This is a genomic window from Prauserella halophila (assembly GCF_024171895.1).
Taxonomy (GTDB): Bacteria; Actinomycetota; Actinomycetes; order Mycobacteriales; family Pseudonocardiaceae; genus Prauserella; species Prauserella halophila.
In genome coordinates this window covers 57,672-168,964 of sequence record NZ_JAMTCQ010000013.1, presented here as the reverse complement: position 1 = coordinate 168,964, position 111,293 = coordinate 57,672, and the positions used below count along the sequence as shown (strand labels likewise).

Sequence of the window (111,293 nt, the reverse complement as noted above, 5' to 3'; positions counted from 1 at the left end):
CGTCCGATCTGCGGGCACAGGCGTGACGGCCGTGTTGCGGGCCGCGCAGGACGCCGGTCGATGCTCTGGGTGCGGCCTCGACGGTCATCGCGTAGGAAGCCGGGCCGCCCTCGTCGCGGACACCACGTCGCCCCCGCCGGGCCGGTAGCGCACTCGACGAGTCATCCGACGCGCAGTTCGGTGTCGTCCACGGTGACGACGTCGCCGCGCACGAGCTGCCGTCCGCGCCGGTCCTCGGTCTCGCCGTTGACCCCGACGCGGTCGTCCTCCAACAGGGAGCGCACCTCGGAACCGGCGTCGACCACGCCGGCAAGCTTCAGGAACTGGCCGAGTCGGATGGAGTCGGTACTGACGGCAACGTCTTGCATCCCGTTATCGTCTCGCGAGCCCAGGACCGGCCGTAACCAGGGCCGGTCCTGGGCTCGCCCAGTGCCCGCCTCGTGCGGAGCACGACGACGGGCACTGGGCGGAACACGGTGCGCAGCAGCTCGGCCGCACGACGGGGATCACCGGGTCGGGACCGGGCCAGCGGAGGTCAGGCCGCCGTGGCTTCCCTCACCGCCGGTGCGGACTCCGGGTCGTGGCGGCGCAGTCCGAGCAGGACGATCGCGCAGATCGCCACTACTACGGCGGCACCGACGTAGAGCTGGGTTGCCGAGGCGCCCGCATCCTTGAGCATCCCCGCGACGGTCGGCGACAGGATGGCGCCGATCCGGCCCATGCCGAGCGCCCAGCCCATGCCGACGCTGCGGAGGTGCGCCGGATACAGCGGCGGTCCGACGGTGTAGGCACCGGCGATGCAGCCGTTGATCAGCGCACCGACGAGCACGCCGATCCCGAATCCGAGCCACAGGACCGAGGTGCTCACGATGAACACGACCATCATCGCGGCGGCGAGCAGCGAGAACCCGATCAGCACTACTCGCGGCGTACGAACCCGCGCGGCGACGCCGTAGAGCACCGAGCCGACGGTGCCGCCGATCGAGATCGCCATTCCGGCGGTGACCGCGGCGCTTTCCGAAAGTCCTTCCTCGACCAGCAGGGTGGGAGTCCAGCTGTTGACGAAGTAGAAGCCGAACATGATGGTGATGAAGGTGACCCAGAGCAGGACCGTGGGAGTCAACAGCTGCCGGAGCCACCCCGAGCGGGTCTGCCCGGCCGTGTCCCGGGCGGCGGCCTCGTCGAGGTCGGCCCAGCTGACGGGATCCATTCCGATCCGTGCCAGCGTCCGGTTGATGCGCTCCAGGGCGCCCTGTGGGCGGCGCTGCTCGAGGTAGGCGACCGATTCGGGCAGCAGCAGTGCGATGACGATCAGGGCGAGCAGAGTTGCGAACCCGCCTGCGTAGAAGACGATCCGCCAGTCGCCACCTACCGCGACCCTCGCGACCACGCTCGCCACGGTGGCGCCGATGCCGTAACCGGCGGTGAAGACGCCGATGGCGAGCCCGCGATTCTTCGCGTTCGAGAACTCGCTGGCGATCACGTTGGTGCTGGCCAGAATGCCACCCACGCCGATGCCGGTGAGCAGGCGGAACACGCCCATCACCGCCATCGACGGGGCCAGGGCGGCACCGAACATGCCGATCGTGCCGAGGGAGAGACTGATCAGGATGAGCGGGCGGCGTCCGATCAGGTCGGCGAACGGCGCGAGCAGCATGGAACCCAGGGCCATGCCGATCAGGCCGACCGAGACCAGCAGCCCGAACTCGGAACCGCTCAGGCCGAACTCATCGGTGACCGAGGGGCCGGTGAAGGCGACCGCCATGACGTCGAAGCCGTCGAGGCAGTTCATGAAGGTGCAGAGCGCGACGATCAGCCATTGGTAGCCGGACATCGGCGCCGCGCCGATACGTTCAGTGAGGTTCATACTGGGGTCCAGAGGTGAGGGGCCGGTGGGCCGGTCAGGGGAGCTGGAGGGTGACGGTGGCGCGGTCGCCCGTGCCGCCGGCCACCGCGCGGGAGACGCAGAGGCACAGCTCGGCGGAACGTTCTTTCTGCGTCTCGCTGAGGAAGACGTCGCGGTGGTCGATGGTGCCGTCCACGTCGACGACCTTGGCCAGGCAGAGCCCGCATTCGCCCTTGCGGCAGTCCGAGAGCGTGTCGATCCCGGCCGAGTTCAGGGCGTCCAGGATCGAGGTGCCGGGCGCGACGGCGACGTCGCGGTCGAACTGGGGAAGATGCACCCGGAATTCCTCGGCGCCGAAACGGCCGCTGGAGCCGAAGGTCTCGAACCGCAGGTTGGTCTCCGGCAGCGCGTGCTCGGTCCAGCTCGACCTGATCGCGTCCATCAGGCCGATCGGGCCGCACATGTAGAGCTCGGACGTGGTCGGTGCCGCAGCGATGTCGCCGACCAGATCGGGAACCGACAACGGCGTGCCTTCGTCGCTGACGTGCACGCGGACCCGATCACCGTGCTCGGCGCACAGCTCGTCCAGGTAGGCCATGTATCGGCGGCTGCGGCCGACGAGCACGAGCTCGTAGTCGGCGCCGCGGCGGCGCAGCGCGGTGGCCATGGCGACCAGTGCGGTGACACCGATGCCGCCCGCGACCAGGACGTAACGACCGGCGCCGACCGCGAGCGGGAAGTTCTGCAGCGGGCCGGTGACGGTGAGGTCGTCACCGACGGTCAGCGCGTGCATCGCCTGCGAACCACCACGAGAGGCGGGGGAGAGCTGCACGCTGAGAGTGAGCAGGCGGCCGCCGTCCCCGGAACGGACGATGGAGTAGGAACGGGTCAGTCGCCCGTCGGCGGTGGGAAGATCGATATCGAGGTGCGTGCCGGGGGCCGCAGGCTCGGGGTGTTCGACCTCCAGCACGAGCCGGCGGACGCCGTCGGCGACGTCGTCGGCCTCGACGAGGCGCGCCTGCTGCCAGCGGGCCTGGGTGTGGACCGCCATCAGGCACCCTGCCCCGCCGCGGGAGCCGCCGACGGCCGCCCCTCGGCTGCCAGCATCCGCTCGAGGATCTGGCGTACCCACATCCCGCCGGCGTCGATGTTGAGGCTGTAGAACTCGTGCTCGGGGTTGGCGTCGATCGCGCGCTGCTGGGCGCGCAGCATGTCCTCGTCCTCGCCGAAGACGCCGTGCACACCCTGGCGCAGCTGGGTGGTGATGGTCTGGCTGTCCAGGCAGTAGTTGCGCATGAACGCCCAGAAGTAGTGGCAGGTGCGGTCGGTCTCGGGGGTGATCGTGTTCATCACGTACCCGTTGACGCCCTGGCTGCGGTCGCCCTCTGGTGCGCCGGTGCCGGCCTTGGCGACACCCACGTCGATGCGGATCGTGCCCGGCGCCTGGAACCTGATGATCTGCCAGCGGTCGACCTTGCCCTCGAAGCCGGGGAATTTGTCGCGCATGTTCTTCAGCCAGAACGGCGGGGCATCGATGTCGCGCATCCAGCGGGTGACGGTGACCGTGTCGCCGTCGTGTGTCACGTCGAACTCGGCCCCGGAGAGCTCGTCCTGGCCGATGCTCGAGGAGTGCACGAACTCCTCGTGGGTGAGGTCCATCAGATTGTCGAGGACGAGCTGATAGTTGCAGTCGGCGTGGATCGTCTCGCCGTCGCCGGCCCACGACGGGTCGTCCATCTGGTGCATATCGGGCACGGTCGTCGGATCGGCCAGGTCGGGATCGCCCACCCATACCCAGACGTAGCGGTAGCGCTCGACGACGGGGTACGAGGGTACGACCGCGCTCGGATTGAGGGTCTCCTGCGCGGGCATGGCGGTGCAGCGACCGGTCGAGTTGTAGCGCAGGCCGTGGTACGGGCACTGGAGTTCGTCGCCGAGGATCTTGCCCTGGGACAACGGTGCGAGCCGGTGCCAGCAGGCGTCGGCGAGTGCGACGGCGCGGCCGTCGCTGCCCCGCCACAGTGCCAGCGGAACGCCGGCGACGGTACGTGCCAGCGGCTGCTTACCGGTGACCTCGTGGTCCCAGGCCGCGACGTACCAGGCGTTGCGGGGGTGGTTGAAGATCTTGGCTGCGGTCGTGGCGGGCGCTGCGGCCGCCGTTGACGGAGGAGAGGTGAGCGTCATCGGCCAACTCCCTATCGAGATAGGTATGTATTGGAGAGCCATAAACTATCTATCTATATAGTGAGTTGGCAAGAGTGGATAGCGTGACCGGAGTGGAGAGGAAGGGATCTTGTCGCTGCGATGGGCGCTGATCGCGCTGCTGACGGGTCGTCCGATGACCGGTTACGATATTTCGAAGAGCTTCAGTACGTCGGTCGCGCACGTCTGGCACGCGCCGGATTCGCAGATCTATCCCGAGCTCAACCGGATGGAGCGAGACGGACTGCTCAACTCCGTGGAGGTTCCCTGGGGAAAGAAGGGGACCAAGAAGGAGTACCACGTCACCGACGAGGGGCTCGCCGAGTTCCGGGAGTGGATGGAATCACCCCTGGTACCGCAGCGGCAGCGAGACCCGGCTTACCTGAAGGCCGCGTATTTCGACTTCGCCGACCCGGCAGCGGTGCGTGAGCAACTGCGGCAGCAGCAGGTGTACTGGGAAGAACACCTGGCGATGCTCGAACGCACTCGGGCGAGTCTCGTCGACCGCAGCCACCCCACGCTGGCGGCGAGACTCGAGAAGCTGGACGAGCGCGAGGCCGAGCTCGCAGTCCGCTGCAAGGTCTACGCCTACGACGGGCTGATTTCTCGCGCGCGCACCGAGCTGGCGTGGATCGAGGACGGCTTCACGCTGGTCGACGAGCTGCACAGCTGCTGAGCGCGCCCACGGGTCCGCTCTCCCTCGACGTTGTCGAGCACGAGCGACACCTGCCCCACGTCAAGCACGTGGGCGAGGTTTCCAAGACCGTCCTGCTCCGGCGTGCGAATGCGCGCGGTTTCGACGAGGCCGCGTTTACCGACCGGTCGGGGCGACTCAGTGAAGCGACGATATGGAACCTGGCCTTCTGGGACGGGACGTCCGTCATCTGGCCCCGCGCCGACGCCCTCGCCGGCGTCACGATGCAGATCCTGACCCGTCGCCTCCGTACACGCGGCATCCCGCCGCAGACTCGCGATGTGAGCCCCGACGAGCTCGGACAGCATCTCTCTGCCGTGGTGATGAACTCGTGGACCCCGGGCGTCCCGGTCGCACGGATCGGCGACACGCCTGTTGGTCAGGACGCCGAGTTCGCCCGCCTTCTGCACGCGGCTCACGCCGACGAGCCGCTGGAGTCGGTGTGATCGGCCCGTCTGTGAGGCGAGAGGGGAGAGGTGCGGAAGAACCCTGTGACCACGAGGGGCAGTGGTGGGTCACAGAGTCCTGTGCTGTCATCCGACCGGCGTGGGGGACCCTCCTCGTTACGTCGTTGGCGGCGTCAGCAGGAGCAGGGTTGGGCCGGCTCCTTGTGCGACCCCGATGCCGTACCGACTGTCTGGAGGGCCGATCGTTCCGTGGCGGCGATCCAGGCGGTGAGTGTCAGCGCGAGCACGGCCGGGATGAGTGCCCAGGCGGCGAGGTTGCCGGGGCTGGTTCCCGCGTTGAGCAGTCCGCCGCCGAGTGCGGCCCCGGCGGCGGAGCCGAGGTACATGGCCGCCATTTGGAACGCGATGATCGGCATCGCCTGTGCGGGCCGGTCGGCGGTGAGAGCCTGTTGCAGGGTCGGCACGCTGGCCCAGCCGGCCGCGCCCCAGACCGCTGCAGCGACCAGCCATGCTGCCGGAGTGGATGTGAGCCATGCCGCGGCGAAGCTCAGGCCCAGCAGGGCGGGCAACGCGATCAGCAGTGGTTTCGGCCCGTAGCGGTCGAGTGGCTTGCCGATCAGTGCGGAGCCGGTGACGCCGCCGATGCCCCAGGCCCAGACCAGGGCGAAGCCCCAGGTGCCGAGTCCGCGGTCCTCGGCCATGGGCAGCAGGTAGGTGTAAAGGCCCAGACTCGCGACTCCGAGCAGGAAGGCGGCTACCACGCCGACGCTGGTCCGGCTCGATCGAAGCACGGTGAACGCGGACTCGCCCGCGGTCGTGTCGAGTCGTGGGAGCGTCGTTGCGCGGAAGGCGAGGGCGGCCATGCTGACCAGGCCGATGAGTACGACCAGGGCCATGGTCCAGCGCCATCCGGCGCTCTGTCCGATGAGCATCCCGACCGGTACGCCCGCGACCGTGCCGGTCGAGAGTCCGAAAGTGACCATCGCCATGGCGCGGCCGCGTTCGTTCTCGGCGACCATGGCCGCGGCGGTCGCCGTCGCCACGGCGGTGAGGATTCCGGCACCGGCACCCGCGACGACGCGAGAGGCCAGGAACACCTCGATCCCCGGCGCGACCGTGGTGATGAGGTTTCCGAGGTTGAACACCCCGAGTGCGATCAGCAGTGCGCGTGCGGTGTTGCCGCGGGTGAGTCGTCCCGACAGCAGTGGCCCGGCCACCGCGTAGGCGGCCGTGAAGGCTGTTACGCCGAGGCCGATCATCGCCACGGTGGTCACCAGGGAGTCGGCGATCGATGGAAGCACCCCGGCCAGGACGTAGGCGTCGATGCCGAGCGCGACCGCGGCGACGACGAGTGGCCATACCCTGCCGATCATGCGTCGGCCTCGCTGTGGTCGTCGTCGGCGCTTTCGTAGCCGGTGAGCACCGTGTCGAGTAGTCCCGGGAAGCGCTGCTCCAGATCCTCGTCGCGGAGTTGGATCATGCACTTGCGGCCCTCGGCGCGCACGAAGACCACGCCCGACTCACGCAACAGGCTCGTGTGGTGAGTCAAAGTCGAGCGCGGCAGATCGGGGCCGAGGTCGATGCTGTCGGTCTCGCCCTGCTCGGCGAGCATGCGCACCATGTTCAGCCGCAGCGGCTCGCTCAGCGCGAAGAGCACTCGTGCGATCGCGATCTCGTCGGTGTCCGGGTGGTGATAGGTGCGTGGGGGCAAGGACTCGTCTCCATACTGTTCGAAAATAGTCGCACGATTAATGTGCGAAGATTCTCGCACGATTGGAGGCTGAGGTGTCGAACCAGGTGGAGTCGGACCTGGAGCCGACCCCCGTCACTGGACCACCGTCGTGCGTGTCGCCACGGTTGACGGGTGGCACGGCACCGGCGATCTTGGGGGCATCGCACGGCCAGCACGGCTGTGCGCACGACGGTTCGTTCGCCCGCACGCGTGGGCGGTGTGCTCGGGAGGTCGGGGTATGTCTCCGCGTTACGGCGACTATCAGCTGGAGATCTACCTGAACGGAATGCGGGGTGAGCAGCCCCGGTTCCCGACCGACGCGGCGACGATGGAACGGCGCGCGGCCGAGGCACTGCCGCCGTGGGTGCTGTCGTACGTGACGTCGGGTGCCGGGGACGAGGGCACCCAGCGCGCCAATGTCGAGGCGTTCGCCAAGTGGGGACTCGTTCCGCGGATGATGGCGGGCGCCTACGAGCGGGACCTGTCGACGACCCTGTTCGGCATCGAGCTGGAGCACCCGTTGTTCCTGTGCCCGATCGGCGTGCTGGGGATCTGCTCGCAGGACTTCCATGGTGACCTGGCCACCGCCCGTGCCGCCGCGCGCACCGGGGTTCCCATGGTCGCCTCGACGTTGTCGCAGGACCCGATGGAGGACGTCGCGGCCGAACTCGGTGACACGCCCGGCTTTTTCCAGCTGTACCCGCCGAACGACCGGGACCTGGCGCTCAGTCTGATCCGGCGGGCCGAGCGCGCGGGGTTCTCAGCCCTGGTGGTCACGCTGGACACGTGGGTCACCGGTTGGCGCCCGCGCGACCTGAACACGGCGAACTTTCCGCAGTTGCGCGGATATTGCCTGGCCAACTACGTGACCGACGAACACTTCCGTGCCCGCCTCGGTGGCGACCCCGAGGCCGATCCGCCGGCCACGGCGGCGGCGTGGGCCGGCGTGTTCGGCTACGCGACGTCCTGGTCGGACCTCGACTGGATCCGGGAGGCCACGTCGCTGCCGATCGTGCTCAAGGGCATCAGCCATCCCGACGACGTGCGTAAGGCCAAGGATCTGGGCGTCGACGGTGTCTACTGTTCCAATCACGGCGGTCGGCAGGCCAACGGCGGGCTTCCCGCGCTGCAGACCCTGCCCAGGGTGGTCGAGGCCGCCGACGACGAGATCCCGGTGCTGTTCGACTCGGGCGTGCGGAGTGGTTCGGACATGGTGAAGGCATTGGCGATGGGGGCGACCGCGGTCGGCACCGGACGGCCGTACGTGCACGCGCTCGCCGTCGGCGGAGAGGACGGGGTGGTGCACCATCTGCGTTCCTTCCTGGCCGAGGCCGACCTGCTGATGGCCATCGACGGCTACCCGACCCTGGACGGGCTCCGCGCGGCCGGGCTCGAGCGCGTGCTCTGACGGCCACGCGCTCGAGCCCACCACCTCACGTCGTGCCGGCCCCGGTGCCCACGGGCGACTTGCGCCGGCCGTGGGCGCCGACGTCGTCGTCGTTCAGGTCGGTGGCGCGGGTCTCGGGAAGGGTGAACAGCACCAGGATGCTGATCACCATCAGCCCCATCGCGTAGAACAGGAAGAGCGACGGGTTCCCGAGGTCGGCGAACAGTGTCTGCAGGTACGGCGCGGTGCCGCCGAAGGCCGCCACCGCGATCGCGTAGGGGAGCCCCAGGCCGACCGCCCGGATCCTGGTCGGGAAGATCTCGGCGTAGACCGCAGGCGCGATCGACGAGAACCCGCCCATCAGCAGCAGTGCGATCGACATGGCCAGGAACAGTTGCCAGGCCTGGTCGCCGAGCAGCGCGTCGAGCGGAACCGAGGTGACCAGCAGCCCGCCGGAAGCGATGAACAGCACCGGCTTGCGGCCGATACGGTCGGAGAGCATGCCCCACAACGGCAGGGAGATCAGGAAGAGGATCTGGGCACCCACTCCGGCCCACAGTGCGCTGGTCGGATCGACGCCGTGTACCGAGATGGCGTAGGACGGCGCGGAGATCGCCCACACGTAATAGAGCACCGTGGCACCGACGGTCAACCCGATCACCTGCAGCAGCAGTTTCGGGTGCTGCTTGATGGTGGCCCACATCCGGCCCTTGTCCTTCGCTGCACCTTCCTCGGTGTTCTCGGTGCTCTCGGCGAGGAAGACCTCGGTCTCCCGCATCCGCAGTCGCACGTAGAGCGAGTAGAGCCCGAAGACACCGCCGAGGAGGAACGGCACCCGCCAGCCGTAGCTGTACATCTGCTCCTGCGTGAGCACCCCGGAGAGCAGGGCGCCGAGCAGGGTTCCGGCGAGCACACCGCAGGTGCCGGAGAAATAGATCAGGCTCGACCAAAGGCCGCGGCGCTTCCGGGGCGCCACCTCGGAGATGTAGGTCTGCGCCGCGGGCAGTTCACCGCCGTGGGCGAGGCCCTGGCCCAGCCGCGCGAGCAGCAGCAGTGCCGAGGCGCCGAGTCCGATCTGCTCGTACGTCGGCGACAGCCCGATCACCAGGCTGCCGCCTGCCGCCAACGCCAGGCACAGCGCCATCGAGACCTGGCGGCCCTTGCGGTCGGCGATCCAGCCGAACACGAAGCCACCGAGGGGACGCGCTGCGAAACCGACCGCGAAGACGGCCAGCGTGCTCAGCAGTGCCGAGACCGAGTCCTCGTTGTCGAAGAACTGCCCGGCGAAGAAGGAGGCGAAGGTGGCGTAGACGGTCCAGTCGAACCATTCCATGGCGTTGCCGGCGCCGAGACCGAACAGGGTGCGGCCGCGATCGGGCACGGTCTCGTCGTCGGGGCCGGTGGCGTGCCCGCCGGCGGGGGAGACGGGAGGGCCGGTCATCGCGGTGCTCCTCGGGTGAAGCGGTCCAGCCGGCGCATCGCGAGCTCGGCGTACACGGTCGCTGCGCGGGAGAGCGTGGCCGGGTCGAACGTGGCGTACGGGCTGTGGTTGTTCGGGGCGTCGGCCGGGTCGAGGCCGGGCATGGTGGCGCCGAGGCCGAGGAAGGCGCCGGGGACCTCGTCGAGCACCCGGGAGAAGTCCTCGGACCCGGCGACCGGCGTCGGCAGGTCGGTGTAGTGCTCCTCGCCGATCGCCTCGCGGATCACGCCGGCGGCGAATCCGGCCTCGTCGGCGTCGTTGACGGTCACCGGGTACTCGGCGTCGAACCGGACGTCGGCGGTGACGCCGTGGGTGCGGGCGACGCCGTCGAGGGTCTCGTTGATCACCTCGTCGAGCCGGGAGATCGTCTCGGGGGAGAAGCACCGCACCGTCGCTTCGAACTCGGCGTGGTCGGGGATGACGTTGCGGGCGGTGCCGGCGCGGAGCATCCCGACGGAGATGACGACCGGATCGAAGATGTCGAAGCGCCGGGTGACCATGGTCTGCAGGGCACCGACCATGTCGGCGGCGGCCGTCACCGGGTCCTGGGCGCGGTGCGGCATCGAACCGTGGCCGCCCGCGCCGTGGACCACGACGCGCAGCCGGTTCGACGCCGACAGGATCGGACCGGGGCGGCCGGCCAGCCGGCCGCTCGGCAGCGTCGAGGAGAAGACGTGCAGGGCGTACGCCGCGTCGGCCCGGCGGCCTGCGGAGTCGAGGACGCCCTCGTCGATCATCACCGCGGCGCCGTCGTAGCCCTCCTCGCCGGGCTGGAACATCAGCACCACGTCGCCGTCGAGCCGGTCGCGGTGGCTGTGGAGCAGTCGCGCGGCACCGACCAGCGAGGTGGTGTGCAGATCGTGGCCGCAGGCGTGCATCGCGCCGTTGCGGGAGGCGAACTCCAGGTCGGTGGCTTCGGCCACGGGCAGGGCGTCCATGTCGGCGCGCAGCAGCACCGTCTTCGGGTCGGCCGCGTCCCGGCGCGGGCCGGTGCCGCGCAGCACCGCGGTGACCGAGGTGGTCTTCTCGCCGGTGGTGACCTCGAGGCCGAGCCCGTCCAACTCGCTCAGCACCTTCTCCTGCGTGCGGGGCAGGTCGAGCCCGACCTCGGGCTCGCGGTGCAGGTCACGGCGAAGGCGTTCGAGCTCGCGGTGCTGGCCTCGTGCGTCGTCGTGGAGATCCACGTGTCGCGCTCCTCGTACGTCGGTGAACGGGTGCCTTCGAGTATGAGAGCCACGCCGGCAGAGGCGTAAAATCGAAGGATTCGCTCATCGAAGGGCGGTACTGGGAGAAATGATGATGACTGACCTCGATGAAGAGGACTTTTCGCTCATTCACGCCCTGCAGGTGCGGCCGCGGGCCAGCTGGACCCAGCTCGGCTCCGTTCTGGGCGTCGCGCCGGTGACGCTGGCCCGCCGGTGGGATCGGCTGCGGGCCGACGGCAGCGCGTGGGTGACCGCCTATCCGCGGGTGAGCGTGCACTACGAGCTCCGCGTCGCGTACGTGGAGCTGCGGTGCGCCAGCGGGCAGGTGCGGCAGCTGGTCGAGGAACTCGCCCAGTGGCCCGCGGTGATGACGATCGAGGAGTCCTCCCGGGAGTACAGCCTCGTGCTCACCGTCTTCGGGCGCGGAATGGCCGAGCTCTCCGCACTGCTGCTCGATCAACTCCCCGGTCTGCCCGGGGTCCTCAACACCCGCTCCCACCTGGCCGCGCGGATGCACCTGGAGGGGAGCAGCTGGCGGGTGGGCGCCCTGGACAGGGCGCGCACTCAGGCGCTGACGGCGCTTCCGCCCGCCGGTGGCGGACAGGGTGGAGCCGATCGACCGGCGAGCGTGACGCCCTGGGAGTCGCCGTACGTGGACCTCGTCCAGGCCCTGGGAACGGACGGGCGCCGGAACGCGGCCCAGTTGGCTCGACTGGTCCGGCGGCCGGTGGCGACCGTGCGCCGCCACCTCGGTCGGCTTCTCGCCGGCGACGCGATCACGTTCCGATGCGAGATCGCCCAGGGGCACACCCCCTCGCCGATCGTGCACAACTGGTGGTGCCGGGTGCCGGTCGGGCACGTTCCCGACTGCGTCAACCAGCTGCGGGGGCGCTCGACGGTGCGGCAGATCGTCAGCCTGCCCGGTCCGGCCAACCTGTTGGTGACCACCTGGATGCGCTCGATCGAGGAGTCGATGCAGATGCAGGAGTACCTGGAACACGACCTGGCGCCGTTGACCGTGGTGGAGTCGGCGCTCGTCCTGCGTACGCCGAAGCGACTCGGCTGGGTGCTGGACGAGCACGGCCGCGCGGTGTCGTACGTCGCTCCGCTCGTCGGGCCGGAGTCCGGCGGCTGATGCGACCGGACGTCCGTGACGCTCCTCGGATGTGCAGACCCGTGGTGAGCAGTGGGGTCCGAAGCGGTGGCGGCGATCGAAGTCGATGTCGGCCGTTGCTCGCGCTCACCCGCTCCCATAGTGTTGCGCGGGAAACGCCGGTGCTGCGCGGGAACCGCCGGGGCGGCGACGACGAGGGGGCGACTCGACGTGGTGAGGCGACCGATGCCCGCGGACGAGACGGACAGCGGCCGGGGGAATCCGGGTGAGGGGACACTCGTCGTGGTGGAGAAGAGCGGCCACGCCGTCGCCTTCCACGACGTGGCCGACGGTGCTCTGCTCGACCGGATCGAGCTCGGCGAGTATCCGCACGAGATGGTCCTCGACGGTGCGCGGCGGTTCGCCTACATCGGGCATTACGGCGTGCGGATGTCCGGCGACGTGGGCACCGGCGGGTCGAGCGTGTTCGTCGTCGACCTCGCCGCGCGTGAGCTCGTCCGGACCATCGACCTCAGCCCGTTCAACCGGCTGCACGGCATCGCGATCGACGAACGGGACCGGCTCTACGTGCTGAGCGAGGAGAAGGCCGTTCTCCTGCGCATCGATGAGCCCGCGACCGCCGGGGCCCCGTCCGCGGCGGTGCACACCGGCGGGATCAAGACGCACATGGTGGTGACGAACCGCGAGGGGTCCCTGGCGTACGTCACCGGCCTGCTGTCGCACACCGTGAGCAGGATCGACCCGCACGACGCCACCGAATCGCCGGTGACGGCCTCGCCGGGGCGGTTGCCGGAGAGCTGCGCGCTCAGCGAGGACGAGCGGTGGCTGTACGTCGGCGCCCGCCAGGACAAGGCGCTCGTCGCGCTGGATGCGCGGACGCTGAAGGAGAAGAAGCGGGCGGCCGTGCCGGGAGATCCGCTGCGGGTCTACGTCATCCCCGGGCAGGACACGCTGCTGACCACCGACATCGAGAACCGCACCGTCACCCGGTACGACTCCGAGCTGCGGGAGGAACGGTCCATCGCGTTCGAGGGAATCCCGGCGGGAATCTCGTTCCATCCGTCGGCCCCGGCCGCGTTCGTCACGCTGTTGGACATCGACACGGTGGCGATCCTCGATCTCGAGACGTTCGAGACGACCGGCACCGTCTCGACCGGCCCGGAACCCGATGTCACGGCGTTGATCTGACGGCGTGCGGCGCGGCGCTGCTGCCCGGTGCGAGTGGTGCTTGTCGGTGCGACGATGACGGGCGGTTCCGGCGATGCGGCAGGGGCCGCCGGAAAGGCATGCGGCGGGGGTCGCGGAAAGGTGGTCGTGATGAAGGCGCTGCAGTACGTGAAGGTCGGAGCTCCACCGGAGGTGCGTGAGGTTCCGCTGCCCGAACCGGGTCCCGGCCAGGTGCGGCTCAGGGTCACGGCTGCCGGCGCGTGCCACTCGGATTCGTTCGTCATGAGTCTGCCGGAGGAGCAGTACCGGGCCGGTTATCCGCTACCGATGACGCTCGGGCACGAAGGCGCCGGGATCGTCGACAAGCTCGGCGAGGGCGCGACCGGCGTCGAGGTCGGCGATTCCGTTGCCGTCTACGGGCCGTGGGGGTGCGGCCGCTGTATCCAGTGCGCGCAGGGCAAGGAGAACTACTGCGAGCGTGCCGCCGAGCTGGGGATCACTCCGCCCGGTCTCGGGCACGACGGCTCGATGGCCGAGTACATGGTCGTGGACGATCCTCGCTTCCTCGTCCCACTGGGGGATCTCGACCCGGCCGGCAACGTCGCACTCACCGACGCCGGGCTCACGCCGTATCACGCCATCAAGGGATCACTCGGCAAGCTCGGGCCCGGCAGCACGGCCGTCGTCATCGGCGCGGGAGGTCTGGGACACGTGGCGATCCAGCTGCTGCGCACACTCACCACGGCCACGGTCATCGCACTCGACGTCAGTGACGACAAGCTCGAGCTGGCGAAGGAGGTCGGTGCGCACTTCGCCTTCCCGTCGACGCCCGAGGCGAAGGACCGCATCGCCGAGGCGATCGGCACCCCGTCCGTCACGGCGATCTTCGACTTCGTCGCCGCCGAGCCGACACTCGAACTCGGTTCGGCGCTGCGGGGAACCGAGAGCGACCTGGTCGTCGTCGGCGTAGGGGGTGGCCAGGTCGGCGCCGGCATCCTCGCGGCGCCGTACGACGCCACCGTGCGTGCCCCGTACTGGGGCTCTCGGCCGGAACTGATGGAGGTGTTCGCGCTCGCCCGCAGCGGCCACATCCGGGTCGAGACCGAGACGTTCCACCTCAACGATGCGGCGGAGGCCTACCACCGCCTGCACGAAGGCACCCTGCGCGGCCGCGCCGTCGTCACCCCGTAGCCGCGACGGGTCGTGCACCGCCGGGTCTACGGTGCACGACCCCGCCCTTCATCACGAAGTCCACTCGCCCGGTCACGTCGATGTCGGTCAACGGGTCGCCCGGCATGGCGATCACGTCGGCGATCTTGCCCTCGGCGATGACTCCGAGCTCGTCGAGGCCGAGGAGTTCGGCTGCGATGCTGGTGGCGGCTTTGAGCGCGCGCAGTTCGCCGATTCCGTTGGCGACCATCGTCGGGAACTCGCGCCAGTTGTCGGCATGCGGGAACATGCCGGCATCGGTGCCGAACGCGATCTTGACCTTGCTCTCGGCGAGGTGTTCCGCGCTGGCGAACAGCGCCTTGCGGTGCTTCTGGAACTTCTCCTGTTTGAATTTCGGCAGGTTCTTCCAGTAGGCCTCGTCGAAGGCGTGCTCGGCGTTGTCGAGCATCGTGTACTGAGTGGGCACCAGGAACACGCCCGCGTCCTCGACCATCCGCAACGCATCCGGTGAGGCGAGATTGCCGTGGTCGATGCTGCGCACCCCGGCCCTGACGGCGCGACGTACGCCCTCGTCGCCGTAGCAGTGCGGCGTCGCCGGGCGGCCCAGGTCTCGTGCAGTCTCGACCAGCGCCGTCATCTCCTGCTGACTGTAGGTCGTCTGCTCGGGGTCGTCGGACGGGCTGGAGAAGCCGCCGGTCGCACCGAACTTGATCCAGTCGGCGCCCGCCCGGATCTCCTGCCGGACCCGGGTCCGGATCTCGTCGCATCCGTCGGCGGCGGCCATTTCCAGCGGCCGGTGGGTGGTCTGGAGATCATCGGCCAGGGCGCCGGAGAAATCGCCGTGACCACCGCGGGCGGAGATCAGATGCGGGGCGACCAGCATCCGGGGCCCGTCGATCAGGCCGGCGGCCACAGCGTCGCGCAGGTCGATGGTCGCGTAGTACGGGTCGCCGGTCATCAGGTCCCGGACGGTGGTGAATCCGTTGTCCAGCAGGGCCCGGAGAGTCGGAATGGCGCGGAGCGCGGCTGCGGTGCCCGACGCGGTCAGGGCGTGGGTGATGTCGGGGAACACGGTGACGTGCGTGTGGCAGTCCATGAACCCGGGCGTGAGGGTGTGACCGCTGAGGTCGATCACGGTCGCGCCGGGCCCCGGATCGAGGTCCGGACCCACCCGGGTGATCCGGTCGTCGTCGATCCGCACGTCACACGGTCCCATGGCCGAGTCGGCCGTGCCGTCCCAGACGTGTGCGCCCGTCAGTACTGTCGTGGTCATCGCCGGGTCCTCCTTGTCGGGCTGCCTCCGGCGCCGGTAGCTGCTCGGATGTCACCGTCGCACGGTCGACCGGATCGTGCAGGTCGTTCGGGGCAGGCGCACGGTCCCCAGCCCCGTCGATAGATGATTCCCTCGACCTTCAGCCTGACGTCCGAGAACGGCCTGCCCTTGCGCCTCGTCGGGCGCGGCAGAATCTCCTCAATCAACGAGCTCTGAGCATCCGAAAAGCGGCTGACACCGAGACACAACCACAGAACCTCAGCACACCGGTGAACGAGACGATCGAGTCGCTGTCGGCTCAGATTGATCAACAGCAGTTTGCCCGGCACCTGGTGGCGTCAGTCCGTAGCGAGGGGGCGAGCTGGTCGGTCCGGATGGGGTGTTGACCGGGTTTACCAAGCAGGTGCTCGAGACCGCGTCGGAAGCGGAGATGACCGAGCCTTTCGGGTATGAGCCCCATGATCCGGCGGGGCACCATAGTGGGAACTCGCGCAACGACACCCGGGCGAAGACGGTGCAGACCGAGATCGGGCCGGTCGAGATCGGGCCGGTCGAGGTCGGGCCGGTCGAGATCGAGGTGCCGCGCGATCGCGAGGGCAGTTTCGAGCCGCAGCTGGTCACCAAGCGCCAGCGGCGGCTGTCGGGGATCGATGAGATCGTGCTGTCGCTGACCGCCCGCGGACTGACCACCGGGTGAGATCGCCGCGCACGTCGAGGACGTTCACGGTGCGACGGTGTCCAAGGACACGATCTCGCGCAGTACCGGCAAGGTGTTCGAGGAGATGAGCGAGTGGTGCAACCGCCCACTCGATCACGTGTATCCGGTGATCTTCATGGACGCCCTCGTTCGACCCCACCGGACGGGGCCGAACGAGGTGGGCGATGCGTCGGAGGCCGGAGTTGAACGCCTTCGCCATCAGCTTCCCGGGACGCATCGTCCCCTCAACAACCAACTGAACCACAACGACCAGTTACACCAGCCATCGGACAGTCCCTAGAAGGGTGGGCTGTCGTTGTCGTGGTGTTCCGGGGTGGTGGTTTCTCGTTCCGGTTCGGCACGGGTGGTGTGGCGGTGTGCGGGGGCGCGGCGTGTCGGCGCCTGTCGTCCCGAGGTGGTGCGTCCCAGGTCCTGACGTCCCGGGTCCTAACGTTCCAGGGCTGTGCGGCTCGGGGTGTCGCGTGTCGGAGTGTCGCGTGTCGGGGTGAGGACGGGTTCGCGGTGGGCGGTGTAGGTCGCTCCGTGCGGTGTCGTCACGCGGGTGACGCCGTGGACGGGGTCGTAGCGGGCGCTCCAGCCTGGGTGGTCTTTGAGTCGGTGGTGTCGTCGGCAGCGGGGTCCGCCGTTGGCGACCGACGTCGACCCACCACCGTCACTGTCACTGTCACCACTGCTGCTGGTGGCCCAGGGGTGTTCGTGGTCGTGGTCGCAGTGCCGGGCGGGCCGGTGGCACCAGGGCATGACGCATTCCCGGTCCCGCACCCGCACCAACTCCCGGATCACCGCACTCGGCCGCCGCCGGGTGCGCCCCAGATCCACCGGCTCACCCGTGCCCGGATTGTCCCGCGTCAAGAAAGTGGCTCAGTTTGACGCGGTTGATGCTTGTGTTTGTTGATCTTCGTGGTGGACTTCGGCTGGCCTGCGAAGCCCGAGGGCCTCGTGCGGGCGTGTGTGGTTGAACACCTGTCTATATTGCTCGGCTTCGGTGGCCAGGCTCTGGCCGTCGTCGATCTCGAGGCGGTAGAGGTGTTCGTACTTCAGCGAGCCGAACGCCCGCTCGCGTACCCCGTTTTGTCCAGGGGTGTTCGCTCGCGTGCGGACATGGGATAGCTCCGGACGCGTGCGCAGGAAGCGTTCAAACCGAACGGATGTGAACGCGGAACCATTGTCGGTGACCAGCATGACTGGCCGAATCTCGCCGGTGTCCGGATCGGTCTGCTGCTCCAGTAACGGTCGCTGGACCAGCCGTTCGGCCTCGGCGATGGCCAGCTCGACCGCCGCGATGGCATCGGCGGCCGTGCTCGTGGTCGCCACATGCCAGCCGAACTCGTACTTCGAGTAATAGTCGGCGCATCCGGCCAGTCGCCACACGCCACCCGTGATGGTCTCGTACTCGGAGAAATCCAACTGCCACACCTGATACGGCCGACTGGGCTGGTCGGCGAAGGCCGCCTTGCGTGCAGCAGCCAGCTGGCGACGTTCCCGCTGATACGTCACTGGTTGCAGCAGGTTCCGTCGCCGCATCGCCCGCTCAACTGTGGACGCTGAGAAGTCATATCCATCGGCGACCAAGAGCCCGTAGATCTTGCGGTGACCCCACGCCGGCCAGACTTGGGCGTACTTCTCCACGATCGGCTCGGCGGCCTCCACCGCCGGTGCCGGCCACGGGCCCTTGCCCGGCCCGCCACCGGCCCGTTCCCGAGCGAGCCAGCGCGTGTAAGACCGACGCGGAATGCCCACCAACTCCACGAACCTCGAGACCGGCATTCCTGCAGCTTGACGAATCATCTCAAGGTCCTCGAAGGGCCCAGCTGGCCCTCGGCAGACTTCTTCCACACCCGCAGCTGCACATGGGCCTCACCCAACGCGGTGGTCAGCTCGTCGACCTCGGCCTGCAGCTGCTGCTCCCGCGACGACGGGCCCGACTTGCCACCCTCGGCCAACCCGGCCCGGCCCGCCTCCAGAAACTGGCTCTTCCACCGCGACACCGACTGCTCGGAAACCTTGTTCCGCCGCGCCGCCTCCGCGAGCGTCATCTCCCCGGCCAGCACACTCAGCACGATCCGCTGCTTGTCCTCGACCGGCACCACCGGTGGACGTGACATCGTCAATACCTCCTGCTCAGGAACCTACAAAACCCCTGAGCCACAAAGTCTGACGCGGAGCACGGATCACACAACACCGCACGCCAAATACTCCGCTCGTTCGTCATGATCTCCCGCGCGATCGGCGCGGGGATCGGCCCGTACCCGTCCAGTTCGCACCCGTTGTTGGACAGTGACAGGGCCGCGTCGACGGGTATGTGGAGGTAGACCATGGCTGCCGCCTCCGGCGGAGAAACACCGGGGTCACGCCCCAGTAGCAGGTCGGCGGCTACATCGGCCCGTAGCTGATCCAGCGTGCGGAGGTCACCACCGTGCCGCAGCGACCGGGCCATCGCATCCACCCGCGAATAACACGCACCCGCCCGTTCGGCCGGCAGGCTCACTTCCAGAGACGACATCGCGTGCTCGCCCGGCGTGAGTTCGACTTTCCGTTCCGCCCGCGCCTGACGGGCCCGTTCGGTTTGCCCGTCGGGGTCGGCCTTCTCCACGAGCCGGCGCACCCGCTGCGCGAGGTTGCCCGGCTGCCACGCCGTCTCCGGCGCATCCACCAGCCTCTCCGCCAGGAGACCGTCGACCTGGCGGGCGGTGTCGTCGTCGAGCGGATCAACCACGGCCAATACCCGCCGCGCGCCGTAGGACTCCACCGCACCGTTCTGCATCGCCGCGTGCAGCCGCGGCATCCGCCGCACCACCGACCGCCCATCCTCGATCCGCCGCTCCACCTCGCGCGTCGACACCCGCAACACCGGCGTCAACTCCTCGACCACACCACGGTCCTCGCCCGCATCCGCCGCGATCGCCGCCAACAGTTCGAGTCCTTCGGCATCGAGCCGCGCCCGCCGAGCCCGGACAACACCGACTCGCTCGATCTTCTCCCTCACACCATCCACAACAACGATGGTATCGAACTAACGATCGAGACAGATATTACACAATAGGGTTATACAATTCTGGCGGAGTGCGTCCGAACCTCAACGGTGAGACCGTGGAGACGTCTCTACGGCCGGGCCGGTGAGCGAGGCTGCCGGTTTCTCAGCGTGGTTGCGGCCGATCGTTGTCCTGCCGCCCTGCACGCGCGTTATCGGGAGAACATGCGCGTCGCCGGGCCGCCCGAATCCCTCTGCCGGTGTCCTACATGATCGGGAACCTCGGCCACGTCGCCGTTGAGATCGGCGACCCGCACCAGGGCGTACAATTACTCGACATCGTGACGGCAGCAGAAGTCCGCGATCTGCCGATCACCGTGAACCGGCCGGAGGGTGGCCCCGCGATCGATGGCGCGCACGGTCCAGCGCGGGGGACTTGTGGGTAACAGCTCGTCGAGTCGACCCCGGCGCCACGTCCGCAGCAGCCGGGCCGGTGAGCGCGGCCTGCTAAGTTCTCGCGCCGTGAGCACTCCCGACCGGCACGGTTCTCCCGACCAGCGCGCCGCCGCCGACCAGCCCGGAACCTCCGACGAGCCCGGAACCTCCGACGAGCCCGGAACCTCCGACGAGCCCGGCATCGTGGCTCAGCCAGATACGTCCGACCAGCGCAGCATCGTGGTGGTGGCGCACAACCTGCGTTCGGCACACAACGTCGGTTCGCTGCTGCGCACCGGAGAAGTCTTCGCAGTGGACACGGTCCACGTCACCGGATTCACCCCGTACCCGCAGCACCCCGGTGACGAGCGGGACCCCACGCTGGCGGCCCGGCAGACCCGCAGGCTGGCGAAGGCAGCGGCGGGGGCCGAACGGACCATGCCGTTCCGGCGGCACGAGGACGTCCACGCGCTGCTGGACTCGCTGCGTGACGAGGGCTACACGGTCGCCGGGCTGGAGATCGATCCGGATGCGGCCATCCTGGGTGACTACTCGCCCGATCCGCGGGTTGCGCTGGTGCTGGGCGACGAGGTGCACGGTATCGACCCGGACCTGAGGTCCCGATGTGATCTGCTGCTGCAGATCCCGCTGTACGGGCAGAAGAGCTCGTTGAACGTGAGCGTCGCGGCCGGGATCGCGCTGTACGCGCTGCGGGCGACGTGACCGTGCGAGCGAGCGTCCCCTGCCCGGCCGCTCGCACGGTCACGTCAGATCCAGCCGCGCTCGCGGGCCAGGCGCGCCGCGGCGTAGCGGTTCTCCACCTCGGTCTTGCCGATGGCCGACGAGAGGTGGTTCCGCACGGTTCCGGGGGACAGGTGCAGCTGCGTGGCGACGGTGCGCACCGAGGCACCGTCGGCGGCGGCGCGCAGCACCTCCCGCTCGCGGTCGGTCAGCGGGTCGACGCCACCTGCCAGCGAGTCCGCCGCCAGCGTGGGATCGACCACGCGCTCCCCGCCGGCCACCCGGCGCACCACCTGGGCGAGCCGGTCGGCCGGGGTGTCCTTGACGACGAATCCGGCCGCCCCGGCCTCCATGGCCCGGCGCAGGTATCCCGGTCTGCCGAAGGTGGTCACGATCAGGCACCGGCAGTGCGCCCCGGAGGCGGTCACCGCCGCCGTGGCCTCGATGCCGTCACCACCAGCCATCTCGATGTCGATCAGCGCGACATCGGGGTCGTGCGCGGTGATCGCGTGCGGCACCTCGTCGCCACGTCCGACCTCCGCGACGACGTCGAGATCGGACTCCAACGACAGCAGCGCGGCCAGACCGCCGCGGACCAGATCCTGGTCGTCGGCGAGCAGTAGTCGAATCACGCGTGCCCCACCTCCAACACCGTTCCGGGGCGGTCGTCGTCTTCACAGCGCGGGGACAGGGACAGCCATGCCCCGGACGTCGACGCCCGCTCCCGTAGTCCGCGCAGCCCGGACCCGGCGCCGTGGGCCTCGTCGGCTGCGCCCACGCCGTCGTCCTCGACGCGCAGCCGTCCCGGCCGGACACTGACCCGGCAGATCGAGGCCTGCGAATGGCGCACCACATTGGTGACCGCCTCCCGCAGGGCCCAGGCGAAGAGCTCGGCCTCGGAGTCCTCGACGGTGTGTACGTCCACGTCGGCCGTGATCCCGGCGGCCGCCAGCACTTCCTGGGCGGTCTCCACTTCCGAGGCCAGCAGCGGTGTGCGCAGCCGTGCCACGGTCGAGCGCACCTGCCCGAGCGATTCACGTGCCAGCGAGTCGATGCGGTCGATCTCCTCCCGTGCCCGCTCCGGATCGATGTCGATCATCCGCCTGGCCAGCTGCGAGCGGATGGACAGCACGGTCAGCGAGTGCCCGAGCACGTCGTGGACGTCGCGGGCGATGGCATCGCGTTCGGCGGCGTGCCGCAACTCCTCCTGGGCGTCGAGCTGCCGGTGCTCGAAGTGATCAGCCAGCCGGATCACCACGATGAACAGGACGCCCAAGCCGGTGCCGAAGAACGGCCACGGCGTCTCGGCGAACGGCAGCGCCAGCAGGCAGGCCGCCACCCACACCGTGACGCCGCCGACCAGCCCGGACCGCAGCGGCAGGGTGAACACCAGCGCCGCGGTGAGGAAACAGGCGAAGGTGACCGCCGTGTAGCCGGTGGCCGGCACGGCCGCGCCGGCCAACAACGCCAGCACGACGATGCGGCCCGCGAGCCGGCGTCGCGCCGGGGTCGCATCGTCGCTCTCGGGCTTGTGCCAGAACAGCTCGAGGTAGACCACCGCGAAGCACGCCGTGGCGGCGACGGCGAGCACCCGCAGGCCGCCTGCGACCTCCGCGCTCACGGCGGAAGTCACGGGGACGGCGAGGAACACCAGCCATACCCCTGCGTAGAGCAGCCGATAGAAGCGTATCCCCATGACCCCGATCCTGCCCGATTCCTGCCGTGCTCGATATTACCGCCGGGTGGTGCGCCTGCGCTGCAACAGCAGGCAGGCCACGGCGAACACGGCAGTCCAGGCGACGACGTTCGCCAGAACTATCCACAGTGGATCTGCGCTGGTCGCCCCTCCTCCCATGGCGATGAGGTCGCCCCCGGTGAGCGGATAACGGGCCAGCGCGACGATGCCGTACATCGGCGTGAACCGGCCGATGTCGAGCAGAACCCCGTCCAGTGGCATGAACGCGTTGCCCAGGAAACTGAGAATCACCAGCAGTCCGGTCGCCGCCCCCACGGCGGCGTCGGACCGGAAGCTCAGGCCGACGGCCAGGCCGTAGAAGGCGAACGGGAGTGATCCGGCGATCGTCAGTGCGACGGTGGCCAGCCAGGTGCCGGGTGGCATGTCGGCGACGGTGAGGATGCCGGCGAGATTGAGTACCAGCACCGGCAGCGCCGCCATCGCCACGGCCACCGTGGCTTTGGCGACGATGAACGCCCCGTGCGGCATGGCCGTCAGCGCGAGCTGCCTGCCCCAGCCCTGGTGGATCTCCAGTGCGGCGGAACCGGCCATGGACGTCGTGGCCATGGCGGCGCCGTACGAGGCGATGGCGATCATGGTCCAGGCGCTGACGTTGCCCACGCCGACCGGCGCGCCGGACCAGTCCATCGAGGCGCCGAAGAACAGGAACAGGGCGGTGGGCAGCACGATCACGAAGAAACTGTTACCGACATTGCGCAGGTTCCGCCGGAAGTCCATGACGATGTACCTGATCAGGTCATAACTGCCGCGGGCGCGGGTTTGCGGGGTCGTCGTGACGGTCATGCCGAAACCTCCTCGGGGCCGACGGTGGCCGCCGGGCGCGCGGTGTCACCGGCGTGTCCGGAGTCCTCCGTCAGCAGGCGGAACGCCTCTTCCAGACTGGCGGGCCGCACGGTGAGAGCGCGTGCGTTCGTGGTCGTGAGCAGATACCGGGCGAGCTCGTCGGAGCGCTCGGTGCGGAAGGCGACGCGGGCACCCTCCCGGTCGGCCCGAACCACATGCGGTACACGCTCCAGTTCGGCGACCGTCGGGTCCCAGGTGGCCGTCACGTAGGCCGCGCCGGCTCGGGCACGCACCTCGTCGGTCGGCCCGTCGGCGAGCACGCGGCCGCTGTCCATCAGGACCGTCCGGCGTGCGAACTGCTCGGCCTCCTCCAGATAGTGGGTGGCGAAGATGACCGTGACGCCCTCGTCGGCCTGGGTGCGCATCCGGTCCCAGAACTCGTGCCGCGCGGAGACGTCCATCCCGGCCGTGGGCTCGTCGAGGACGATGATCTCCGGCCGGGGGAGCAGGGCGAGCGCGAAGCGCAGCCGCTGCTGCTGGCCGCCGGAGCACTTGCCCACCGGACGCGAGGCGAACGGCCGCACCCCCGCGGTGTCGATGACCTCGTCGGCGTCGGCCGGGTCGGCGTGCAGCGCGGCGATCATGCGCACCGTCTCGGCGGCCGTCAGATCCGGTAGCAGGCCCCCGGTCTGGAGCAGCGCCGAGAGCGTGCCCGACTGCACCGCGACCCGCGGGCTCCGACCGCCGACGGTGACATCGCCGGTCTGCGGTGTGGTGAGTCCCAGCAGGATGTCCAGCAGGGTGGTCTTGCCTGCTCCGTTGGGCCCCAACAGGGCGAGGACCTCTCCTCGGGCGACCTCGAGGTCGACCCCGTCGACGGCGTGGACGCGGCCGCCCGCGCCGTCGGGGAACGACATCCGCACGTTCCGGGCGGAGATGACGGGTTCCTGATCCATGCCCACAGTCTTGTCGGCGTCGCGGCGGTGTTCCTAGGGACGGCGTCATCGATACCCCGTGACAGATGTCAGGGGTGCCGTCGCCGAGGATGCACCTACCGGCTCCCCGGCGTTCCGGTCGTTTCGGAGGGCTGCTCGTCCGCGGGGCCGGGATTCCGGCCCGCTTCGTCGGCCGTGGTCGTTGCGTCCTGTTCGGTGCGGGCCTGCTCCGGGACGTCGGCGGCGTAGCGCCGGTCACCCGACGACCGGTCGAGGAACTGGAGCAGCTCGACGGGGAAGGGCAGCACGAGCGTGGAATTCTTCTCCGCGGCGACCTCCACCACGGTTTCCAGCAGCCGCAGTTGCAGGGCTGCGGGCGTGTCGGCCATGCGCTCCGCTGCCTGGGACAGCTTTTCCGATGCCTGCAGCTCGCCTTCGGCGGCGATGACCCGTCCGCGGCGTTCGCGTTCGGCCTCCGCCTGCCGTGACATCGCACGTTTCATCGCCTTGGGCAGCGCGACGTCCTTGATCTCCACGCGGTCGATGTGGATGCCCCAGCCGAGCGCGGGGCTGTCGATCATGAGCTCGAGGCCCTCGTTGAGCCGTTGCCGGTTGGACAGCAGATCGTCGAGGCTGCTCTCACCGATGATCCGGCGCAGGCTGGCCTGTGCGACCTGCAGCATCGCGAACCGGTAGTTCTCGACCCCGACGATCGCCTGCACCGGGTCGATGACCTTGAAGTAGACGACGGCGTCGACGCGCACGGTCACGTTGTCGCGGGTGATGCCGTCCTGACCGGGGACGGGCAGGGTCACGATCTGCATGTTGACCTTGGTCATGCGGTCGACGGCGGGCACGAGCAGCGTGATTCCGGGTTCGCTGGGTGCCCGGTGCACTCTGCCGAAGCGGAAGACGAGCCCACGCTCGTACTGCCGCACGATCCGCACGCTCGCCGCGATTCCGACGGCGCAGACGATTCCTATGGCACTCAGGATCTCGACCAACATGGCGGCTCCCTGACGGCGAACCCCTGTCGGTCGATGATACGCCTGCTGCACAACACGAACACCGCACAACCCGACCACCGCACGACCCGAACACCGCCGACGCGACGCGCCGACGCCGGCGGTCACGGCGTACCGCCGGAACCCGCGGGCCGGGCACGGGTCGCAGGCCGCGCGTCACCGGTTCCGAGTGGCGACGACCTCGCGCATCGTGGCCGTGTGCACTCCGTGCTGTTCGAACCGCGCACGGATCGCCCTGGCGATGTCCGGGGAGTTCGGGCGGTCGCCGTGCAGGCAGATCGTGTCGGCGTCGACGTCGATCGCCGTGCCGTTGACGGACGTCACTCCGCCGCGCAGGACGTCGATGGCCTGCTGCGCACATGCGTCGGGATCCTTGGCCCCGGGAACGGGTTCGATGATGATGTGCCCGTTGTCGTCGTAGTCGAGGTCGGCGAAGGCCTCGCGCACGACCCGGTGGCCACTGTCGAGCACGCGCTGTGCCGTCGGCCCGGCCAGCAGGACGAGCATCACGTCCGGGTCGGCCTTCGTGACGGATTCGGCGACGGCGGCGGCCACGTCCGGGTCACGCAGTGTCAGTCCGTAGAGCGCGCCGTGCGGTTTGACGTGAGCGATGCGCGCGCCGGCTTCCGCGGCGAACGCGCGTAGGGCTCCGTACTGGTAGAGGCAGGCGTCGGCGGCTTCGGCGGGGCTCAGCGCCATGGCGCGGCGGCCGAAGCCGGCGAGGTCGGGAAACCCGGGGTGCGCACCCAGTGCGACACCGTTGGCCACGGCCAGTTCCACCGATCGGCGCATGGTGCCCGGATCACCCGCATGCCAGCCGCACGCGACGTTGACGGAGCTGACCTGGGGCAGCAGTGCAGCGTCGTCCCCGAGCTGCCAGCGGCCGAAGCTCTCGCCCGCGTCGGCATTGAGGTCGATGAGTGTCTTCATGGCCCGTCCTTTCGCATCGGGAACCGGCAACGGTAAGCCCTCCGCAGTGCGCGCGGGAATCGACGTTCTGGCCAATTCTGGCGGCGGAAACCCGACAATGCGCGGTGTGCGTCGCTACGACACCAGCCGGAGCGCCAACCAGAGCTGCGCGCGAACATCGGGTGAGTCCAGGTTGCAGTCGAGGAGCGCGGCGACCTTGCTCATCCGGTGCCGGAGCGTGTGCCGGTGCACCCCGAGTTCCGCCGCGGCGGGGTCCCAGTGCCCGTGGTGGGCGATCCAGGCGCGCAATGACCGCACCAGTTCACCGCGCTGCTGGGCGTCGTGTGCGGACAACGGGCGCAGCATCGCTTCGGCGCGGCTGCCGATGCCCTGGTCGGTGACGTCGTGCAGCAGTCCGACGCCGAGATCGTCGAACCGGATGACCGCCGCGCCGTGCCGGGTGGCCTCCGTCAGCGCCTGCCTGGCCTGCCGGTAGGCACCGGGCAGTCCGTCCAACTCGGTCGGTGGGGATACGCCCAGGTGGCGGGCGGAGGGAAGCTGTTGCGCGGCGGAGGCCACCGCGACCAGTTCGCCGTCGAGATCGGCGGCCAGCAGGTCCGACGTGGCGGAGCTGTCCACCAGCGTGGGCGAATGGCCGGATCCGGCCAGCACGACGACGGGTTCGCCGGGAAGCTTCATCCCGAGCGGGTCGGCGAGCTCGTCGAACGCCGTGCGATGTCCCGTGAGCAGCAGCTTCAGTGCGATGGCCCGCAGGCGTGGATCGGCTGCGGACCGGGCCCGCGTCAGGGCGATCGAGAGCAACGAGGACGCCGCGTGCGTGATGTGGTGATCGGTCGAGGTGAAGGTGTGGTCCCGGCCGACGACGAGGAATCCCGCCAGCCTGTGCCCGCCGCCCAGTGAATGCGCCGCGACGTACTCGCCGTCGGCCGACGAACCGATGCTGGAGGGCGGGCGTACGGCGCGGAGCCGGTCGAGGTCGGGGGCCAGGGCGTACGTGTGCTCGGCCGCCCGTGTCGGCTCGGCGTGCACCACGGTGCCGTCGGGATTCAGGAGCACCGCCCAGCAGGTGAGTTCGGTGGCGAGCCTGCCGATCAGCCCGCCGAGGTCTTCACCGCGCATGGCGGCGGTGGTGAGTGCGGTGCGGGCCGTCTCGAACCGGTGTGCTTCGGCGCTGCGGGTGTCGGCCAGTGCTTGCGAGACGGTTTTGCTGATCTCGATGAACGGGGTGCGGTGCGGTACCTCGAGTACCGGAAGGTATGACGCCTCGGCAGCCGCCAGCAGCGGCTCGGGGATCTCGTCGTGCCCCAGTTGGACACCGAAACCGAGCCCGGACAGGCCGGCCGCGGCGAGTCTGCCGATGTAGGCGGCCTGCCCGTCCCGCGTCTCCGGCAGCGCGAATCCGGTGGTCAGCAGCAGCTCGCCGCCGGAAAGGAACTGCGTGGGATCGGTGAGTTCGCTGGCGTGCACCCAGGAGATCGGGCGATCGGCACCGGCATGTCCCGCGCGCAGTGTCAGCCCGAGCTGCGCGTGTCCGGTCAGATCGCTCGCAGTCGGCATACCCAGTAGTTTTCCACAATCTGTCCACTCTCGCGGAGTGGTGTTGTGCAGAGTTTCACTGGCGGAGCGCGGGGACACCGGGCAGAGTGTTGTGATCGCCGACACATTGGGAGGCGTGGTGATGACCGAGAAGATCCAACTGCCACCCGCGCGCTACGAGTACGGCGGGGACGAATTCGTCTTCGTCGAGCTGGACCAGGCCATGAGCCTGGAGGCGAACTTCGCGGGGATGGCCGTGACCAATGCCCTGCGGGAGGAGGCGATCGACGGGGTCGTCGACATCTGCCCGTCCAACGCGTCCTACATGGTTCAGGTCGACCCCGACCGGCTCGACCCGCGAGAACTGGTCGAGGAGCTGCGCAGGCTCGAGTCCACGGTCGGCACGCTGCCCGAGGACTACGTACTCAAGACCCGGGTGGTGGACGTCCCCGTTCTGTTCAACGACCCGTGGACCCACGAGACGCTCATGCGGTTCCGGGACCGGCACCAGGACCCCGAGGCCACCGACCTCGAGTACGCGGCGCGCATCAACGGTTTCGACAGCGTGCAGGGCGTGGTGGACGCGATGACCAGCGCGCCGTGGATCGTCACGATGCTGGGCTTCGTTCCCGGGCTGCCGTTCTGTTACCAGCTGGTGCCGCGGGAGCGTCAGATCCAGGTACCGAAGTACGTGCGCCCGCGCACCGACACCCCCGAGCGCACGTTCGGTTTCGGCGGTGCGTTCGCGGTGGTCTACCCGGTGCGAGGCGCGGGCGGATACCAGATGTTCGGCATGGCGCCTGCCCCGGTGTTCGACCTGTCGCAGAGCCTGCCCGACTTCGCCGACGACATCAGCTTCCCCAACGCCAACGACGTGCTGCGCTATCGGGCGATCGACATGGCCGAGTTCGAGGCGACCCGATCGCGGGTGGAGGACGGCACGTTCCGTTACCGCATCCGTGAGGCCGAGTTCGAGCCGGCCGCACTGCTGGCCGACCCCGATGCGGTCAACCGTGAGCTGCTGGAGGTGCTGTACCGATGAACGAGCTGCTGGTGCGATCCGGTGGCCTGTACACGACGGTGCAGGACACGGGCAGGTTCGGTTACTACCACATGGGGATGCCGCCGTCCGGCGCGATGGACGTCTATTCGGCGGTCGTGGCCAACATGCTGGTGGGCAACCCGGACGACGCCGGGGTGCTGGAAGGCACCTACGTGGGCCCGAGACTGGAGTTCACCGACGACCGGATGGTGGCCGTGACCGGTGCGGATGTACCCGTGACGGTCAACGGCGAGTCCGTCGAGCCCTGGACCGCGATGCGCGTCGGGGCCGGCGACGTGCTGGAGTTCGCCATGATCCGCTCGGGCTGCCGGGTCTACGTCGCCGTGAGCGGCGGCATCGACGTACCGGTGTACCTGGGTTCGCGGTCGACGTACACGCTGACCGGGATCGGCGGACACCAGGGGCGCAAGCTCGTCGACGACGAAACGCTCCCGCTGGGAGCCGCCGGCGGTCGGGCGCGTGGGGGAGCGGCGGTGCCGGAGGCGCTCCGTCCCGCGCTGGACGTTCCTGCGGAACTGCGCACGGTCGTCGGTCTGTGCTCCTACCGCCTCACCGAGGGAGCGCTGGCTTCGTTCCTGGGCACCGATTGGAAGGTCACCAAGGACGCCGACCGGGTCGGGTACCGGCTGCGGGGCGGCAGTCTCGACTTCACCGAACGCGAGCAACCGTTCGGAGCGGGCAGTGACCCGGCCAACGTCGTCGACCTGGGGTATCCGGTCGGCTCGATCCAGGTGCCCGGCGGGGACGAGCCGATCGTCCTGCTCAACGACGCCGTCACCGGCGGCGGCTACGCGACGATCGGCACCGTGATCTCCGTCGACCGGGACCGTATCGCGCAGACCAAGACCGGTGACGCGGTCCGGTTCACCTCGGTGGATCTGGACACGGCGCTGGCGGCTCGACGGGACCGTCGCGAGCGGATCGAACGGGTCCGCCGCGAGATTGCACGGTAGGGAGGCAGAGCGAACCATGGCAACGATCAAGGCTCAGATGCCGGGTGTGTTCTACCGGCGGCCTGCGCCGGAGAAGCCCGTCTACGTCGACGACGGTGAGGAGATCAGCGCGGGTCAGACCATCGCCCTGATCGAGGTGATGAAAACGTTCAACGAGCTCAAGGCCGACGCAGCGGGGACGGTCGCCGAATTCCTCGTGGCCGACGGGGACGAGGTCGACGTGGGCCAGGACATCGTGCGGCTGGGTGAGGCATGAGACGGGTCCTGGTGGCCAACCGGGGCGAGATCGCGGTTCGTATCATCCGGGCCGCGCACGCCGCGGGACTGGAGACCGTCGCCGTCTACTCCGATGCGGACGAGCACAGCCGGTGGGTGCAGTTGGCCGGTACCGCTGTGCACATCGGCAAGTCGGCGGCGGCGAAGTCGTATCTGAACTCGGCTGCCTTGGTCGAGGCGGCCGAAACGACCGGTGCGGACGCCGTGCATCCGGGGTACGGGTTCCTGTCCGAGCGCCCCGGCGCCGCCAAGGAGTTCGCCGATGCGGGCCTGACGTTCGTGGGACCCTCGGTGTCGACGATCGAGACGATGGGTGACAAGGCGGCCGCACGCGACGCGGCGAAGCGGGCCGACGTGCCGATCGTGCCCGGCAGCGGCCCGGTCGGTGACGTCGACGAGGCGCTCGCGGCCGCCGAGCACGTCGGCTACCCGGTGCTGGTCAAGGCGGCAGCCGGCGGTGGAGGCCGGGGCATCCGGCCCGTGGCGTCGCGCGAGGAGCTCGCCGAGGTGCTGCCCGCCGCTCAGGCCGAGGCCCGGTCGGCCTTCAGTGATGACACGGTCTACCTGGAACGGGCGATCGACGGCGCCCGCCACATCGAGGTGCAGATCCTGGGCGACCACGCCGGCAACGTGGTGCACACGTTCGAACGGGACTGTTCGGTGCAGCGGCGCAGGCAGAAGCTCATCGAGGAGGCACCGGCCCCCGGGCTGGCTGCCGAGACGCGCGCGAGCATCAACGAGGCGGCCGTGCGGCTGGCGCGCCAGGTCGGCTACGTGGGTGCGGGAACCGTCGAGTTCCTGCTGACGCCGTCGGGGGAGTTCTTCTTCATCGAGATGAACACCCGGATCCAGGTCGAACACCCCATCAGCGAGGCCGTCACCGGAGTGGACCTGGTGGGCGAGCAGTTGCGTATCGCGGCGGGCGAACCGGTCTCCTTCTCCCAGGACGACGTGCGGATCCGCGGCGCGGCGGTGGAACTGCGGATCAACGCCGAGGATCCGGACAACGGGTTCCGGCCCACTCCGGGCGATCTGTCCAGACTGGACCTTCCGGGAGGGCCCGGGGTCCGGGTCGACACGGGTTTCGTCGCCGGGGACCGGATCGGCCCGTTCTACGACTCGATGATCGCCAAACTGATCTGCTCCGGACCGGACCGCGACGCCGCCTTCGCCCGCGGCAGGCAGGCGCTCGCCGAGCTGCGGGTGGAGGGTGTCCCCACGACGGTGTCGATGCACCGGCGGCTGCTCGACGAGCCCGACCTGCGCACGGGGGCCGTGCACACGAAGTGGCTGGAGGAACTGTTGCCGGACTCGACGTAGGAACCCGGTTCCGGTAGGTCCACTGTGGACGACCGTTGCCTCGTCGGTTTCCCGGTCCCCGTCCGAATCGATCGTCGCTGTAGCAGGAGGGTGCCATCATGACCGAGACGCTCCGCCCGAGTGTGGGGACCGCCGTCCCTCGCAAGGAGGATCCCCAGCTGTTGACGGGGAAGGGGAGATGGACCGGCAACATCGCGCCGCCCGGTACGGTGCACGTCGCGGTGCTGCGCAGCCCCTTCGCGCGTGCCCGCATCGAGTCGATCGACGTCTCGGAGGCGACCCGGCGCCCGGGAGTGGTCGGCGTGTTCACCGGCGCCGATCTCGCCGACGAGTGGTCCGGCATCCCGTGCGCCTGGCCGGTGACCGAGGACATCAGGATCCCCGATCACCTGCCCGTCGCCGTCGATCAGGTGCGGTTCGCGGGCGAGGCGGTCGCGGTGGTCGCCGCGACCGACGTCTCCTCGGCGCAGGACGCGCTCGAGTACATCGACGTCGACTACGAGCCTGCCGATCCCGCCCTTGACGTGGAGGACAGCCTCGCGGGCGGTCCACCGGTGCACGACCGGTTCGACAGCAACGAGAGCTACACCTGGTCGCTGGCGACCGGCGACGTGGAGCAGGCGTTCGCCGCGGCCGATGTCACCGTGTCGGAGCGCTACGTACAGCAGCGCCTGCAGCCCACTCCGGTCGAAGAGCGTGCCGTCGTGGTCACCCCGGAACCCACGGGCCGGGGCTTCACGCTGTACTCCTCGACCCAGATCCCGCACATCCTGCGCAGCGTCCTGGCAGGGGTGTGTTCGGTGCCGGAGCAGGACCTCCGCGTGATCGCTCCCGATGTCGGCGGGGGATTCGGCGGTAAGCTCAACGTCTATCCCGAGGAGTGCATCGGCATCGCCCTGGCTCGCCGGCTGTCCGTCCCGGTCAAGTGGGTTGCGACGCGTTCCGAGGACAGCCAGACGATGACCCACGGCCGGGGGCAGGTGCAGTACGTCGAACTCGCCGCCCGTGCCGACGGCACGGTGCTCGGCATGCGCGTGCGCATCCTCGCCGACATGGGTGCCTACCTGCAGCTCCTCACCCCCGGAATCCCAGTGTTGAGCGCGTTCATCTTTCCCGGCGTGTACTCGTTCGGCTCGTTCTCGATCGAGTGCAAGGGCGTCTTCACGAACAAGACGCCCACGGATTCCTACCGCGGCGCCGGCAGGACCGAAGGCATCTACGGCGTCGAACGTGCCATGGATGCCCTCTCGCGCAGGCTCGGGATGGATCCGGCCGAGGTGCGCCGACGCAACTACCACCCTGCTTTCGACAACGGGGCCACCACGCCGGCAGGACTGGAGATGGACTCCGGCAACTACGAACTCGCGCTCGACAAGGCTCTCGAACTGTCCGGTTACGAGGGGTTGCGCGCCGAGCAGCGCCGTCGGCGCGATGCGGGCGATCGGGTACAGCTCGGGATCGGGCTGTGCAGCTACACCGAGAACGGCGGCCTGTCCCCGTCGAAGATGACCGCCGCGCTACGGCTCGGCGCCCCCGGGTGGGAGATGGCCAGCGTGCGCATGCTGTCCACCGGGGCAGTTCAGGTGGTGACCGGCACCTCGCCCCACGGGCAGGGCCACGAGACCACGTGGGCGCAGATCGTGGCCGACGGCCTCGGCGTGCCCATGGACAGCGTCGAGGTCGTGCACGGCGACACGCAGGCGGCCCCGTACGGTCTCGACACCTACGGCTCGCGCAGCGCCGCCGTCGGCGGTACCGCGGTACACCTGGCCTGCGAGAAGGTGCTGGCCAAGGCGCGCACACTCGCCGCCCACCTGCTGGAGGCCGCCGAGCAGGACCTCGAGTTCTCCGGGGGCGCGTTCTCGGTCGCGGGCGTCTCCGGCAGCAGCGTGACGATCCAGGAGGTCGCCGGAGCCGCCTATCTGGCCGCGGATCTGCCGGAAGGGATGGAACCGGGACTGTCGGAGGAGCAGTTCTTCGACCCGCCGAACTTCACCTACCCGTTCGGCACCCACGTGTGTGTCGTCGAGGTGGACACCGAGACGGGAAAGGTCACCATTCCCGACTACTTCGCCGTCGACGACTGCGGGACCGTGATCAATCCGGCCATTGTGGACGGGCAGATGCACGGTGGTATCGCGCAGGGTATCGGCCAGGCCCTGTACGAGGACGCCGTCTACGACGACGACGGCAACCTCATGAGTGCCTCGCTCGCCGACTACCTCGTCGCCGGCGCCCCGGAACTGCCCGACTACACGCTCGATCACACGGTGACGCCGTCGCCGACGAACGCGCTCGGTGCCAAGGGCGCAGGGGAATCCGGTTCGATCGCCTCGACCCCCGCTGTCGTCAACGCTGTCATCGACGCGCTGCAACCGTTTGGTGTCGACCACATCGACATGCCCGCAACCCCGTTCCGCGTGTGGGAGGCGATCAACCGGGCCGGGCGCTCGCCGTCCTGATGCGGGCGCGGTTTCCGGAGAGCGGTCACGACGATGAGGACGCCGCTGGTGGGCCACCGGCACCGGTGACCCACCAGCGGCCCGTCCGCTGGGCTGTGGCAGCGCCAGAACGTGCGGGCGGACCGGGCCTCAGAACAGGTCCGGCACCGTCCACCCGTCGAGGTTGTACTCGTCGAGGAATTCCTCGGCGAGCCCTCGCATCTGGTTGACGCCGCCGCGGTTCTGGGCGGCGAACAGCAGCTCGGCCTTCACGTTCTCGTGATTGCCGGAGTAGTTGCGCTCGTACAGTTCGTGCCTGCCGCCGAACTCACTGCCGATGGAATCCCAGAGCGCCTTCATCACCTTGACCCGGTCGACGGCGGTGATGCCGTTGGAACCGCGGACGTACTTGTCCAGGTAGGGCCGCACCGCATCGCTCTTGAAGTCGGCCGATCCGGACGGGAGGTAGATCAGCCCGGATGCGACGTCCTGCTCGATGATCTCCTTGACCCGCGGGTAGCCCTGCATCATGAACATGCGGTAGGTGAGGCCGTACTCGAGTTTCGGGATGACGGCGTCGCCGATCCACGGTTCGGGATCACGGGCCATCGATTCGCTCAGCGACCAGAAGAGGTTGCGCCAGCCGATCACCTCACCGACCCGGGTCTGCACACCGCGGAAACCGCCGGATCCGGTGGCGTCGAGGGCTTTGAGTAGCAGGCCGGCGAGGAAGTCGAGCTTGACCGCCAGCCGCGTCGCGCCCTGGAAGGTGAAGCGTGGCAGGAATCCGGACTGGGGGAAGAACGCGTTGATGCGGTCGACGTCGCCGTACATGAACACGTTCTCCCACGGCACGAGCACCTGGTCGAACACGAAGATGGTGTCGTTCTCGTCCATCCGGCTCGACAGCGGATAGTCGAACGGAGTGCCGTTCCTCGCGGCCTGTTCCGTGTACGACGGGCGGCAGATGAGCTTGATGCCGGGGGCGTCCATCGGAACGGTGCAGATCAGCGCGAACTGCTTCTTCTTGATCGGCAGGCCGTAGTGGGCGATGAAGTTGTAGTTGGTGATGGCCGAGCCGGTGGCGACGACCTTGGCACCGGAGACGACCAGGCCCGCGTCGGTCTCCTTCTCCACCTTCATGTAGACGTCGCCGACCTCGTCCGGCGGCAGGTCGCGGTCGACCGGCGGGTTGATGATCGCGTGGTTCCAGTAGAGGACCTTCTCCTGCGATTCGCGGTACCAGCGTTCGGCGTTGGCCTGGAACGGTGCGTAGAGCTCCTGGTTCGCGTGCAGGGTGCCGAGGAAGCTCGCCTTGTAATCGGGGGAGCGGCCCATCCACCCGTAGCTCAGCCGGGCCCAGCGGGCGATCGCGTCACGTTCCTTGAGCAGGTCGGCCGACGACGTCGGGGTCTTGAAGAACGGCATGGTCACGCCGCCGTTTCCGGTGTCGGTCGGCACGGTCAACTCGTCGACGTGCGGGCCGGTGTGGAGCGCGTCGTAGAGCCGCGCCGTCATCCGTACCGGGTTGCGGAAGGCGGGGTGCGTGGTGACGTCGTCGACCCGCTCGCCGTGGAGGTAGATCTCCCGGCCGTCGCGGAGGCTCTCGATGTAGTCGTCGCCGGTCATGGGATTGGCAGCGAAGTTGGCGCGGTTGTTGGCCTCCGATCCGGCGGCCGGGTTGACCGTGGGCGGGTCGGAATCGAGGGACTGTTGCGAGGTGGTGGTGTCGGTCATGGCTCTCTCCTTTGAGACTCGGGCGGACGAGGTCGGTTACGGGCGCCCGCGTGGGGCGGTTCCGGCGACGGTCGGCGCCGGACGGGTGGAAATCGGGGTGAAGTCGCAGGTGGCGTCGAACCAGCCGGAATGCGGGTCGTCGAACGAACCCGCCCAGACGGACTCGGTCGCGGGGCGGCCGACCTCGACGAACGTGCTGTCGGAGAACAGCAGGGGCGGACGGGTGGTGGTCTCCACGGCGGCGACCTCGCCCAGGAACAGGAGGTGATCGCCACCGTCGTCGGTTCGATACGGGCCGCAGGAGACCGTGGCGGCCGTGCCCGCCAGTACCGGTGCGGTGGGACCGGGTTCCCACCGGACGGGATCGGCCGCAGGCCGGCCCGCGAAGTTCATCGCGACCTCGGCCTGATCGGCGGCGAGTACGTTGACCGCGAACGGCGCACCGTCGAGGTAGGCGCAGGCTCGGGAGGTGCGGGTCAGGGCGACCGTGATGAGCGGCGGGTCGAGCGAGACCGGCATGAACGCCGTCACCGTCGCCCCGTGCGGCTCGCCGTCGCTCGACCGGCAGGTGATCACGGTGACGCCGGTGGCGAAGCGGCCAAAGGCCGTCCGCAGCGTCTTCGAGTCCATGGTTTCCTCCAGCGGTGGGTGGGGCACGTCGCGCCCCTCGGGTGACGGGTGGCGCTGACCGTAGGCGCGGGCGTGCGCTGCTGCGATCCGCTCGGCGCAGTGGCTGTCCGCTCCACGAAGTGCGATGTATCGTGTCGTGAATCACGAGGTTTCCGGGAGGTGTCATGGAAACGGGTCTGGTTGCGACGTCGGCGGACGAACTGCCGGATTTCTCCGCTGCCGTGGCCGACGCCTACTTTCCCCACGAGCTCACCGTGCTCCGCGACGGCACGAGCGCCGCGGAACTGCGCATGGTGGACCTGGGGCCTGTGCGGCTGACCCGCATCGGCTGGGGTGCCGAGGTGAGCGTGTGCTCGGACCACCCCGGTGGCTGGGCCGTGAACGTGCCGCGCAGCGGATTACTCGATGCCCGGGTGAGCGGCCGTTCGGTGCTGTCGCTCGAAGGGCAGGCCACCGTGTGCCCGCCCGACACTCGGACGTTGATGAACCGGTGGTCGGCCGACTGTTCCATCCTGGGCATGCGGATCGACGCCGACTACCTCGCCGACGAGGTCGCCGCGCTCGTCGGCCTCGGCGCTCACGACATGCCCGCTCAGTTGGACCTGCATACCGAGGGCGCCCAGGCGTGGCTGGCGCTGCTGACCTCGATCGGAACGCAGAGTCTGCGATCGCCGGAGCTGGTGATGCGCCGCGCGGTGCGGGAGCGCCTGGGAACCACGCTCACGGCGGCGTTCGTGACCGCCTGTTTCCCGGCCGAACCGGAGACCGGGGACATCTGTCCGCGGATCGTTTCGCGCGTGGTCGATGCGATGGAGGCGGACCCGGCTCGGGAGTGGGGCTCGGCCGACATCGCGCGCTGCGCCGGAGTGGGCATCCGGCGGGTCCAGCAGAATTTCCAACGCTACCGGGGCGAAACTCCCACCGAGACGCTCCGCCGGATCCGGCTGCGGCGGGTGCACGAGGACCTGCTGCACGACCGGATCGAGACCGTGGCCGATGCGGCGACCCGGTGGGGGTTCATGCACCTGGGCCGCTTCGCGGCGGCCTACCGCCGGGAGTTCGGCGTCAGCCCGTCGGCGACCCTGCGCCGTTGAGGAGCGAGGGGACGGGACGTCGGGGTGCATCCGAACCTTCTCGCGACTCCACCGTGGCGGAAGCAGTGTCGGTGCGTGCGCATGGCGGGCGTCCACTTCCGGCTGCAGGCTCCGTCCCCACCGGGCATTCGGGACGACGGCACGTGACGGCCGGGTGCCCGGGGCGTGGTCGCCTACACTCACCGGCGTGGGTGTGGTTGCTTCCGGCGGTGAGCACGAGGTCGAGATTCAGCGTTCCCGGTTCCGCTGTGTCGTGGCGCGGGTCGACGAGGTCGACGCGGCATCGGAGCTGATCGCCCGCATCCGCAAGGAGGGTCCGGACGCGAACCACCACTGCACGGCGATGCGGATCGGCGATCCGGAGTCCGGCGCGCTGGTCGCGCGAAGCAACGACGACGGCGAACCCGGAGGCACCGCGGGTGCGCCCATGCTGGAGGTGCTGACCCGCCGCGACCTGACCGACGTCGTTGCCGTCGTGTCCCGCTGGTTCGGCGGCACGAAACTCGGTTCGGGCGGACTTATCCGCGCGTATTCGGGCGTGCTGGCCGAAACGCTGGACCTGGTCGGCCGGCTGCGACGGGTCCGGCACCGCGAACTGATGCTGTGCGTGCCTCACGACCGTGCAGGGCGGATCGAGAACGCCCTGCGCAACTCGCCGTACCTGCTCCGCGACATCGACTACGGTGCGGACGTCACGTTCACCGTCGCCGTCACCGAGGTCACGACGTTCGAGGACTGGCTCGCGGAACACACCGGCGGCGGGATCGACGCCGTCGACGCGGGACCGTGCGATCTCTTCCTGCCCTGACCGGCTCCGGGTTCGAGGACGTCACCGGCGCCCTCGAACCCGGAGCCGCATCGTTGCTGCGTCTCACACCCCGAGGTACGCCTCGCGCACCTCGGGGTCTTCGAGCAGGTCGGCGGCCGTGCCGGACAGCACCACCCGCCCCTCGGCGAGGACGAACCCGTGGTGCGCGATACGCAGCGCGGCCTGGGCGTTCTGCTCGGCCAGCAGCACGCCGATGCCGTTGCGGTTGATCTGCGCGACGGCGTCGAGTACCTGCGTGGTGACCAGCGGTGCCAGGCCCATCGACGGTTCGTCGAGGATCAGCAGGCTCGGGTCCGACATCAACGCCCTGCCGATGGCCACCATCTGTTGCTGGCCGCCGGAGAGCGTGCCCGCGGGCTGATGCCGTTTGTCGTACAGGACCGGGAACAGTTCGTAGGCGTACTCGAGCAGTTCGCGCACCCGGCTGCGGTTGCGCCTGCGGACGTATCCGCCGAGCATCAGGTTCTTTTCCACCGGCATCTTGGCGAACAGGTGGCGACCTTCGGGACAGTGAGCCAGGCCCGCCTTGACGATGCCGTCGGCGGACCGGCCGGGAAGCGGTGTGCCGTCGAACTCGATGCTGCCGGCACTGGGCCGCACGATCCCGCTGATGGTGCGGAACATCGTCGTCTTGCCCGAACCGTTGGCGCCGAGAACGACGGTGAGCTCACCGGCTCGTGCAGTGATGTCGACCGAGTGCAGCACGTCGACGGCGTCGTATCCGGCGGACAACCCGCTCACGGTCAGCATCAGCCAGTACCTTCCTGTTCGTGGTGGCCGGCACCGAGATACGCCTCGATCACCTGCGGATCGGTCCGGACCGTCTCCGGTGTGCCGGAGGCGATCTCCTTGCCGTGGTCGAGCACCAGGATGTGATCGGCCAGGCTCATCACCATCGACATCCGGTGCTCGACGAGCCCCACGGTGACTCCGCTGGCGACGATGCTGCGGATCAGCTGTGCGAACCCGCCGGTCTCCTCTTCGGTGAGGCCGGCCGCCGGTTCGTCCAGCAGCAGCAGCTCCGGGTCCGTGGCCAACGCCAACGCGATGGACACGCGCTTCTGCACCTCCTGCGGCACTCTCGAGGCGATCTCGTCGCGGTAGTCGGCGATCGCGGTGAACTCGAGGGCGTCCATGGCACGGTCCAGGTTCCGGCGCTCCTCCCGGCGATGCCGAGGACTCCGGAGGACGGCGTCGAAAACGGTCGAGTGTGAGCGCACGATCCTGCCCGACAGGACGTTTTCCAGGACCGTCGCATCCTCGAACAGGTTCGTGGTCTGGAAGGTGCGTGCGATGCCGTGTGCCACCGTGCGGTGCGGGCTCATCCCGGTGACGTCACGATCCTTGAACCGCACCGTGCCCGACGTCGGCCGGTAGAACCCGGCGAGCAGATTGAACAATGTGGACTTACCGGCGCCGTTCGGTCCGATGATGGCCGTGATCTCACCGGCGCTGATGTCGAGATCGACGTCGTCGACCGCATGCAGACCGGCGAAGTGTTTGCCGAGACCGCGCACTTCGAGCAGCGTCACAGTGTCTCCTTCGCCTCGGTCGTGGTATCGGGTACCCGGTTCTCGGATCGGTTGCCGGTCTCGTTCCCGCCGGCGGGTCCGCGGGAACGGCGGTGTCCGGCGAACGCGTTCAGATAGCCCACGATGCCGCGCGGGGCGAAGATGACCAGCGCGACGATGATCGGTCCGACTACGATGAAGCGATACGCCTCGAAGTCCTGGAAGAACTCGAACAGGAACAGCACGAGGAACGTGCCGACCACGGGACCCATGACCGTGCCCATGCCACCGACGAGGATGAACATGAGCATCTCGAAGGTGAGGTCGACGCTGGCCGCGCTCGGGCCGACGAAACCCTGTACCGCGGCGAACAGACCGCCGCCCAGCCCGGCGAAGGTGCTCGAGGCCGCGAAGGCGAGCTGCTTGTTCAGGCCGACGTTGACGCCGACCGAACGCGCCAGATCCTCCGACGTGCGGATCGCGATCAGCGTGCGGCCCACCCCCGACCGGCGCACCGCGTAGGTGACGTAGCCGGCACCGAGGAGGAACAGCAGCACCAGGTAGTACATCAGCATCGGGTCGGAGAAATCGAGCAGGCCGAGGCTTTCCGGATACTTCACGCCGCTGACCCCGGAATGAGCGTGCGTGACCGATTCCCAGCGGCTGATCACGAGGAAGATGATGAAACCCATCGCCATGGTGAAGATGGCGAAGTACTCCTCGCGGGTGCGCAGCGCCACGACACCGGCCACATAGCCGACGACGGTCGTGCCGACGACCGCGACGAGCAGCGCGGGCCAGAAGGCCCAGTCGTAGTCGGTGGTCAACAGCCCGACGAGGTACACACCGATGCCGAAGAAGCCGCCGTGTGCCAGGGACAGCTGCCCGGTCAGGCCGAGGATCATGTTCATGCCGTAGACGGCGATGGCGTAGGTCGCGCCGACGGTCAGCACCCGCAGTACGTAGTCCTGGCCTGTGAGTGCCAGCGGCGCCAGCAGCAGCGCCAGCGCCACGAGGAGGGTGCCGAGTCGTTGAGGGGAGACGTTGGTGGTCATCGCTGCACCGCCTTTGCGAAGAGCCCGGTCGGCCGGATTGCCAGCACGATGACGATCACCACGAACGCGATCCCCTCACCGGCGGCCGCCGAGACGTAGGTCGAGGTCATGACCTCGGCGAGCGCCAGGGTGAACCCGCCGACGATGGCCCCCGGCAGCGAACCGAGGCCGCCCAGGATGATGATGGCGAACACCTTGAGGCTGAGTGCGTCGCCCATCGTGGGGGAGAGCAGGTTGATCGGCGCCACGAGCCCCGCGGCGACGGTCGCCAGCGCCGCCGCGAGTCCGAACGTGAGCATGGAGACCCGGCTGGGGCTGATTCCCACGAGCGAGGATCCGGTGCGATCCTGCTCGATCGCCTCGATGGTCTGGCCGTGGATCGAACGCTTGATGAACCAGGTCAGCAGCCCCAGCACGAGGACTGCGGTGACGACGATGACGATCCGCTGCCACGAGACCTGGGCACCCAGAATCGTCACGTTCCCGCTGATCGGCGACTCCATCCGCCGAAAATCCGCTCCCCAGAGCGCTTGCGCGACAGCTTGGAAGAAGAACATCGCACCGACCGCGGCGATCATGTGGTGCGTGTGCGGAGCGTTGCGCAGCGGATGGAACACGAGCCGTTCCAGCAGCACGCCGATGACGGCCAGCACGACGGCGGCGAGGCCGATCGCGGCGACATAGGGCACGCCCACCGTCACGAGGAAGAAATACGTGACATAGGCGCCGAGCATGTACAGCGTGCCGTGCGCGAGATTCGGAATCCGCAGGACGCCGAACACGAGGGTCAGTCCGATGGCGGCCAGGCAGTACACGCCACCGAGCGCCAGCCCGTCGAAGAGCTGTTGGATGAACAGGGTCATAGGCCGTCCTGGGTTGGTTGTCGGCGATCGGCAGGGACCGGTGCGTCACTCACTCGTCCGGCTGTTCGATCGGCAGGTGCTCGTACTCGCCTTCCGGCGTGCGGTAGGCGACCTCGAGGTCCGCGTTGCGCAGGTGCCCGGCATCGGTGATCTCCGTGGGGAATCCCGAGACGTGGAAGTGGTCGTCGACCTCGCCGATCGCGTCCGGGATGGCGTCGCGAATCGCCGTGGCGTCGTCGATGCTGCCGGCCTGCTGCATGGCTTCGACCACGATGGCGACGCTCTGGTAGTTCAGCGTGACCTCGCTGGTCAGCGGCTGCTCTTCGGTGACCTTCTCCGCATAGAGGTCGAGGATGTCGTCGGTTCCCGGGTCGTCGTAGGCCCGTACCGGCTTGACACCGATGGCGTCGTTGAGGTTCTCCGGGTCGGTGAATTCCTCCATCTCCTCGAATTTCGCCTGGTCCATGAGGAGGAACGAACCGTCGTAGCCCTGCCTCCGCGCTTCCTCGATGATCACCGCGGTCGGCTGCGACGGTCCGCCCAGGAAGATCACGTCGGGGTTCTCGGCAAGGGTCCGCGACACGGGGCCTGCGAAGTCGGACACGGTGCCGTAGTCGATGCTGTTGTCACTGAGTACCTGGCCACCACGGCCGCGCCACTCGTCGGTGACGAGTTTGGTCCATTCCTGGCCGTATTCGCTGGCCGTGCCCAGGAGCCCGAGCCTGCTCTCGCCGTCCTGCGTGAGCTTGTCGACGAACGGTGCCACGTAGCTCTTGAAGCTCGGGGGAATCATCATCGTCAGCTCGTTGCCCTGTTCGACGATCTTCGGGTCGGAGCTGTAGGCGCCCAGCAGGAATTCGGTGCGGTTGGAGTTGAGTTCCTGCGCCGCTTGGATACCTCCGGCATGCGGGACGTAGATGACCGCGGCGTCGTCCTGCTCGGCGAGCCGCTGGGCGTTGGTCGCGGCGGTGTTGGGCGCGTACTGGTCGTCGAGCGAGGCCAGTTCCACCTGGTACTCCTCGCCGTCGACGGTGACGCCGCGCTCGTTGAGATCGTCGATCGCGAGCTGCAGGCCGTCCTGGATGTTCTGCCCGTAGGCGGCCGCGCCTCCGCTCAGCGGTCCCGAATAGCCGATGACGATGGTGTCGGAGCCGGATCCACCGGCACCTCCGCAGGCGCTGGTGGCCAGCAGCAGGCCGGTGCAGACCGCTGCGACGGCCGTTCCGGAACGAATTCGTGTCGGGGCCATGGCATTTCTCCTTTGAAATGAGGTGGACTCAGGTCGTCTTCTCGAACGTGATCTCGCGTTTGAGAATCTTTCCGGTCGAGGTCTTGGGTAGTGCGGGCACGATTTCGACGTGCCGCGGGTGGGTGCCGGTCGCGACCCTGCTCTTGAGGTACGCGCGGAGCTCGTCACCCCCGGTGGATTCGCCCGGACGCAGGGTCACCAGTGCGACAATCTCTTCTCCCGTATTCGGGTCCGGAGTACCGATGACAGCCGCTTCGAGAACGGCGGGGTGTTCGTACAGCACTTCTTCGATGTCGCGCGGATACACGGTGCACCCGGCGCGAGTGATCAACTCGTTCTTGCGGTCGACGAGGTAGAAGAACCCGTCCTCGTCCCGGCGTCCGATGTCGCCGGTGCGCAGCCACCCGTCCGGGACGGCCGCCGCGGTCGCCTCCGGCCGTTTCCAGTAGCCCTTCATCACGTTGTGGCCACGGATGGCGATCTCGCCGACCTCACCGTCGGTCACGGGGTGACCGTGTTCGTCGACGATCCGCAGTTCGACTCCCCGGAGCGGGGACCCGATGGAGCCGACACGCCGCCGGCCGGGTTCGTTGCAGGTGGCCACCGGCGAGGTCTCGGACAGTCCGTACCCTTCCAGCACCACACAGTCGAAGGCCCGCTCGAACCCGAGCAGGACCTCCACCGGGAGGGCGGAACCACCGGAGAGGCATACCCGGAGCCTGCTCGTGTCGACCTCGGCGCGGTCCGGGTGGTTCAGCAGGCCGACATACATGGTCGGGACCGCAGGCAGGACCGTGACTCCGTGCCGCTGCAGGGTCGTCAAGGCTTCGGTGGCGTCGAACTGCGGAAGCAGCGCCAGGCAGGCGCCCGCGCGGACCGCCGCGTTGAGTGCCGCCGTTTGGCCGAACGAATGGAACAGCGGCAGCGCGCCGAACACGACGTCGGTCGGAGCCAGCTCGACGATTTCCTGGGCCATGATGTCCACGTTCTGCACGAGGCTGTCGTGCGTGAGCTCGACTCCCCGGGGCCGGTCCGTGGTCCCGGAGGTGTAGAGAATCGCGGCCGTGTCGGCGGGGTCGCGCCGCACGATCCGCTCGGGCCGAGGTGGATCGCCGAGCAGGGAGCCGAGCCCTCCCGGCGCCACGACGACGTGTTCGACGTCGCCGCCGGCCGGTTCCCGGGCCGCCGTCCCCGGCTCCCACGTGAACAGCATCCGGGCACCGGAGTCCTGGAGACAGAGGTCCACCTCGCGTTCCGTGAGGTGGGGACTCATCGGCACGACGATCGCGCCGACCCGGAGGATCCCGTAGTACAGCGGTGCGAATTCCAGGACGTTGGGGAGCATGAGCGCCACGCGCTCGCCGGCCCGGACACCTTTCGCCATGAGGAAACCGGCCACGCTCCGGCTCTGCCGCCCGAGCTCCCGGTAACTGACGACCTGCTCGCCGAGGGACAAGGCCGCCGAACGCGCATGGAATCGGGAGGATCTCTCCAGGTTCTCGGCCAAGTTCATGACAACTCCGGTCCTCGCCCGACGGCAATGTCGCGAGCCCCAAGGTTTGTCCAGCTCGTCCGGTTCAGCCATAGTGTCCGGACTCACATTCGACCCCGATGTTTGTGCTCGGCGACAAAGGAGGTCCCGTGACCGGCGACAGCACCACGGCGGACGCGCGGGTCGTGACCGCCTGTGAACTGCTCCTCGACGACCTGGATGCGGTGACGCTCGAGATCGCGCAGCTGATCCGCGACGACGAGCCCTACTACGTCGACTACATGAGCAGGCAGCAACTCGCCGACGCGATCCGGCCCAACATCATCTCGAGCCTGCAGAGCATGATCAGGGACGAAGCCAACAGCCCGACGGTGGCGCGCCGTACCGGCAGGGAGCGGGCCGAAGACGGCGTGCCGCTCGCGACCGTCCTGCACGCCTACCGGATCGGTACGCGGTATCTGTGGCACGAGCTCGTCCGGCACTGCCGTCCCGACCCGCATGCGAGTCAGGCCCTCCTCGGCTCGGCCTCGATCCTGTGGCACTCCCTCGACATGTCCTCGGAGGCCCTCGCCACCGCGTACCGGGACATCGAGACCGAGCAGAACTTCCGCGACTCCCGATTCCGGGAGGCGGCGCTGGCCGCACTCTTCAGCGGCGTCACGACCACAGGGCGGGGACTCGCCGACGTCGCCGCCGCACTGCGGCTGCCCAAGGTCGGGCGCTTCGTCGTCGTGGCCTCCGACCCGCAGTCGATGGAATGGAGCCGTTCGGCGGAATCCGCCGAACGGGCGCTCGCCTCACTCGGGGTGAGGTCCGTGTGGCGGTCGGAAGCAGACAGTGAGCTCGGGCTCGTCGCGTTGACGAAGACCTACCGAGCCGACCGGCTCAACCGGTATCTGGCTTCCATCACGACGGGCCGGGTGGGGGTGAGTGACGTGTTCGAGTCGATCGTTGCGACCCCGCAGGCGGTGACCCAGGCACTGCTGGCCCGCGACGCCGCACGACCCGGCACCAACGTCGTGATGCGGTTCGACGAAGCCCGCGTGGCCGCTCTCGTCACGGCCGCACCCGAGCTGAGCGTCGGACTGGCCCAGCGGACCTTCGAGAAGGTGCTCGACCTGCCGTCCGAGGAACGGGGTGTCCTGTTCGACACCCTGGAGGCGTGGTTCGAGGCCCAGGGTTCGGCTGCCGATGCGGGGAACCTGATCCACTGCCACCAGAACACCGTTCGCTATCGCCTCAACAAGCTCGCCCAGCTCACGTGCAGGGATCCGCGGAACCCGGTGGATGTCACGCGCCTGTACCTGGCGCTGCAGGCCGTCAGACTGCTGCCGGAGCAGACGCGCGGTTGACCGGGGTCCGGCACGGCCGCGTTCCTCACACGCGGGTGCGGGCCGACCAGAGTTCGGGGAACACGACGCGGTTCATGCTCTGCTCCAACCAGCCGATGCCGTTGGTCCCACCGGTGCCGGACTTGGCGCCCATCGCGCGGCGAACCGCGCTGAGATGGCGGTACCGCCACTCGGCGAACTGCTCCGCAACCTCCGTCAGAGCGTCGGCGAGCCGGCGCACGTGGTTGTCGGGGCTCGGGTCGGCGAGCACGTCCGCCCACGCCGCCTCGACGGCCGTGTCCGGTTCGTGCTCGACCGTGTGGTCGCGGTCGAGCAGCGCGGCCGGGATGTCGTAGCCGTGACGGGCGAGCACGGCGATCGCGTCGTCCCACACACTCGGCTCGGCCAGGCTCCGTCGGAGCGCCTCGTGCTGTTCGGGGTTGCCGCGGTGCGGCCGGGTCAACGAGGCCGTCTTGAGGCCGAGGCGGAATTCCAGGTGACGGTACATCGCGGACTGCATGCCGGAGGCGTCGCCGAGGTTGGCGCGGAAGCGGTTGAAATCCGCGGGCGACATCCAGCGCAGTCCCTGCCAGCTCGCGTTGAGCCCTTCCAGGTGGAGCGCCGCCCTGCGGAGCGGGGAGAGCGCGGCCGCGACCTCGTCGCCCCGCAGCGCGCGTTGTGCCGCGCGGAGCTCGAAGTCGATGAGCTTGAAGTAGAGCTCCATGATCTGCGAGATCATGAGGAACGACATCTCGCCCGGATTGTCGGTGGTCGTCCGTTGTAGACGGTGCAGCGTGTCGGCGTGGACGTACCTGTCGTAGGGCAGCCTGTCGTCGGGCGCCCGGTCATCGGCCACCCTGTTGTCGGCACCCCCGTCGCCGGTAACCCCGTCGCCGGAACGCTCGTCGTCGAGCACCTCGGTCGTGGAATCCATGGTGACCGATCCTGGTCGGCGACCGGCGTCGCCGGGAATGCCGACTCGACGGTCCTGCGGGGTTCCTGCCGTGGATCTCCCGGCATATCCTCGCTGTCGCTTCACGAACGAAAGGATCGCCAGGTGGACGCCATGGACTGGGAGATCCTGCGGGAACTGCAGGACAACGCACGGTTGTCGTTCAGCGAGTTGTCGCGCCGGGTGCACCTGTCGCCGCCCGCGGTCACCGAACGCGTGCGCAGGCTCGAGGAGTCGGGGGTCGTCACCGGGTATCACGCGCATGTCGACCTCGGCAGCGCCGGCTGGACGGTCGCGGCCTTCATCCACATGAGCTGCCACGGCCCGCGCTGTGTGCTGCGTGACCCCGAGGTCGCCGAATGGCCCGAGGTGCGGGAGATTCACCGGGTCACCGGCGACATGTGCAGCGTCCTGAAGGTCGCCGCCGAGTCGATGGTCGCCTTCGAGGACCTGATCGACCGGCTGGCCGGCTACGGACGCCCGTCGAGCACGATGGTGCTCTCGACACCCGTCGACCACGTCCGCGTGGTCAGCCCCGAGTAGCGGCAGCCGGTGGCCGTGCGGTGGTCGTGTGGCCACCGGGGGAGTACGGCCCCGCCCGGCTGCCTGCGTGCTCAGGTGACCGCGCCGCGCACCTGGTGGCGGGGCGCGTCCCAGCTGCGGTTGTCGAGGATGTCGCGCAGGGCCTCGACGGTGTCCCAGACATCGGTGAAACCGACGTAGAGCGGCGTGAGGCCGAAGCGCAGCACGGAGGGTTCGCGGTAGTCGCCGATGATTCCGCGCTCGATCAGGGCACTCATGACGGCGAAGGCCTCCGGATGCGTGATCGAGACCTGGGAACCCCGGTGTTCGTGCTCCCGTGGGGTCACGATCTCGATCGGATGGTCCGGCAGCCGCTGTTCGGCCAGGGTCATGAACAGGTCGGACAGTTCGAGCGATTTGGACCGCACCGCCGCCATGTCCGCCCTGGCGAAGATGTCGAGACCGACCTCCGCGACAGACAGGGACAGGACCGGCTGGGTGCCGGTGAGAAACCGGCGGATGCCCTCGGCGGGGGTGTAGTCGGCAGCCATGTCGAACGGCCTCGCATGCCCCCACCAGCCCGACAGCGGCTGGGGGCGGCGATTCTGCAACGCCCCGGACACCCAGATGAAGGCCGGCGCCCCGGGGCCGCCGTTGAGGAACTTGTACGTGCAGCCGATCGCCATGTCCGCGCCCGATCCGGCCAGGTCGACCTCCAGGGCACCTGCCGAATGGCACAGGTCCCAGATCACCGCGGCGCCACCGGCGTGGATCGCCTCGGTCGTGGCCGCCATGTCGAAGAGCCGTCCGGTGCGGTAGTTGACATGGCTGAGGACGACCAGCGCCACCTCGTCGGTCAGGGCCGTGGGCAAACCGGCTGCCACCTCGTCGTCGACGAGCCGAACCTCGTAGTGGTCGCCGAGTTGCCGCGTCAGCCCCTGGAGCAGGTAGATGTCGGAGGGGAAGTTCTCCTGCTGGGTGAGGACGACCGTGCGCCCCGGGGCGTCCTCGGCCTGGATGTCCAGCGCCGCAGCGGCCGCCTTGAACAGATTGATCGACGTGGAGTCCGTCACGACCGTGCTGCCGGATCCGCCGCCGACGAGGCCGGAGATCTTCTCGCCGAGCGTGACCGGAAGGTCGAACCATCCGGCCGTGTTCCAGGAGCGGATGAGCCCCGTGCCCCATTCGTTCGTGACGACCTCGTGTGCTCGGGCAGCGGCACCGGCGGTTCGGGCGCCGAGCGAATTGCCGTCGAGATAAATCGTGCCTTCCGGGAGGACGAAGTCCTCGCGGAAGGCACGCAGCGGATCGTTCTCGTCACGGATCTCACAGGCAGTGCGGTCGATCATGGCGGCGGGTCGGCTCCCTTGCTCTGTCTCCGGTTCTCGGCCACCTCGGCCATGAGGTGGCCGGCACGGACAGGACAGTCACGCCGCCGTGCTGCCTCGACGGTAATGTCTCCCCGCCGTGCGAAACGCGGGCGTGCCGAACGCGTCGCCGCACACCTGGACCAGAAGGAGTCCCCCAGTCGGGAGGAGATCGTGATGGATCGTGCCGTGTTGACCCGGCCGGCGCCCGAGCCCGACCGGACGTTGCGGTACGGCGACGCGCCCGAGCACGTCGCGGACGCCTGGCTGCCCGCGACCCCGCGGCATCCGCTGCTGGTGTTCGTCCACGGCGGGTACTGGCGACCGGCCTACGACCGGGTACACACGCGTCCGCTCGCCGCGGCGCTCCGCGACGAGGGCCGGCCGGTGGTGTCCGTCGAGTACCGGCGGGTTCCGGGGAAGCCGGACGACGTCGTCGCCGATATCCGTTCCGCGCTGGCCGAACTGCCCGCGCAGCTGGACGCCCGCGAGGTGGTCCTTTCCGGCCATTCGGCGGGTGGGCACCTGGCATTGTGGGCCGCGTCGGCGTGTCCGCCCGCGGGGCTGCTCGGCACGCTGCCGCTCGCACCGGTGGCGGATCTGCGGCTCGCCCATCGGCTCGGGCTCGGCGACGGTGCGGTCGACGCGTTCCTGGGCGCTTCGCCGGACGAACGCGCCGATCTCGACCCCGCGCGGATGGCCGCACCGCAACGACCGGTCACGATCCTGCACGGGGCCGAAGACCGGCTGCCGGTCTCGGTCAGCGAGTCGTATGTGGACAGTCATCCGGCGGCGACACTGGTCGTGGTTCCCGACGCCGGCCACTTCGAGGTGATCGATCCGCTCAGCACGGCATGGCCGGCGGTGACGGCCGCGCTCGCGGAGCCGGCAGGCTAGGGACGTCACCGGCTTCCGTCGATCGGCCGCGGGGGTGGGGCGACGGTGGCCGGTTGCCGGCGGTCAGTCGCCGGCCGCGGCGAGGATCGTGCGCAGTGCCGTGACGAGGGCCAGCGGCCGGTCCAGCATCGGGTGGTGGCCCGCGTCCGGCAGGTCGACCAGCATGCTGTGCGGACGCAGGAGGGACCGGATCTGCTGAGCCATGTCCGGCGGGACGAGGCCGTGCTCCGCGCGGAGGAACGAGGTCGGGCAGCCGATGCGGGGGAGGATGCCGCGCAGCGGCGTGTGCGGAACCGTGATCGTCGGGTCGAACTTCCAGGTCCAGCCGCCCTCCACCGGCCGCACGGATTCCTCGGCGATGTGCCGGCGAACGTAGGGCAACAGGACGTCCTGCGGCGGTAGCGTGCGGAACCGGCCGAGGATCGTCTCCCGGTCCGGGTGGACACGGACGGGCCGTGCCGTGCGCTCCTCGGGCGGATGGTCGTTCAGGGGCGAATCGATGATCGTGAGGCCGGTGAGCCGGTCTCCGAACTCGGCGCCGGTCTGCGCGGTGACCCAGCCGCCCATGCTGTGCCCGGCGACGTGGAACGGACCGGCTATGCCTCCCGCATCAGCGGCGGCGACGACCTCACGTGCCCAGAGCGTGATGTCGTAGGCATCCCTGGCGGCGCTGTCGCCGTGACCGGACAGATCGACGGCCACGACCCGCCGTTGCGGTGCGAGCAGCGGCGCGATGTGATCCCACCATCCGGAATGGGCGGACCCGCCGTGCACGAGCACCAAGCCCGGGCGGTCCGTCTCACCCCAGCAGCGCAGGTGGATCTTGCCGCCGTCGACCGTCGTGTCCCGGTGCTCGGGTTTCTCGGCCAGCGCGGCGTCGAACCACGACGGCGCCTCGGGCGGGCTGTCGGCATTCATCTCATCGAATCTACCCTGCGATGCCCGAAAGGTCGGCGTGTCCGAAGTCACGACGGGTGACTGTCGGCGGGCAGCGTCGGCGGGCACCGGCCGAGCAGGGCTTGGGTGTGCCGCACCGCGCTGCTAGCTTGGCCGATGATCAACGATCGTTGCGGCCTGTCGAAGGGGACGGTGGCACGGAATGGGCGAGTACGCCGAGATTCGCTACGAGGTGTCCGGACCGATCGCCACGGTGACCCTGCACCGTCCTGAGCGGTTGAACGCCTTCACCACCACGATGGCTCACGAGCTCGTCGACGTGTTCGACAGGGTCGATGCCGACGACGACGTGCGGGTGGTGATCGTGACCGGTGAGGGGCGCGGGTTCTGTGCCGGCGCCGACCTCGGCGGCGGTGCCGATACCTTCGATGCCGGCGACGGGGACGACCGGCGTTCCGCGCACGGTGAGATCGACGGCGTACCGCGGGACGGCGGCGGCACGGTGTCGTTGCGCATCGCCTCGTGCCGCAAACCCGTGATCGGTGCCATCAACGGGCCCGCGGTCGGCGTCGGCGTGACGATGACGCTGCCGATGGACATCCGGATCGCCGCCGAGGACGCCCGGTTCGGATTCGTGTTCGCCCGCAGGGGCATCGTCCCCGAAGCGACCTCGACGTGGTTCCTGCCCCGCATCGTCGGCATTTCGCGGGCCATGGAGTGGGTCGCCACCGGGCGGGTGTTCGACGCGGAAGAGGCCCGTGACGGCGGACTCGTGTCCCGGGTGGTTCCCGGCGACCGGCTGCTCGAGTCCGCGACCGCACTCGCCTCGGAGATCGCCGACAACACGTCGGCCGTCTCGGTCGCGGTCGCCCGTCAGCTGCTGTGGGGCATGCTCGGCTCGGCCACGCCGTGGGACGCGCATCGGGCCGACTCCCGTGCGATGCACGCCCTCGGCGCCGGTGCGGACGCGGCGGAGGGCGTAGCAGCGTTCCTCGACAAGCGGGCCGCCCAGTTCCCCGGGCGGCCCAGCACGGACATCCCCGACGGCCTTCCGAACTGGCCGCTCCCGCCCGACGACGCGACGGGATCGGGTACCGGGCGCCCGGCGTAACCGCCGGGTGGGGCCGTCGACAGCCGGCACCGCGCGGGTACGCCGATGCCGGCATGTCGACACGCCGGTGTGTTACTGCCGGTCGGTCCGCGCCATCGGGCCGGACGCCGGATAACTGCCTGCGTCGCACACCCGGCGGCTCCAGGGGCGCAGGATCTCGACGAGCGTCTCCAGATCGTCGCCGAGTGCGTCGACGATCGGCAGGCACTGGCGGTCGGTGGCGGTCTCGATCGCTTCGCGTTCGGCCCTGCCCTGGTCGGTCAGTGCGCCGTCGGCGACGAGGCCGCGGCCGATGAGCCGTTCCTCGGCGGCGTCGAGGTGTTCGGGTGACCAGGCGCGCGAGCGGATGTAGGTGCGCATGGGCATGCCCCAGTACAGCTCGGTGAGCAGGCCGATCTCCGTGGCGTCGAATCCGGCGCTGGTCCAGGCTGCGATGTGCGCGTCGCCGCGGTACTCGCGGAGCATGTCGCCGAGCCGCCACACGTCGCCGACGGGGTCGCCGGGCAGTCCCAGTGAGCGGAGCCCGGCGAACAGCGGTTTTCCTTCGGGGCGAAGCGGTTCGACGGCCCGTTCCAGCAGTGGCCGTGCCTCGTCGAGCCGGTCCGGGTGGTCGCCGAGGACGGCGGTGAGCCGGCGGATCGCCCCGTCGGTCCGTGTCCGGCAGATCGTCGCGGCGTCGGTGAGCGACCAGCCGTAGGCGACGGCCGGAACGACGACCTCGGGATTGAACACGGCGAACGTCGCGGCGACGACGTCACCGGAGACCTGGCCCAGGACCGAGCCGCGGCTCGTGAAATACGCGGTGCCGTCCGGATTGGGCACGCCGTCCCGCGAGCCGGGGCTGCCGTTGAACCCGAGCTTCTCGTAGGCGTCGTGGCACTCCTGTGCGAAGTAGACCTGTGCGACGACGGGTTCGAGTGCACCGGTCAGCGTGCGAGCCGGGTTCACCACGGTGTTCCTCCTGCGCCGAGAACGTGTTCGTTCGCCGCGATGCGGACGCCGCGGCGAACGGAAGCCTGTCAGTGCGGGCTACCGGGTTCAAGCCCGGCAGGAGAGGAATCCGGTCACGCGCAGCTGTGGTTCGTCGTCACCCGGAGCGACCCGGCGGCCAGGTCAGCCGGAGGGCCAGCCGGTGTAGGCCTCCGCGAGGTAGGTCGCGCCCGCCGTCGACCGCACCACCGAGCGCAGCTCCGCGACCTGGCGGCGGAGGTCGAACTCGTCGGCCCCGGGCGGCCGGTGCAGCATCGAGCTCATCCAGTACGAGAAGTGCTGCGAGCGCCAGACCCGGTCGAGCGCCCGCCGGGAGTACTCGTCCAGCGCCTCGTCGTCGCCGTCGGCTAGCGCCCGTTCGAGGGTCTCCGCAAGGACGCGCACATCGGCCAGCGCCAGGTTGAGACCTTTGGCGCCCGTCGGCGGGACGGTGTGCGCGGCATCGCCTGCCAGCACCAGGTTTCCGTAGTGCAGGGGTTCCACGACGTTGCTGCGGAACCGCAGGACCGTTTTCCCGGTGATCGGACCTTCTTCCAGCCGGTGCCCGTTCGCTCCGACCCGGGCCTGCAGTTCGGACCAGATCCGATCGTCCGACCACGCATCGACGTCCTCGTGGGGATCGCACTGGAAGTACATCCGCTGCGTCGTCTCGGTTCGCTGGCTGACCAACGCGAACCCGCGCTCGGAGTGGTTGTAGATCAGCTCCGGTGCACTCTTCGGCGCCTCGCAGAGGATGCCGAACCACGCGAAGGGATATTCCTTGCGGTACTGCCGGATCTCCGCGGGCGGAACGGCGTGGCGGCACAGGCTGTGGGAGCCGTCCGCACCGACCAGGTACCGGCACCGCACCTCGTGGGCGCTGCCGTCGGCGTCGGTGAACCGGATCGAGGGCCGTTCACCGGTGACGTCGTGGACCGTCGTGTCGCCGACGCCGAACCGCACGTCCGCACCCGCGGCGGCGCGGGCGTCGGCGAGGTCGACGAACACCTCGGTCTGCGGGTACAGCCACACCGACGCCCCGGCCAGTTCTTGGAAGTCGATGTGGTGCAGCTGCCCGCCGAAGGCGAGATACGTGCCCCGGTGCCGATCACCCTCGGCCAGGACGCGGTCGGACACCCCGGTCTCGCTGAGCAGCCGTACGCTGTCGGCCTCCAGAATCCCGGCGCGCGCGGTCCGTTCGATCTCGTCGCGGCTGCGATGGTCCACGACGACCGAGTCGATCCCGCGCCGTGCGAGGAGGTGGGAGAGCATCAGTCCCGCCGGGCCGCCGCCGACGATCCCCACGCTCGTGGTGGTGACCTCGCGCGCGCTCATGCCCCGCCGGTCCGGTCGTCGCCGTCCTCGCCGCCGCCGTCCTTGCCGGGAACCGGCTCGTCCTCGCGAAACTGTTTCTCGTCGGCCACGCGCTGCTCGTCCAACACCTGTTGTGCCACGGCGAATCCGTGGTTGGCGGCGGGAACTCCACAGTAGACGGCGCTCTGCAGGATCACCTCACGGATCTCCTCGACCGTCAGGCCGTTCGTGCGGGCCGCCCGCACGTGCATGGCGAACTCGTCCCAGTGGCCGTGGGCGAGCAGCGCCGTGAGCACCGCGACGCTGCGCATGCGCCGGTCGAGGCCGGGGCGGGTCCACACGCTGCCCCATGCATAGCGGGTGATGAGGTCCTGGAAGTCCTCGGTGAACTCGTTCTTGCGTGTTTCGGCGCGGTCGACGTGCGCGTCGCCGAGCACGTCGCGGCGCACCCGCATGCCGTCATCGTACGGGTCGGACATGACTTTCTCCCGTCGTCGGGTCGGCCGGGTCTTAGCTGCTGCGGTGGCGGTCGAGGACGGCGTCGATGAACCGGGCTGTGGCACCGAGGTACTCGGCCGGGTCATCGGGCCGTTCGCCGGCGCCGCCCCGTTCGGCGAGCAGCTGGTCCGCGGCATCGTCGGTGCGAGCCCGCATCAGGGCGGTGTCGACCTCCAGCCCCGCCGTGAGCTCGGCAGCCTGCGCTGCGGCGGTGATCGTGAGTTCGAGCAGGCGGCGAAGCGCGGGCCATTCGGTGTGCCACGCCCCGTCCGGCCGTTGATCGACGGCCTGCGCGGCCGCGAGATGCAGCTGCGCGCCGAGCTGCGGCGCCTGCAGCGCCGCACTGCGGACCAGGACGGACAGCACGGGGTTGCGCTTGTGCGGCATGGTCGACGACCCGCCGCGTCCAGGGGCAGCGCCCTCGCGGACCTCGGCGATCTCGGGCCTGCTCAGCACGCCGACGTCGGTGGCGACGACTCCGAGTGCGTCGCACACGCCGACGAGCGCGTCGCCGGCGTCGGTCACCGGGCGGCGGCGGGTGTGCCAGGGCAGTCCGGGCCATCGGAGTGCGAGTTCGGCCGCGAAGGCGCGTGCCGTCGCCACGGGATCGGTCCCGAACTCGGCCACGAGCGACAGCGTGCCCGCAGCGCCGCCGCACTGCACCGGGAGGTGGTCCCTGCGGTCCCGGACGGCGTCACGGGCGTCGAGGACACCGGCGAGCCACTGTGCCGCCGTCAGCCCGAAGGTCACCGGGACGGCGTACTGCGTGAGCGTGCGGCCGGGCATGACGGCGTCCCGGTGCCGTGCGGCCAGCGTCGCCAGCCGGTCCGCGGTGGCGCCGAGGTCCGTGCCGATCCGGTCGAATGCGTCCCTGGTCAGCAGCACGAGCGCGGTGTCCAGGGTGTCCTGGCTGGTCAGCCCGCGGTGCACGCGCGCGGCGAGGCTCTCGTCGCCGAGGGCATCGCGTAACGCCGCGACGAGCGGCACCACGGGATTGCCCGCGTCCTCGGCCTTCCGCGAGAGATCGGCGAGGTCGAGCCGCGCCCCGCTGAGTGCCTCGGCCGCGCGGTCGGCCTCGGCGGCTTCCAGCGCCCCGGTCGCGGCGAGTGCGCGCAGCCAGGCGATCTCGACCGTACGCAGGGCCTCGGCCACCGCGGCGTCGCCGATCAGTCCGGCGGCCCGGTGCGCTCCCGGTTCGAGCAGGCCGCTCATCGGTCGTGGCCCGGGAACGTCAGGAACACCGTCTCGCGCTCGCCCTGGAGCCGGATGTCGTGGTGCAGATCGCCGTCGGAATCGCGCATGGCGATCAGTGTGCCGCGGCGTTCGGCGGGCAGCCCGCTGAGCAGCGAGTCGCCGTCGAGGTTCCGGCCGGGGACGTAGATGCGGGTGAACAGCCGGTCCAGCAGGCCGCGTGCGAACACGGTCACCGCGAAGTAGGCGGCCGCGCCCTCTCCGGCCGGTGCCGGTTCGACGGTCCTGAAGGCGTAGCGGCCCGCCGTGTCGGTCGCGGCCCTGCCCCAGCCGGTGAACCGGCCGTCGCGGCGCAGCGACCCCTCGGTGGCGGGCACGCGGCCGGACGCGTCGGCCTGCCGGATCTCCAGCAGGGCGTCGGGAACCGGAGCTCCCTCGCCGTCGTACACGGTGCCGTGCAGGCGGATCGTGTCCGGTGCGCCGGTGGGTGCGAGCCGCGGGCCGTCGTCGTAAGGGAGGGCGTAGTGGAAGAACGGGCCGACGGTTTGGCCGGGGGTCGGGGCGCTCGGTGCGTGCTCACCCATCGGTGTCCTCCTCCATCGGGGTGCCGTGCGAGCCGGTCAGCACGATGTCCCAGCGGTATCCGGTGGCCCACTCGTGGGTGGTGATGTCGTGGTCGTAAGTCGCGATGAGCCGCTGTCGCGCCGTCTCGTCGGTGATGGACTGGAAGATCGGGTCGAGCGGGAACAGCGGATCGCCGGGGAAGTACATCTGCGTCACGAGCCGTTGCGTGAACTCCCGGCCGAACAGTGAGAAATGGATGTGTGCGGGCCGCCAGGCGTTGTCGTGGTTCCGCCAGGGATACGGGCCCGGTTTGACGGTCGTGAACCGGTAGCGGCCCTCGTCGTCGGTCAGGCACCGGCCCGCGCCGTGGAAGTGCGGGTCGAGCGGAGCGGGATGCTGGTCGCGCTTGTGCACGTAACGCCCGGCGGCGTTGGCCTGCCAGATCTCGACCAGCTGGCCCCGCACCGGCCGCCCTTCGGCGTCGAGGACCCGGCCGGTCACGACCATGCGCTCGCCGATCGGTTCGCCCTGGGGATGGAGGGTCAGATCCGCCTCGATCGGGTCCACATCGGACTGGCCGAAGACGGGTGCCGCGAGTTCGACGTCGTCGGGGTCGACGGTGAGGGGCTGTTTCGTGGGGTGGCGCAGCACGGAGCTGCGGTACGGGGCGAAGTCCAGGCGGGTGCGGGTTTCGCCGGGCTGCGCCGTGGTGTGGAGCTGCGCGATCTCGTCGGAGATGGACCGCTGCGTTGCGGACGTCATGACCCACATCGTGCGCGGCGATCACGCCCGGGGCTAGAGTGGGCTTTCACTCAGTGAAAGGTGGGCGAATGCCGGGCAACGTCTCGTCGCCGGGCGCGACCGTGGTGTCCCGGGTGCTGGCCGTGCTGTACGCGTTCGACAACGGGCACCGCAGACTCGGCGTCACGGAGCTGGCGCGGCGTGCCGACCTGCCCGTGCCGACGGTGCACCGCCTGCTGCGGGAACTCGTCGCGGGCGAGGCACTGACCCGGGACTCCGGCGGCCGGTACGCGATCGGCAGGCGGCTGTGGGACGTGGGCATGCTCGCCCCCGAACAGACCGAACTCCAGCAGGTCGCCTCGCCGTTCCTGAGCGACATCCACGCGGCGACCCGCGCGACCGTCCACCTCGCCGTCCGGGACGGGGCCGAGGTGCTGTACCTCGACCGGCTGTCGGGCCGGGCCTCGGTGCCGGTCGTCAGCCGCGCGGGCTCGCGGCTCCCGCTGCACTCCACCGGAGTCGGGAAGGTGCTGCTCGCCCACGCACCCGCGCAGCTGCGCGAGGACTACCTGGCCACGGACCTGCGGCGGCCGACCGTGCACACGATCACGCATCCGGAACGCCTGCGCAGGCAGCTCGCCGCGGTCCGGCGCGAGGGCTACGCGACGACCGAGGACGAGATGACCCTCGGCGCCTGCTCCATCGCCGTGCCGATCGCGCGGGCCGCATCCGGAGACGGCGAGCAGGAGGTCGTGGCCGCGTTGGGCATCGTCGTGCCCACGCTCAAACGGGAACGCACCCGGCTGCTGACCGCGCTGCAGGTCGCGGCCCGCGGCATCGGCCGCAGCCTGCCGTGAACCGGCCCGCGTGAGCCGGTCTGCGGTGAGACAGCTGCCGTGAGCCGCCTGCCCGGTGCGCAACAGCACAGTGCGTCACAGCACAGGGCACCTTCCGGCGGTATCGGGGATTTCTTTAGCGGCGGGCGGGATTTCTCCGATCCCGAAGGGGAGTAACGCTCATTGTCGGCACGGAAAGCGGGTTCGTAGCCTCTGCGAGTACCCGAACCGGTTGCGTCCGTGAGGGCTCAATGACGAGCTGGTGGTTATGTTGCCAGGCTTCGCAGTACCGGTCGACGGCCGCGGCCCTCGACCGATGACAGAAGGGGCGCGGATATGCCGCACGACGATCCCGGAGTGCCAGGGCCCGAGCCGGCCGAAACGGAATGGAACGTTTTCGACGACCTGGTCCGGAAACGGACGCGGCTCGTGGGAAAGCTTTCCGCACTGACGTGTTTGTTTTTCTTCCCGCTTCCCATTCTCGGACAGTTCACGGATGTGCTGGACGGTGTGGTCGGTAGCGGGCTCACGTGGGCGTGGATCTACGCGTTCGTGCAGTTCCCCGTCGCGCTCTTCGCCGCGGCCCGGTACTCGGTGCGTGCCAGGGAACTCGACCGGGCGTCGGAGCAGGCCTGGAAGGAGCAGCGGTCATGAACATCTATTCCGCGATCATCTTCAGCGTCCTGGTCGGGCTCACGCTGGTCATCACCTACGTCGCGGCGCGGCGGGGCAAGTCGGCCGCGGACCACTTCGTCGCCGACGGCCAGCTCACCGGCAAGCAGAACGGCCTGGCCATCGCCGGCGACTACGTGTCGGCGGCGTCGTTCCTCGGCGTGACCGGAGCGATCGCCCTGTCCGGCTTCAGCGGCTTCTACCTCGCGGTGTTCGTGCCGGTGGCGTACGTGCTCGCGCTGCTGCTGGTGGCCGAACCGCTCCGCAACCTCGGCCGGTTCACCCTCGCGGACGTGCTGGCCACCCGGTTCGACGGCCGCAGCGTCCGGGCCGTGATGGCGGGCAGCACGCTGATCATCAGCACCCTCTACCTCGTGGCGCAGTTCGTCGGTGCGGCCCTGCTCGTGCGGCTGCTGTTCGGGATCGACTACACCGTGGCCGTACTGGTGATCGGCGGCCTGACGACCGTCTACACCATGCTCGGTGGAATGCTGGCCACGAGCTGGATCCAGATCGTGAAGACCACACTGATGCTGGCCTGCGCGGTCACCCTGTTCGTGCTCGTGCTCGTCCGCTACGGGGGCAACCCGTTGGGCGTGTTCCAGGACGCGTTCGAGACGTTCGGGGCCGAGGCCGTCGCGCCGGTCCGGGAGTCCGCGCTGGCCGGTTTCGACCAGCTGTCCCAGGTGTTCGGTCTCGTGCTCGGTGTGCTGGGCCTGCCGCACGTCATGATCCGGTTCTTCACCGTCCCCAACGCTCGCGCAGCACGGTCGTCGGCGATCACCGCGATCTGGGTGTTCACCGCGTTCTATCTGATGATCCCGGTGATCGGCTACGGCGCCTCCCTGATCGTGGGGCGGGATGCGATCACGGCTCAGAATCCCGCGGGCAACCTCGCGGTCGCGCAGCTGGCCGAGACCGTCGGGGGAGGGGCGTTGCTCGCGCTCGTGTCCGCGGTGGCCTTCGTGACGATCCTCGCGGTGCTGTCCGGACTCGTCATCGCGGCATCCGGAGCCATCGCCCACGATCTGTACGCCCAGGTGATCAAACGCGGTTCGGTGACTCCGCGGGCACAGCTGGTGTCCGCACGGATCGCGACGCTGGCGACCTGTGCGGTCGGTGTGCTGCTGGCGCTGGCCGCCGTGGATCAGAACGTCGCCTTCCTCGCCTCGCTCGCGTTCGCCGTCGCCGCCAGCGCCAACCTGCCCGCCCTGCTGCTCACGATCTACTGGCGCCGGATGACGGCGCGGGCCGTGCTGTGGGGTATGGCAGTGGGACTCGTGAGCTCGATGGGGATCATCCTGCTCAGCCCCGCCGTGCTCGGCTCGTCCGCGGTCCTGGGCTTCAGCAACCCCGCACTGGTGACGGTGCCGCTGAGCCTGCTCGTGTCGATCGCCGTGGCAGTGACGGCGCCGGCCCACGGCGCGGCTGCCGAACGTGACCGTGCCGTGTTCCGCATGCTCCGGACGAAGGCGGTCACCGGGCGCGGCGGCGCCGAGGACGAGGGACAGTCCGTGGGCACGCGGTGACCGGACCAGCAGCGCCGATCGGACCGACCGTACAGCTCGATAACGAAGGAGAGATGCAACCGATGAGTGAGGACAGGACGATCGATGCGCTCGTCTCACGGGTCGAGGCGCTGGAGGCCGAGGCCGACATCCGCCGGCTGCAGGCGCGCTACATGTTCCTGTGCGACACCCCGAATCCCGAGTTCGGAGTCCGGGACGATCAGCACCGCATCGACCTCATCATGGAGCTCTACACCGAGGACGCGGTCTGGGAGGGCGTGGGCGAGTACTACGACAACCAGTTCGGCAGGGCCGAAGGCGCCGCGGCGATCCGCGCACACTTCGAGCGGTTCTGGGCAGCCGAGCGGAACCCGGCGCTCGTGCTGAACGCCCACTACCTGACGTCCGAACAGATCCGGGTCGACGGCGACACCGCCACCGGCCAATGGATCCACATGCAACCGTGGCTGTTCTCCGACGGAACGGGCCTGCTGCGGTCGAGCCGCCTGAGCAATTCCTTCCGGAAGGACGGCGGATCGTGGCGGATCACCAGGACCCGCACCGAGAACGTGTTCGTCGCGCCGCTGGGCGAGAACTGGGCGAGGGACTATCCTGCGGCCTCGGTGCTCATGAAGCCGTAGGAGGGGCGCAGCAGCCGGATCCGTCACGACCCCGCGGAAGGACAGCCCGATGCCATCGACCGAACCGTCCGGTCCGGACCCGGTCGTGCACATCGTGGACGACGACGAGGATCTGCGGCAGTCGCTGGTGTTCCTGTTCGAGAGCGTGGGGATACAGGCGCTGAGCTACCCGGACGCGACGTCGTTCCTCGACGAGTTCGACGCCGACGAGCCCGCGGTCGTCATCCTCGACATCCGCATGCCGGAGATCAGCGGATTCCAGCTGCAGGAGCGCCTGCTCGACGCCGACTACCCGGCACCGGTGATCTTCTGTTCGGCCCACGGCGACATTCCGATGTCGGTGCGGGCGCTCCAACAGGGTGCGGTCGACTTCCTGGAGAAGCCTTACCAGACACAGCGGATGCTCGAGGTCGTCCAGAAGCACCTGCACGAGGCCAAGGAGCGGTTCGCCGAGTACGCGGGACGCCGGGAGATCACGCAGCGGATCGAGACGCTCACCCACCGCGAACGCGAGGTGCTCCGGCTGGTCATCGAGGGCCTGTCCAGTCAGCTCATCGCCAAGCAGCTGGGGATGAGCGTGAAGACGGTCGACGTCCACCGTGCCCGCATCAAGTCCAAGACCGAGTCCGAGACGCTCGGCGCGCTGGTGCGGGACATCCTGCTGCACCGGGTCTCGATCTGATCCCTCCGCGGCCGGGCGTCACTCCCGGCCGCGGAGGGCACTCTCGGTCCAGCATCCGGCGGTCAGCAGGGCGTGCTCGCCGCAGGCTCTCCCGACGAGCTGCACGCCGAGCGGCAGTCCGGCGGCGTCGGCGGTCCCCGGCACGGTGACCACCGGCAGGCCGAGCGCCTGCCACGGCCTGCTGAGGATCGGGTCTCCCGTGGCCGACAGGCCCACCGGCGCCGGGCCGGGTGCGGCGGGGCCCACGACGGCGTCGTAGGACGCCGACAGGTCTGTCAGCGCGCTGCCGATCTCCGCGAGCCGGCTGCGTGCGGCGTCGTACTCGGCGGGTGCCATGGCCTCGCCGGACCGGAGCAGGGTCGCGAGCTGCTCGCTGAGACGGGACGCCACGGCCAGTTCCGCAGCGCGTTCCCGGGCGGCCTCGTAGGCCATCACGATCTTCTGGGCCGCGACCGCCTCGGCGACGAGGCCCTCTTCCGGGAACGCGTCCACGACCGCGCCCGCGTCGGCCAGCCGCCGCGCCGCCGCGTCGACCGCCTCGCGCATCCCGTCCTCGACGACACCGAGCGATTTCGCGGTCCACAGCAGCAGTCGTGGTGGGCGGGGTGCCGTCGCACCGGGATCCGCCTCGCCGGTGAGCGCGGACCAGGCCAGCGCGAGGTCGGTGACGCCGGCGGTGTACAGGCCGTGGCTGTCGAAGCTCGGGCTCAACCCGGCGGTGCCGGTCATGGGAATCCGGCCGTGGGTCAGGACCAGCGATGCCACGCCGCAGTAGGACGCGGGCCGGGTCACCGAGGCCGCGGTCTGGGTGCCCAGAGCCAGGGGGACGTGGCCCGAGGCGACGGCGGCGGCGGATCCGCTCGACGAGCCACCCGGGGTGTGGCCGAGGGCTCGCGGGTTCCGGGTGGGCCCCGGCGAGAAGTAGGCGAACTCCGTGGTGACCGTCTTGCCGACCGGAATCGCACCGGCCCGGCGCCACGCCGTGACGATCGCGGCGTCGGTGCCGGCCGGTGCGGCGTGTTCCCGCAACGACGTGCCGCATCTCGTCGGGAATCCCGCCACGTCGATGATGTCCTTGACCCCGAGCGGAACGCCGCCCAGCGGGCCGGTGGCGCGGGGCTCGGGTTCCGGATCGCGCGCCACCCAGGCGTGCACCTCGGATTCGGTGTCGGCGACGGCCGCGCGCGAGCGGGCGAGCGCGTCGGCAGGGGTGGTCCGCCCGTCGCGGAGGTCACGGTGCAGTTCGCGCAGCGACCACGGTCCCCGCGGCGCCGCCGGGCCCGTCACGCCTGATCCCAGGCCGCGTCGGCGACCCAGTAGTCCATGCCGCTCGCGCTCACGCCGTGCCGCCATTCCGAGGTGCGCCGCAGCAACGGCTCCACCGCGGCGGTCACGGCGTCGGCGGCCTCGGGCCCGTCCTCGGGAACCTGCCAGTGCACCCAGCTCCGCTCCCGGCCGTCGCGGTCGTGCTCGAAGAGGTCGACATGCCGCCAGCCGTACCCGTGCGTGTCGTTGTAGCAGGTCAGCGTCATCCGAATACCGTCGTCGTCCCGCTCGGTCACGAGACCCTCCTTCGCATGAGTGCTCACGCGCCGGTGCCCACGTGCTCGGGCGACGGCGTGGCAAGACTGTGGAACTGGCGCTGGAAATAGACGAGCGCGCCGGTGTCCGCGTGCGCGTGGACGGCGTCGACCTCGACGAACAGCACCGAATGGGAGCCGAGCGTGCGCTCGGCGACGATCCGGCCGACGACCGCGACCAGTGCGTCCTGCAGCACGGGAACGCCGTGGGTGCCGAAGTCCCAGGACCCTTCGGCGAAGCGTTCGGCGGTCGGAACCTTCGTCGCGCCGGCGAAGTGGAGCGCGAGTTCGTCCTGGTCCGCGCCGAGCACGTTGACGGCGACCCGGCCGTTGGTCGTGAAGATGTCGTGCGAGCGGCTCGACCGGTTCACACACACCAGCATCGTGGGTGGGTCGTCGGTCACCGAGCACGTCGCGCTCACCGTCATGCCGGCGGGGCCGAGCGCGCCGTCCGTGGTGATCACGTTGACCGCCGCGGGAAGTCGGGCCATCGCGGAGCGGAACTCACGCTGGGCATTGGACAGCTCTGACACGATTCCTCCTGCGACGAGCGCGTGGGCGCCGTTGTCCGGTTCCGGCTGCGACGTTACGACGCCGACCGGCGCCGTCGATATCGAGACTTCCACCGGCCCCGTTGAGGGTTTCCCCTACTCCGCGTCGTCGCGGGCGAGCGGCAGCGCGAAGCCGAACCGCGATCCGCCCTCGTCCCGCGGTTCGGCCCAGATCCGGCCGTGCTGCCGGGTGATGACGCGATAGCTGAGGGCCAGGCCGATGCCACTGCCGTACGCCTTCGAGGTGAACGACTCCTCGAACGGATCGTGGGCCAGTCCGCGACCCCGGTCGTCGACCGTGAGGACACCGAAGCCGTCGTCGATGCGGGTGGTGACCGTGAGCTGCCGCCGCTGCTGCTGGCACGAGGTCATCTCGTCGATCGCGTTGACGCAGAAGTTGAGCAGTACCTGCCCCGTGAGCACGCGTTCGCAGCGCACCATCACCGGTTCGGGATACCGGTGCACCTCGACGGTCACGCCGGCGGGCACCGCCCGGAGCCGGACGAAGTGGAGACACTGGTCGAGCACGTCGTTCAGGTCCACGACCTGGTCCACCTGCTCCAGGTGGCCGACGAACTCGCGCACCGCGTCGACGATCGTGCTGGCGCGTTCGATCTGCCCGGTCGCTCTGTCGACGCCGAACGACAGCTGGGAGGCGGCCTCGGGCGGGACCTCGCCCGCCTCGGCCAGCGACTGGCTCCGGGCCCGCACGCCTGCGAGGAAGTTCCCCGCGGCCGCGAGCGGCTGGCCCAGCTCGTGGGCGATCGCCATCGCCATGTCGCCCATCGCGTTGTACCGCGCCAGATAGTTCTCCCGGTGGAGCTCGCGCTCGCGGCGCACCTCGCCCTGAACCCGGTCGGACACGTCGTGCAGGATCATCAGCAGCGCATGGTCCCCGGCGTCCTGCACGGATTCGAGGCTCCCCTCCAGCCACACCGATGTTCCGTCGCGCTGGGGGATCTCCAGCTGGATCGGGGTCGACGGGTTCGCGCGCGCCAGCGCCTCGTCCCACGTGACCGTGCGTGCCTCCAGCCACAGCCTGCCGTACGTGGTCAGCGGGCCCAGCGGTTCGTTCGGAGCCGCGCCGATGCGCGCCACCGCCGTGTCCGTGGCGAACCGCAGTGTTCCGGCCGAATCGAGCATGAGCGCGATCGTCGACGTGTGCCGGGCCAGCGCATCGATGTACGACGTCGTCAGCCGCAGCTCCCGCTCGATCTGCTGTTCCCGCTCGATGTCGCGGAACTGCACCATGACGGCGGTGCCCCGGTCCAGTTCCACCCGGACCGCGACCGCGTCGGTGGGGATCACCCGGCCGCTTTTGGAGCGGTAGTGCCACTCGATACTGCTGGCGCCCTTGTCGACGGCCTCCTGCAGCCAGGCCCTGCCGATCACGCGGTCGTACTGCTGGGCCGAGCTGCTCATGTGGTTGGCCTTGAGCGGGCGCAGTTCGGTGACGCTCCAGCCGAGCATCTCGCACGCGGCCGGGTTCGCCCACAGGATGTTCTTGGTGCCGGCGTCGTGGATCAGGACGCAGAGTTTCGTGGCCCGCATCATCGCGACGAAGTCGTTCTCCGTGATTTCGGGCGCCTGGGGATCGACGTGCATTCAGCCAGGGTAGAACGCCCGTCGCCGGGAGTGGGGCTGAAGAAATCCCCTAGGACGGCATCGGCAATACCCAATACCGCATCCCGCTGCCGCTTCGTAGCGTCGAAGTCGGTCGAACGAGGAGGAGCAATGGTGCAGACGCGAATCCGCGAATCCGCGACAACGCGGGAACGTGGCGACGACGCCGTCACCTTCGACGACGTACTGGCGGAGCTCGAGGATCGGAAAACCGAGTTCGACGAGCAGCGGTACGTGCCGAAGGACTTCGTGGCGCGACTCAAACAGCTCGGCATCTATCGCGCGTCCACACCCGCGAAGTTCGGCGGGCAGCCGTTGCCGCCTGCCGAGTTCCTGGACCGGATCGAGCGGATCTCCGCCGTGGACGGGTCCACCGGCTGGGTCGCCAGCTTCGGTTCCGCCCTGATCTATCTGGCGGCGCTGCCACTCGAAACGCAGGCCGAGCTCTACCGGGACGGTCCCGACGTGACGTTCGCCGCCGGCCTCTTCCCGGTTCAGCCCGCCGAGGCCACCGATCGCGGGTTCCGGGTCGACGGGCGGTGGAAGTTCGCCAGCGGCTGCATGGGCGCCGACATCCTCGGGGTCGGCATTCCCGGCGATGCCTCGACCGGCGGCAAACCGCGGACGGCGCTGCTGCACCCCGACCAGGTCGAGATCGTCCAGGAATGGGACGTCGTCGGGATGCGGGGCACCGGATCGTTCGATCTGGTCGTCCGTGACACCGAGGTGCCGCGGGAGTGGACGTTCATCCGCGGCGGTGAGTCCGCTGTGGACGAACCGCTGTACCGGTATCCGGTCATCGCGTACGCCGCGCAGGTGCTGGCCGTCGTCGGGTCGGGCGTCGCCCGCGCCGCGCTCGAGCACGCCGAACAGGTCGGCAGCGGTTACGCCGGAGTGACCGGCGCTCCGAAACTGGCCGACCGGCCGCACTACCGGACCCAGGTCGCCTCGGCCGAGGCGGCGCTGCGGTCGGCCAGGGCGTGGTTCTACGACCTCAGCCACGAGGTGTGGGAAACGGTCGTGGCCGGGGATCCGGCCACCGACGAGCAGAACGCGCACCTGCGGCTGGCCTCGGCGCACCTGGCGAAGACCGCATCCGACGTCGTCGGCGATCTCGTGGAGATCTCCGGAACGGCACCGATCAACCGGAGCCACCCGTTGCAGCGGCTGCTCGGCGACGCGCTCGTGCCCAAGCAGCACGCGTTTCTCGGCCCGGCCATGTACGACTCCGCCGGGGCGGTCCTGATGGGGATGGACCCCACGACACCCGGTTTTCAGTGACAGGCGTCGCGACGCCCGCCAGCGACACCGTGAACCCTGCGACACCGTGAATCCCGTGACCACAAGGAGGCCGGCGTGACCGCGCAACCGCTTCGCGTGCTCTTCTGTATCGGAATCAACCAGAACTTCTTCGATCTTCCCGCCGACGGGGTCGGCCCCGGAGACGTCTGGAAGGCCTTCGTGTCCATGATGGACGGGATCAAGGAGATGCCGGGCGTCGACTTCATCGGCGACATGGACGACGACTCGCATCTGGTCGGACCTTCGGACGGCTGGCCGTGGACCTGTTACATCCTGGCCGACGTCGACTCCCAGGACACCGTCAAGGCCGCCTGCAACCTGTTCCGCACGACCCCGGTCGGCGACGGCGACGCGAAACTCTGGCGGTTCGCCAAGGTCGAGGCGCGGATGGGCCGGGCGCTCACGGTCCGCGACGACGTCACGCTCCCCGAATGACACGTACGGAGAAGCCGGATGAACCAGCACATCGATGACACCGCACCCGCGGACCTGGTCGCGGGGGACCGCGTGGCCGGTCGGCTCTACACCGATCCCGACATCTTCGAACGCGAGATGGCGGCCATCTTCGAGACCACCTGGGTCTGGGTCGCTCACGAGAGCGAACTGGCGACGCCGGGGAGTTTCAAGTCGACGTATGTCGGCAGGCAGCCGGTGATCGTCACCCGCGACCGCAAGAACAACCTGCACACGATGCTCAACCGGTGCCGCCACCGCGGCGCGAGCCTGTGCGAGAAGCCGCAGGGCCGTGCGAACGGATTCACCTGCCCGTACCACGCGTGGTCGTACGGCCTCGACGGAACGTTGCGCGGCATTCCGTACCCCGACGGCTACGAGGACGTCGTCGAGAAGCGGGACCTGTCCCTGCGGAAGCTGCGCACCGAGAGCTACGGCGGCATGGTCTTCGCGACCCTCGACGCGGACGCCGAACCGCTCGCCGACTTCCTCGGTGACGCGAAGCTCTGGATCGACCGGTTCATGAAGCAGGGCGGCGGATACCCGATCAAGGTGCTCGGCAAGCACCAGTTCCGGTTCAAGGGGAACTGGAAGATTCAGCTCGAGAACACCACCGACGGCTACCATTTCCCGATCGTGCACCGGTCCTGGATGGCATCGGTGGATGCCGAGACGGCGGACATGATGTCGTTCATGACCGACCCCGATGCGATCACGCACGATCTGGGCAACGGCCACAGCGTGATGCAGATGGTGCCCGAACACGCCGATCTCGACGTCGACGACGGCAGTGAGCCGGTGCAGGGCAGGTTCGACGATCTCGCCGCGGAGCTGTCGAAGTCCTTCTCCGATGCGGAAGTGCGCCGGCTGCTGCGCGCCATGCACGGCACCGGATTCAACCTCAACCTGTTCCCGAACGTGGCGATGTCGTCCGCATTTTTCCGGGTGCTGCGGCCCGTGGCCGTCGACGAGACGGTGATCGAGCACGTCGCGATCGGGCCCGACGGACCGTCCGAACTGGACCCGCTGAACCGGGAGCGGCTGCGGATCCACGAACACTTCCAGGGCCCGTTCGGGTTCGGCACGCCGGACGACGCCGAGGGCTGGGACCGGGTTCAGCGTGGGGCGCGGGCCGAACCGGCGATGCCGATCCTGGTCAACCGCGGCAGCGCGCGGGAGAAGACGAGTGCAGAGGGATGGCCGACGTCGCACGTGACCGACGAGACCGGCATGCGCGCGGCGTACAACCAGTGGAAGCGGATGATGCGCGATGACTGAAGCCACCACGGCGCCGGCCGTGGCCGAGCCCGTGAGCACGACCGATGCGAGGGCCGCCAGGGCGATCGACCTCGTGTGGCGCGAGGCCGAGCTGCTCGACCGCGCCGACTACCTCGGGTGGAACGAGCTGTTCACCGGCGACGGGTTGTACGTGGTGCCGATCGATCCGGACACCGACGATTTCGAGAACACGCTCAACATGGTCTACGACGACGCCCGCATGCGGGAGCTGCGCGTGGGACGGATGACCGAGGGCTACGCCATTGCCGCGGTCGACGCCGCCCGCACGGTGCGCACGGTGTCGCGATTCGTGCCGGAGTCGGTTTCGGACACCGAGGTGGTGCTGCGCTCGGCGCAGGTGCTGATCGCCTACAAACGACGGCGGCACGACATCTGGGCCGCCGATCTGACGCACCGGGTGCGGCTGGCCGCCGACGGTGCGGTCGGTGATCGGATCGTGCGGAAGGTCGTCCGGCTGGTCGACAGCGAGGACGCGGTGCCCGCGGCGGGGTTCCTGCTGTGAGCGCGGCACAGACCGCGGTGGTGACCGGCGGTGGAGCGGGACTCGGCGAGGCGATCGCGCGTCGTCTGCACGAGCACGGATACGGCGTCGCGATCGCCGACGTGGACGGCTACGCCGCCGACGCCGTGGCGGGACAGCTCGACGGTTCCGGGCACACGGCCAAGGGCTACGGCGTGGACGTGCGGGCCCGGGCCGCGCTGGAGGACCTGCTCTCGCGGGTGCTCACGGATTTCGGTGGCGTGCACGTGCTCGTGAACAATGCGGCGCGGACCCGGGCGACGCCGTTGCTCGAGATCACCACCGACGAACTCGACGACGTGCTGGCTGTCAACGTCGGCGGAACGTTCCAGGCGTGCCAGATCTTCGGGGCGCACTTCGCCGAACAGGGATACGGCCGCATCGTCAACATGGCGTCGCTGGCCGGTCAGAACGGCGGGACGGCGACCGGGGGTCACTACGCGTCGTCCAAGGGCGCGATCCTGTCGGCGACGAAGGTGTTCGCCCGCGAACTCGCGCCCCGGGGCGTGACGGTCAACGCGGTGTCCCCGGGCCCGCAGGACAGCCCGATGGTGCGGTCGATCGTCGGGGAGGAGAACCTCGAATCGTTCGCATCGACGATTCCGGTGGGCCAGCTCGGGGATCCGGCGTTCGTCGGCGACACGGTCGCCCTGCTCGCGTCTCCGGCTGCCGCCTCGGTCACCGGGGCGTGCTGGGACGTCAACGGTGGTCTGTATCTGCGCTGACGCCCGGCGGGCGAGGACGGAAAGTGAGCATGGCGATGGACACGATCCCCGTACGTGTGGCGGATGTCGTCGACGAGACCGCCGATATCCGCAGTCTGCGGTTGACCAGGACCGACGGCGCGGAGTTCCCGGCGTACGAGGCGGGCGCGCACGTCGACGTCGTCGGCCCGACCGGGCTGGTGAGGCAGTACTCGTTGTGTGGCAGGCCGAGTGACCGGTCGTCGCTGCACATCGCCGTCAAGCGGGAGCCGGACTCGCGTGGTGGTTCGCAGGCGCTGCACACCGTCTCGGCAGGCGACTCACTGGAGATCGGGCAGCCGCGGAACCTGTTGACGCTCGCCCCGGACGCCGACCGGCACCTGCTCGTCGCGGGCGGCATCGGCGTGACGCCGCTGCTCGGCATGGCCCACGAACTCGCCGGCAGGGGAGCGGAGTTCGAACTCCACTACTTCGCGCGCTCGAGGGAAGAAGCCGCGTTCGCCGATCACCTCGAGAGTCTCGCCGAGTTCCGGGGCCGGGTCCACCTGCGGTTCGGTACCCCGCGGGACAAGTTTCCCGCGGTGCTGGCGGATCTGGCGCCGGAACTGACGCCGGAGAGCCACGTCTACACGTGCGGGCCGGACGGGTTCATGACCGAGGTGGTGACGGCGTTCGCTCCGGTGGTGGGCGAGCAGCGGGTCCACGTCGAACACTTCGTCGCCGCCGAGGCCGATACGGGCGAGGACGATTCCTTCACCGTGGAACTGGACACGGGCGAGACGTTCGCGGTCCCGGCGGGACAGTCGATCCTCAGCGTGCTCGGTGAGAACGGTATCGAGGTGTTCAAGTCCTGCGAGGAAGGGATCTGCGGATCGTGCGTGTCCGGCGTGCTCGAGGGCACCCCGGATCACCGGGACCGGTGCCTGTCGGCGTCCGACAGGCAGGCGGGCGACCAGATGGCACTGTGTGTTTCCCGCGCGCTCACCGACAAGCTCGTCATCGAACTCTACTGACCGGCGCCTTCCGCCGCCGCCACGCGACACGGTGAGGTCGCGGCCCGCCGCGGGGCGAATCGCCGCCAACGGCGTGGTCGCCGTCGTCGCACGGCGGCTCTGCCTGCGTCATCGCGCCGGTCGGCCTGCGGCGGGCAGGCGCGGTCCCGTCCGGGTGGAAGGCGTGCACCTCGTCGGGGCTGGTGATCGCGACCGTGACGGTCTCCCCGAGTTTCGGTGTTCCCCGAGTTTCGGTTTTCCCCGAGATGCCGCGCTCGCTCGCGCTGCGCGGTCGTGATCGACGACCGCAGGCCGGACCTCTGCCGGTAGTGGGCGTGAAGGCGCGGAGTTTCCACGGTACCGCCGGCGTTCCGGCGCGAGGCGCGCCCGAACGCCGGCGGTCGAGTACACACCTGTCCGACATACTCGACCACCGGCGTGCCGGTCGTCACTCGTCGTTCATGTTCAGTTCCTTGTTGACGTCGCCCAACGACTTGACGAACTCGATGGAGCTCTTGGACAGGAATCCGCGCCAGCCGTAGGTCGGGTCCGTCAGGGTCTTGACGATGGATTCGAATCGTGCCGCGTCCTGCTCACCGAGCATCTTCGTCAGGTCGGGCTTGCCCATGCCTGCGTACTTATCGAACTTGTCGAGGATGATCTGGTGTTCGGCCGGCCTCGCGTGGGGCAGCTTGTCGACGATCTCCTGCTCGAGGTGCTCCTTAGCATAGCGCACCATTTTGTCGGGGAATGGTTCGTGCCCGGGCTTGAGGGAGGTCTCGCCGTCGGGTTTGCCGCCACCATCGGGTGTACCCGAACCGTTGCCGTGGCCGGCGTTGCCGCCGTTTCCAGTGCTGCCGTTGCCGCCGTTGGAGTTGCCGCCGTTGGAGTTGCCGGCGGCGCCGCCGGGCCGGCCACCACCGTCCAGCGTGGATGAGATCGGCCCGTTGCCGCCGGGGTCGCTGCCGTTCGAGCCAGGTGAGCTACCGCCGGACGGTGAACCGGAGCCGGGCCGGGGAGACGTGTCCGGCGTGAAGTACTCGGTGCCTGCGCTCGAAGGGCTGCTTCCCGCGTCCGGCGTGAAGTACTCGGTGCCTCCGCTGGAAGGGCTGCTTCCCGCGTCCGGTTTGGGCACGTTGGTGTCGATGGTGAGATCCGGCTTCGGCGGTCTAGCGCTGCCACTGCCACTGCCACTGCCACTGCCGCTGCCGCCGCCCGGCGTCGGCTTCGACCCGCCGTTGGCCGCGTCGTCGAACGCCTTCGCGGCGTCGTCGCCGATCTTGCCGGTCTCGTCGATGTTCGTCCGGCTCTGGGTGAGCTTCTGGGTGAGCTTGGTGATCTGCACGCCGATCTTCGTCATCGTGATCCCGACGGTCGCGACGACCGTGCCGAGGAAGATGGGAATCGAGGCACCGAACGTGAAGGGCATGGCCGCTGCGGCCGCGAATGCGCCCGCGATGATGCCGCCGAGGACACCCGCGATGATGTCCCGGATGACGCCCCGGAAGGCGCCCACCAGGCCGCCGGCGATGCCCATCTGCTGGGACGCCGAATCGACGTACTTCCCGAGCGAGTCCAGATGGGCTTTCAGTCCCTCCATGTCCTTGGTGAAGGCGTCGGCGGCCGCGCCCCGCCACGATGCGCGCAGCTTCTCCAGAGCGTTCCGGTGCTCCTCGGCCCACTCGGTGAGCTTCTTGCGCTCGGCATCGATGGCTTCCTGGGCGGCACCGATGCCGATGGGGTCGCCCATCATCATGTCGAGGGGTACGCGGAAGGGTGTGACGTGCTCGATGAGCCAGCCGATGGCCGCCGAGACGAGGCTGCCGACGGGGTCTATCGCCAGCCCCAACGTGTCGAGTGCCAGTCCGGCGGAGCCGAGGCCGATCGCCACGTCGTTGCGTTCGTCGACACCGACGCTCAGCGCGTTGGACGAATCCATGATGCCCGCGCCGCTGAGCATGTCCTTCTTGCCCAGCGTGTCCTGCGGATCGTGCCAGAAGTCGCCCGGCTTGTAGTCCCCGCTCATGCCTTGTGCTCCGAAATCGAACCGGCCACGTCCTCTTCCTGCTGTCGGTAGGTCCGCTTGGCCTCGTCGAGCTTCTCGCGGAACGTCCCGACCGAGGTCGCGTAGCTGGTGAACTGGTCGCGCGCCCTGCCGCAGTGGAGAGTGGCACCGAGACCGAAGAACTGGCCGACAACGCCGAACAGCCCGGGGTCGGCCACACAGCCCCCGATCATCTCGGCGGTTCCGCGGAGATTGTCCGCGAGGTCGTCCAGATGCCTGCCGAAAACGTCGAACGCCTCGGGATCGTCTACTTCGTACCCGCCGCTCACCAAGGATTCACCTCATCGTCATCTGCTTCGTCCTGTTCGGGGCGTCGCCGCGGCGCGGGTCGCGACGACGGTGGCGACGCCGACGGTGGTGGCGACGTCGACGGTGTCGCGGGCTTCGGTGGCCGCGGGTCCGCGTCGGGATCGGGCTCCCGAGTGGACGTGGTCTGGTCCATTTCGCCGCCGGCCGCAGGGTCGGCGGGAAGGAATCCCTGCATCATCTCGAGCACCTCGCCACCTCCCATGATCGACTCCACCGAGCCGGCGACCGCCTGCGCGGTCTGCCGTTGCGCCTGGCGGACGGTGTCCATGATGGTCGTCGTCAGTCTCGCCTCGCCGAGCTCGCAGGCGCGCTTGCCGAGCTGGATGCTCCGTAGGGCGCCGTTCGGCGCCAACGAGACGGTGACCGCGCCGTCCCGCGAACTCACGGTGGCCGCTGCTGCCGCGAACGCGTCCTGCAGCTCGGTGGCCCGCTGCTGCATCTCGACGGCCTGCCGCTCGACGTAGTGCTGGAGGTCCTCGCCCGGCCTCAGATTCGGATTCGGTTCCACACCCTTCTCCTTCGATATGCTGGACCGCTGATCCATTGTCGGCACGTCACCCCGCGCGGTGGCGACGGATCTGGCCGTTCCGCACGCTCTGACACGGCGGCCGGCGTGCGAGGGAGAAAGCGGGCGAAGCCCGCGCGGTGTCGGATGCAATCCAATGAGGAGGCGACGATGCCACGGGCAACCTATCGCTACGCGTGGCCGCGGTCCAGAACCCCGTGCACTCCGATCCTGTCGCGCGATCCTGTCGCGCTCAGATGAGCGGACAGGGAGTGAACTTGTTGCCACCTCATGGGCCGGCGTCCGGACTGCTGCTAGTCTTCGCGCCGCAGCGATCACCCGGCACTCTTCCGGAAAGGTGGCCTCTCGCAAGGTGTTCGGTAGTTTCGAGTTCGTGCTGGGCAGCGTCGAGGCGAGTGTCGTCGCTCAGGCTTTCGGTGTGGATATTCGGCGGTTTCCGTTACGCGTGCGCAACACCACCGCCGATCCCGGCCGGTTGCGCACGCTCGCCGGGATCGTCAGCGGCACGCTCGCGGAGCGCGGACTCCTGGTCGGTAAGGATCCCCACCCGAATGTGAGGAGGGCGTTCGAGCTGGTCGGCAGCCACCGGGTGTCGGTGGCGATCAGCGGAATCGACGACCAGGGTGCCGAGATCGCGAGGGTGGTGCTCACCGACGGCGCCGACGCGCTCGGTGTCACACAGCACCACGGGGAGGACGACCTGGAGTTCCGGTTGTTCTCCGACGACGATCTCATCGACGTACTCACCGCCGCGCTGCCAGCTGTGCCCGCGGCCACCGGTCCCGAGGCGACGGTTCGGCAGGGCCTGCCCGAGTACCGCTCCGCGTTCGATGTCCGGAAGGCCGCCGAACGGGCTCACGACGAGGAGGAGACCAGCGCGTTCGGAAACATCCGCGTTGTGGGGAAGACCGCTGGCAGGCGAAGCTCGCGCGGAGCCGGCGAGTCCGGTGAGGAGCGGCTGCGCCGCGCGTTCTCGGGTGAACGACGGGGCGGTGGGCAGATCGTCGTGTCGGCGTCGAGTGGCGAGGCGGCCGTACCACGGTCCGTCGGCTGGGTGGACACCGACGAGGGCCGGTATCTGGTGCATGCCGGTGAGGTCGACAACGAGTTCGTCGCCCGCTACGAGCCTGCCGGCCGTACCGAGGTGTCACGTGCCATTCACGGTCTGGTGGCCGAAACCTACTGAGTCGGGAGTGTGTGATGAGTGAGGACGAGGCCCGCGAGGTCCAACCCACGGCGGCAACCGGTGCGGTGCTGCGGCCGGCCGAGCGAGGTACGTCGATGCTGAGCGGGCGTGAGTTGAAGCAGATGGCGACCGACGGCGGCTTCGCCGTCGACGAGACCACGGGCAACCGGATGATCAGTGCACTCGAAGACATCCTCGAAACTCTCAACAACCGTTGGGCGACGCTCTCGAAGCTCGAGACGTCGCCGCCGCTGAGTGCGACCTCGACGGCGAAGTGGGTAGCACAGCACACGGTCAACACGGCTGCCGACGAGCACGGGTTGCTCACTCAGCTGCGCCAGGCGAAGGCAGAACTCCCGCAGTACATCGAGGCGATTCGCGAGGCCAAGCGACGGTATTCCGACACGGAGTCGGGAACCCGCGGCGAACTCGAGAGTTTCCACGATCACGTCTGACTTTTCCCGCCCGCTGAAAGAGGTGCCACGACCGTGTCCACGTCCACTCCGGAAGAGAAGACGCAGGCGGTTTCGGACCCGCAGAGTGACAGTTACGACCCCGACAGTCCGCACTACGACGTGACGATGGACTCGTCGTCGCCGTTCTACGTCGGCGAGATCAACGACAAGGCGGAGTCGGGGCACGAGTTCCGCGCCGTCGCGGAGGCCGTGTCGGACATCTTCCCCTTCAGCGCGTTCGGCGACACGTTCACACAGGCTCTCTACCAGCGCTTCCTCACCAGCGACCGGAGCGGCATGGACGAAGGTCTGGAGATCCGCCGGGCGGGCGAGGCACCCAGGACGGTGTGGGAGAACGCCTCGCACGAGCAGATGGTCGAGACCCTCGGCAGCCAGGCCGATTCCGCGGCGGTCGCCGAGACCTCCGAGGAATGGGTGCGGACCGGCAACGAGCTGACGCTGCACCAGAAGGCTGTCGCGGATGCGATCAGCGACAGCATGGGCGATTGGCAGGGTGAAGGCGGAGACGCCGCGAGGGAGCATCTCGCCGGTGTGGCCAAGTGGTTGGGCTCGACGGCGCAGGGCGCGGTTCTCACCGGACGTCAGCAACAGATCCACTCGCAGACGCTCAACGAGACGCAGAAGCAGATGGACGGTAACCCGCCGTTGCCGTTCTCCGCGGCGGAGGCCAACCGGCGGCTGGCCGGCATCGGTGATCCGACGGCTTATGCCGTGGCGGCCCAGCAGGAGATGCAGACGATGCAGGAGAGCGAGGCCAGGCGGGGGCAGGCAGCCCGGATCATGACGCAGTTCGACGAGACCGTCGGGGGCGCCGTCGACATGCCACTGTTCTCGCCGCCGCCCGCGCTCGCCGGACCACGGGCCACGGCGGCTGCAGGCGGGGCGGCCGCAGGCGGGGCCGCCGCGGGCGAGGCCGCCGCGGGCGGGGCCGCCGCGGGCGAGGCCGCCGCAGGCGAGGTGGCCGCCGGCACCCCTGCGGTGACGCCACAGGTCCGGGAACCGGGGTCGTTCGCCCCCGGACAGGAGGCTCAGCCGGCTGCCGGGACGGTGTCACCGGCAAACCGGTCGTTCGCGGCCGGCGGCCCGGCCGGAGACGGCGACGGCGTCATCACCCCGGCGGAGTCCGGCGACGGAGGCCGGCCGTTCTCGGCGACTGTGCCGCAGGTGCCGGACGGCGGTGGGGAGTCGTTCTCGCCGGGGGTTGCGAGTGGCGGGTCGTACTCGCCGGATGCGCCGGACGTTCCGGGCATGCCGGACGGTGGGGGCGGGCCGTTCTCGCCGACCGCACCGGCGGCACCGGACGTCCCGCGGAGCGGACAGCCGTTCTCGGCGACTGTGCCGCAGGTGCCGGACGGCGGTGGGGAGTCGTTCTCGCCGAGGGCTGCGAGTGGCGGGTCGTACTCGCCGGACGTATCGGACGTGCCGGATGTACCGGACAACTCCGGGTCCTTCTCGCCGGCCGCGCCCGACATCCCGGACGTCGACGACAGTGGTACTGGCGCCTCGTCGTACGTGCCTCCGAAGTTCACCGCCCCGGACGTCCATCCCTCGGGTGCCACCCCGCCCGGTTGGTCCGGGTCGGTGAACGGTGACATCAGCAGCAGGCTCGGTGGCGCGACCGGAGCCGGCGCAGGCGGAGGGATCGGCGGAGTACTCGCCGGCGGTTCCAGCGGTTCCGGCGGTTCCGGCGGCGCCAACGCCGGAGGACGTGGTCCGGCCACCGGGAGCGGATCGTGGGGTGTGGGAGGTACCTCCGGCGGCGCCGGCATGCAGCACGTGACCGGCGGCGCGACCGGTGGCGGCGCGACAGGCAGCGGAATGGCCGGTGGGATGGCACCCGGGATGGGGGCCGCGGGCCGGAAGAGTGAGGAAGACGAGGAGCACCGCATGGCGGGCTACCTCGAGGACGAGGAGGACGTCTTCGCTCCCGAGCAGGTCATCGCGCCACCGGTCATCGGCGACTGGGAGAACAACAAGAACGAGGACTGGCGGTAACGGCCACGGCGCTGTGGCCACGGCGCCGTGTTCATGACGCCGTGTTCATGACGTAGTGGTTCATGACGCAGTGGCTCACGGCGCAGTGGTTCACGGCGCAGTGCTGCCGCGGACGGTCAGCGTCGGGGTGAGGACGACGTCCCTTGCCGCGGTGCGCTGGTCGTCGAGGCGTTCGGCGCAGGCGGCCACGGCGAACTCGGCCATCGCCGTGGCGTCCTGCCTGATCGTGGTCAGGTCGACATACGACATGCCGGCTGCACGGGTGTCGTCGTAGCCCACGATCGACAGGTCCCGCGGGACACGCACGTCCGCGCGGCCGAGCGTGTGGAGCAGCCCCTCGGCGCAACTGTCGTTGGCCGCGAAGACCGCCGTCGGCCGGTCCGGACGGGACAGCAGGTCCGCGGCGGCGCGCACGCCGGATTCCTCGGTGTAGTCGCCCGGCAGGACCTCCACATACCCGTCCAGCCTGTGCTCGTGCATCCGGTCCCGGTAGCCCGTACGCCGGTCGGCGGCGCCCGGCAGGTGGCCGCCGTCGACGTGCACGATGTTGCGGTGGCCGAGTGCGACGAGGTGGTCCACCGCGAGGCGCGCTCCCTCGTCGTCGGCGGTGCGCACACTGTCGATGCCGGCTCCGCCGGTGTGCTGGCCGATCTCGACGACCGGAACCTGCCGCGCGATCTTGGTCAGATGGGCGGGCGACTCGATGGACAGTCCGATGAGGATGATCGCCTCGCAACGGAGCCCGAGCAGTTCGTCCACGGCCTGCCGTACGCCACGCGTGGGCAGGATCGCGCTGAGCACGATGCTGTAGTCGAGCCCGGCCGCCGCCGCGTACAACCCCTCGATCACCAGCGGATCGAGGGAGTGCTCCATCGTGAACAGCACGCCGAGCTGGCGGCTGCGCGCCCGCCGCAGCAACTGGGCCGCCGTATCGGTGTGGAACCCGAGGTCCTCCGCGGCGCGCAGGACGTGCTCGCGGGTGTGCGGGTTCGGGCCCGGCTTGTCCCCGAGTACGAGCGAGACCGTCTGGCGCGACACCCCGGCGCGCGCCGCGACGTCGGCCATCGTCGGACGTCGGGTGGGTTCGCAGTCCTCCGACCGCGGCATCGCTGCCTCCTGATCGCTGCCCTCTGACCGGCGCGCGGGTGTCCGGAATCGTACCGGCCACCGGGACGGCACTCCTGCTGGCGTCGTCGGCGAGGCAAATCACAGGCCTTCCACTTGAACGATTCGGATACGTCTTGAGATCGTGGGTTTGGCACGTGCCAAACCGGCCTTCGGAGCTGCGGGCCCGGCCGTCGCCGTCACTGCCCCGCTCGATGCACAGGAAAGGTATGCCCTCATGGCTGTGGCGTTGTGCGCTCTCGCGCTCGGAGCGTTCGCCATCGGTACCACCGAGTTCGTCATCATGGGCCTGCTGCCGCAGGTGGCGGGCGGTCTCGACGTGTCCGTGGCCACCGCGGGCAATCTCATCTCGGCCTACGCGCTCGGCGTGGTGGTCGGTGCGCCGCTGCTGACGGCGGTGGCGACCCGGCTGGGCCGCAAGCAGGCACTGCTGGCGTTCCTGGTGCTGTTCGTCCTGGGCAACGTCGCGACGGTGCTCGTGCCGGGCTACGCAGGGGTGTTCGCGTCCCGGGTGATCGCCGGGTTGCCGCACGGCGCGTATCTCGGCGCGGCCAGTCTCGTCGCGGCCCAGCTCGTCGGACCGGCACGGCAGGCGACGGCGGTCGCCCGGGTGCTGATGGGGCTGACGATCGCCAACATCGTCGGCGTCCCGGCCGGCACGTTCCTCGGCCAGGTCTTCGGCTGGCGTGCCGCGTTCCTGGTCGTCGCGGTGCTCGGGCTGCTCGCAGCCGCCGGGGTGGCAGCGTTCGTGCCTGCGCTGCCGAAACCGGAGGGCGTCGGCCTGCGGACGGAGGTGGTCGCGCTCGGCCGCAAGCAGGTCGTGCTCGGGCTGACCACCGCGGTGTTCGGGTTCGCGGGCGTGTTCGCCGTCTACAGCTACATCTCCCCGATGCTGACGGAACTGGCCGGCCTGTCGGACGGCGCGGTGCCGGTGGTGCTGGCCCTGTTCGGCGCGGGCATGACCGCGGGCTCACTGATCGTGGGCCCGTTGGCCGATCGCGCGTTGCGGCCGACGATCTACGGCTCCCTGGCGGCGCTCGCCGTGGTGCTGGTGGTGTTCTGGTTCGCGATCGACGCGCAGTGGTCGGCGGTGGTCATGACCGTCGTGCTCGGCGCCGTCGGGTTCGGGGTGACCGCACCGCTGCAGGTGCTGATCATGCAGAAGGCCGGGAAGGCTCCGACACTGGCTGCGGCGTCGAACCATTCGGCGTTCAACCTGGCCAACGCCGGGGGCGCGTGGCTCGGCGGGATCGGCATCGGCGCCGGGCTGGGCTATGCCTCGCCCGCGATCATCGGTGCGGTGCTGGCCGTCGTCGGCCTCGGGATCGCCGTCGCCGCCGGGATGCTGGACCGCGACCCGTCCGGTGCGGAGCCGACGGACGCTGAGCCCGCCGAGCCCGTCGATGCCGCTGAGTCCGTCGAACGGGTCGGCTGACCCGGCTCACCGTGGCCACACCGCGCCGAGCCGGGCCGGGCGGGCTCGCGGTGCCGAACGGCCTGGCGGGGCCGAGCGACTCGCGCTGGGTCCCGCCGGGTCGGGCGGAGCCGGTCACCGCTCGATCAGGCGGAGAATCCGGTCGTCGCCGTCGGCGGGCGAGCCCCGGCCGTCGGTGTTGTTGGTGAGGATCCACAGCTCGCCGTCGGGCGTCGTGGTGACGTCGCGCAGCCGGCCGTATTCGCCCGCCAGCAGCTCGGCCGACGACGACGGTTCGGCCACCGGCACCGTGCGCAGCACCTCGCCGCGCAGGTTGGCGATGTGGATCGTGCCGTCGTGGATCTCGATGCCGCTCGGGCTGGCCTCGTCCGGCCGCCACTGCTGGACCGGGTCGGTGAACCGCTCGTCGCCGCCGATCCCTTCGACGACGGGCCAGCCGTAGTTATGGCCTGGCTCGATGACGTTGAGTTCGTCCCAGGTGTCCGCGCCGAACTCGGACGCGAACATGGTGCCGTCGTCGGCCCAGGCGAGGCCTTGGGGGTTGCGGTGTCCGTAGCTGTACACCGGCGAGCCGTCGAAGGGGTTGTCGCCGGGCACGTCGCCGTCCGGGGTCAGCCGCAGAATGGACCCGGCGAGGTTGCCGCGGTCCTGCGCGTCGTCGGAGACCCCGGCATCGCCCACCGTGACGTACAGCATGCCGTCGGGCCCGAACGCGATCCGACCCCCGGAGTGGATCGTGGCCGACGGCAGGCCGTCGACGATCGTCTCGGCGTCACCGAGCGACAGCGCCCCCGGCTCGCCTTCGACCGGGTAGCGCTGCACCCGATTGCCGTCGGGTCCCGTCGAGTGGACGTACAGGCGCTGCCGATCGTCGATGGCCAGTCCCATCAGTCCGGTTTCGCCGCCGGGTTCCACGTCGTCGATCGTCCCGGCCACCCGCGTGCCGTCGCCGGTGATCTCGAGGATCTCGCCGTCGTCGCGTGTGCTGACCAGGGGCGTCTTCCCGGCGAACGTGACCGACCAGGGCGCGTCGAGTCCCGTGACCACGGCCTGGGCGCTGCCGCGGCCATCGGCGCGTTCCGCCGAGCCGTCGGAGGAGACGGCCGAACAGCCGGTCAGCAGCAGGAGCGGGACGACGCCGAGGACGGGCAGAACGCGCATCGAGGCCATATCGACCACCGTACGACGTCCCGGACAACGGCTCCCGGATGAGGCGTTCGCACCACATCGGCGCCCGGGTGCGGGACTATCGGAGCATGGCCGCCACCGAGAAGGTCGACGTCACGAAGACGGTCGACGGCTACCGCGCCCGGAAGGGCAGGTTCGACGTCCTCGACGTGCCGGACCTGCGGTTCCTCATGGTCGACGGGCACGGCGACCCGAACACGTCGGCCGCGTTCGCCGACGCCCTCGGCGCGCTGTATCCGGTGGCCTACACGCTGAAGTTCGCCAGCAGACGTGACCTCGGCCGTGACTACGTCGTGCCGCCACTGGAAGGACTGTGGTGGGCCGAGGACATGGCCGCGTTCACCACCGGGCGCGACAAGACGCAGTGGTCGTGGACGATGCTGATCATGGTGCCGGAGTGGGTCGACGGCGGCATGGTCGATGCCGCGATCTCGGCGGTCGCGGCGAAGAAGCGGCCCGCGCGTATCGACGATCTGCGCTGCGAGGTGCTGTCGGAGGGAACCTGTGTCCAGACGCTGCACGTCGGCTCGTTCGACGACGAGGGGCCCGTGCTCGCCGCGATGCACGACGACGTCATCCCCGCACGCGGATTGCGGATGACCGGGACCCATCACGAGATCTACTTCAGCGATCCGCGCAGGACACCGCCGGAGAAGCGGCGCACTATCCTCCGCCAGCCGGTGGTGCCGGTCGATGCGTGAGTCGTACGGGAGGACATACCTGCCGACGTCACGGAGCGGCACCGCCACCGATCGAAGCGGTCCACCACTGATTGAAACGGCCCTGGGCGCAGCGGCGGGTCGTTGCTACGTTCCGCGTGGGAAAGGGGCGTGGCATGGGCGTGTACGCGGTCACCGGAGCCGCTTCCGGAATGGGCAGGGCGGCGGCCGACACACTGCGTGCCGCAGGGCACACCGTGCTCGGCGTGGATCTGCGTGACACCGACGTCGCCGCAGACCTGGCCACCCCGGCCGGTCGGCGGAACGCCGCGGAGGCGATCCGCGAGGCCGGTGCCGATCGGCTCGACGGTGCCGTGTTGGCCGCCGGACTCGGCCCGGTGCGCGGCCGGGAACGCGAGATCGTCGAGGTGAACTACTTCGCCGTGACGGAGCTGCTGCAGGCGTGGCGACCCGCGCTGGCCGCCGGGGGCGGGGGCCGAGCGGTGGTCGTGTCCAGCAACTCGGCCACGACGACTCCGCTGGTGCCGCGGCGCATGGTGCGGGCATTGCTCGCGGGCGACGGCGCCAAGGCCGTGCGGGCCCTGCGATTCCACGGCCCGGCGCGTGCGGTGATGAGCTACGCCGGTTCGAAGCTCGCGGTGAGTCACTGGGCCCGGCGCGAGGCCGTGAGGCCGGAGTGGGTGGGCTCCGGTGTCCGGCTCAACGCGCTGGCGCCGGGAGCGGTCCTGACGCCGCTGCTGGAACAGCAGCTCGCCGATCCGTCGTCGGCCAGGGCGGTGGCCTCGTTCCCGGTCCCGGCGGGTGGTTTCGGCGATCCGGCGCAGCTGGCGGACTGGATCGTGTTCCTGCTGTCCGACGCCGCCGACTTCATGGTGGGCAGCGTCGTGTTCGTGGACGGCGGAACCGACGCCTATCTCCGTTCCGAGGCGTGGCCGCGTCCGGTACCACTGCATGGTCTGCTGCAGTACCTGCGGCGGATGCGGTCGTTCCGGCGAGTGTGACCGACCCGGACCGGCGTGATCGTCCACGCGTCGTCCGGCGCGGGGTGCCGCCGGTGGCGACCCTCGCCGCGGCAGTGGCGTCGTGCCGCGGTGCACGGTGCCGGATCCGTGAGCGCGGCGCATCGCGTCGTCCCGGCAGGCAACACCTAGGCTGACGCTCATGTCGGAGCGGGGATCGGGGACGGCCACCAGGGAGGCGATCCGGGCGGCCGCGGCGCGACTGTTTCTCGAACGCGGATACGCGCGGACACCGGTACGGGACATCGCGGGCGAAGCAGGAGTGAACGCGGCACTCGTCATCCGCTACTTCGGCAGCAAGGAGGAACTGTTCCTCGAGACGATGCGGCTGACCATCGACGACGAGCCGTTACTGGACGTGCCGATCGCCTCCTTCGGCAGGCGCTTCGTCGAGGTCGTGTTGTCCACGGACGACATTCGCGGTGTGTACCTCGCCCTGGTGCGCGGCAGCGGAGAACGGCGGATTGCCGAGCGGCTGCGCGAGGTCCACGAGCAGGCACTCGTCGCGCCGCTGCGCGCCCGGCTGTCCGGTGCGGACGCGGACCTGCGCGCGCGGATGGCAGCCGCCGCCGTGGGCGGACTGCTGTACTCGCTGTGGGTGGTGGGGGACGAGAGCCTGGCCGATGACCGGGAGGAACTCGTTGCGCGCTACGGGGCGATCGTGCAGCAGCTCGTCAGCCCGCAGCCCTGAAACACCACAGCCTTGAAGCGTGGCACGGTGTCACTGCACCGACCAGCCGCCGTCGGAGGGCAGGATCGCGCCGGAGACGTTCACGCCGTCCTCGCCGAGCAGGAAGGTGATCGACGCCGCGAGCTGCTGCGCCGTCGCGATCGGTGGAATCATGCGGAGGAAGTCGCGGGTGCGCTCGTTGCCCCAGGCCGAATCCGGCGCGCCGCCCTGGGCGATACCGGTGGCGACGCCGCCCGGGGCTACGGCGTTGACGCGGATGCCGTGCGGGCCGTACATGAACGCCGTGTTCTTGGTGATGCCGACGACCGCGTGCTTGGCCGCGGTGTAGGCCACACCCGCGGCGTTGCCGCGCAGGGCGGCCTCCGACGCGACGTTCACGATGGATCCCGAGTGCCGTTCGAGCATGGCGGGCAGTACGGCGCGGGTGAGCCGGAACACGCCGTCGACGTTGATCGCGAACACGCGGCGCCACATCTCGTCGGACGTCTCGTGGGCGGGGGAGAAGTCGTCGACGACCCCCGCGACGTTGGCGAGCCCGTCGATGCGTCCGGCCGCAGCGGCGACGATGCGGTCGATGTCGTCGTCGCGGGTGATGTCGGCCGTGACAGGCAGAATGCGTCCGGTGTCCGATTCGGACGGCGGTGTCTCGAGCCCCGGTTCGGTGATGTCGGCGGCCACGACGCTGCCGCCTTCGGCGGCGATGCGGCGCGCCGTGGCACGGCCGATGCCGGACGCCGCGCCGGTGACCACGACGGTGCGGCCGTCGAAGCGTCCGGGAGTGATGCGTTCCCGCCACGCGGATTCGTCCGCCTCGGCAGGTCCGCCGCCGACGCGCTGCACGAGTGCGTCGACGACCTCCTGCGACAGCCTGCCCTGACTGAGGGTGACGAGTTCCTGCAGCGGCAGGTTCGCCACGGGGGCCAGCGCGTCGGCACCCACGCCCGCCTGCTCGAGCAGCTCACGGATCGCGGCGCCACCGTCGGGGTGTTCGAGCCAGCTGCCGACCGTGCTGGCTGCGGTCAGGACGCGGGGTGTGGTGCTCATGGCTGCCTCCGGACGATCTCGCGGGCGGTCGCTTCGACGTGTGTAAACAAAGTTTACCCGTCGGCTCGCGGTGCGGACCGAACGCTGTCGGCAGCCGGGCACGCCGTCACGGCCGGGGAGCGCTCGCAGTCGTCACCCCGGCCGTGGCGGTTACGGCGCGTCAGGCGGCGTCGCCGAGCGCCTTGTCGAGGATCTCCACGCCGCGGTCGATCTCGGCCTCGGTGGCCGTCAGTGCCGGGGCGATACGGAACGTGCCGCCCATACCGGGCAACTGCACGATGTTCATGTGCAGGCCGAGCTCGCCCGCCCGCTGCGTGACCGCGGCGCCGAGCCGGTCGCTCTCGGCCGTGTCGCCGCCGGAGGTGATCAGTTCGAGTCCGACGAGCAGGCCCCGCCCGCGTACGTCCCCGATGACCGGGTGCCGCGTGGCGAGTTCGCCGAGTCCGTCGCGCAGCCGCACGCCGAGCTCGGCGGCGCGCTCGTCCAGGCGGTCCCGCGCGAGGACGTCGAGCACGGTGTTGCCGACGGCCGCGGGCAGCGGATCGTTGACGTGGGTGGTCAGGAACAGGAAACCGAGTTCGTGGGCCTGCTGCTCGATCTCTGCGCTCGTCACGACGGCCGACAGCGGCAGCCCGGCGCCGAGGGTCTTGGAGAGCGTGATGATGTCCGGCACGACGCCGTCCCGTTCGAAGGCGTACCAGTCGCCGGTGCGGCACAGGCCGGTCTGCGCCTCGTCGAGGATCAGCAGCATGCCGCGTTCGTGGCACTTGTCCCGCAGCGCACCGAGGTAGCCGGGCGGCAGATCGATGATGCCGCCCGAACTGAGAACGGGCTCGACGAGGCAGGCGGCGAGACTGCCGGTGGACTGCGCGTCGATGAGGTTGAACGCCAGGTCCAGTTGCCGGCGCCAGTCGAGCTCGCCGTCGGCGTCGACGATGTCGGGCCGGAACCGGTCCGGCACCGGGAGGGCGAAGTTGCCCGGTGCGGCAGGGCCGTAGCCACCGCGGCCCGCACTGTAGGTGGCGCCCGCGGCCGCCTGCGTCATCCCGTGCCACGACCGCGCGAACGAGACGACCTCGTGCCCGCCGGTGACGAGCTTGGCCATGCGCAGCGCCGCCTCGTTCGCCTCGCCGCCGGTACTGAGCAGCATGGTCTTCTCGAGCGGAGCGGGCAGGGATTCGGCGAGCCTGCGGCACAGCTCGAGCACGGGATGGCTGAGCATGCCGCTGTAGAGGTGGTCGAGCCGGGCGGCCTGGTCACTGATCGTAGCGACGATCTCGGGGTGGGAGTGGCCGAGAATGGCGCTCATCTGCCCGGACGTGAAGTCCAGCAGTTCTCGGCCGTCGTCGGTGAACACCGAGGTGCCTGCGGCGCGGTCGACGATGGAGGGACTGAACCCGCCACGGCCCAGATAGCGGATGAGGTGCGCGGTGTCGGTCATGCTCCCGACGCTACGAACGCGGGTTGCATCGCGTCCATCACACGATGTCGACGCCGCTGTTCGGTGTTGTCGAACGATCCGGCGCAGACTGGGGTCATGCTCAACCCGTGGCGGCTGCGGCTGCTGTCCCTGTTGGAAAGCCTCGGCACCGTGCGCGCGGTGGCCGAGACGCTGCATTTGAGCGCGTCGACGGTCTCGCAGCAGCTCACGGTGCTGGAGTCGGAGACCAGGGCGACGCTGCTGGAGCGCAGCGGCAGGCGCGTGCGGCTCACCCGGCAGGGCAGCCTGCTCGCGCGGCGGGGCAGGGAGATTCTCGACCGCATGGCCGAGGCCGAGGCCGAGCTGCGCATGCTCGGTGACGAGCCGATGGGCACGGTGCGCGTCGGGGCGTTCCAGAGCGCGATCCAGCCGCTCGCCGTGCCCGCCGTGACGCGGTTGGCCGATTCGCACCCGCAGTTGCAGGTCGAGCTCGTGGAATCCGAACCGCACGAGAGCGGGCCCGCGTTGCGCACCGGTGACCTCGACGTGATCATCACGACCACCGACTACGTCGAGTTCCCGTGGGGACGTGATCTGGAGATCGTGCCGCTGGGCACCGATCCGGTGGTGCTCGTGCTGCCGCAGGCGCACCCGCTGGCACGCAGGCGTGCCGTGGACCTCGCGGCGTGCGCGGACGAAACGTGGACCGGCGACCGCACGGGTTCGTACATGGCCGAGCTGACGCGCAGGCTGTGCCGGCAGGCCGGCTTCGAACCGCGGACCGTCAGCCGGTTCAGCAACTACCTGCTGCAGTTGGGTGAGGTGGAGGCCGGCCGGGCGGTGACGCTGCTGCCCGCTCTGGCCGTGCCCGCAGGACTCGCCGTCGCGACGTGTGAGCTGACCACGCCGGTGCACCGCAACGTCACCATCGTGGTCCGCAGTGGCAGCGCCCCGCGGGCCGCCGTCGATGCCGTCGTCGGCGCCCTGCTCGACCATCCGGCGATCCCGGCGCTGACCGCTCCCGGGGAGGACTCCGGCTGATCGGCGAGTACGCGAAGCCGAGGTCCGTCCATCCCGACCGTGCGCTGGCCGGACACCTGGCGCGGCGCCCGGTCGCCTCGTACGGGACGAGCGCGGATCGCTGCCGATCAGTGCAGGAGACGGGACAGTTCGCCGAGCAGCCTGCGCGCCTCGGCGAGGTCGGCCCCGCTGGGTGCGGCCTCGGAAGTGGCTGCCGCCTGCTGCGGGCCTGCGGCGTCCGACACGGCGTCCCGCGTGTTGGAATCCGCGTCGGAGGGTGCGTCGGTGGCGTCGAGGCGCAGCGTCTCCATGGACTCGGAGACGTCGATGTCGAACACGACGCGGTCGGCGCGATGCCACGCGCTGAACCATTCGAGCGGCCGGTCGTGCTGATCGGTCGTGCCACCTTCGAGCAACAGCAGCGGGTCGCCGGACTCCGTGCCGAGTGCGTCGGCGAGGCGCGCGTCCGCGGCCACGGCGTGCACCTGGCGCCTGCCGCGCATGGGGCGGAGGTCGTAGGCCCGGGCCAACAGCCGGTGCAGCGAGGCGTCGGCGAGGTGTTCGGCGTGCAGGCCCGGTACGCGGTCGGCGGGCAGCCAGGTGCGCACATAGGACAGTGGGTCACCGTCGACGAGCCGGACCCGTTCGATCCGGATCGTGTCGTCGGTGCCGAGGAAGTCGCGCCCGCCGGGCGGTGGTGGTGCGGGGGAGAGGTCGAGGACCGTCGTGCGCAGCTGATGCCCGCGCCGTGCGAACTGGTCGAACATGCCGGTCGCGCGCTGCACCAGACGGCGGTACTCGGCGGGCGGCGCGACGATCGTCGGCCTGCCCTGCCTGCGGATCACCAGGCCGTCACCGGAGAGACCGGCGACGGCCTGGCGCACCACGCTCCGTGCGACGCCGAACCGCTCGCACAGCGCCGCCTCGCTCGGCAGTGCCTCCCCGGGCGGGAGGTCGTGGCCGAGGATCTCCTGACGCAGCGTGTCCGCGATCTGCTGGTGCAGTGGTGCGCGGGTGCTGCGGTCGACGCCCATGACAGAGCAGTCTACGAAGCCGTCCGGGCGCCGGCGTGGCAGGCCGGTGACGTCCGGGCGATCACGAGACCGACCCCGTCCTGGCCGTCTCCCACACCCGGTGCCAGCCGGGCGCGAGCTCGGCGGCCCGGCGGGCTGCGAGTACCAGGCTGGCCTCGCGTGCGAGGCCCTTGCCCGCGATGTCGAAGGCCGTGCCGTGATCGACCGAGACACGCACCACGGGCAGTCCGACCGTGATGTTCACGCCGTCGTCGCCGTAGACCGCCTTGAACGGCGCGTGCCCCTGATCGTGGTAACAGGCGACGACGAAGCGCCATCGTCCGTTCACGGCCTGGGGGATGAGCGCGTCGGCCGGCAACGGCCCGACGGCGTTGACGCCGTCGGCTCTGGCGCGCTGCACGGCTGGTTCGAGCACGTCGGCGTCCTCGTCGCCGAAGAGCCGGTTCTCGCCGGCGTGCGGGTTGAGGCCGGCGAGCCCGATCGCCTCGTCGGGGTTCCCGAGCGCGCCGGCGAACGAGCCGGCGAGCCGCAGCACGTTGTCCGTCCGCTCCGCGGTCACGCCGGTGATCGCGTCCCGCAACGACACGTGCGTCGTGAGGTGGAAGAAGTACAGCTCACCGGCCGACAGCACGAGGCTGAAGTTGTCGACGCCGAACTCGTGCGCGAGCAGCTCGGTGTGACCGGGCCAGTTGTGCCCGCCCTCGTGCATCGCGGCCTTGTTGAGCGGGGCCGTCACGATGCCGTCGACCTCGCCGGCGCGTGCGAGCGCGCACGCCCGCATCACGAACCGTGCCGCGCCGTCGCCGGCGTCGGCGCTGAGCTCGCCGTACGGCACGTGACCGAGCGACGGTCCTTCCTGGACGACCTCGATGACGCCGGGGTCGTTCGTCGCGTCGGCGGGACGGTCGATCACGCGGACGACGTCCGGGTCGAGGCCGAGGACGTCGGAGACCGCGCGGCGCAGGGCGTCGGCGTCACCGATGACGACGGGACGGCAGCTCCCGCGGAGCGTCTCGTGTTCGAGCAACGCCCGCGCGGTGATCTCCGGTCCGATGCCGGCGACATCGCCGAGGGTGAGGGCGAGGGTCGGCACCTGCGCCTGCGTCGGTGCGGTCGACGTTGCAGCGGTCAACGGTCACTCCTTCTTCTGCGGACCGCCTGTGCGGCCGTGATCAACACGTCGGATTCGCCGAAGCCACCGGCTTTGGTCGCGATCGGCAGCCCTTCGGCCCAGCCACCGACGACCGTGCCCGTCGCGACACCGGATCCCGCTCCGGTACCGGTCGCGTCGAGCCGGATGCCACTGCTGCCGAGACCGTCCAGCAGCGCGCGGGCACCGTCGCCGCCGGTGACGACGAGACCCGCCGGGCTGTCGGTCCGGACCAGTTCGGCCGCGGCGTCGGCGAGGCGGCGCGCGACGAGATCCGGTGGCACGTCCGTGCCACCGCGTTCCGGAGCGCTGAGCACCGTGGTGCGGGGCCGGGGCGTGGCCGTTCCGTCCACGGGTCCGCCGGACAGGGTCGCCAGCAGTGCATGCCACGCGTCGTCGTCGAGTAGTTGCCCGGGAGTCGGCTCGTGGTGTGCGGCGCCGTCGTCGACGAGGACCTGCACCTGCGTGCGAGCCGCCGCATGCAGGCTCGTCACGACGACGAGCACCGTGCCGTCGGCGCCGGCGGGTGCGGGGTCCACCGTGGGTGCGGGCGCGGGAACGGCAGGGTGCCACCGGCGAGCCAGCGCACCGGCCAGGCCCGCGGCGCCGACAGGCAGCCCGTGCTCGCCGAGTGCGTCGACGGCCCGTGCGATCCGGTCGAGATCGGCGTCGGTCGTGGCGTCGGCCACCACCACGCGCCCGGCTTCGCGGAGATGGGCGGCCCACTCGGCCGGGCCGCCCGCCGGGTCGAGCCGCACCTGCGCCGCGCCGAGCAGAGTCGGCAGGTGGCTCTCGGTCACCGGGGTCACCGGGTCGCGGCCCACCGGGGTGTCGCTCACGGGCACGTCGTCGACCAGCACGGTGCCGTCGACGACCGTGCGTCCCACCCCGGGGAACGCCGGGCACACGACCGCGACGGCGTCCTGGCCGAGTTCCTCCAGCAGCGCGTCGACTTCGGCGCGGATCGGGCCGCGCACCGTCGAGTCGATCTTTTTGAACAGCCGGGTTCCCCGCGTACCGGCCGCCGCACGCCGGACGCGCGTGGCGGCCTCGCCGGCTGTGCACGCCCGCGAGTCGCTGCTCACGGCAATCACCTGGGCGTCGCTCGTGCCCGGCTGCAACCGCAGTTCCGCCGTCCAGCCCGACTCCGCGAACTGCACCGCGGTGTCGCCCGCGCCGGTGACGTCGTCGGCCACGATCACGACGTCGCACGGCCCGTGGTCGCGCGGCGCTCTGCCGGTCCCCGCGCGGCCGGGTCCGGTACTGCCTCGTTCCGTGCCGCCTCGTTCCATGCTGCCGGGGATCGTCATGCGGGTTCCGCCGGGTTGGCCGGTGCCGGTGCCGGGTCCGGCTTCGCGAGTGCCCCGGAACGCTTGAGCAGGAACGCGGCGATCGACGGCGCCAGGAGTGCCGTGACGAGAGCCGACGCCGCGATCTGTGCGGTGGCCGTGCCGACGTACTGCTGGAACGTCGGGTCGGCTGCGGCCACGACCGCCGGGGTGGCGATCGCGTTGCCTGCGGTCGTGCCCGCGGCGAAGCCGATGCCGGACATCTTTCCGCGGCGCAGCAGGAAGCGGTAGCCGAGGTAGACCAGGAAGCCGGTCACCGGCGCGACGATCGCACCGAGCACCAGGCCGCTGACGCCGCCGGTGACGATGTCGCCGAGGTCGATACCGGTGCCGAGCGCGAACGCGAAGAACGGGATGACGATGTTCGGAACGCCGGCGACCACCTTGCGCCACTGCGGGTCGAGGTTGCCGACGAGTACGCCCAGCAGGAACGGCACGATGGCGCCGACCAGTGCCAGCAGCGGGATGTCGCCCAGCCCGGAGGCGCCGAGGAACATCAGCGTCAGGAACGGGCCGTCGTTGATCGCACTGGCGAGGTAGGCGCCGCGGTCGCGCTCGTCGCCGTACTGGCCGGTGAACGCGAGCCACAGGCCGCCGTTGCTGTTGTCGACGGCGGCGAGCAGTGCCAGCAACGAGATGCCGAAGATGCCGTCGAGACCCACGAACAGGCCGAGCAGCACGGCCAGACCGGCGGGGATGAGGCTTTTGGTGAGCAGCAGCGTGCCCGCGGTCGCCAGGATCGGTCCGCCGGTGCGCGCGCTCACCTGAGTGCCGGTGGCGAAGATGAGCAGCGCGATCAGCGGCAGCGCACTGTCGGCGAACAGGGCCGTGGTGAAGCTGCCGATCTCGAGGGCACCGGAGGCGAACGTGCCGATGATCGCCCCGAGGATCAGCGGGATCAGCATCAACCCGCCGGGGATCCGCTGCATCGTGGCGAAGATCGGGACGCGCGAAGTTTCCTGGTTGCTCACGCCGGCCTCCTTGTCGGCATCGGCGCGACACACCCGCGCCGAGAACTTGTACGCATAAGCTGTACGGACAAGATGGCACACTACGTCGTCCGGGGGAACCCCCGACGCCGGGGTCGCGTGTCCTGCACTCAGGACGCCGTGTTGCGCATTCCGGGGCCCGTGTTGTTCCTTGCGGGGGCTGTGTTGTGCCCGCCTGGAGTCAGGGCTGTGCCCACCCGGAGCCCACCCGGAGTCAGGGTTGTCCCCACCTGGAGCCAGGCCGTCGCGGTGCCGGGGAAACGGGTCGGTCAGCGCGGCGAACGCCTGCAAGGCGAGGAACGTGGGGTGTTCGTGGTAGGACGAGCACGCCGGAGCCAGGACGGACCCGCTCGAGGAACGACCGCAGATCCTCGAAGTCGTGATTGGCGCGGAACTTGCCCGCGTGGTCAAGGGTCACGGGGGTCGGCACGTACACGCAGATCGGCGACGGCGTGGCCGTCGCGGAATATCACGGGTGCCAGCGCACCTGACTGGTATGCAGGCGGGCGGTGCCCACCGCCGTAGGTCGCACGGCGGTGGGCACCGCCCGGTTCGGCCCGTCAGTGACCGTGGCCGGCCGTCGCCGCACTCGATTTGTGCTTGCCCAACAGCAGCGATGTCGCCACTGCGATGACACCGATGCCGCCGGCGATCATGAACGCCACGCGCAGCCCGTCCGCGTCCGGACCTGCGGAGTCGGCGCCGCTGGCGACCGCGGCGACGGTCACGAACACCGCCGTGCCGAGGGCGCCTGCCACCTGCTGCAGGGTCGCGAGGATCGCGCTGCCGTGCGACTGCAGCTGCTCGGTCAGCGAGCCGAGTGCCTGCGTCATCAGCGGGGTCATCATCAGCGCCAGTCCGACCATCATGATCACGTGATAGGCGACGATGGTGGGGATGGTCGAATCGGGACCGAGCGTGGTGAACAGCCACAGCCCGCTCGCCATGGCGACCGTGCCGGGAATGACCAGCGGCCGCGGGCCGATGCGGTCGTACAGCGACCCGACGGGCCTGCCCAGCAGTCCGAGCGCGAGGCCGCCGGGAAGCACCGCGAGCCCACTTTCGAACGCCGACGCGTCGAGCACCGTCTGCAGGTACAGCGGCAACAGGATGGACGCGACCCCGAGCAGGCACATGAACAGCAGGCCGGTCAGGGTGAGCGAGACGACGAAGTCCCGGGACTCGAACGGACGCAGGTCCAGCAGCGCGCGGTCGCGGCGCTGCAGCTGCAGCTGCCGCCACACGAACACCGACAGCACCACCAGGCCGGCGACGATGGGCACCAGCGGTGGCACGGCATGGCCGCCTCCGCCTTCACCGATCGATGACAGGCCGTACAGCAGGCCGCCGAAGCCGAGCGCCGACAGCACGACCGACAGCACGTCGAGCGGCACCTTCCGCGTCTCGGTGTCCAGCCGCAGCCAGCGCGCTCCGATCAGCAGCGCGGCGATCGCCAGCGGCAGTACGAGCCAGAACATCCAGCGCCAGCCGAGGCCGGACAGGATCGCGCCGCCGATGGTGGGGCCGAGCGCGGGCGCGACCGCGATCACGATGCCGATCGTTCCCATCATCGAGCCGCGGCGGCTCTCCGGGATGAGCCGCATGACCGAGGTCATCAGCAGCGGGATCATCACGGCAGTGCCGCCCGCCTGCACGACCCGTCCGGCGAGCAGGACGGGGAAGCCCGGTGCGAGTGCCGACAGCAACGTGCCCGCGCTGAACAGGGTGAGCGAGGCGAGGAACACCTGCCTCGGGGTGAAGCGTTCGAGCAGGAACCCGGTGGTCGGGATGATCACGGCCATGGTCAGCAGGAACCCGCTGGTCACCCACTGGGCGGTGGTCGTCGTGATCTCGAGTTCCTGGCTCAGCTGCCGCAGCGCCACGCTCAGGATCGTCTCGTTGAGGATCATGACGAACGCGGATGCGACGAGCACGCCGATCAGCAGCAGCGCCTTGGGGTCCACCGCCTGCCGATCCTGCTGCCCGGGCTCCCCGGCCGGGGTATCGGTGTGGGCGGTGTCGGTCATACATCCCCCTCGTGAACTGGTGTGCTCGGCGGATCGGAGCGCGCGGTACCCCGTCGTGACGGCACCCGGAGTTCCAGCACCCTGGGCGTTGATCCGGTTCCGTCGCTCCGGCGCGGCCGGCGTACGGCCCCGGCGGATGTGACGTCACCGGTGGCGCCGCCACAGCTCACCACGCGCAGGTCCCGAGTCTAGATTGGCACACCGACAGAAACTGTTGCGAACGGGTTTCGCCCACAGCGGACAGCTCGTGACGTGGGTCTCAGTTCTGACCGCGGCCAGGGTTCCTGCTGGTCCACAGTGGACGCGATGTCGCGCGGATAGGCGAACTGCAAGGTCAAGTGCAGGAGGTCCTGGGGGACGTGTCGAGCACCGCCGAGATCATGGGTGCGATGTCGGACTTCCTGGCGACGGTCGCCACGGTGGACGAGGAGACGTTCGTCGAGGCCGTGGCCGACGGTGATGCGCGTGCGCGCATGCTGCGCAATGAAGTTGCGGCCAATCAGTACCTGCAACCCCATGCCCCGCGGCTGCGGTGGACGTTCGAGCGGCACGACTGGGTCGTGGCGGGGTTCGAGCAGGTCGCCGGGCGGCACGCCGACCTGAGCCCGGGGTCGCCGGACGTACCTGCGGCGGTAGGTGTGCTGCGGGTCGTGTCGGAACGCCAGGCCGCCGGACCGGTCGCGGAGAAGCCGTTGGTCACGCCGTGGCGCCGTACCGCGCCGTGGCACCAGCTCGCCGAACGTCCTGACGGCCTGGACGAGTGGGAGCGGCAGAACCGGGGTCTGCTGCTGGACCAGGAGCGCCGCAGCCACAAGTACCTCGCCGAGGGCGACCGGGTTGTGCATGCGGACCTGCACATGCTCAACATCCTCGTGTACGGCGACACCGCCCGGTTCGTCGATTGGGGCTGGGTGGCCAGCGGTCCGGGGTGGGTGGACCCCACGTTGCTGACGGTCCGGCTGGTCGCCGCCGGTCACGACTGCGATGCGGCTGAACGGTGGGCGGCGTACTGCCCGACGTGGCGGGCCGCCGACCGAGACGCGGTGACGGCGTTCGCCGTGGAGGTGCTGGGCATGTGGCGGCTGCGTGGGCACTTCCCGAAGCTGATCTACGCCGCGCAGCGGTATGCGCAGTACCGAGTGGCTGGAGCCACGTATGAGTGACTGGACATCACGCGCCGCGCGGCTCGCGACAGCCGTCGTGGGAGCGATTCGGGCTGACCGTGACTGCCGAGGCGCAGACGGTGTGGCTCGACGACCCGGTGCAACCGGCCTGGGCGTGTTCGCTACCCGAGTAGCCGGGTGGGCACCGGTGCGGCCGCTCCGGGTTGCCCGCAGGTGGTGGCGTCGACCGGTATCGGCTCTAACGGCACGCGGTGCCGTTAGCGTCGATGCGTATCGTCCGTCGGCTGAGGCCGGGCAGGGTTTCTTCCGTCCTCGCCGGCGGTCTCCGCCGGCGCGCCGGTGAGGGCCGCGTCGTCGCCGAGAGCGGCGTTGATTCGCCGGACGAGCTCGTCGGCGGGTACCGAGGTGTGCAGCACGGCCACGACCGGCTCGGCGGTGCCGGCCCGGTCGGCGCGGCCCGCAGGTCCGGCCGGTCCGGGTGGTTCCGTGGGGATCGACGGCGCCTCGGCGGCGGCGGCGTCGGCGTCGGCCGGGTAGGGCGGGTTCGCCTGCCGCACCATGGCGAACGCCCGGTCGGCGAGGCGGTGTGCGTCGGCCTCGCCGCCGCTGTACAGCCACTGGCGCAGCACGTGGTTGTGTGCCGCGGCCACGGCGGCACCGATGATGGGGGCACGCATGTCGGCGGCCGGATCGTCGGCCGCGTGCAGTCGCCGGCGCAGGAAGCGGGTGAACACCCGCTGGTACCGGTCGACGCTCGCGACCTCCTTGTCCCGCAGCGACATCACGGTGCGGGTGAGCCGGTAGCGCTTCAGCGAGACGTCCGGATCGGCGAGGTACGAGTCGAGGACGAGTCGCACGGCCCTGCACACCGCGTCCACCGGAGCCTCCGCCGCAGGGTCGGATTCGGCGAGGGTGCGCTCGATGTCGGCGAGCAGCTCGTCGTGGTTGGGGAAGATCGAGTCTTCCTTCGACCGGAAGTAGCGGAAGAAGGTACGTCTGCCGACTCCGGCCGCCGCCGCGATGTCGTCCACGGTCGTCGTGTCGTAGCCGTTGGCGAGGAACAGGTCGATCGCGGCGTGGGTGAGCGTCCGGCGGACTTTGCGCCTGCCCGCAGCGGTCCGCCCGGCGCGCGGCCGAGGGGACTCCGGCGATCTCGACGGTGGCGATCCCGGCGGTGGCGATCCCGGCGGTGGCGATCCCGACTCCTGCGATCCCGGCGGTCCGGGTCGTGATGCGTCGGACCGGGGCGGCTGGGACGACGGAGTCGACGGCTTCGACAGGGACGACGGAGTCGACGAGGACGACGCGGTGGCGGCCATGGCGGGAACGTAGCAGAAAACTCTTGCTAGCGGCACTCAGTGCCATTAGCGTAGGGACGCACGTGGGAGCGACGATGCACCGCAGGAGGACCGCGATGACGCTCGAGCTGGACGAGTACCAGGCCACCTGTCCCGACTACCGCGGCACGTACGGCTGGCCCGTCGAACAGCACGCGGGTGGTCAGCGACTGATCACCGGCTCCGGTGTCGCCGCCGTCGTCGTGCCACGTGCGCTGTCCGACGCGGTGCTCGCGGACCTGCGGAAACTCGACTGCGCGGGCCCGGCCCTCGGTCTGCCGACCCGGCGCGAGCGCGTCACCGTGCTGCTCGCCGAGGCCGACGTGTTCGGATCCGCGCATCAGCCGCTGCCCGGCGGTGTCCGCGTGCTGCCCGCCGGGTCGGTCGTGCCGCTACCGGACGGCGGGCAGAAGTGCGCCGCGTGGTGGCTCGTCGCCCCGGATGCGAGCAGGCGCTGGTTGCCGAGTCTCGGAGCGGTGCTCGCAACCGTGTCATCGATGCCTGTCGCCGGTGGCCGCGGTTCGGGTGAGCACGGCATCCCGCGCGAACTGCTCGGCTGAGGAGCCGGTGCAGTAGAGCAGGGTCAGATGTCCACACCCCGGCTGCGCAGCCACGGCAACGGGTCGATCTTGTTGCCGTTCTCGTGGATCTCGAAGTGCAGGTGCGGGCCGGTCGACTGACCGCGGTTGCCCATCGTGGCGATCTGCTCGCCTGCGGCGACCTGCTGGCCCACCGATACGGTCGCCCGGTCGATGTGGCCGTACACCGAGACCAGGCCGTCGGAGTGCTGCACGCGCACCCACATGCCGAAGCCGCTCGCCGGGCCGGCTTCGACCACCTCGCCCGGCAGCGTCGAGTGGATCGGCGTGCCGATGCTGTTGGCGATGTCGATGCCGTAGTGGACCGAGCCCCACCGGGCGCCGTATGTGGACGTGAGCTCGCCCTCGGCGGGCTTGGCGGCGCCGCCGGTGCTCACCTCTGCGGTGGCCGCCGAGAGCCGGTCGATCTCGGCCTGGGCCTCCTGCTTCTTCTCCTTCGCGGCGGCGAAGGCGCGCTGCGCCTCGGCCTTCGCCGAGGCCGCGGCCTGTTCGTTCCGGGACGCTTTCCGGAGGGCGTCGGTCGCTTCGCGCTGGGAGGAACGCCGCTGTTCGAGTGCGGCGCGCATCCGGTCGAAAATGCGGAGCTGGTCGTCGCTGATCGCGTTGAGCAGCGACGAGCGTTCCAGCATCTCGGTTGTGCTCTCGGCGCCGAGATAGGCCGAGACCGAGCCGACCGTGCTGCCCTGACGGAAGCTCGCCGAGGCGAACCGGTCGACATCGCCGCGCATACCGCGCACGCGCTGGGCAGCGGCGTCGGCCGAGCCGCGGGCGTTCTCCGCGCGGGAGCGGGCCCGGGTGGCGGCCTGCTGTGCGCGCTCGTGTTTGCGCTGCGCGTCCGTGTAGCGCTGATAGGTCTGTGCCAGTGCGGCCTGGGACTCGCTCAGCTGGCTGCGCGCGGTCTCCAGGTCGTCGGGGGATTCCTGGCCGTGGACCGGGGAGGTCGGGGCGATGACCAGTGCCAGCGAGGCCAGCACCACGGCCGCCGCCCGTCTGAGCGCGTGGGGCGCACTCATGCGGGGTCTCCAAGTGTGTTGTCGGATGCGTCGGGGGAAACGCATCACCGGGGTCGGGGAGAGGACCGAGACTGCGCATCGCGGCGCCGACGGTCCAGCACCTTTGAGAAACGCCACAACGATCCGATCACGGGGAGGCGTCGATCTGACGCAGGGTGCTTTCTTGCTACGTTCCGTGTCGGATCGGCGCGGATCGGCGCGGATCGCACAGAGGATCCGGTTGCACCGGCGGGCTCAGCGGTGCGCGTCGGCCGCACCGACGACGGGTTCGGTGTGCACCGTCGCCGCGGTCAGCCGGGGCACCGCGCCGATGAGTGCGCGCTCCACCTCGTGGCAGATCGCGTGCGCGGAGGTGACGTCGAGAGCGCCGTCCACGGCGACATCCAGCTCGGCGCGGAGGCTGTGGCCCAGCCAGCGCACTCGCACCTGCCGGACGGCGCCGACGCCGGGCACGGCCGCGGCGGTCTGCTCGACGTGCTCGGTGACGTCGGGCTCGACGGCGTCCATCAGCCTGCCGAGGACCTCCCGCGCGGCGCCCCGGAGCACGGCGAGAATCGCCACCGTGATGCACAGGCCGATGATCGGATCGGCCAGCGGGAATCCGACCATGCTGCCGAGCGCGCCGACGACCACGGCCAGTGAGGTGAACCCGTCCGTCCTGGCGTGCAGCCCGTCGGCGACCAGTGCGGCGGAACCGATCTCCCGTCCGACCCGGATCCGGTAGCGGGCGACGAGTTCGTTGCCGGCGAATCCTGCGACCCCGGCGAGCATCGCCACCCACGCGTGGGCCATCGGCTGCGGATCGAGGAGCCTGCGCACCGATTCGAACCCGGCCAGCGCCGCCGACGCCGCGATGAGTGTGACCACGACGATGCCCGCGAGGTCCTCGGCGCGACCGAAGCCGTACGTGTACCGCCGGGATGCCGCGCGCCTGCCCAGCACGAACGCGATCGCCAGGGGGATCGACGTCAGCGCGTCGGCGAAGTTGTGAATGGTGTCGCTCAGCAGTGCCACCGAACCGGTGATCAGCACGATGCCGAGCTGCACCACGGCCGTCAGCATGAGCCCGCCGAACGACCACGCGAGTGCGCGCAGGCCCTTCGCGCTCGTTTCGAGTGCGGTGTCGACGCGGTCGGCGGAATCGTGGCTGTGCGGGGTCACCAGGTGCCGGAGCCGGGCGGCGACACTCCTGCCGTGCCCGTGCCCGTGCCCGTGCCCGTGCCCGTGCCCGTGATCCTCGGGTTCGTGGTGTGCGTGCTGACGTGTCACAGGATCACTATCTGCGTATTCACGCAGATAAGCAAGTGCGTAAGTATGGTGAGATGCCGTATCGTGTCCGGCATGCACAGTTCCGTGCCCGATTTCGACATGCCGAACGACGAGCAGGTCGACCTGGCCGCGGAGACGTTCCGGTTGCTCGCCGACCCGACGCGGATCAAGGTGCTGTGGGCGTTGCTGCAGGGCGAGTCGTCGGTCGCGTGCCTGGCCGAGCTCGCCGGTGCCGCTCCGACGGCGGTGAGTCAGCACTTGGCGAAACTGCGGCTCGCCGGTCTGGTGACCGGACGGCGCGAAGGTACGTTCGTGTACTACTCGGCGGCCAACAACCATGTGCGCGGCTTGCTCGCGCAGGCACTGTTCCACGCCGACCACATCGATCGCGACCTGCCGCCCGCCGCGGACCCGGCTGCGGACAACGCGCACCACGCGGTGTCCTGACTCGAGCCGCAGCGGGACTCGCCCGGATCCGGCGCGCCGGTTCCCGGCCTCGCACGGAAACGGGGCCGGTCCCCGCGCAGTGCGGGAACCGGCCCCGCCGGTCCGATGCCGCCGCCGGTGCGGCCGCGGCGTCAGGAGTCCAGATCGACGGACTGGAACGTCTCGTAGTAGTCCGGCGTGTAGTAGAACTCGCCGCCGTCGCCGGCGATCACCCGGTCTTCGTAGCCGACGTGGAACAGGTCGTAATAGCCGTCCTCGCAGTCCGGCAGGACGCCTTCACGGTTCTCGTAGGTCTCGCCCGTCCGGCCGTTCTGGACGTCCTCGATGGTCATCCGCGCGTCCCAGGGCAGCGACGAGAAGGCGACGGTCTCCAGCTCCGGGGCCGAGCCGCAGCCCGGTTCGGGTTCCGGCTCGGGATCGGGATCCGGCGTGGAACCGTCGCCGAAGATCTCGCCCGCCCATTCGGGGTGGTCGATGAACGGGTTCCGATTGTCCTGGAACTGCTCGTAGATGACGTCGTTGCGCGTGCGTTCGACGTCGCTCACGGGGTCGGCGGAGTGCCATTGGAGGAGCACGGAGCTGCGGCCCATCAGTGGCTGCGATCCGTTGTCCACCTCGTCGTTGAGCTCGAGGTCGGGAGCACCGCCCTCGCCCTCGTAGCGCACCGCCATGTAGAAGATCATGCGGGCGACATCGCCCTTGACCTCGTCGCGCGGTTCGTACGAGTCGTCGTCGGTGAAGTTGCCGGGCGCCCCGTCGACCTCGCCACCGCCGTTGTCGAAGTCCTTGTTGCCGCGGATGCTGTTGACCTGCACATCCGTCGGGCGCAGATGGTGGGCGTCGGCGCCGGGTCCGGATGTGCCGAAGTCGCCGTGCGATTTGGCCCAGACGTGCTCGCGGTTCCAGTCGCCGACACTGCCGCCGTTGGCGTCCTTGCTCCGCGACTCGCCGCTGTAGAGCAGCAGGACGCTGTTCGGGTCGTTCGGGTCTTCGTCGCTCGCCTTCAGTGCGTCCCACACCTCGTCGTACGAGAGCTGGGTGCTGTCGCTGATGATGTCGTTGAGCGCGGTCTTCAGCTCGCCGCCGGTCAGGCCTTCGGCTGCGTCGTAGTAACCGGCCGGTACGTCTGCCGTTGCCGGGATCGGCGCGAGCATCCCCGCGGTGACGGCGAAAGCCGACAGGGCTCCTACCGCCCACCGGGTGATACGTGTCCGCATACCGGGACCTCGTTTCTGCTGTCGTCGCACAGGGGCGGATTTCACTTTCACACGACAGAGTGAAATGAAAGAACCGACGAAGGTCTGCTGGACAGTGAACAGTGCGTTACCCGGGCGTGATCAACAGGATGCTCGCTCGGTGGCCTTGGCCGTGCGGTCGAGGCAGCCGATCCGAACGGTCCAGCCCTTCCGTGGATCTCGTGTGTGCCAATGGGAATGCACGCCTCCCGGCAGGTGCGCGGATGTTGCGGATCCGCTGTCCGCCGCTGCCCGATGTCGGCCCGCCCGGGGCAGTGGCGGCCGCGCCGGTCCGGGGGCACCTCCGGTGATCGATTGTCGAAAAGCACGCGGAATCGTCGTGATTTTCCCATTTTTGTATCGTATCAATTTTCGGTGTGGTGACGGATTGTTTTCGAAGGGTTGCAGGAAGTAGTTCACCCGGCTTGTTTCCGGAATGGATACTAAGGTGGAGGACGGTTTTCCTCGTCCCCGCCGGGAGGCTGGACCATGGTTTCTTCTATTCAGGTGGAAGACCTCTACAAGGTGTTCGGCCGCCGTGCCGACGAGGCGGTGAGCGTCCTGCTGCGTGAGGGCGGTTCCGTGGACGCGGCCGTGCCGGGCACCACCGCGGCCGTCGTGGATGTGTCGTTCGACGTGCGTTCCGGCGAGATTTTCGTGGTGATGGGGCTTTCCGGATCGGGTAAATCGACACTGCTGCGGATGTTGAACGGAATCCTTCCCGTGACCCACGGTCGGGTCTATCTGGACGACGTCGAGCTGACCGCCATGTCGGCCCGGCAGATTCGCGACATGCGCAAGCGGCACATGAGCATGGTCTTTCAGCATTTCGCCCTGTTTCCTCACCGCACCGTGCTGCAGAACGCCGCATACGGGCTGCAGGTACAGGGGAAGAGCAAACAGGAGCGGCTCGAGCGGGCACAGGAATCGCTGTCGTTGGTCGGGCTCGACGGCTGGGAGAACCGGCTTCCCGAGCAGCTGTCCGGCGGTATGCAGCAGCGGGTCGGCCTCGCGCGGGCACTCGCCGCCGACACGGACGTACTGCTGATGGACGAGGCGTTCAGCGCCCTGGACCCGCTGATCCGCCGGGAGATGCAGGATCAGCTGCTCACGTTGCAGCAGCAGCTCGGCAAGACGATCGTGTTCATCACGCACGACCTCAACGAGGCGATGCGGCTCGGTGACCGGATCGCGGTCATGCGGCGCGGCAGGATCGTGCAGATCGGCACGGCCGAGGCCATCCTCACGGCACCCGCCGACGACTACGTCTCCGAGTTCGTGCGCGACGTCGACCGCGCCAGGGTGCTCACGGCGCGGTCGGTGATGGACAAGCCGCTCCATGCGGTCCCGTCGTCGGCCTCCCCGGAAGAGGCGCTGCGGATGATGCACCACCAGCACGTGCCCACCGTGCTGGTGGTCGACGAGAAGGGCGCGCCCGTCGGGGCCGTGCGGGAACCCGACGCGACCGAGTCGGTCCGGCAGGGACATTCGACGGTGGCGGCCGCACAGCGGCCGGTGACACGTGTGCAGGGGGACACGGCGGTCAGCGAGCTCTTCAGTGCGGCATCCGGACCGGCGCCACTGGCCGTCGTGGACGAACGCGGAGTGTTGATCGGGGTCGTACACCAGTCGGCGCTGCTCGCCGCGCTGGGCGAGGTGGAGCACGCCCCCGATCGTGCCGGACCGGAGGAGGGTCGCTGATGCGTGCCGTACCGGCCGTCACCGACTGGGAGGTACCGAGGATTCCCCTCGGGGAACGGTTCTCGGAACTGGTCGGGTGGTTGCAGGACAACCTGGGCGAATTCTTCGACGCGATCTCGGAAGGTCTCGACTCCGCGGTCACGTCGTTGGCCGGGCTGCTGACCTGGGCGCCGACCTGGGTGATGATCCTGGTGTTCGCGCTACTCGCATTGTGGTTGCGCGGGTGGAAGTTCGGCCTCGCCGCACTGGTCGGCTTCGCGCTGCTGGACGGGCTGGACTCGTTCGGCAGTGCGATGCAGACCCTGTCGCTGGTGCTGCTGGCCGGTGTCGTGGCGGTGATCGTGGCGGTGCCGCTGGGTGTGCTCGGCGCCCGCAGCGACACGGCCAGCAGGGTGATCAAACCGGTCATGGACTTCCTCCAGACCGTGCCGCAGTTCATCTACCTGATCCCGGCGGTGATCTTCTTCGGGATCGGCGTCGGTCCGGGCGTGGTCGCGACGGTGATGTTCGCGCTCGCCCCCGGCGTGCGGTTGACCGAGCTGGGTATCCGGCAGGTCGACCGCGAGATGGTCGAAGCGGGGGAGGCGTTCGGGTCCTCCCCCGCGCGCATTCTCACGGGGATCCAGATCCCCTTGGCCATGCCGTCGATCATGGCGGGCGTCAACCAGATCATCATGCTGTCGCTGTCGATGGTGGTCATCGCCGGCATGGTCGGTACGCCGGGGCTCGGGGCCGACGTCTTCGAGGCCACGACCCGGCTTCAGCTCGGCGCGGGATTCGAGTACGGCGTGAGTGTCGTGATCCTCGCCATCTATCTCGATCGCATTACCGCGTCGCTGTCCGCGAAGTCCGCGGTCAGTCGCGCGCGCCGGCTCGCGGGAGCGGCGTGAGCACCGGGCGCGGGCCTTCGGTGAAAAGGAGGACGGACGGATGAGAAGGAGAACCTCACGGACGCTGCCGGCTGTGCTGGCGGCGCTGCTGGTCACGGTCACCGGTGCCTGCGGCGGTGGTGACGACGACGGCGGCGGTGGCGAGGGAGGCGGCAACAACGATCTCAACATCGGATACATCGCGTGGGACGAGAACATCGCGCTGGCCAACCTGTTCAAGGCCGAGCTGGACGAACGCGGCTACAACGTGAACATCCGCCAGCTCGACGTCGCGCCGACCTGGCAGGCGGTCGCGCAGGGCGAGATCGATCTGTTCCAGGACGCGTGGTTGCCCACCACGCACTCGGACTACTGGGAGCAGTACCGCGACCAGGTCGAGGATCTCGGCGTCTGGTACGACCAGGCGACGCTGAACATCGCCGTGCCGGAGTACGTGCGCAATGTGAACTCGATCGCCGACCTGAAGCAGCACGCGGATCAGTTCGACGGCACCATCACCGGTATCGAACCGGGCGCGGGCGAAACGCGGCTGGTCGAGACGGAGATGATTCCGGATTACGATCTGGGCTCGGCGATGACCCTGCAGAAGTCGTCGACCACGGCGATGTTGTCGGCGTTGGACAGGGCGATCCAGAACGAGGAGCCGATCGTCGTGACGTTGTGGCACCCGCACTGGGCGTACTCGCGCTACGACCTGAAGGACCTCGAGGATCCTCAGGGTTCGATGGGCACGGCCGAGGAGCTGCACATGATCGGCCGTGAAGGATTCGGTGAGGACTTCCCGGATCTGGCCGGCGTCATCGAGAACTTCTCGTTGACCGACGTGCAGCTCGGAGATCTGGAGAATGCGATCCAGGAGGCCGGATCCGGTCAGGAGCTGCAGGCCGCCAAGAACTGGGCCGAGGAGAACCAGCACCTGATGGACCAGTCGTTCGGCCAGCTCCAGGGCGAGTGACGGCAGGCGCACGGTGTCACGGTGGCAGGCGTGCCACCGTTTCCCGTTGATTGTCGGGCGTGGTCGCGACGCGCCATCATGCCGCAATGGGCAGCAGATCCGACGACGGGCGTTATCCACCGGTCGAGCCGCAGGAATCCGGGATGCTGGAGGTCGGCGGCGGCCACTCGCTGTATTGGGAGGTGTCGGGAAATCCCGGCGGCAAGCCCGCCGTGGCCCTGCACGGCGGTCCCGGTACCGGAAGCTCTCCGCGAATGCGCAGCCTGTTCGATCCGGACCGCTACCGTGTGGTCCTGTTCGACCAGCGCAGCTCCGGGCGCAGCACCCCGTCGGCGGCCGATCCGGTCGTCGATCTGTCCGCCAACACCACGCAGCACCTCGTCACCGACATCGAGGCGCTGCGGGTCCACCTGGGAATCACGCGCTGGCTGGTGTGGGGCGCTTCGTGGGGCGTCACGCTCGCGCTCGCCTACGCGCAGGCGCATCCGGAGCGGGTGACCGAGTTGGTGCTCGCGGCCGTGACCGACGGCGACCGGCGCGGCACCGACTGGATCACCCGCGACATGGGCCGCGTGTTCCCGCGCGAGTGGGAACGGTTCCGTGACGGTGTGCCCGCCGCCGAGCGTGACGGCGACCTGGCGGCCGCCTACAGCCGGCTGCTCCACGATCCCGATCCCGAGGTCCGGGCCGAGGCCGCACGCCGGTGGTGCGAGTGGGAGGACACCCACATGTCGCTGGCGCCGGACGCGGAGCCCTACCTGTCGGTCGCCGACCCGGGGTTCCAGCTGACATTCGCCCGCATCGTGACTCATTACTGGTCCCACGGCAGTTTTCTGGACGACGGGCAGCTCCTGCGTGACATCGAGCGGCTCCACGGGATTCCCGCCGTGTTGATCCACGGGCGCTACGACGTCAGCGGTCCGCTCGACACGGCGTGGGCACTGCACTGCGCCTGGCCCGGTAGTGAGCTGGTGGTCCTCGACGACACCGGGCACCGTGGCGGAAGCATGACGGCGGCGATCACCGCCGCCACCGACCGCTTCGCCCGGGGCCTGCGGGCGTGATCGTCGCGGCGCGCTGCTGCACTCTGCGGCCCGGTATCCCGGCGAACGTCGACGTGCCGCGAAGAGAATCTCGTGGCGGTCGCTCACAATTCCGGCCGATCGTCAGCCGAAGTTCTCCTCGTACGCCATCTCGGCGAAATGCATGGAGAAACCCGTGTCGTCGGGCGAGGCGCACATCGGACCGGCCTCGGCAGTCGCCGGCATATTTCCGGAGTGTGTTTCCGGGTCGGTGTGGAGGCTGATGTGCAGGTTGAACTGCCCCGGGGTGGGTCGTTCGGGGTCGGTTGACCGCGTTCTGGGTCGGTCCGTCGCCGCTTGCTCGTCCGGTTCGATGGAATGCCCCGTTCGCACGTCTCGTATGTGATGGCGGTGTGGCAGTTGTGTTCTACGTGGTGCAGGTGGTGGTGGTTCAGACACGTCCCACCGGATTCTCGTCACTCTATTGTGTAATGTCGTGTTCGACCGTGCGTTCGATATTATAGATGTTGTGGATGACGTGATGGAGGAGATCGAGCGGGTCGGTGTTGTTCGGGCTCGGCGGGCGCGGCTCGATGCCGAAGAACTCGAGCTGTTGGCGGAGATCGCGGCGGATGTGGGGGACGATCGGGGTGTGGTGGAGGAGTTGACGCCGGTGTTGCGGGTGTCGACGCGGGAGGTGGAGTGGCGGATCGAGGATGGGCGGTCGGTGGTGCGGCGGATGCCGCGGCTGCATGCGGCGATGCGGTCCGGTGAGGTCGAGTCGTACGGGGCGCGGCGGGTGCTGGCGGTGGTTGAGCCGCTCGATGACGACACCGCCCGCCAGGTGGATGGTCTGCTGGCGGAGAGGCTGGTGGATGCGCCGGAGACGGCGTGGCAGCCGGGCAACCTCGCGCAGCGGGTGCGCCGGCTCGTGGAGAAGACCGATCCCGACGGGCAGACCGAACGGGCCCGGCGGGCACGGGCGGAACGGAAAGTCGAACTCACGCCGGGTGAGCATGCTGTGTCGTCGCTGGAGGTGAGTCTGCCGGCCGAACGGGCGGGTGCCTGTTATTCGCGGGTGGATGCGATGGCCCGATCGCTGCGGCACGGTGGTGACCTCCGCACCCTGGACCAGCTACGCGCCGACGTGGCCGCGGACCTGCTGTTGGGGCGTTACCCCGGTGTTTCGCCGCCGGAGGCGGCGGCCATGGTGTATCTGCATGTGCCTGTCGATGCGGCCCTGTCGCTGTCCGACGACGGGTGTGAGTTGGACGGGTACGGACCCGTCCCGGCCCCGATCGCGCGGGAGATCATGACCAACGAGCGGAGTATTTGGCGGGCGGTGTTGTGTGACCCGGGCACGGGTGAGCCGGTGGATCTGGGGCGCAGGAGGCGGCGGCCGAGTGCGGTGATCCGGGAGTTGGTGCGGGTGCGGGACCGGGAATGCGTCATGCCCTGGTGCCATCGACCGGCCCGGCACTGCGACCACGACCACGAACACCCCTGGACCACCAATGACAACGGCGGTGGCGGTGGTGGGTCGACGTCGGTCGCCAACGGCGGACCCCGCTGCCGACGACATCACCGACTCAAAGACCGGCCCGGCTGGAATGCCCGCTACGACCCGGTCCGCGGCGTCACCCGTGTGACAACTCCGCACGGGGCGACCTACACCGCACACCGCGAACCCGTCCTCACCCCGACGGGACAGGCCCCGGGACGCGACACCCCGGCACGCGACGCCCCGAAACGTGAGGACCCGGGACGCGAGGCGCCGGAATGCCGCGCCCCCGCACACCGCCACGCCGCCCGTGCCGAACCGGAACGAGAAACCACCGCCCCGGAGCACCACGACGACGACGGCCCGCCCTTCTAGGAGTGATCCAGAACCGGGCCTCGCTGCTCGGACCCGGGAGAGACCATCCGGCAGATGGGTCAACGACCAAGTGGGCCGACCGGCAGCACCGGTGCTCACGTCGTTCCGGATTCCGGCATCGTGCTGCTCATTTCGGCAGGCCGCCGTCTCATCGGTCGCATCCGTATCGTCCGTCGCCGCGGGCACGATCGGGACGGTGACACGGTCCCGTGCGGGGCCGACGGCGCACTCACGAGCGCGAGAGTGCCGTGAGGATCACGAGTGCCGTGTGATGAACCCTGGACGCACCGGGGCGGGCCTTCTGTTGTCGGCAGGAAAATGCCTGGTCAGCGAGTGCCCCCGGTGAGACTCGAACTCACACTGCCACGATTTTGAGTCGTGCGCCTCTGCCGATTGGGCTACGGGGGCGTGCGGGTTGCTGACTGTACTCGATGCGGGATACGAGACGGCATTCGGGTTACCACGCTTGGCGGCTGCCGTGGTTTCCGCCATGTGATCATCTGTCGTGGCGAAGCCCATCGTCACGACGGGCCGGAGAACCGGTAACCTGCACCTAGCGGACCCCGCTATGTTTTTGCCTGATTGATCGTCCCAGGAGGAGCCCTGTGACCGAAGCGGCTACCGACGCCGGCGAAGGCGCCGCCGCACCCCAGCGGCGCGTGCTGGTCGCAGAGGACGAGGCGCTGATTCGCCTCGACCTCGTCGAGATGCTGCGCGAGGAAGGCTATGAAGTGGTCGGGGAGGCCGGCGATGGCGAGGAGGCCATCAAGCTGGCGACCGAGCTGAAGCCCGACCTCGTCATCCTCGACGTAAAGATGCCGAAGCTCGACGGTATCGAGGCCGCTTCGAAGATCACGGGTGACCGGATCGCCCCGGTGGTGATCCTGACCGCGTTCTCGCAGCGTGACCTCGTCGAACGGGCCCGTGAGGCCGGCACGATGGCCTACCTGGTCAAGCCGTTCGCAAAGCGAGACCTGGTGCCGGCGATCGAACTCGCCGTCAGCCGGTTCGCCGAGCTGCAGGCGCTGGAGTCCGAGGTCGCGGGTCTGACGGATCGCCTCGAGACCCGGAAGGTGATCGACCGCGCCAAGGGCCTGCTCATGACGCAGCAGGGGCTGAGTGAGCCGGACGCGTTCCGGTGGATCCAGCGCACGGCGATGGACCGGCGGTCGACGATGAAGGACGTCGCCGAGGCCGTGATCGAGAGTATCGACAGCTGACCGGACCGACCCGGGAGCCGTTCCGGGCCGCCGAGCCGCACGAAGCCCCCGTCACCACGCGTGGTGACGGGGGCTTGTGTCGTCGGAAGGGACCGTAGTCGTCCGAAGGGCCGTGTCGCCGGACGGGGCCGTGTCGGCGCGGTTACGAGCGGGCGCGGTCGGCGGCCCTGTGGAGCGCCTTGCGCGCGGCCTTCGCGACGGGTTTGTCGGGATGGTGCTGGCCCACCGCGGTGAGCACGGCGACCGCGTCCGGGTGGTCGACCCGCCCCATGCCGTCGACCGGCCCTGTGGCACCCGCGGGGATGATGTGCTCGATGACCGCGGTGATCACGTCGGTGTCGTGGTGGCCGAGCTTGCCCGCGATCGTGTCGACGGCGAGCCAGGCGAGTTCTCCGTCGGAGAGGTCGGTCTCCTCGCCGCGCAGCGCAGCGATCTCCAGGCGTGCGTGCAGCTGCAGGTTCGCCGAGTCCAGTACCTCCCGCCATGCGGCCTCCGCGTCGGCACCCGCGTACTGGCGCAGCAGCGCGACGGCCTCCGCGCGGCGTGATGCCTCGGCGTCGGCGGCCACGGCCAACAGGGCGCGCGCCCCGTCGAGCGGTGGGTGGGCGGTGAACCACGCCGGTGCCTCGACGCCGATCTCGCCGTCGAGGCCGTGGGTGGCGACGTCGATCAGGTCGGCGGCCGTCATGTCCTCCGGCGCGGGCAGTAGCGGCATGTCCACACCGGACGCGACGAGCTCGCCGCGCAACGAGGCGGCGGCCAGCGGTGTGAGCCGGACGAGGGTGCCCTCGGTGGAGGCGGAGTCGTGCTCCTCGTCGAGTTCGACGGCTCCGAGTCCGGCGAGTCTGCCCAGGAGCACCTCGGCCGGGTCGCCGTGCTCGGCCGACCACCTGCGCCACGCGGCGTCGGCGTCGTCGGCGGGAAGGTCGTCGGTCGCGAGGTCGGCCATCATGTCGCTGATCGCGCGCACGGGAAGGCCGACCCGCCAGGTGAGCAGCAGCGGGACGAACCACGCGGACGTGCCGGTGAAGTCGAGGGTCTCCTCGCCCGCGCGGTCCGCGTCGGCGGGCAGGCTCCAGGCGAGCAGTGTGTTGAGCGCATGCCCCCACACCGTGAGCACGTCGTCATCGTCACCGCCGGGCCATTCGTCGAAGGCGGGCCCCGCCGACGGCACGGTCTCGCCGACACCGTCCTCGTCGGACTCGTCGGACTCGTCGGCTGTGTCGGACTCGTCGCTGTCGTCGCTGTCGTCGCTGTCGAACTCGACGAAACCGACGTGCGAGGCGAGCTCCGCCACGGTGGGCAGATCCGTTTCGGCCACACCCGCCGTGTCGGCGGCCGCGGCGAGATCGTGGCCGTCGGCCACGCTCGCGGCCAGCGCGCGCGCCTGCGTGAGCAACGGCGAACGGCGTGCGGCCGCGGCGAGTTCGTCCTCGGCGGGCAGGCGGATCGGGCCCAGCCGGTCGGGGAGGTTGTAGAGCGTCTTGAGGTCCGGCTCGTTCTCGGCCAGCCGCGGCCGGTCGAGCGCGCCGAACAGGGCCGTCTCGGCGTCGTCGAGTTCACCGAGCAGCGTGGCGTGCCGGCCCTCGTCGATGCGCTCGCTGTCGAACGCGAAGTCGATCATCAGGTCGACCGCGTTGACGACGTCGTTGGGGTCGTCGTCCGGCCGGGCCGCCGGATACACCTGGAGCAGCAGCCGGGTCACGTCGCCGTCGGCGAGTTCGCCGGGGTCGCGCACTCCGCACTCGTCGGCGAGCAGCTGCAGGGCGGTCGTCGCGACGGCGGGATCGACCTCGAATTCCGGTTCGTCGGAGAGGTAGTCCTCGATGTAGGAGGTCAGCTCGACCGCGGTGAGCCGCACGTCGTCGGAGTTCATCCGGTCAGGCTATCGGCAGGCCGGGCGGTACCCGCCGCCCCGGTGGGCGACGGGTACCGGAGTGATGACGCCCGGTGGTCAGGCCGCGGGAGGCGCGTCGCGGACCATGCAGGTCAGCCGGGCGGTGCAGCTGCGGCGGCCCGCGTCGTCGGAGATGACGACCTCGGCGGTCACGGCGGAGCGCCCCACGTGCACGGGCGTCGCGACCGCGGAGACGGTGCCGGACGTGACCGCCCGGTGATGGGTGCAGTTCAGGTCGACCCCGACCGCGATGCGGCCGTCACCGGCGTTGAGTGCCGCGACGGTCGAGCCGAGCGCCTCGGCGAGCACGGCGTTGGCGCCGCCGTGCAGCAGCCCGTACGGCTGGAGGTTGCCTTCGACGGGCATGGTGGCTGTCACGCGTTCGGGCGAGAGTTGGCCGAATTCCATGCCGATCTTGTCGTTGAGTTGCTGGGCTGCGATCTCGGGCGTGAGGCCCGCCAGCGACTCCCGAAATGCCTGCTCAGAACCGTTGTTGGTCACTCGTCTCTCCTCGGTCTATGCGACAGACGGCGCTGTCGGGCCCTCACCCTAGACTCACGGGCGTGAGTCCAGACGCGAAGACCGAAGAACCGTCCGCCACGCCGCCCGCGTCGCCGGCTGTGTCGTCGCCGGCCTCAGCCGGAGCGGGGACGCAGCGGCTGCTGCTGATCGACGGCCATTCGATGGCCTACCGCGCGTTCTACGCGGTGCCCGCGGACCGCTTCCGGACGTCGACGGGACAGGTGACGAACGCGGTTTTCGGGTTCACGTCGATGCTGATCAACCTGTTGCGGGACGAGGAGCCGACGCACCTGGCCGTGGCGTTCGACGTCTCCCGGCAGACGTTCCGCTCGGAGACGTTCGCCGAGTACAAGGCCAACCGCTCGGCCACCCCGGACGACTTCAAGGGTCAGGTCGAGCTGATCAAGCAGGTCCTCGGCACGCTGACGATCCCGGTGCTGGAGAAGTCCGGCTACGAGGCGGACGACCTGATCGCCACGCTGTCGACCGAGGCGACCGATTCCGGCTACGAGGTCCTCATCTGTACGGGCGACCGGGACGCGCTGCAGCTCGTCACCGACACCATCACGGTGCTGTACCCGAAGAAGGGCGTGTCGGAGCTCGTCCGGTTCGACCCGGACGGCGTGCAGGAGAAGTACGGCCTGTCCCCGGTGCAGTACCCGGACTTCGCGGCACTGCGCGGCGACCCGTCGGACAACCTGCCCGGCATCCCGGGCGTGGGGGAGAAGACGGCGGCGAAGTGGATCCGCCAGTTCGGCTCCCTCGGGGAGCTGGTCGACCGGGTGGACGAGGTCAAGGGCAAGGTCGGCGACGCGCTGCGCTCGCACCTCGACGGCGTGCTGCTCAACCGGCAGCTCACGGAGCTGGTGCGGGACGTGCCGCTCGAGGCGGCTCCCGCGGACCTCGAGGTCAAGGCGTGGGACCGCGACGCGGTGCACCGGCTGTTCGACGAGCTCGAGTTCCGCGTGCTCCGTGACCGGCTGTTCGCGACGCTCTCCAGCGCCGAGCCCGAGGCCGACGAGGGGTTCAGCGTCAACGGCGGCGCCCTGGCACCCGGCACGGTCGCGGGGTGGCTGGCCGAGCACGCGACGGCCGGCACGACCACGGGGCTCGCCGTACGGGTCACGGGTGCGTCGGTCGCGGCGGACGCCTCGTCGATCGCCCTCGCCGCGTCCGACGGAGAGGGTGCGTACCTGGACCTGACCGCGCTCGACCCGGAGGACGAGGCGGCCCTGGGCTCCTGGCTCGCCGATCCCGAGGTGCACAAGGCCGGGCATGCGCTCAAGGCCCCGTTGCACGGCCTGCTGGCGCGCGGCTGGCGGGTGCGCGGCCTGACGATGGACACCGAGCTGGCCGCGTATCTGGTGCGGCCGGGCCAGCGCACGTTCGAACTCGCCGATCTCGTGCTGCGGTACCTGCAGCGGGAACTGCGCTCCGAATCCTCCGGCGGTGAGGGACAGCTCTCGCTGCTCGACACCTCCGGGGGTTCGGACTCCGACGACGACGCCGAACTCGTGCACGACGAACTCGTGCGCGCGCGGGCGACCACCGAGCTGGCCGAGGCGCTGACCACGGAGCTCGAAGGGATCGGCGGGGGCCGGCTGCTGGCGGAGATCGAACTGCCGCTGCTGTCGGTGATCACCGAGCTCGAGGCCGCGGGCGTGGCTGTCGACCAGGAGCAGTTGACGACGCTCGAGGCGCACTACGCGAGCCGGGTCAAG

107 protein-coding genes, 1 tRNA gene and 2 pseudogenes (2 of these 110 cut by a window edge) are annotated in these 111,293 nt (G+C 69.7%); 50 read left to right on the top strand and 60 right to left on the bottom strand.

Annotated features, from left to right (window positions below; translation table 11 throughout):
* On the top strand, positions 1 to 26 hold the 3' end of the coding sequence (catC, locus tag LY41_RS20120) for a muconolactone Delta-isomerase (RefSeq protein WP_253865741.1). The gene continues 262 nt to the left of window position 1, outside the view; the window shows 26 of its 288 coding nt (coding positions 263-288); its start codon lies beyond the left edge, outside the window; its stop codon occupies positions 24 to 26.
* A 135-nt stretch (positions 27 to 161) separates the two neighbouring features.
* Here catC and LY41_RS20115 read toward each other — a convergent pair whose 3' ends face one another.
* The 4 genes from LY41_RS20115 to LY41_RS20100 all read right to left on the bottom strand — a co-directional run bounded on the left by LY41_RS20115 (position 162) and on the right by LY41_RS20100 (position 4,030).
* Positions 162 to 368: an RNA-binding S4 domain-containing protein gene (locus tag LY41_RS20115; RefSeq protein ID WP_253865740.1), complete on the bottom strand. Its 207-nt coding sequence runs from the start codon at positions 366 to 368 to the stop codon at positions 162 to 164.
* Between the two features lie 167 nt (positions 369 to 535).
* Complete coding sequence (locus tag LY41_RS20110) at positions 536 to 1,867, bottom strand: MFS transporter (protein ID WP_253865739.1); 1,332 nt, start codon at positions 1,865 to 1,867, stop codon at positions 536 to 538.
* A 34-nt stretch (positions 1,868 to 1,901) separates the two neighbouring features.
* A complete protein-coding gene (locus tag LY41_RS20105; RefSeq protein WP_253865738.1) occupies positions 1,902 to 2,897 on the bottom strand; it encodes a PDR/VanB family oxidoreductase in 996 nt (331 codons plus the stop codon).
* Positions 2,897 to 4,030 carry an aromatic ring-hydroxylating dioxygenase subunit alpha gene (locus LY41_RS20100; protein WP_253865737.1) on the bottom strand — a complete coding sequence of 378 codons (1,134 nt, stop codon included), beginning with the start codon at positions 4,028 to 4,030 and terminating at the stop codon, positions 2,897 to 2,899. Before LY41_RS20100 ends, LY41_RS20105 begins: the two co-directional genes overlap by 1 nt.
* Before the next feature lie 109 nt (positions 4,031 to 4,139).
* Here LY41_RS20100 and LY41_RS20095 point away from each other — a divergent pair, with 109 nt between their 5' ends.
* Both LY41_RS20095 and LY41_RS20090 read left to right on the top strand, forming a co-directional pair.
* A complete protein-coding gene (locus LY41_RS20095) occupies positions 4,140 to 4,724 on the top strand; it encodes a PadR family transcriptional regulator (RefSeq protein WP_253865736.1) in 585 nt (194 codons plus the stop codon).
* The gene (locus LY41_RS20090) at positions 4,676 to 5,188 is read left to right on the top strand and encodes an aminotransferase class IV (protein WP_308292283.1); all 513 of its coding nucleotides are present in this window, start codon (positions 4,676 to 4,678) and stop codon (positions 5,186 to 5,188) included. Before LY41_RS20095 ends, LY41_RS20090 begins: the two co-directional genes overlap by 49 nt.
* Before the next feature lie 134 nt (positions 5,189 to 5,322).
* On the opposite strand, the gene LY41_RS20085 is transcribed toward LY41_RS20090, so the two are convergent.
* Both LY41_RS20085 and LY41_RS20080 read right to left on the bottom strand, forming a co-directional pair.
* Entirely contained in the window at positions 5,323 to 6,522 is a 1,200-nt protein-coding gene (locus LY41_RS20085; protein ID WP_253865734.1) for an MFS transporter, read from the bottom strand.
* Positions 6,519 to 6,860, bottom strand: coding sequence for an ArsR/SmtB family transcription factor (locus LY41_RS20080; protein WP_253865733.1), 342 nt, complete (start codon positions 6,858 to 6,860; stop codon positions 6,519 to 6,521). The genes LY41_RS20085 and LY41_RS20080 overlap by 4 nt, the downstream gene beginning before the upstream one ends.
* Positions 6,861 to 7,119: 259 nt before the next feature.
* Between LY41_RS20080 and LY41_RS20075 the strand changes: the two genes are divergently transcribed.
* On the top strand, positions 7,120 to 8,289 hold the full coding sequence (locus LY41_RS20075; RefSeq protein WP_253865732.1) for an alpha-hydroxy-acid oxidizing protein: 1,170 nt from the start codon (positions 7,120 to 7,122) through the stop codon (positions 8,287 to 8,289).
* 25 nt (positions 8,290 to 8,314) lie between these two features.
* Here the strand turns inward: LY41_RS20075 and LY41_RS20070 are convergent, their stop codons facing one another.
* Both LY41_RS20070 and LY41_RS20065 read right to left on the bottom strand, forming a co-directional pair.
* Complete coding sequence (locus LY41_RS20070; protein ID WP_372493327.1) at positions 8,315 to 9,709, bottom strand: MFS transporter; 1,395 nt, start codon at positions 9,707 to 9,709, stop codon at positions 8,315 to 8,317.
* Positions 9,706 to 10,932 (bottom strand): M20 metallopeptidase family protein, encoded by a 1,227-nt coding sequence (locus LY41_RS20065; RefSeq protein WP_253865731.1) that lies wholly within the window; start codon positions 10,930 to 10,932, stop codon positions 9,706 to 9,708. Before LY41_RS20065 ends, LY41_RS20070 begins: the two co-directional genes overlap by 4 nt.
* A 115-nt stretch (positions 10,933 to 11,047) precedes the next feature.
* Between LY41_RS20065 and LY41_RS20060 the strand changes: the two genes are divergently transcribed.
* The 3 genes from LY41_RS20060 to LY41_RS20050 all read left to right on the top strand — a co-directional run bounded on the left by LY41_RS20060 (position 11,048) and on the right by LY41_RS20050 (position 14,425).
* The gene (locus LY41_RS20060; RefSeq protein WP_253865730.1) at positions 11,048 to 12,088 is read left to right on the top strand and encodes an Lrp/AsnC ligand binding domain-containing protein; all 1,041 of its coding nucleotides are present in this window, start codon (positions 11,048 to 11,050) and stop codon (positions 12,086 to 12,088) included.
* A 204-nt stretch (positions 12,089 to 12,292) separates the two neighbouring features.
* Complete coding sequence (locus LY41_RS20055) at positions 12,293 to 13,255, top strand: YncE family protein (RefSeq protein ID WP_253865729.1); 963 nt, start codon at positions 12,293 to 12,295, stop codon at positions 13,253 to 13,255.
* 129 nt (positions 13,256 to 13,384) lie between these two features.
* Positions 13,385 to 14,425: an NAD(P)-dependent alcohol dehydrogenase gene (locus LY41_RS20050; RefSeq protein WP_253865728.1), complete on the top strand. Its 1,041-nt coding sequence runs from the start codon at positions 13,385 to 13,387 to the stop codon at positions 14,423 to 14,425.
* Here the strand turns inward: LY41_RS20050 and LY41_RS20045 are convergent.
* On the bottom strand, positions 14,415 to 15,677 hold the full coding sequence (locus LY41_RS20045; protein ID WP_253865727.1) for an amidohydrolase family protein: 1,263 nt from the start codon (positions 15,675 to 15,677) through the stop codon (positions 14,415 to 14,417). The genes LY41_RS20050 and LY41_RS20045 overlap by 11 nt on opposite strands.
* 269 nt (positions 15,678 to 15,946) lie before the next feature.
* Here LY41_RS20045 and LY41_RS24195 point away from each other — a divergent pair.
* Positions 15,947 to 16,543 (top strand): annotated as a pseudogene (locus LY41_RS24195) (transposase); the annotation flags it as partial.
* Between the two features lie 713 nt (positions 16,544 to 17,256).
* Here LY41_RS24195 and LY41_RS20035 read toward each other — a convergent pair.
* The 3 genes from LY41_RS20035 to LY41_RS20025 are packed head-to-tail and all read right to left on the bottom strand — an operon-like array spanning position 17,257 to position 19,390.
* Positions 17,257 to 18,183 carry a DDE-type integrase/transposase/recombinase gene (locus LY41_RS20035; RefSeq protein WP_253865726.1) on the bottom strand — a complete coding sequence of 309 codons (927 nt, stop codon included), beginning with the start codon at positions 18,181 to 18,183 and terminating at the stop codon, positions 17,257 to 17,259.
* On the bottom strand, positions 18,180 to 18,500 hold the full coding sequence (locus LY41_RS20030) for a helix-turn-helix domain-containing protein (protein ID WP_253865725.1): 321 nt from the start codon (positions 18,498 to 18,500) through the stop codon (positions 18,180 to 18,182). Before LY41_RS20030 ends, LY41_RS20035 begins: the two co-directional genes overlap by 4 nt.
* Before the next feature lie 2 nt (positions 18,501 to 18,502).
* The gene (locus LY41_RS20025; protein WP_253865724.1) at positions 18,503 to 19,390 is read right to left on the bottom strand and encodes a DUF222 domain-containing protein; all 888 of its coding nucleotides are present in this window, start codon (positions 19,388 to 19,390) and stop codon (positions 18,503 to 18,505) included.
* 498 nt (positions 19,391 to 19,888) lie between these two features.
* On the opposite strand from LY41_RS20025, the gene LY41_RS20020 reads away from it, so the two are divergent.
* The gene (locus LY41_RS20020) at positions 19,889 to 20,524 is read left to right on the top strand and encodes a TrmH family RNA methyltransferase (protein WP_253865723.1); all 636 of its coding nucleotides are present in this window, start codon (positions 19,889 to 19,891) and stop codon (positions 20,522 to 20,524) included.
* Between the two features lie 44 nt (positions 20,525 to 20,568).
* On the opposite strand, the gene LY41_RS20015 is transcribed toward LY41_RS20020, so the two are convergent.
* The 7 genes from LY41_RS20015 to LY41_RS19985 form a co-directional block, all read right to left on the bottom strand.
* The gene (locus tag LY41_RS20015; protein WP_253865722.1) at positions 20,569 to 21,174 is read right to left on the bottom strand and encodes a response regulator; all 606 of its coding nucleotides are present in this window, start codon (positions 21,172 to 21,174) and stop codon (positions 20,569 to 20,571) included.
* Positions 21,171 to 22,238 carry a sensor histidine kinase gene (locus tag LY41_RS20010; RefSeq protein ID WP_253865721.1) on the bottom strand — a complete coding sequence of 356 codons (1,068 nt, stop codon included), beginning with the start codon at positions 22,236 to 22,238 and terminating at the stop codon, positions 21,171 to 21,173. Before LY41_RS20010 ends, LY41_RS20015 begins: the two co-directional genes overlap by 4 nt.
* Positions 22,239 to 22,274: 36 nt before the next feature.
* Positions 22,275 to 23,081 carry a hypothetical protein gene (locus LY41_RS20005; protein WP_253865720.1) on the bottom strand — a complete coding sequence of 269 codons (807 nt, stop codon included), beginning with the start codon at positions 23,079 to 23,081 and terminating at the stop codon, positions 22,275 to 22,277.
* Complete coding sequence (locus LY41_RS20000) at positions 23,078 to 24,037, bottom strand: ABC transporter ATP-binding protein (RefSeq protein WP_253865719.1); 960 nt, start codon at positions 24,035 to 24,037, stop codon at positions 23,078 to 23,080. The genes LY41_RS20005 and LY41_RS20000 overlap by 4 nt, the downstream gene beginning before the upstream one ends.
* A gap of 95 nt (positions 24,038 to 24,132) precedes the next feature.
* The gene (locus LY41_RS19995) at positions 24,133 to 25,023 is read right to left on the bottom strand and encodes a slipin family protein (protein WP_253865718.1); all 891 of its coding nucleotides are present in this window, start codon (positions 25,021 to 25,023) and stop codon (positions 24,133 to 24,135) included.
* Between the two features lie 174 nt (positions 25,024 to 25,197).
* The gene (locus LY41_RS19990; protein WP_253865717.1) at positions 25,198 to 25,971 is read right to left on the bottom strand and encodes a LamB/YcsF family protein; all 774 of its coding nucleotides are present in this window, start codon (positions 25,969 to 25,971) and stop codon (positions 25,198 to 25,200) included.
* A gap of 114 nt (positions 25,972 to 26,085) precedes the next feature.
* Entirely contained in the window at positions 26,086 to 27,528 is a 1,443-nt protein-coding gene (locus tag LY41_RS19985) for a PucR family transcriptional regulator (protein ID WP_253865716.1), read from the bottom strand.
* 121 nt (positions 27,529 to 27,649) lie between these two features.
* Here LY41_RS19985 and LY41_RS19980 point away from each other — a divergent pair, with 121 nt between their 5' ends.
* From LY41_RS19980 to LY41_RS19960, 5 genes are all read left to right on the top strand, one after another.
* Positions 27,650 to 28,549, top strand: coding sequence for a 5-oxoprolinase subunit B family protein (locus LY41_RS19980; RefSeq protein WP_253865715.1), 900 nt, complete (start codon positions 27,650 to 27,652; stop codon positions 28,547 to 28,549).
* A complete protein-coding gene (locus LY41_RS19975) occupies positions 28,546 to 29,523 on the top strand; it encodes a 5-oxoprolinase subunit C family protein (RefSeq protein WP_253865714.1) in 978 nt (325 codons plus the stop codon). Before LY41_RS19980 ends, LY41_RS19975 begins: the two co-directional genes overlap by 4 nt.
* A 16-nt stretch (positions 29,524 to 29,539) precedes the next feature.
* Positions 29,540 to 29,779, top strand: a complete 240-nt coding sequence (locus LY41_RS19970; RefSeq protein WP_253865713.1) for an acetyl-CoA carboxylase — start codon at positions 29,540 to 29,542, stop codon at positions 29,777 to 29,779.
* Entirely contained in the window at positions 29,776 to 31,119 is a 1,344-nt protein-coding gene (locus LY41_RS19965) for an acetyl-CoA carboxylase biotin carboxylase subunit (RefSeq protein ID WP_253865712.1), read from the top strand. Before LY41_RS19970 ends, LY41_RS19965 begins: the two co-directional genes overlap by 4 nt.
* 98 nt (positions 31,120 to 31,217) lie before the next feature.
* A complete protein-coding gene (locus LY41_RS19960; RefSeq protein WP_253865711.1) occupies positions 31,218 to 33,581 on the top strand; it encodes a xanthine dehydrogenase family protein molybdopterin-binding subunit in 2,364 nt (787 codons plus the stop codon).
* 129 nt (positions 33,582 to 33,710) lie between these two features.
* Here the strand turns inward: LY41_RS19960 and LY41_RS19955 are convergent, their stop codons facing one another.
* Together LY41_RS19955 and LY41_RS19950 are read right to left on the bottom strand one after the other, a co-directional pair.
* Positions 33,711 to 35,189 (bottom strand): 4-hydroxyphenylacetate 3-hydroxylase family protein, encoded by a 1,479-nt coding sequence (locus LY41_RS19955; RefSeq protein WP_253865890.1) that lies wholly within the window; start codon positions 35,187 to 35,189, stop codon positions 33,711 to 33,713.
* A 144-nt stretch (positions 35,190 to 35,333) separates the two neighbouring features.
* A complete protein-coding gene (locus LY41_RS19950; protein WP_253865710.1) occupies positions 35,334 to 35,927 on the bottom strand; it encodes a flavin reductase family protein in 594 nt (197 codons plus the stop codon).
* Positions 35,928 to 36,091: 164 nt separating this feature from the next.
* Between LY41_RS19950 and LY41_RS19945 the strand changes: the two genes are divergently transcribed.
* Both LY41_RS19945 and LY41_RS19940 read left to right on the top strand, forming a co-directional pair.
* On the top strand, positions 36,092 to 37,021 hold the full coding sequence (locus LY41_RS19945; RefSeq protein ID WP_253865709.1) for an AraC family transcriptional regulator: 930 nt from the start codon (positions 36,092 to 36,094) through the stop codon (positions 37,019 to 37,021).
* Between the two features lie 187 nt (positions 37,022 to 37,208).
* Positions 37,209 to 37,829, top strand: coding sequence for an IMPACT family protein (locus LY41_RS19940; protein ID WP_253865708.1), 621 nt, complete (start codon positions 37,209 to 37,211; stop codon positions 37,827 to 37,829).
* Positions 37,830 to 37,892: 63 nt separating this feature from the next.
* Here LY41_RS19940 and LY41_RS19935 read toward each other — a convergent pair whose 3' ends face one another.
* Genes LY41_RS19935 through LY41_RS19910 form a run of 6 tightly spaced genes read right to left on the bottom strand, consistent with a single transcriptional unit; the run spans position 37,893 to position 44,041 of the window.
* Entirely contained in the window at positions 37,893 to 38,600 is a 708-nt protein-coding gene (locus tag LY41_RS19935) for an ABC transporter ATP-binding protein (RefSeq protein ID WP_253865707.1), read from the bottom strand.
* Positions 38,600 to 39,382, bottom strand: a complete 783-nt coding sequence (locus tag LY41_RS19930) for an ABC transporter ATP-binding protein (protein ID WP_253865706.1) — start codon at positions 39,380 to 39,382, stop codon at positions 38,600 to 38,602. Before LY41_RS19930 ends, LY41_RS19935 begins: the two co-directional genes overlap by 1 nt.
* The gene (locus LY41_RS19925; RefSeq protein ID WP_253865705.1) at positions 39,379 to 40,416 is read right to left on the bottom strand and encodes a branched-chain amino acid ABC transporter permease; all 1,038 of its coding nucleotides are present in this window, start codon (positions 40,414 to 40,416) and stop codon (positions 39,379 to 39,381) included. The genes LY41_RS19930 and LY41_RS19925 overlap by 4 nt, the downstream gene beginning before the upstream one ends.
* Positions 40,413 to 41,279, bottom strand: coding sequence for a branched-chain amino acid ABC transporter permease (locus LY41_RS19920; RefSeq protein WP_253865704.1), 867 nt, complete (start codon positions 41,277 to 41,279; stop codon positions 40,413 to 40,415). Before LY41_RS19920 ends, LY41_RS19925 begins: the two co-directional genes overlap by 4 nt.
* 49 nt (positions 41,280 to 41,328) lie before the next feature.
* Positions 41,329 to 42,528 carry an ABC transporter substrate-binding protein gene (locus LY41_RS19915; protein WP_253865703.1) on the bottom strand — a complete coding sequence of 400 codons (1,200 nt, stop codon included), beginning with the start codon at positions 42,526 to 42,528 and terminating at the stop codon, positions 41,329 to 41,331.
* Between the two features lie 28 nt (positions 42,529 to 42,556).
* Positions 42,557 to 44,041 carry a long-chain-fatty-acid--CoA ligase gene (locus LY41_RS19910; RefSeq protein ID WP_253865702.1) on the bottom strand — a complete coding sequence of 495 codons (1,485 nt, stop codon included), beginning with the start codon at positions 44,039 to 44,041 and terminating at the stop codon, positions 42,557 to 42,559.
* A 128-nt stretch (positions 44,042 to 44,169) separates the two neighbouring features.
* Here LY41_RS19910 and LY41_RS19905 point away from each other — a divergent pair, with 128 nt between their 5' ends.
* Entirely contained in the window at positions 44,170 to 45,372 is a 1,203-nt protein-coding gene (locus LY41_RS19905) for a PucR family transcriptional regulator (protein ID WP_253865701.1), read from the top strand.
* Between the two features lie 25 nt (positions 45,373 to 45,397).
* On the opposite strand, the gene LY41_RS19900 is transcribed toward LY41_RS19905, so the two are convergent.
* Positions 45,398 to 46,285: a tryptophan 2,3-dioxygenase gene (locus tag LY41_RS19900; protein ID WP_253865700.1), complete on the bottom strand. Its 888-nt coding sequence runs from the start codon at positions 46,283 to 46,285 to the stop codon at positions 45,398 to 45,400.
* Positions 46,286 to 46,417: 132 nt separating this feature from the next.
* Here LY41_RS19900 and LY41_RS19895 point away from each other — a divergent pair, with 132 nt between their 5' ends.
* Entirely contained in the window at positions 46,418 to 46,846 is a 429-nt protein-coding gene (locus tag LY41_RS19895) for an Lrp/AsnC family transcriptional regulator (RefSeq protein ID WP_253865889.1), read from the top strand.
* 71 nt (positions 46,847 to 46,917) lie between these two features.
* On the opposite strand, the gene kynU is transcribed toward LY41_RS19895, so the two are convergent.
* Entirely contained in the window at positions 46,918 to 48,174 is a 1,257-nt protein-coding gene (kynU, locus tag LY41_RS19890; protein ID WP_253865699.1) for a kynureninase, read from the bottom strand.
* A gap of 195 nt (positions 48,175 to 48,369) precedes the next feature.
* Here kynU and LY41_RS19885 point away from each other — a divergent pair, with 195 nt between their 5' ends.
* On the top strand, positions 48,370 to 49,089 hold the full coding sequence (locus tag LY41_RS19885; RefSeq protein WP_253865698.1) for an alpha/beta hydrolase: 720 nt from the start codon (positions 48,370 to 48,372) through the stop codon (positions 49,087 to 49,089).
* 63 nt (positions 49,090 to 49,152) lie between these two features.
* Here LY41_RS19885 and LY41_RS19880 read toward each other — a convergent pair whose 3' ends face one another.
* Positions 49,153 to 50,007: an alpha/beta fold hydrolase gene (locus LY41_RS19880; RefSeq protein ID WP_253865697.1), complete on the bottom strand. Its 855-nt coding sequence runs from the start codon at positions 50,005 to 50,007 to the stop codon at positions 49,153 to 49,155.
* A 181-nt stretch (positions 50,008 to 50,188) separates the two neighbouring features.
* Between LY41_RS19880 and LY41_RS19875 the strand changes: the two genes are divergently transcribed.
* Complete coding sequence (locus LY41_RS19875) at positions 50,189 to 51,097, top strand: enoyl-CoA hydratase-related protein (protein ID WP_253865696.1); 909 nt, start codon at positions 50,189 to 50,191, stop codon at positions 51,095 to 51,097.
* 72 nt (positions 51,098 to 51,169) lie between these two features.
* Here LY41_RS19875 and LY41_RS19870 read toward each other — a convergent pair whose 3' ends face one another.
* The 6 genes from LY41_RS19870 to pcaH all read right to left on the bottom strand — a co-directional run bounded on the left by LY41_RS19870 (position 51,170) and on the right by pcaH (position 56,395).
* The gene (locus LY41_RS19870) at positions 51,170 to 52,048 is read right to left on the bottom strand and encodes an SCO6745 family protein (protein WP_253865695.1); all 879 of its coding nucleotides are present in this window, start codon (positions 52,046 to 52,048) and stop codon (positions 51,170 to 51,172) included.
* A gap of 162 nt (positions 52,049 to 52,210) precedes the next feature.
* A complete protein-coding gene (locus LY41_RS19865; RefSeq protein ID WP_253865694.1) occupies positions 52,211 to 53,401 on the bottom strand; it encodes a 4-hydroxybenzoate 3-monooxygenase in 1,191 nt (396 codons plus the stop codon).
* Positions 53,398 to 53,859: a 4-carboxymuconolactone decarboxylase gene (pcaC, locus tag LY41_RS19860; protein WP_253865693.1), complete on the bottom strand. Its 462-nt coding sequence runs from the start codon at positions 53,857 to 53,859 to the stop codon at positions 53,398 to 53,400. The genes LY41_RS19865 and pcaC overlap by 4 nt, the downstream gene beginning before the upstream one ends.
* 31 nt (positions 53,860 to 53,890) lie before the next feature.
* Positions 53,891 to 55,090 (bottom strand): lyase family protein, encoded by a 1,200-nt coding sequence (locus tag LY41_RS19855; protein WP_253865692.1) that lies wholly within the window; start codon positions 55,088 to 55,090, stop codon positions 53,891 to 53,893.
* Positions 55,087 to 55,653 carry a protocatechuate 3,4-dioxygenase subunit alpha gene (pcaG, locus tag LY41_RS19850; protein WP_253865691.1) on the bottom strand — a complete coding sequence of 189 codons (567 nt, stop codon included), beginning with the start codon at positions 55,651 to 55,653 and terminating at the stop codon, positions 55,087 to 55,089. The genes LY41_RS19855 and pcaG overlap by 4 nt, the downstream gene beginning before the upstream one ends.
* Positions 55,646 to 56,395 (bottom strand): protocatechuate 3,4-dioxygenase subunit beta, encoded by a 750-nt coding sequence (pcaH, locus tag LY41_RS19845; RefSeq protein ID WP_253865690.1) that lies wholly within the window; start codon positions 56,393 to 56,395, stop codon positions 55,646 to 55,648. The genes pcaG and pcaH overlap by 8 nt, the downstream gene beginning before the upstream one ends.
* 68 nt (positions 56,396 to 56,463) lie before the next feature.
* On the opposite strand from pcaH, the gene LY41_RS19840 reads away from it, so the two are divergent.
* The 5 genes from LY41_RS19840 to LY41_RS19820 all read left to right on the top strand — a co-directional run bounded on the left by LY41_RS19840 (position 56,464) and on the right by LY41_RS19820 (position 60,713).
* Entirely contained in the window at positions 56,464 to 57,231 is a 768-nt protein-coding gene (locus LY41_RS19840) for an IclR family transcriptional regulator (protein WP_253865689.1), read from the top strand.
* Between the two features lie 315 nt (positions 57,232 to 57,546).
* On the top strand, positions 57,547 to 57,864 hold the full coding sequence (locus tag LY41_RS19835) for a DUF485 domain-containing protein (RefSeq protein WP_253865688.1): 318 nt from the start codon (positions 57,547 to 57,549) through the stop codon (positions 57,862 to 57,864).
* Positions 57,861 to 59,411 carry a solute symporter family protein gene (locus LY41_RS19830; RefSeq protein ID WP_253865687.1) on the top strand — a complete coding sequence of 517 codons (1,551 nt, stop codon included), beginning with the start codon at positions 57,861 to 57,863 and terminating at the stop codon, positions 59,409 to 59,411. The genes LY41_RS19835 and LY41_RS19830 overlap by 4 nt, the downstream gene beginning before the upstream one ends.
* Before the next feature lie 62 nt (positions 59,412 to 59,473).
* Entirely contained in the window at positions 59,474 to 60,031 is a 558-nt protein-coding gene (locus LY41_RS19825) for a nuclear transport factor 2 family protein (RefSeq protein WP_253865686.1), read from the top strand.
* Between the two features lie 49 nt (positions 60,032 to 60,080).
* Entirely contained in the window at positions 60,081 to 60,713 is a 633-nt protein-coding gene (locus LY41_RS19820; protein ID WP_253865685.1) for a response regulator transcription factor, read from the top strand.
* 18 nt (positions 60,714 to 60,731) lie between these two features.
* On the opposite strand, the gene LY41_RS19815 is transcribed toward LY41_RS19820, so the two are convergent.
* The 4 genes from LY41_RS19815 to LY41_RS19800 form a co-directional block, all read right to left on the bottom strand.
* The gene (locus tag LY41_RS19815; protein ID WP_253865684.1) at positions 60,732 to 62,000 is read right to left on the bottom strand and encodes an amidase; all 1,269 of its coding nucleotides are present in this window, start codon (positions 61,998 to 62,000) and stop codon (positions 60,732 to 60,734) included.
* Entirely contained in the window at positions 61,997 to 62,275 is a 279-nt protein-coding gene (locus LY41_RS19810; RefSeq protein ID WP_253865683.1) for a hypothetical protein, read from the bottom strand. The genes LY41_RS19815 and LY41_RS19810 overlap by 4 nt, the downstream gene beginning before the upstream one ends.
* A gap of 23 nt (positions 62,276 to 62,298) precedes the next feature.
* On the bottom strand, positions 62,299 to 62,826 hold the full coding sequence (locus LY41_RS19805) for a flavin reductase (protein WP_253865682.1): 528 nt from the start codon (positions 62,824 to 62,826) through the stop codon (positions 62,299 to 62,301).
* Positions 62,827 to 62,940: 114 nt separating this feature from the next.
* On the bottom strand, positions 62,941 to 64,449 hold the full coding sequence (locus LY41_RS19800; RefSeq protein WP_253865681.1) for a PAS domain-containing sensor histidine kinase: 1,509 nt from the start codon (positions 64,447 to 64,449) through the stop codon (positions 62,941 to 62,943).
* A gap of 129 nt (positions 64,450 to 64,578) precedes the next feature.
* Between LY41_RS19800 and LY41_RS19795 the strand changes: the two genes are divergently transcribed.
* From LY41_RS19795 to LY41_RS19770, 6 genes are all read left to right on the top strand, one after another.
* Positions 64,579 to 65,748, top strand: coding sequence for an acyl-CoA dehydrogenase family protein (locus LY41_RS19795; RefSeq protein WP_253865680.1), 1,170 nt, complete (start codon positions 64,579 to 64,581; stop codon positions 65,746 to 65,748).
* Positions 65,749 to 65,823: 75 nt separating this feature from the next.
* A complete protein-coding gene (locus tag LY41_RS19790; RefSeq protein ID WP_253865679.1) occupies positions 65,824 to 66,204 on the top strand; it encodes a hypothetical protein in 381 nt (126 codons plus the stop codon).
* 18 nt (positions 66,205 to 66,222) lie between these two features.
* Complete coding sequence (locus LY41_RS19785; protein WP_253865678.1) at positions 66,223 to 67,500, top strand: aromatic ring-hydroxylating oxygenase subunit alpha; 1,278 nt, start codon at positions 66,223 to 66,225, stop codon at positions 67,498 to 67,500.
* The gene (locus LY41_RS19780) at positions 67,493 to 68,023 is read left to right on the top strand and encodes an aromatic-ring-hydroxylating dioxygenase subunit beta (protein ID WP_253865677.1); all 531 of its coding nucleotides are present in this window, start codon (positions 67,493 to 67,495) and stop codon (positions 68,021 to 68,023) included. The genes LY41_RS19785 and LY41_RS19780 overlap by 8 nt, the downstream gene beginning before the upstream one ends.
* Positions 68,020 to 68,766 carry an SDR family NAD(P)-dependent oxidoreductase gene (locus LY41_RS19775; protein ID WP_253865676.1) on the top strand — a complete coding sequence of 249 codons (747 nt, stop codon included), beginning with the start codon at positions 68,020 to 68,022 and terminating at the stop codon, positions 68,764 to 68,766. Before LY41_RS19780 ends, LY41_RS19775 begins: the two co-directional genes overlap by 4 nt.
* Before the next feature lie 29 nt (positions 68,767 to 68,795).
* Entirely contained in the window at positions 68,796 to 69,758 is a 963-nt protein-coding gene (locus LY41_RS19770) for a PDR/VanB family oxidoreductase (RefSeq protein WP_253865888.1), read from the top strand.
* Positions 69,759 to 70,185: 427 nt separating this feature from the next.
* On the opposite strand, the gene LY41_RS19765 is transcribed toward LY41_RS19770, so the two are convergent.
* Genes LY41_RS19765 through LY41_RS19755 form a run of 3 tightly spaced genes read right to left on the bottom strand, consistent with a single transcriptional unit; the run spans position 70,186 to position 72,619 of the window.
* Complete coding sequence (locus LY41_RS19765) at positions 70,186 to 71,763, bottom strand: WXG100 family type VII secretion target (RefSeq protein ID WP_253865675.1); 1,578 nt, start codon at positions 71,761 to 71,763, stop codon at positions 70,186 to 70,188.
* Positions 71,760 to 72,071 carry a hypothetical protein gene (locus LY41_RS19760; protein ID WP_253865674.1) on the bottom strand — a complete coding sequence of 104 codons (312 nt, stop codon included), beginning with the start codon at positions 72,069 to 72,071 and terminating at the stop codon, positions 71,760 to 71,762. Before LY41_RS19760 ends, LY41_RS19765 begins: the two co-directional genes overlap by 4 nt.
* Positions 72,068 to 72,619, bottom strand: coding sequence for a YbaB/EbfC family nucleoid-associated protein (locus tag LY41_RS19755; RefSeq protein ID WP_308292281.1), 552 nt, complete (start codon positions 72,617 to 72,619; stop codon positions 72,068 to 72,070). The genes LY41_RS19760 and LY41_RS19755 overlap by 4 nt, the downstream gene beginning before the upstream one ends.
* A gap of 370 nt (positions 72,620 to 72,989) precedes the next feature.
* On the opposite strand from LY41_RS19755, the gene LY41_RS19750 reads away from it, so the two are divergent.
* The 3 genes from LY41_RS19750 to LY41_RS19740 are packed head-to-tail and all read left to right on the top strand — an operon-like array spanning position 72,990 to position 76,294.
* The gene (locus tag LY41_RS19750; protein WP_253865673.1) at positions 72,990 to 73,823 is read left to right on the top strand and encodes an ESX secretion-associated protein EspG; all 834 of its coding nucleotides are present in this window, start codon (positions 72,990 to 72,992) and stop codon (positions 73,821 to 73,823) included.
* A 14-nt stretch (positions 73,824 to 73,837) separates the two neighbouring features.
* Entirely contained in the window at positions 73,838 to 74,278 is a 441-nt protein-coding gene (locus tag LY41_RS19745) for a hypothetical protein (protein WP_253865672.1), read from the top strand.
* 33 nt (positions 74,279 to 74,311) lie between these two features.
* Positions 74,312 to 76,294, top strand: coding sequence for a hypothetical protein (locus tag LY41_RS19740; protein ID WP_253865671.1), 1,983 nt, complete (start codon positions 74,312 to 74,314; stop codon positions 76,292 to 76,294).
* Positions 76,295 to 76,384: 90 nt separating this feature from the next.
* Here the strand turns inward: LY41_RS19740 and LY41_RS19735 are convergent, their stop codons facing one another.
* A complete protein-coding gene (locus LY41_RS19735; RefSeq protein ID WP_253865670.1) occupies positions 76,385 to 77,401 on the bottom strand; it encodes a LacI family DNA-binding transcriptional regulator in 1,017 nt (338 codons plus the stop codon).
* Positions 77,402 to 77,636: 235 nt separating this feature from the next.
* On the opposite strand from LY41_RS19735, the gene LY41_RS19730 reads away from it, so the two are divergent.
* Positions 77,637 to 78,854, top strand: a complete 1,218-nt coding sequence (locus LY41_RS19730) for an MFS transporter (RefSeq protein ID WP_253865669.1) — start codon at positions 77,637 to 77,639, stop codon at positions 78,852 to 78,854.
* Positions 78,855 to 78,968: 114 nt separating this feature from the next.
* On the opposite strand, the gene LY41_RS19725 is transcribed toward LY41_RS19730, so the two are convergent.
* Complete coding sequence (locus LY41_RS19725) at positions 78,969 to 80,024, bottom strand: PQQ-dependent sugar dehydrogenase (RefSeq protein WP_253865668.1); 1,056 nt, start codon at positions 80,022 to 80,024, stop codon at positions 78,969 to 78,971.
* Positions 80,025 to 80,110: 86 nt separating this feature from the next.
* Between LY41_RS19725 and LY41_RS19720 the strand changes: the two genes are divergently transcribed.
* The 3 genes from LY41_RS19720 to LY41_RS19710 all read left to right on the top strand — a co-directional run bounded on the left by LY41_RS19720 (position 80,111) and on the right by LY41_RS19710 (position 82,432).
* Positions 80,111 to 80,743, top strand: a complete 633-nt coding sequence (locus LY41_RS19720; protein ID WP_253865667.1) for a GyrI-like domain-containing protein — start codon at positions 80,111 to 80,113, stop codon at positions 80,741 to 80,743.
* A gap of 134 nt (positions 80,744 to 80,877) precedes the next feature.
* On the top strand, positions 80,878 to 81,723 hold the full coding sequence (locus LY41_RS19715) for an SDR family oxidoreductase (protein ID WP_253865666.1): 846 nt from the start codon (positions 80,878 to 80,880) through the stop codon (positions 81,721 to 81,723).
* 160 nt (positions 81,724 to 81,883) lie between these two features.
* Entirely contained in the window at positions 81,884 to 82,432 is a 549-nt protein-coding gene (locus tag LY41_RS19710; RefSeq protein ID WP_253865665.1) for a TetR/AcrR family transcriptional regulator, read from the top strand.
* A 30-nt stretch (positions 82,433 to 82,462) separates the two neighbouring features.
* Here LY41_RS19710 and LY41_RS19705 read toward each other — a convergent pair whose 3' ends face one another.
* Together LY41_RS19705 and LY41_RS19700 are read right to left on the bottom strand one after the other, a co-directional pair.
* Complete coding sequence (locus LY41_RS19705; protein WP_253865664.1) at positions 82,463 to 83,476, bottom strand: SDR family NAD(P)-dependent oxidoreductase; 1,014 nt, start codon at positions 83,474 to 83,476, stop codon at positions 82,463 to 82,465.
* Positions 83,477 to 83,636: 160 nt separating this feature from the next.
* Positions 83,637 to 84,917 (bottom strand): aspartate aminotransferase family protein, encoded by a 1,281-nt coding sequence (locus LY41_RS19700; protein ID WP_253865663.1) that lies wholly within the window; start codon positions 84,915 to 84,917, stop codon positions 83,637 to 83,639.
* Between the two features lie 96 nt (positions 84,918 to 85,013).
* On the opposite strand from LY41_RS19700, the gene LY41_RS19695 reads away from it, so the two are divergent.
* Positions 85,014 to 85,937 carry a LysR family transcriptional regulator gene (locus LY41_RS19695; protein WP_253865662.1) on the top strand — a complete coding sequence of 308 codons (924 nt, stop codon included), beginning with the start codon at positions 85,014 to 85,016 and terminating at the stop codon, positions 85,935 to 85,937.
* A gap of 107 nt (positions 85,938 to 86,044) precedes the next feature.
* On the opposite strand, the gene LY41_RS19690 is transcribed toward LY41_RS19695, so the two are convergent.
* The 5 genes from LY41_RS19690 to LY41_RS19670 form a co-directional block, all read right to left on the bottom strand.
* On the bottom strand, positions 86,045 to 86,950 hold the full coding sequence (locus tag LY41_RS19690) for a GntR family transcriptional regulator (protein ID WP_253865661.1): 906 nt from the start codon (positions 86,948 to 86,950) through the stop codon (positions 86,045 to 86,047).
* Between the two features lie 61 nt (positions 86,951 to 87,011).
* Entirely contained in the window at positions 87,012 to 88,082 is a 1,071-nt protein-coding gene (gene pdxA / locus LY41_RS19685) for a 4-hydroxythreonine-4-phosphate dehydrogenase PdxA (protein WP_253865660.1), read from the bottom strand.
* Positions 88,079 to 89,410, bottom strand: a complete 1,332-nt coding sequence (locus tag LY41_RS19680; protein WP_253865659.1) for a four-carbon acid sugar kinase family protein — start codon at positions 89,408 to 89,410, stop codon at positions 88,079 to 88,081. The genes pdxA and LY41_RS19680 overlap by 4 nt, the downstream gene beginning before the upstream one ends.
* Positions 89,407 to 90,420, bottom strand: a complete 1,014-nt coding sequence (locus LY41_RS19675; RefSeq protein WP_253865658.1) for a 2-keto-3-deoxygluconate permease — start codon at positions 90,418 to 90,420, stop codon at positions 89,407 to 89,409. The genes LY41_RS19680 and LY41_RS19675 overlap by 4 nt, the downstream gene beginning before the upstream one ends.
* A 578-nt stretch (positions 90,421 to 90,998) precedes the next feature.
* Positions 90,999 to 92,465: an MDR family MFS transporter gene (locus LY41_RS19670; RefSeq protein WP_253865657.1), complete on the bottom strand. Its 1,467-nt coding sequence runs from the start codon at positions 92,463 to 92,465 to the stop codon at positions 90,999 to 91,001.
* 359 nt (positions 92,466 to 92,824) lie between these two features.
* Here LY41_RS19670 and LY41_RS19665 point away from each other — a divergent pair, with 359 nt between their 5' ends.
* Positions 92,825 to 93,628, top strand: a complete 804-nt coding sequence (locus LY41_RS19665) for a hypothetical protein (protein WP_253865656.1) — start codon at positions 92,825 to 92,827, stop codon at positions 93,626 to 93,628.
* A gap of 218 nt (positions 93,629 to 93,846) precedes the next feature.
* Here the strand turns inward: LY41_RS19665 and LY41_RS19660 are convergent, their stop codons facing one another.
* Complete coding sequence (locus LY41_RS19660; RefSeq protein WP_308292280.1) at positions 93,847 to 94,620, bottom strand: TetR family transcriptional regulator; 774 nt, start codon at positions 94,618 to 94,620, stop codon at positions 93,847 to 93,849.
* 19 nt (positions 94,621 to 94,639) lie between these two features.
* On the opposite strand from LY41_RS19660, the gene LY41_RS19655 reads away from it, so the two are divergent.
* On the top strand, positions 94,640 to 94,921 hold the full coding sequence (locus LY41_RS19655) for a hypothetical protein (RefSeq protein WP_253865896.1): 282 nt from the start codon (positions 94,640 to 94,642) through the stop codon (positions 94,919 to 94,921).
* A gap of 82 nt (positions 94,922 to 95,003) precedes the next feature.
* Positions 95,004 to 95,486 carry a hypothetical protein gene (locus LY41_RS19650; protein WP_253865655.1) on the top strand — a complete coding sequence of 161 codons (483 nt, stop codon included), beginning with the start codon at positions 95,004 to 95,006 and terminating at the stop codon, positions 95,484 to 95,486.
* Between the two features lie 23 nt (positions 95,487 to 95,509).
* Here the strand turns inward: LY41_RS19650 and LY41_RS19645 are convergent, their stop codons facing one another.
* Entirely contained in the window at positions 95,510 to 96,538 is a 1,029-nt protein-coding gene (locus tag LY41_RS19645) for a M23 family metallopeptidase (protein WP_253865654.1), read from the bottom strand.
* A 234-nt stretch (positions 96,539 to 96,772) separates the two neighbouring features.
* Entirely contained in the window at positions 96,773 to 97,807 is a 1,035-nt protein-coding gene (locus tag LY41_RS19640; RefSeq protein ID WP_253865653.1) for a cation diffusion facilitator family transporter, read from the bottom strand.
* A gap of 72 nt (positions 97,808 to 97,879) precedes the next feature.
* On the opposite strand from LY41_RS19640, the gene LY41_RS19635 reads away from it, so the two are divergent.
* On the top strand, positions 97,880 to 98,254 hold the full coding sequence (locus tag LY41_RS19635; RefSeq protein ID WP_183653987.1) for an ArsR/SmtB family transcription factor: 375 nt from the start codon (positions 97,880 to 97,882) through the stop codon (positions 98,252 to 98,254).
* Between the two features lie 440 nt (positions 98,255 to 98,694).
* Here LY41_RS19635 and LY41_RS19625 read toward each other — a convergent pair.
* A pseudogene (locus LY41_RS19625) lies at positions 98,695 to 99,471 on the bottom strand (endonuclease I family protein); the annotation flags it as partial.
* Between the two features lie 507 nt (positions 99,472 to 99,978).
* On the opposite strand from LY41_RS19625, the gene LY41_RS19620 reads away from it, so the two are divergent.
* The 4 genes from LY41_RS19620 to pip all read left to right on the top strand — a co-directional run bounded on the left by LY41_RS19620 (position 99,979) and on the right by pip (position 104,099).
* Positions 99,979 to 101,190 (top strand): quaternary amine ABC transporter ATP-binding protein, encoded by a 1,212-nt coding sequence (locus LY41_RS19620; RefSeq protein WP_253865652.1) that lies wholly within the window; start codon positions 99,979 to 99,981, stop codon positions 101,188 to 101,190.
* Positions 101,190 to 102,080: an ABC transporter permease gene (locus tag LY41_RS19615; protein ID WP_253865651.1), complete on the top strand. Its 891-nt coding sequence runs from the start codon at positions 101,190 to 101,192 to the stop codon at positions 102,078 to 102,080. The genes LY41_RS19620 and LY41_RS19615 overlap by 1 nt, the downstream gene beginning before the upstream one ends.
* A 40-nt stretch (positions 102,081 to 102,120) precedes the next feature.
* On the top strand, positions 102,121 to 103,035 hold the full coding sequence (locus LY41_RS19610) for a glycine betaine ABC transporter substrate-binding protein (RefSeq protein ID WP_253865650.1): 915 nt from the start codon (positions 102,121 to 102,123) through the stop codon (positions 103,033 to 103,035).
* An 86-nt stretch (positions 103,036 to 103,121) separates the two neighbouring features.
* Positions 103,122 to 104,099, top strand: a complete 978-nt coding sequence (gene pip / locus LY41_RS19605) for a prolyl aminopeptidase (protein ID WP_253865649.1) — start codon at positions 103,122 to 103,124, stop codon at positions 104,097 to 104,099.
* Between the two features lie 102 nt (positions 104,100 to 104,201).
* On the opposite strand, the gene LY41_RS19600 is transcribed toward pip, so the two are convergent.
* The gene (locus LY41_RS19600) at positions 104,202 to 104,303 is read right to left on the bottom strand and encodes a DUF1349 domain-containing protein (protein ID WP_253865648.1); all 102 of its coding nucleotides are present in this window, start codon (positions 104,301 to 104,303) and stop codon (positions 104,202 to 104,204) included.
* 283 nt (positions 104,304 to 104,586) lie between these two features.
* Here LY41_RS19600 and LY41_RS19595 point away from each other — a divergent pair, with 283 nt between their 5' ends.
* On the top strand, positions 104,587 to 105,933 hold the full coding sequence (locus LY41_RS19595) for an HNH endonuclease signature motif containing protein (protein ID WP_253865647.1): 1,347 nt from the start codon (positions 104,587 to 104,589) through the stop codon (positions 105,931 to 105,933).
* A gap of 334 nt (positions 105,934 to 106,267) precedes the next feature.
* On the opposite strand, the gene LY41_RS19590 is transcribed toward LY41_RS19595, so the two are convergent.
* Positions 106,268 to 106,341 (bottom strand) — tRNA-Leu (locus tag LY41_RS19590).
* Positions 106,342 to 106,538: 197 nt separating this feature from the next.
* Between LY41_RS19590 and LY41_RS19585 the strand changes: the two genes are divergently transcribed.
* Complete coding sequence (locus LY41_RS19585) at positions 106,539 to 107,153, top strand: ANTAR domain-containing response regulator (protein WP_253865646.1); 615 nt, start codon at positions 106,539 to 106,541, stop codon at positions 107,151 to 107,153.
* Positions 107,154 to 107,295: 142 nt separating this feature from the next.
* Here LY41_RS19585 and LY41_RS19580 read toward each other — a convergent pair whose 3' ends face one another.
* Both LY41_RS19580 and LY41_RS19575 read right to left on the bottom strand, forming a co-directional pair.
* On the bottom strand, positions 107,296 to 109,029 hold the full coding sequence (locus LY41_RS19580) for a hypothetical protein (protein ID WP_253865645.1): 1,734 nt from the start codon (positions 109,027 to 109,029) through the stop codon (positions 107,296 to 107,298).
* Between the two features lie 78 nt (positions 109,030 to 109,107).
* Positions 109,108 to 109,551: a hotdog fold thioesterase gene (locus tag LY41_RS19575; protein WP_253865644.1), complete on the bottom strand. Its 444-nt coding sequence runs from the start codon at positions 109,549 to 109,551 to the stop codon at positions 109,108 to 109,110.
* Positions 109,552 to 109,670: 119 nt separating this feature from the next.
* Between LY41_RS19575 and polA the strand changes: the two genes are divergently transcribed.
* Positions 109,671 to 111,293 carry the 5' portion of a DNA polymerase I gene (polA, locus tag LY41_RS19570; protein ID WP_253865885.1) on the top strand. The gene runs 1,098 nt beyond the window's last position, so only the first 1,623 of its 2,721 coding nucleotides appear in the window; the start codon lies at positions 109,671 to 109,673; its stop codon lies off the right edge, out of view.

What these genes read in the sequence shown, in the direction of transcription:
- LY41_RS19705 (WP_253865664.1), bottom strand. Translation starts at nt 83,476, where the DNA reads ATGAGCACCACACCCCGCGTCCTGACCGCAGCCAGCACGGTCGGCAGC.
- LY41_RS19985 (WP_253865716.1), bottom strand. Translation starts at nt 27,528, where the DNA reads ATGCCGACTGCGAGCGATCTGACCGGACACGCGCAGCTCGGGCTGACA.
- LY41_RS19745 (WP_253865672.1), top strand. Translation starts at nt 73,838, where the DNA reads ATGAGTGAGGACGAGGCCCGCGAGGTCCAACCCACGGCGGCAACCGGT.
- LY41_RS19780 (WP_253865677.1), top strand. Translation starts at nt 67,493, where the DNA reads ATGACTGAAGCCACCACGGCGCCGGCCGTGGCCGAGCCCGTGAGCACG.
- LY41_RS20055 (WP_253865729.1), top strand. Translation starts at nt 12,293, where the DNA reads ATGCCCGCGGACGAGACGGACAGCGGCCGGGGGAATCCGGGTGAGGGG.
- LY41_RS19620 (WP_253865652.1), top strand. Translation starts at nt 99,979, where the DNA reads ATGGTTTCTTCTATTCAGGTGGAAGACCTCTACAAGGTGTTCGGCCGC.
- pip (WP_253865649.1), top strand. Translation starts at nt 103,122, where the DNA reads ATGGGCAGCAGATCCGACGACGGGCGTTATCCACCGGTCGAGCCGCAG.
- LY41_RS19965 (WP_253865712.1), top strand. Translation starts at nt 29,776, where the DNA reads ATGAGACGGGTCCTGGTGGCCAACCGGGGCGAGATCGCGGTTCGTATC.
- LY41_RS19720 (WP_253865667.1), top strand. Translation starts at nt 80,111, where the DNA reads ATGGCCGCCACCGAGAAGGTCGACGTCACGAAGACGGTCGACGGCTAC.
- LY41_RS19895 (WP_253865889.1), top strand. Translation starts at nt 46,418, where the DNA reads ATGGACTGGGAGATCCTGCGGGAACTGCAGGACAACGCACGGTTGTCG.
- LY41_RS19650 (WP_253865655.1), top strand. Translation starts at nt 95,004, where the DNA reads ATGACGCTCGAGCTGGACGAGTACCAGGCCACCTGTCCCGACTACCGC.
- LY41_RS19970 (WP_253865713.1), top strand. Translation starts at nt 29,540, where the DNA reads ATGGCAACGATCAAGGCTCAGATGCCGGGTGTGTTCTACCGGCGGCCT.
- LY41_RS19635 (WP_183653987.1), top strand. Translation starts at nt 97,880, where the DNA reads ATGCACAGTTCCGTGCCCGATTTCGACATGCCGAACGACGAGCAGGTC.
- LY41_RS19690 (WP_253865661.1), bottom strand. Translation starts at nt 86,950, where the DNA reads ATGGGCGTCGACCGCAGCACCCGCGCACCACTGCACCAGCAGATCGCG.
- LY41_RS20100 (WP_253865737.1), bottom strand. Translation starts at nt 4,030, where the DNA reads ATGACGCTCACCTCTCCTCCGTCAACGGCGGCCGCAGCGCCCGCCACG.
- LY41_RS19680 (WP_253865659.1), bottom strand. Translation starts at nt 89,410, where the DNA reads ATGACGATCCCCGGCAGCATGGAACGAGGCGGCACGGAACGAGGCAGT.
- LY41_RS19835 (WP_253865688.1), top strand. Translation starts at nt 57,547, where the DNA reads ATGCCGCACGACGATCCCGGAGTGCCAGGGCCCGAGCCGGCCGAAACG.
- pcaC (WP_253865693.1), bottom strand. Translation starts at nt 53,859, where the DNA reads ATGTCCGACCCGTACGATGACGGCATGCGGGTGCGCCGCGACGTGCTC.
- LY41_RS19920 (WP_253865704.1), bottom strand. Translation starts at nt 41,279, where the DNA reads ATGACCCTGTTCATCCAACAGCTCTTCGACGGGCTGGCGCTCGGTGGC.
- LY41_RS19925 (WP_253865705.1), bottom strand. Translation starts at nt 40,416, where the DNA reads ATGACCACCAACGTCTCCCCTCAACGACTCGGCACCCTCCTCGTGGCG.
- LY41_RS19800 (WP_253865681.1), bottom strand. Translation starts at nt 64,449, where the DNA reads ATGCACGTCGATCCCCAGGCGCCCGAAATCACGGAGAACGACTTCGTC.
- LY41_RS19670 (WP_253865657.1), bottom strand. Translation starts at nt 92,465, where the DNA reads ATGACCGACACCGCCCACACCGATACCCCGGCCGGGGAGCCCGGGCAG.
- LY41_RS19915 (WP_253865703.1), bottom strand. Translation starts at nt 42,528, where the DNA reads ATGGCCCCGACACGAATTCGTTCCGGAACGGCCGTCGCAGCGGTCTGC.
- LY41_RS19695 (WP_253865662.1), top strand. Translation starts at nt 85,014, where the DNA reads ATGCTCAACCCGTGGCGGCTGCGGCTGCTGTCCCTGTTGGAAAGCCTC.
- LY41_RS20005 (WP_253865720.1), bottom strand. Translation starts at nt 23,081, where the DNA reads ATGACCGTCACGACGACCCCGCAAACCCGCGCCCGCGGCAGTTATGAC.
- LY41_RS20045 (WP_253865727.1), bottom strand. Translation starts at nt 15,677, where the DNA reads ATGACCACGACAGTACTGACGGGCGCACACGTCTGGGACGGCACGGCC.
- LY41_RS19600 (WP_253865648.1), bottom strand. Translation starts at nt 104,303, where the DNA reads ATGCCGGCGACTGCCGAGGCCGGTCCGATGTGCGCCTCGCCCGACGAC.
- LY41_RS19935 (WP_253865707.1), bottom strand. Translation starts at nt 38,600, where the DNA reads ATGCTGACCGTGAGCGGGTTGTCCGCCGGATACGACGCCGTCGACGTG.
- LY41_RS20000 (WP_253865719.1), bottom strand. Translation starts at nt 24,037, where the DNA reads ATGGATCAGGAACCCGTCATCTCCGCCCGGAACGTGCGGATGTCGTTC.
- LY41_RS19735 (WP_253865670.1), bottom strand. Translation starts at nt 77,401, where the DNA reads ATGCCGCGGTCGGAGGACTGCGAACCCACCCGACGTCCGACGATGGCC.
- LY41_RS19610 (WP_253865650.1), top strand. Translation starts at nt 102,121, where the DNA reads ATGAGAAGGAGAACCTCACGGACGCTGCCGGCTGTGCTGGCGGCGCTG.
- LY41_RS19990 (WP_253865717.1), bottom strand. Translation starts at nt 25,971, where the DNA reads ATGAAGACACTCATCGACCTCAATGCCGACGCGGGCGAGAGCTTCGGC.
- LY41_RS19945 (WP_253865709.1), top strand. Translation starts at nt 36,092, where the DNA reads ATGGAAACGGGTCTGGTTGCGACGTCGGCGGACGAACTGCCGGATTTC.
- LY41_RS20115 (WP_253865740.1), bottom strand. Translation starts at nt 368, where the DNA reads ATGCAAGACGTTGCCGTCAGTACCGACTCCATCCGACTCGGCCAGTTC.
- LY41_RS19825 (WP_253865686.1), top strand. Translation starts at nt 59,474, where the DNA reads ATGAGTGAGGACAGGACGATCGATGCGCTCGTCTCACGGGTCGAGGCG.
- LY41_RS20105 (WP_253865738.1), bottom strand. Translation starts at nt 2,897, where the DNA reads ATGGCGGTCCACACCCAGGCCCGCTGGCAGCAGGCGCGCCTCGTCGAG.
- LY41_RS19955 (WP_253865890.1), bottom strand. Translation starts at nt 35,189, where the DNA reads ATGACCGGCGACGACTACATCGAGAGCCTCCGCGACGGCCGGGAGATC.
- LY41_RS19770 (WP_253865888.1), top strand. Translation starts at nt 68,796, where the DNA reads ATGGCGATGGACACGATCCCCGTACGTGTGGCGGATGTCGTCGACGAG.
- LY41_RS19730 (WP_253865669.1), top strand. Translation starts at nt 77,637, where the DNA reads ATGGCTGTGGCGTTGTGCGCTCTCGCGCTCGGAGCGTTCGCCATCGGT.
- LY41_RS20050 (WP_253865728.1), top strand. Translation starts at nt 13,385, where the DNA reads ATGAAGGCGCTGCAGTACGTGAAGGTCGGAGCTCCACCGGAGGTGCGT.
- pcaH (WP_253865690.1), bottom strand. Translation starts at nt 56,395, where the DNA reads ATGACGTCCGCAACGCAGCGGTCCATCTCCGACGAGATCGCGCAGCTC.
- LY41_RS20085 (WP_253865734.1), bottom strand. Translation starts at nt 6,522, where the DNA reads ATGATCGGCAGGGTATGGCCACTCGTCGTCGCCGCGGTCGCGCTCGGC.
- LY41_RS19855 (WP_253865692.1), bottom strand. Translation starts at nt 55,090, where the DNA reads ATGAGCGGCCTGCTCGAACCGGGAGCGCACCGGGCCGCCGGACTGATC.
- LY41_RS20030 (WP_253865725.1), bottom strand. Translation starts at nt 18,500, where the DNA reads ATGTCACGTCCACCGGTGGTGCCGGTCGAGGACAAGCAGCGGATCGTG.
- kynU (WP_253865699.1), bottom strand. Translation starts at nt 48,174, where the DNA reads ATGATCGACCGCACTGCCTGTGAGATCCGTGACGAGAACGATCCGCTG.
- LY41_RS19950 (WP_253865710.1), bottom strand. Translation starts at nt 35,927, where the DNA reads ATGGACTCGAAGACGCTGCGGACGGCCTTTGGCCGCTTCGCCACCGGC.
- LY41_RS19885 (WP_253865698.1), top strand. Translation starts at nt 48,370, where the DNA reads ATGGATCGTGCCGTGTTGACCCGGCCGGCGCCCGAGCCCGACCGGACG.
- LY41_RS19785 (WP_253865678.1), top strand. Translation starts at nt 66,223, where the DNA reads ATGAACCAGCACATCGATGACACCGCACCCGCGGACCTGGTCGCGGGG.
- LY41_RS19840 (WP_253865689.1), top strand. Translation starts at nt 56,464, where the DNA reads ATGCCGGGCAACGTCTCGTCGCCGGGCGCGACCGTGGTGTCCCGGGTG.
- LY41_RS19615 (WP_253865651.1), top strand. Translation starts at nt 101,190, where the DNA reads ATGCGTGCCGTACCGGCCGTCACCGACTGGGAGGTACCGAGGATTCCC.
- LY41_RS19980 (WP_253865715.1), top strand. Translation starts at nt 27,650, where the DNA reads ATGACCGAGAAGATCCAACTGCCACCCGCGCGCTACGAGTACGGCGGG.
- LY41_RS20110 (WP_253865739.1), bottom strand. Translation starts at nt 1,867, where the DNA reads ATGAACCTCACTGAACGTATCGGCGCGGCGCCGATGTCCGGCTACCAA.
- LY41_RS19725 (WP_253865668.1), bottom strand. Translation starts at nt 80,024, where the DNA reads ATGGCCTCGATGCGCGTTCTGCCCGTCCTCGGCGTCGTCCCGCTCCTG.
- LY41_RS19865 (WP_253865694.1), bottom strand. Translation starts at nt 53,401, where the DNA reads ATGAGCGCGCGCGAGGTCACCACCACGAGCGTGGGGATCGTCGGCGGC.
- LY41_RS19700 (WP_253865663.1), bottom strand. Translation starts at nt 84,917, where the DNA reads ATGACCGACACCGCGCACCTCATCCGCTATCTGGGCCGTGGCGGGTTC.
- LY41_RS20035 (WP_253865726.1), bottom strand. Translation starts at nt 18,183, where the DNA reads ATGATTCGTCAAGCTGCAGGAATGCCGGTCTCGAGGTTCGTGGAGTTG.
- LY41_RS19960 (WP_253865711.1), top strand. Translation starts at nt 31,218, where the DNA reads ATGACCGAGACGCTCCGCCCGAGTGTGGGGACCGCCGTCCCTCGCAAG.
- LY41_RS20010 (WP_253865721.1), bottom strand. Translation starts at nt 22,238, where the DNA reads ATGGGGATACGCTTCTATCGGCTGCTCTACGCAGGGGTATGGCTGGTG.
- LY41_RS19645 (WP_253865654.1), bottom strand. Translation starts at nt 96,538, where the DNA reads ATGAGTGCGCCCCACGCGCTCAGACGGGCGGCGGCCGTGGTGCTGGCC.
- LY41_RS19910 (WP_253865702.1), bottom strand. Translation starts at nt 44,041, where the DNA reads ATGAACTTGGCCGAGAACCTGGAGAGATCCTCCCGATTCCATGCGCGT.
- LY41_RS19715 (WP_253865666.1), top strand. Translation starts at nt 80,878, where the DNA reads ATGGGCGTGTACGCGGTCACCGGAGCCGCTTCCGGAATGGGCAGGGCG.
- pcaG (WP_253865691.1), bottom strand. Translation starts at nt 55,653, where the DNA reads ATGGGTGAGCACGCACCGAGCGCCCCGACCCCCGGCCAAACCGTCGGC.
- LY41_RS19830 (WP_253865687.1), top strand. Translation starts at nt 57,861, where the DNA reads ATGAACATCTATTCCGCGATCATCTTCAGCGTCCTGGTCGGGCTCACG.
- LY41_RS19820 (WP_253865685.1), top strand. Translation starts at nt 60,081, where the DNA reads ATGCCATCGACCGAACCGTCCGGTCCGGACCCGGTCGTGCACATCGTG.
- LY41_RS20070 (WP_372493327.1), bottom strand. Translation starts at nt 9,709, where the DNA reads ATGACCGGCCCTCCCGTCTCCCCCGCCGGCGGGCACGCCACCGGCCCC.
- LY41_RS19900 (WP_253865700.1), bottom strand. Translation starts at nt 46,285, where the DNA reads ATGGATTCCACGACCGAGGTGCTCGACGACGAGCGTTCCGGCGACGGG.
- LY41_RS19975 (WP_253865714.1), top strand. Translation starts at nt 28,546, where the DNA reads ATGAACGAGCTGCTGGTGCGATCCGGTGGCCTGTACACGACGGTGCAG.
- LY41_RS19995 (WP_253865718.1), bottom strand. Translation starts at nt 25,023, where the DNA reads ATGTTGGTCGAGATCCTGAGTGCCATAGGAATCGTCTGCGCCGTCGGA.
- LY41_RS20075 (WP_253865732.1), top strand. Translation starts at nt 7,120, where the DNA reads ATGTCTCCGCGTTACGGCGACTATCAGCTGGAGATCTACCTGAACGGA.
- LY41_RS19875 (WP_253865696.1), top strand. Translation starts at nt 50,189, where the DNA reads ATGGGCGAGTACGCCGAGATTCGCTACGAGGTGTCCGGACCGATCGCC.
- LY41_RS19795 (WP_253865680.1), top strand. Translation starts at nt 64,579, where the DNA reads ATGGTGCAGACGCGAATCCGCGAATCCGCGACAACGCGGGAACGTGGC.
- LY41_RS19880 (WP_253865697.1), bottom strand. Translation starts at nt 50,007, where the DNA reads ATGAATGCCGACAGCCCGCCCGAGGCGCCGTCGTGGTTCGACGCCGCG.
- LY41_RS19710 (WP_253865665.1), top strand. Translation starts at nt 81,884, where the DNA reads ATGTCGGAGCGGGGATCGGGGACGGCCACCAGGGAGGCGATCCGGGCG.
- LY41_RS19580 (WP_253865645.1), bottom strand. Translation starts at nt 109,029, where the DNA reads ATGAACTCCGACGACGTGCGGCTCACCGCGGTCGAGCTGACCTCCTAC.
- LY41_RS20060 (WP_253865730.1), top strand. Translation starts at nt 11,048, where the DNA reads ATGACTGACCTCGATGAAGAGGACTTTTCGCTCATTCACGCCCTGCAG.
- LY41_RS19765 (WP_253865675.1), bottom strand. Translation starts at nt 71,763, where the DNA reads ATGAGCGGGGACTACAAGCCGGGCGACTTCTGGCACGATCCGCAGGAC.